Genomic DNA, 115,343 nt, shown 5'->3' on the forward strand with positions numbered 1-115,343 from the left:
TTGTCTTCGGCATAAATTACGATATGGATATCGAAGAGTGACCGCAACTCTTCGGAAAATGGGACTGTGTGTGAATCATAAAAAAGTATTACGAATCATGAGACAAAATCAGATTCTCTCAAAAGTTCGTCGAAAGAAAAAGAAATATATCAGTGGTGCGGAGCCAGTAGTAGCGCCTCATCGATTGGAACGCCAATTCGATGCATCCGCACCAAATGAAAAGTGGTTTACGGATGTGACATATCTATTATTTGGAGAGCGTACCTTGTATTTATCAACGATTATGGATGCCTTTAATCGTGAAATTATTAGTTATGTCATCAGCGAGTCCCAAGCACTGCCATTAGCAATGAAGACATTAAAACAAGCAATGAGAGGGCGAAAAGTAAAAGATGTCCTTCTTCACTCAGATCAAGGAAGTATTTATACAGCGAAGGAATTTCAAGCATATGCCAAAGAAAACGGCATTATCACCAGCATGTCCCGGAGAGGAAATTGCCATGATAATGCCGTCATGGAAAGCTTCTTTAGTCATTTAAAAAGTGAAGCTTTCTATTCACAAGAGATAACAAAAGTATCCAACACAACTGTGCGAAAGATTGTGCTAGAATACATTCATTACTACAATTGTGTGCGAATTCAAGAAAAATTAAACCACCTATCCCCTAAAGAATTTAGGGAACAAGTGGTTTAGGTGTTTTGATAGGTGTCCCGTTTTCGGGGTTCACTTCACTGGTCCGGTGTTTTTATGTTTTGTACCATTAGCCTCTTAAATAAATGGTTAGGTTTAAGCACAAATGATAACTCACCGTACTTACCAGACCCTATCGCAGCTATTTTAAAGGCAAATGTAGAGTTACAAGTTTTACTCATGCTATTTGTTATGTATGGAATATTTTACTTACATTATCGAAGAAAATTAAGTGCCTAACTTCTAACTCATGATTATCCTCCTAAATGGTTATAGTAATCATGACAAAATGAAAGGAGAGATATAAACATGAGTAACTCGAATGAATTTTTAGATACACTACATGAAAAACAAGCAAAAGATGAACAAAATAGAAAGCGCCAAGGGAACGGAAACCCAGCGAAAAAAAAGCCAAATAAAACACATAAATAACAGTAAAAAACTGCCTAAAACGATCTTTTAGGCAGTTTTTTATTCTTCTTTCACCGAGATAACATTTTCCCAATTCCATTTCTCATAATACCACTCTGGTATATCTACATTTTCAATCCACTTTTTTTCATGTTTTCCATCACTATGAGCTATCCATATATTAGCTTTCTTACGATCTGAACGTATCCATATTAATTGATTGCTCTTCTTCATGAAAATTGGATGATAATCGCCTTGCTTATTAGATGACTTTGTAATTTGATATTGTTTATCGCTTGTGCTATTTATCTCATATAAAGATGGGAATGGCCTTTTTTCTGGCAGAGTTTCAAACCCTCCCTCTTTTGCTCGTGAAACGATAATTACATTATCGTTCTTCCATGTAAAATCCCAATCCACATATCCTTTCGGCGTAAATGTTTGCTGCTGGAGTGCTGGCAGTTCTTTTATTTTTAAATGTTTATTCTCTAATGCAACTCTCCCGCTTCCCTCAATATAAGCCAATATGTTTTTTGATGGCGCCCATTTGAACCATTCTGTATTTAATAGCATTTGATCTACTATTTCAAACCGACTACCATCTGCTCGAACTAAGCAAAGCGTATTACTATCAGCTGACCATGAAGCTGTCGGTATCGCTAAAAATGAAATCCACTTTTGATCTGGTGACCACTTAAAGCCACTTGCTACTAGCGCTAGAAAATCATCATGTTCATTTGGCAATGCATACAAATGCTTCATTTTGTGAGGATTCATATGTGCATCTTTTTGCACTTCATATAGCTGAGCCCCTGTCCATCCTGTTGGAAGTAAGTGCGCTTCAGAGGATACAAGAAAGTTCTTTCCATCAGGATACCATGCATAATCACCCACACCAGCCGATACATTTTCAAAATCTGCATTCTTTTTTTCTACATCAAATGTATTCAATGTACCTGTAAATATAAATGCAATTATATTTTCTGTTGGTGACCATTGATAATTCGATGCTTCTGAGTGAAACGGCGTAACTTTCTTTCCATCTTTCAGCCGATATAACTCAAGAATATTTTGTTTCTCCCCTTTTACATATGCCAGCCATTCTCCATCATGTGACCACTTTGGCCCTGTTATGTTCTCTCCTTTTGTAAGTTGTTTTTCTTTCCCATCAACTTTAATCCAAAGGTTATGATGACGAATAAAAGCAACTTTCACACTATTATTTTCTGCGCTAGTAATAGCGATAGAACATAAAAACATAAACAACACTACACTACCACTTACTATTAGCCTTTTCATACCATCACTCCATTTCCCTCATAGCATTCCTCACTTTCTTCCTACAATATGTGAAAAATATCGATTCGACATAATCAGAAAAAATTCCCCAAGAAATTTTCAATTCATAGAGGATTGGTATGAATTATGTCGAAAGTATAGTTTAGCCAACATTTATATTTATAAGTTCTAACTAAAATGTAAGATTCCATTTCTGAATATTGGCACTTTTTATTAGGGGGAGTATCAATGAAAAAAACTACATCTACACTATTAAGCATGGCGCTTGTCTTTTCTAGTTTTGGAGCTTTAAGCACTCATGCTGAATCACTACAAAAGGAGAAGCAATTTAGTCCACAATTAAAAACAACGATTGAACAGTGGGGAGAACATAAAATTGCTCAAAATGTTGAAACGAAAACAACAAAAGAAATATCAGTAATTGTAGAATTGCAACATGCACCTCTCGCTGCTCAAAGTAATATTCAGCATGCTCCAGATTTACAAAATAGTAATGCGCAGTCTTATCATGCTGAGCTAAAAAAAGCACAAGAAGATACGACTAAGAAAATAAAAGAAAAAGCACCTGGTGCAAAAATTAAAGAAGTGTATAATACGTTATTTTCCGGATTCTCTATTTCAGTTCCTGGAGATCAAATTACCTCTCTTGCCTCTTTACCTGAAGTAAAAGCAGTCTATCCGAACTTAACATATAAATTGCATGAAACATCAAAAAGTACTACTAACGAAGAAGCACCAAATATCGGTGGACCGACAATTGGTGCACCTGAAGCGTGGAATTTAAAAGATCCATCTGGCAAACCGCTTGATGGAAAAGGCATGAAAGTAGCCATTATCGACTCTGGCGTAGACTATACACACCCTGACTTAAAGGCAAATTATATCGGTGGATATGACACGGTTGATGAAGATAGCGATCCAATGGATGGTAACGTACATGGTACTCATGTAGCTGGAATTATTGCGGGTAATGGACAAATTAAAGGCGTTGCTCCAAACGCTTCTATTCTAGCCTATCGTGTAATGAATGACGGTGGAACTGGTACAACAGATGATATTATCCAAGGGATTGAGCGAGCGATTCAAGATGGTGCAGATGTGTTAAACCTCTCCCTTGGGCAGGATTTAAATGTACCTGATCAGCCTGTAACATTAACGTTAGAACGAGCAGCGAAACTTGGTGTTACTACTGTCGTTTCAAATGGAAATGACGGACCAAAACCTTGGTCTGTTGATGCTCCCGGTAACGCAAGTAGTGTCATTTCTGTTGGAGCATCTACGGTTTCTATCCCGTTTCCAACATTCCAAGTAGCTGGTTCCAGCAAAACATATCAAGGGTTACCGTTATCAAAATCCGATTTTCCAATAGGAAATGATTCCCCTCTTGTATACGTTGGTTATGGCAATCCAAGTGATTATGCAAAACAAGATGTGAAAGGGAAATTCGCACTTATTTTACAAGGTACTTCTAGTACATTAGTAAAAGCAGAACAAGCGAAGCAAGCTGGGGCGCTTGGTGTGTTATTAATCTCTAGCGAAAAAGAAATGAATATGATGCCGGAATATTTTTCACGTGAACATCTAGCTGTCCCAGTAATGCAATTATCAAATACAAATGGGGAAGAATTAAAAACTTTAATTACAAAACGAAAGAAAAATATAAAAATTGGACAACCAAAGCAAACAGAACTTATCGGTAACTTTAGTTCAAGAGGACCATCACAAGGAAGTTGGCTAATAAAGCCTGATGTTGTTGCACCTGGAGTACAAATTACTAGTACAGTACCGCGAGGCGGCTATGAATCGCATAACGGAACAAGTATGGCTGCTCCGCAAGTAGCTGGAGCGGTTGCCCTCTTGCGTCAAATGCATCCTGATTGGACGACAGAACAATTGAAAGCGGCTCTTGCTAACAATGCAAAAACATTACATGATGTCAATGAAAATACATACCCTGTTATGGCACAAGGATCAGGTTTAATTAACATTCCGAAAGCAGCTCAAACAAATGTATTAGTAAAACCTAACAATGTCAGCTTTGGTCTTATTAAGCCAAATAGCGGAAAAGTAAAACTGACGCAAAATGTTACATTACAAAACCTTTCTAGTAAAAAGAAAAGTTTTTCAACTCGTGTGGAGTTACTAGATGCAAACACAAACACAAAAGTAAAAGCTTCTGTCCCTTCATCGATTAGCATTCAACCGAATAGTAGTACCGAAAAACCATTTACTATCACTGTAGATAGCTCACTACCACAAGGTGTGTATACTGGAAATGTATATGTAAAAGAACAAGGGGCAAAAGAAGAAATTCGAATTCCATTCACATTTAGTATCGATCCTAAAGATTATAAACGTATCGATGGACTTGAAATTATTAATTCTACTTTTAGCCCAAATGGCGACCACGTACTAGATGATAATCTCATCAACTACTATTTAGTTGCGCCTGTGGATGATGTAACATTGCATGCAAATTTAGTTACGAAAGAACGTGTAACGTATCAAGGGATTATCCATCAAGCTAAAAATGCAACTCCTGGATACAAACCTTTCAAATGGAATGGTACAAAAACCGATGGAACTCCTTTAGCTGACGGGCTATATCAAATCGAAGCAGTTGCTTCTAATTCTGGCGGAGAAACAAAACAAACAGCTGCTGTATTTCTTGATCGAACTGCACCTAAGTTAACATACGAAGTTGACCAAGAAAATCTCGTAATTAGAGGAAAAGTTGATGATATTCTACTAGATTGGATGTCAGAATCTGGTTGGATAGCACCTGGTATTCCAGTGAGAATGCAATATGAAATTAACGGAAATGGTGTATGGGACCAGGCATTCCTGAACCCTTGGGATAAAAGCTATGACATTTATTTCGATCGTACTCAATTACAAGAAGGAAAAAATACTATTCACATTGTAGCAACTGATGCAGCTGGCAATACCTCTAATTTAACTGTTAATTTAGAAGTGAAATAAAGTGAAACTTTAATCAGTAGAGATTTCGTTCATCCCCACTGATTATTACCCTTCACCAATCGGGAGTTACGGGCAGTTAATCTCCCATCTCACTTCTTTGCTCCAACCGAATTTTGAGGTAGGAATTTTACTGCTCATTAACACGGGATAAAAAATTTTTGTTGACAATTTTTTTAATATAGTTTTATAATACAAAACATAGTTTAGTTGAACGAATTATATATCGGCTTTGAAGGAATACTAGTAGCGACTTATATCACTGTCTCAGAGAACTGATGGTTGGTGCGAATCAGTACATATACAAGCGTGAATTACAATTCTGGAGCTTCTTTCCCGTAATGCTTTTTATGCATGAAGAGAAAGACGGATCTTTCCGTTATCGTAAAGTGAGTGGTAAACAATTAGTTGTTTACAAATAGGGTGGTACCGCGATTTTTATCGTCCCTATCGGATTTTCCGATAGGGACTTTTTTGCGTCCATCCTCTTACACAATTTCATATATACGCGTTGAAAGAATCGCAGTAGTATCTTATATCCCTGTTACAGAGAGCTAATGGTCGGTGGAAATTAGCACATATATAAGTATGAATTACAATTCTGGAGCTTCTTTTTCGTAGTGCTTTTATGCATGAAGGAAAAGACGGAATTTTTCCGTTATCATTAATTGAGATGTAAGTATATTTTCACTTACAAATAGGGTGGTACCGCGATTCTTTCGCCCCTATCGGATTTTCCGATAGGGGCTTTTTCTATTTCTCACAGAAACAGATGTTAAATAATTCCGAATCTTATGATAAAATTTTATAAGCGCTTACAAATAATGAAGGGAGGTGATACAAGCTATACGAAATCGATATTCAATTTTATAGAAAAAAAGGAGGATGTCTAAATGACAAAGAAAACAGAAATTCCATCGCATTTAAAACCATTCGTATCCACACAACATTATGATCAATACACACCGGTGAATCACGCTGTGTGGCGTTACATTATGAGACAGAATCATAGCTTCTTAAAAGACGTTGCTCATCCAGCCTATGTGAACGGACTACAATCATCTGGTATTAATATAGATGCAATTCCAAAAGTAGAAGAAATGAATGAGTGTTTGGCACCAAGTGGCTGGGGCGCTGTAACGATTGACGGACTTATTCCCGGCGTAGCATTCTTCGATTTTCAAGGACACGGATTACTACCGATCGCAACAGATATTCGGAAAGTAGAAAATATCGAGTACACACCAGCTCCAGATATCGTACACGAAGCCGCAGGACACGCACCGATTTTACTTGATCCTACATATGCAAAATATGTGAAACGTTTTGGGCAAATTGGTGCAAAAGCTTTCTCTACAAAAGAAGAACATGATGCATTTGAAGCTGTTCGTACATTAACGATAGTGAAAGAAAGCCCTACTTCTACTCCTGATGAAGTTAAGGCTGCTGAAAATGCTGTAATTGAAAAACAAAACTTAGTTTCTGGTTTATCAGAAGCTGAACAAATTTCACGTCTTTTCTGGTGGACAGTAGAATATGGATTGATCGGAAATATAGATGATCCAAAGATATATGGTGCTGGTCTCCTTTCTTCTGTTGGCGAAAGCAAACATTGCTTAACAGACGCTGTAGAAAAGGTTCCATTTTCTATCGAAGCATGTATAGGGACAACTTATGACGTAACAAAAATGCAACCACAACTATTTGTTTGTGAATCCTTTGAAGAATTAACAGATGCGCTTGAAACATTTTCTAAAACAATGGCCTTTAAAACAGGTGGAAAAGAAGGTTTAGAAAAAGCAATTCGCTCTGAGAACTATGCAACAGCTGAGCTAAATAGTGGATTACAAATTACAGGTACATTTAGCGAGACAATTGAAAACGATGCAGGTGAATTAATTTACATGCGAACAAATTCGCCAACGGCATTAGCGCTTCATAATAAACAGTTAGCAAATCATTCTAATTCTGTACACAGTGACGGATTTGGAACACCGATTGGATTACTCACTGAAAATATTGCATTAGAAAATTGTACAGACGAACAACTACAATCATTAGGAATTACAATTGGAACTATCGCTGAGTTTACTTTTGCAAGTGGTATTCATGTAAAAGGAACAGTAACAGATATTGTAAAAAACGATAAGAAAATTGCTCTTATTTCCTTTATCGATTGCACAGTTACTTATAACGCCCGCGTTTTATTTGATGCTTCATGGGGCGCATTTGATATGGCTGTTGGCTCACAAATCACTTCAGTATTCCCAGGTGCCGCAGATGCCGCAGCATTTTTCCCAATGGATGAAGAAGTTCACGAAATTCCTGCTCCACTTGTACTGAATGAACTTGAACGTATGTATCAAACAGTTCGAGATATTCGAAGTGAGGGGATTTTACACGACGCGCATATCGATCAATTAGTAGCAATTCAAGAAGTATTAAATAAATTTTATGCGAAAGAATGGTTGCTGCGCCTTGAAGTATTAGAGTTACTTTTAGAGCATAACAAAGGGCATGAAACATCGGCAGCATTACTACATCAACTTTCTACTTTCACAACTGACGAAGCTGTAACACGCCTTATTAACAATGGTCTTGCGTTACTTCCAGTAAAGGATGTGAAAAATGATGCTAAGATTAACTGAAGAAGAAGTTCACGAAGAATTATTGAAGGTAGATAAATGGATGGTAAAAGATGAGAAATGGATTGAACGAAAATATATGTTTTCCGACTACTTAAAAGGAGTCGAATTTGTCTCTGAAGCCGCCAAACTATCAGAAGAACATAATCACCATCCATTTATCCTTATCCAGTATAAAGCAGTTATTATTACTTTGTCATCTTGGAATGCAAAAGGTTTAACGAAACTAGATTTTGAGCTTGCAAAACAATTTGATGAACTATTTTTACAAAACGAAAAAGCAATTATAAGAAAATAAAAGGAGAAGCCTTTTTAGGCTTCTCCTTTTATTTTGAAATGGATACAATGTCCAAATGGATCCTCGACTTGTAATATTCCATCTTTGTACGTAGCAATCTTGCCAATATTTTTTAAGCTTTCACATACTTGCTCTTTTTGTTTTTCATTCGCTAGTACAACTGTGAAATATTTCAAACCAACAGAACCTGGCATTTGCGGTGGTACCCCTTCACCTTGCCATGTATTTAAACCGATATGGTGATGATAACCACCTGCAGATACGAACAATGCTCCATTACGAGATGGAATCGTTACTTCAAAACCAAGACCATCAACATAGAAACGTTTCGCTTCCTCTAAATCAGCTACATGAAAATGAATATGCCCCATCACAGTACCAGCTGGAAAGCCATTCCATGTACTTCCTTGCTGTAATAATTCTTCACCAGCTAACGGGTTACTAACAAATGGGAGTTCTCCATTCTCATCACGCCAAACTTCTTTTTGTCGATCATGATAAATTTCAATCCCGTTTCCATCTGGATCAGCTAAATAAAGAGCTTCACTAAAGTAATGATCGGCTCCGCCATGTAGTGGATATACCATCTCTACAAGATGACGAAGAACATTCGCTAAATCCTGTCTACTTGGTAATAAAATTGCGTAATGATATAACCCTGTTCTTCCTCTTTGCTTCGGAAAAGCTTCTTTCTTTTCTTCAATGATAAGAAGTGGTTCATCATTTTCATTCCCAAATGTAACGACTGCTTCTTCTTCTCTTAGCACCTTCATACTTAGTACTTCCGTATAAAACTCTAGTGATTTCTTTACATTAGATACGTATAAATGAACAACATCAAGTGTTGTATCGGGATGAAGTTGAAAACTCATCTTGTTAGCCCCCCCATTTAAATTAGTTCTTCTTTGACATTTTTTCTTTTAAGAAATTATCTACAAAGCCATCAGCTTTTGCAACAAATAAGTATGCACCCATTGCTAATAATGCAAGTTCTAATTCGAAACCAGGATTTTTTCCATCTCCCAATAAACCAGCTGACCATTTCACTTTTACGATTGCTCCAACCATAACAAGTGCAAATAATAATCCAATATATCTTACACCTAAACCTAGAATTAATAATAGACCTCCAACTAATTCAAACGTTGCTACACCGTATGCAAGTCCTCCTGGTAAACCAATACTTGTAAACCATCCTGCAATATTGTCAATTCCTGATTGGAATTTTGTTAAACCGTGCATGAAGAATGTTACCCCTAACACGATACGAATAATTAAGTTACCAATATGTTGATTCATTTCATTCTCTCCTTTATAGTTTTCTTATACAAAACTTTTATTTACATTACAAAACATACACTAATTTTTTTTATTCGTCAATTCATTTTCACTGGGAAAAAATATATTTTTTTTGCTATGATACAAATAGTTGTTTACAAAAAGGAGCTTGATTTTATGAATATTGGTTCTGCAATACGTGAAATTCGTCAACGTAGAGGCATAACAATTGCACAAATTTGCGAGGGAACAGGTCTTTCTAAAGGATTTATGAGTCAGGTTGAAAATAATAAAACATCACCATCTATCTCAACTTTAGAAACGATCTCCAATTTTTTAAACGTTCCCCTTCCCTATTTATTGTTAGAGCAAAAAGATCGATTAAAAATTGTCAAAAAAGAAGAACGGAAATACAGTGTATACGGCAAAGATGAGCAAAGAATTGAACATGTTGCGGAGCAAGGGGGCCTTCGCCTATCTTTAGTAGAAATCCCTACTGGATTCCCGAAAGAAAACTCACCAAATGCCCATGAAGGGGAAGAATGTCACCTTGTATTACGCGGAAAACTAGAAGTTCAGCACGGTGAAGATATTGCAATTGTAGAAGAAGGTGATTCTTTCTCATGGAATGCATGCGTTCCTCATATTGTTCGTAATATAGGAGAAGAAACTGCATTATTACTCATCTCTAGTTATGCGGAAAATCGAAAACGTGTTTATTAAATAACAAAAAAAAAGAAGCCTGTTAAACAGGCTTCTTTTTTATCCCCTTATAATTCCATAACTTGTCCCAACTAGTACAGTCTTTTCATGCTGATTGCGATAAACTGACTCGATTGAAACTTTTTTATAGCCTTCCATTTGCTCAACATTTGTTAAAGTTAGTTCACAAGTGATCGTATCTCCTGTGAAAACTGGTCTAATAAACTCACTTACTAATTCTCTTGCTATGTAATGTAACTCTTCTCCCACTTTCGTTCCAATGCTAGCAGTCAATAAACCATGAACCATTAATCTTCCATTTTCATCGTATTCCACATGGTGTCTACCTTTATCACCGGTAATATTTGCAAATTCAAAAACTTCTTCCTCAGTAAATCTTCTTTCATATTTAAATACATCCCCAGCTTTTACACTCATTTTTATCCCCCTAATAATAAACAGAATTTTCTTTTATTTTAGCATAAAACGAGCCTCAATCCATTCTCTATTATCAAAAGTCTCAAAATTACCTCGCTATACTTTTTTACTTTCCATTCATTTATCGGTGACCATCTCTTTTCGCGACTTGGTATCCATAATACGCACATGTTCCATTTCTTGATAGCTCTCTAACTTCAAATCCACAACTTCTATAAAAATCAAAATTGTTCGCTGATGTATGCGCAAACCAATCACCGTGGGGAAGTTTTTGCAGGCAAAGAGCTACAAGCTTCTTACCTAATCCCTTCCCTCTATATTCACACTTCACAACTAAATTTACTATGTTCGCAATCATAATTCCATCAGAAATGACTCTAACCATCGCAACCATCTCTTCCTCATCCCAAATTGTGAAAGCCCATGTTGAATTTTCGAATGCTATCGTAAATTTTTCAATTTGCCAAGAAGGGATATTATCATTACTCCAACCGGCATCTTCAAACAAAGCTTTAATTGCATATGCTGGTACGCTACTCGTTCCCTCACGAATAATAAGTCCATTATGATAAATGTACATGTAATCCCTCCCTTTATTTTCATATACCATTCTTCAAAAAATGCAATTTACCTTTAAAAAAGTAATTTTTTCATCCAACACGCTTAATAGAATAAACTAGAACATCGATTCCATGAAATGACGTTGTTTTCTCATAGCTGAGCCCGGTTTTTCTAGCAACAAATATTGAGGCGGGATGATTCGGATTAATAAGAGAAATTAATTTATTCATTCGTAATGCTTGGAAACCGTAGTCACGAAATGCTGCCGCTGCTTCTTTTGCATACCCTTTTCCCCAATACTGAGGAAGTAACCAATAACCAATTTCAATTTCCTCTTTTCCATCTATCTTCTGCTTTACCAGCCCTGCATGACCAATTCTTGTTCCCATTTCCTTTTCAATCAATACAAATAAACCGAGACCGTTTTTATAGCTAGGAATCACCCATTCCTCCAGACTTTTTTTACACTGCATATATGTTTTTAACGTCCCATTTCCAATATAACGCATTACCTTCTCGTTCCCCCATAGTGAAGCGTAGAACTGTAAATCATCCATTGTATATTTGCGAATTTGTAAACGTTCTGTATGAAACATGCTGGCACTCCTTTCCACTAATTTTTTCTTCATTTCACGATCACGTTTTGTGTGTATACGAAATGTTACTATTTATTATAAAGTGAAACTTTAATCAGTGGGAAATTTTGTTCATCCCCACTGATTATTAGCCTTCACCAACTAGGCGTTTACGGGCAGTGTATCTCCCGTCTAACTTCTTTGCTTTAGCCGAATTTTTAGGCGGGAGTCTTACTGCCTGGAAAATAGCTGGATAAATGAACCAACAATAAAATACAGAATATTCATTCTTAATAACTAAAAAAAGCAGTAGACAAATATTGTCCACTGCATCCATATCATAACTAGCATAAAGAAAACTACAATTGAGGGGGGTGTAGGATTTTCAAATATACTAGATACTGATCCCGTTCTAACGGGCGGTAAACTTTCCAATTGTTTCAAGTGAAAAGTTTACCGCACATAAGAACTTCCTTCGTTCATTAAGATAGTATTGCTAAATAATCATATACACGCTTAGATTTCTCTCCACCCATTCGTGCATGTTGAAGAAGAGAAATACCATGAGGGCCAGATGCACGCAATGCTTCTGGTTGAGCTACTAAAATAGCTTGTACAACTTCTAATTCACCAAGCATAGCTGCTGCAAAAATATCCATCCGAGCACCCTTTTCTAGTAAATAAAGAGCAATATCTTTACGACCTACATGTGCCGATGCGCCTAACGCACTTTCCCAATCTGATCCACCCCAATTATAAGAGGCGTGAAGTAAGCTTGGTGATTCAACCAATAGCTCTTGTACTTTCTCTAAATCCCCGTGAGCTGCCATAACAAATTCTCTTACTAATTCAGTGGTAATACGCTCTTCTATTTGCATCGCTCTTCTCCCCTTCTAGAAATTCGTTTCGGTGTAAAAAACGGTTTGTCATTTCCTTGAAAAATATCTACATCTATGCCAAATACATGTTGAAACATTTCATGGCATAGTACTTCTTCTGGTATACCATCATACTGAATCTTTCCTCGCTTTAATACAAGTAAACGATCGCTATATTGAGCAGCTTGGTTAATGTCATGTAAAACCATTATAATTGTCATTCCAAACTCCTCATTTAATCGTTTCACAAGTTCCATTACTTCCAACTGGTGAACGATATCTAAAAAGGTTGTTGGTTCATCCAATAATAAGACATTTGTACGTTGCGCTAGCGTCATCGCAATCCAAGCACGTTGCCGTTCCCCTCCTGATAAAGAATGTAAAAGACGATATTCATACCCTTCAAGATTTGTAACAGACAATGCCCAATCAACAATTTCTTCATCTTCTTTATTTAAGCGGCTACTCCATGATTTATGTGGACCTCTTCCGAACTCAATTAGTTCTTTCACTGTCAAATCTAATTGATGATCATGCATTTGTGGTAACATCGCTAATTGCTTCGCTACATCAGCACTCTTCATCATATGAATATTTTTCCCATCTAAAATGATGTCCCCTTCGCTTTGTTTCAGTAGCCTTGCTATTAAACGAAGCAAAGTAGATTTTCCCGATCCATTCGGACCAATTAAACTAACGATTTCTCCAGCCTTAATATGTACATTCATATTTTGCATTTGAAATCTTTCAGAGTGTGCATAAAACACTTTGTTAACGGAAATCACGTTGTTTTCCTCCTCTATGAATTAAATATAAGAAGAAAGGACCACCTAAGAAGGACAGTAAAATACCAACAGGCAATTCAATTGGGTCAAACCAACTTCGAGCTATTGCATCCGCAAAAACAAGTAATACCCCGCCGCCAAGGCATGATAAAGGTAGCAAATATCTATAATCATTTCCAACTAATAAACGTAGCATATGTGGTACGACAAGACCGACAAATCCAATAAGACCAGACACACTTACCGCAATTCCAGCTAATAATGTACTTACTACGATTAAATAAAACCGACTTTTTTCCACATTATGTCCTAATAGTTTTGCCATTTCATCTCCAAGCATTAACACTCGAATATGCTTAATACCAAAGAAAGCTAATATAATGGCGAATATTGCATAATAAATAATCATGTTTAAATGTGCCCAACTTACACCACCAATGCCGCCCGCTAGCCACGGTAACACGGATTGTACTTTGTCACTATGTAATAACATTAAAGCTGACGTTGCTGCACCAATTAATGCATTGATTGACACTCCTACTAAGACGATTCTTGAAGGTGGTGCCCCTTTTTGCCATGATAAAGCATAAATAACCATCGCTGTTATGAAAGCTCCTAAAAACGCCCCTAGTGGTAAAAAAGCTAGATGCTGTGGGAATAAAATCATGATGACAATTGCTACAAGGCCTGCCCCAGATGAAACCCCGATAATACCAGGATCTGCAAGAGGGTTTCTCATAACCCCTTGCAGCAGTGTACCAGATGCAGCTAAACATGTTCCTACTATAAACCCAACGAGAACTCTCGGTATGCGAAGATCCCATACAATTCGATGAACTGTCGAACCTTCATCTTGTATACCTGTTAGAATGTCTCGTACAGAAAAAGATAAACTTCCTGCGAAAAGTCCGTAAAAGAGGCCTAGAATTGTTAATACAACTAAAGTAACTGCTATTATCCATCTTTTTTTCGCAAAAGGATGTTCCTTTTCTCTTACTACTTCACTACTTTCCATACGTATCATTTCCTTACATCTTGTATACTTTTATACATAAAGTCCATTGCTTCTGTAACTTTTGTCCCAGGATTAGATCCAAATAAATCAGGTGGCAAAATAACTACGCGGTTTTGTTTTACTGCATCTAAATTTTTCCACGCTTCATTTTTCATCATTTCGCCTTCGAATGCTTTTTTCACACTTTTTGGATCTCCGTGTGTAATTAAATAAATGACATCTGGATTCGCCTCAATAATACGTTCTACACTTAGCTGTGCATATTGCGGATATTCTTTCGTTTCTGGAAAATCAGAAGCAATATTTTTCCCGCCTGTTTTTTCTAAAACATCACCTGATAAAGATGTTGGTAATGCCGCTAAATAAGTACCTGGTGCGCCATACACTAGCAATGCTTTCACATCGCTCTTTTTCTCATATTTCTTCATTTGATCATTGATTTTTTGATTAAGTTCTTTTGCTTTATCTTCTTTCTTCATTACCGTTCCATATAATTCAATATTCTTTTGAATATCTTGTACAGAATTCGCAGAAGAAATGATTACTTTCGTTCCCTGTCCTTCAACCGTTGGCACATTCTTTTGGAATTCATTGTTAGCAACAAGTACATCGGGCTTTAAACTAGCAATTTGCTCAAAGTTCGGTTGATGTGCATTCCCGATTACTTTTGCTTTCTTTAACTCCTCTGGAAGAGTTAATTTCGTATCCGGACGACCTACTACTTTTCCACCTAAAGCATGAATAATATCCATGTCTCCCATACTTAATGTTGCAAAACTTTCTGGTACTTTATCGAATGTTACCTTTCTCCCTGACAGGTCGGTAATTTCGATTTTTTCTTTTCCTTTTTCTGTTTTGGTTGCAGACGCTTTCTCGTCCCCTTTGGCACTGCAACCTATTAACAAGAAAAAAATAGATAAAATCGCTGTAAATAGCGTAATAGATTTTTTCATTCCTTCACCTCTAATTGATAATGATAATCATTAACTACCATTCTACTTTAATTGATAAGGATTATCATTGTCAACATGAAACGCATACATTTTTCTACAAAAAACAAAAAGCGCGACAAAAAGATTCTTTCTTTTCGCCGCGCTCTAGTTAACAATATTATTCACATTCGTTTTCCTCTAACTGGTCACGCATCACTTTCACACGCTGAAAGAAAAAGAACGATAAACTTAAAAATATAACGATGCTCCCCATCATAACAAAAAATTGGATTGTCTCTTTTGCTCCATCCGGAATCAACAAGCCAACCATTAACAATGTACTTACAGCGAGAAGAATTTGTCCAAACCGAGTATAATCTTCTATTTTTCCTTGTAATTCTTTCATTATATTCTCACTCCTCCATTTCACTTTATCATATTCTATGAAACTGAAAGACCAGTAAATACAGCCATTCTGGGAGATGTTTTCCAACAAAAAAAGAGCCGCTTTCTGCGGCTCTTTTTTAATCATTATTCACCTTTATATGCTTCCATATAAATTTCTTTCAGCTCTGAAATAAGCGGTAACTTTGGATTAGCAGTTGTACATTGATCTTCAAAAGCTCTTTCTGCTAATACTCCAACAACCTCTTCAAATTGCTCTTTATCTACCCCTTGTCCTGCAATACTCATATTAATATTTAAGCTTTTTCCAAGCTCAATAATTGCTTTGACGAGTGATTCCACACCTTCTGCTACTGAGCTTGCTGGAAGCCCGAGCATTCTCGCAATATGTGCATAGCGTTCATCTGCTACAAAGTGCTCATATTTTGGGAACAATGCGTGTTTTCTTGGCTTAATAGCATTATAGCGGACTACATGCGGCATAAGAATTGCATTTGCACGTCCGTGCGGAATATGGAATTCTGGACCAATTTTATGTGCTAAGCTGTGATTAATACCTAGAAAAGCATTTGCAAATGCCATCCCTGCAATTGCAGAAGCGTTATGCATTTTTTCCCGTGCTTCTTCATCATTTCCATCTTTATATGCTCTCGGTAAATATTTGAATACGAGATCAATAGCTTTTAATGCTAATCCATCTGTATAGTCATTTGCCATAACAGACACATACGCCTCAATTGCATGTGTTAAAACATCCATACCAGTATCTGCTGTTACATGTGGTGGTACTGTCATTACAAATTGTGGATCAACAATTGCTACATCTGGTGTTAATTCATAATCTGCGAGCGGATACTTTATATTATTTTTCTTATCTGTAATAACCGCAAATGGTGTCACTTCTGATCCTGTTCCTGATGTTGTTGGAATCGCAACAAACTGCGCCTTATTTCCTAATTCCGAATATTTACATGTACGTTTTCTTATATCTAAAAACTTCTGTTTAATGCCATAGAATGTCGTTTCTGGATGCTCATAGAATAACCACATTCCTTTTGCTGCATCCATAGCTGAACCACCACCAAGTGCGATAATTACATCTGGCTTAAAGCTTCTCATCATTTCCGCACCTTTAAAGACAGTTTCATCTGATGGATCTGGTTCGACCTCAAAGAAAACTTCAATTTTCACATCATTTGCATGCTTGTTTAAATAGTGCGTGACTGTATCCACATAGCCATGTTCAACCATTCCAGGATCCGTTACAATAAATGCACGTGAAATGTTAGGCATATTTGCTAAATACGCTGTAGCATGTTTTTCAAAATAAATTTTTGGCGGCAATTTGAACCACTGCATATTCTTTTTTCTATTTGCCAGCCTTTTTATATTTAATAAATGAGTCGCTGTTACATTTTGGGAAACTGAATTTTTTCCGTAAGAACCACAACCAAGTGTAAGTGATGGAATAAATCCGTTATATATATCCCCTATTCCACCTTGTGATGAAGGTGCATTTACAATGAGACGGCAAGCTTTCATACGTAATCCAAATTGCTTTTGCACTTCTTTATTTGTAGAATGAATAACTGCTGAATGTCCTAAACCACCGAGGTTCAACATTTCTTCGCAATATGTAAATCCTTTTTCTAATGAATTCGCCTTCACACAGGCTAATACTGGGCTCAGTTTCTCACGAGATAACGGGTATGCTGCTCCAATACCTTGAATTTCAGCTACAAGCATTTTTGTATGTTCAGGAACAGTAATCCCAACTAATTCGGCAATATACTGTGCTGATTTTCCTACAATATCACTATTTACTGAACATGTATTTTCATTTATAACGAGCTTTTCTAATTTTTTTCTTTCTTCTTCTGTTACAAAGTAACAATTGTTTTCGATCATTTCTGTTTTAACATCATCATAGATTTCTTTATCGACAATGATTGCTTGTTCCGATGCACAAATCATACCGTTATCAAATGTTTTCGATAAAATTAAATCATTAACAGCTCGTTTTACATGTGCTGATTTTTCTATATAACACGGTACATTACCAGGACCTACACCTAGCGCTGGTTTTCCAGTAGAGTAAGCTGATTTCACCATACCAGCGCCTCCAGTTGCTAGAACGAGTGCCACACCCTCATGGTTCATTAATTGTTTCGTCGCTTCGACAGACGGTCTTTCAATCCATTGAATACAATGTTTTGGTGCACCAGCTTTCATTGCTGCATCATATACGGTTTTCGCTGCTGCCACCGAACAATTTTGTGCAGAAGGATGAAATGCGAAAATAATTGGATTTCTCGTTTTTATCGCAATCAACGCTTTAAACATTGTTGTCGACGTTGGATTCGTTACTGGTGTTACCCCAGCTACTACACCGACAGGTTCTGCAATTTCTATTATTTCTTCATGAGGATCTTCGTGAATAATTCCTACCGTTTTATCTTGCTTTATACTATGCCAAATATATTCAGTGGCAAAAATATTTTTAATGCATTTGTCTTCATAGACACCACGGCCTGTTTCTTCAACAGCCAATTTTGCAAGTGGCATATGTTGATCAACACCTGCTAATGCCATTTCATGAACAATGTTGTCAATCTGCTCTTGTGTAAAACTTTCTAATGCTTGTAAAGCTTGTTGACCGTTATTTACTAACGTATCAATCATCTCTTTTACCTCTTGCATTTCATTGACAACTTTCTCTTTGACTACCATGTAAATTTCCTCCTATTCTGTTATCACGGTCTTTATAAGTCCCTACAGGTCATAATAAGTCCCGATTAGCGAAAAAAAATAGAGTTACCGTCCTACATGAATCCCATTGTTTGTGAAACATTTCACAAGTTTACTCGTGAATAACATTTCATGAATTCAATATACATGAAATCATTTCATTTGTGTATGTCTAATTTGTGAAATATTTCACAAATTAACATAATAAAAATGCACTGCTCCACATTAGCAGTGCATTTTTTATTACGCTAGCGCTTGTGCTAAATCTTCAATTAAATCTTCACCATCTTCAATACCGACAGAAATACGAATTAATGTATCTGTAATTCCTAATTCTTTACGGCGATCCGCTGGGATTGATGCATGTGTCATTTGAGATGGGATAGAAATTAAACTTTCTACTGCTCCTAAGCTTTCAGCAAGTGTAAAGTATTGCAGTTTCTCAAGTACTTTATTTAATGTTTCCTCACTATCTACATCAAACGAAATAATAGCACCAAATCCATTTGCTTGTTCTGTTGCTAATTCATGGTTTTGATGTGATTCAAGACCTGGGTAATATACTTTATTTACTTTTGGATGATTATTTAAGAATTCAGCAATAGCGCGTGAATTCGTTTCATGTTCTTCCATACGAATTCCTAATGTTTTTAAACCGCGAAGTAGTAAGAAGCTATCTTGTGGTCCAAGAATACCTCCTGTTGAGTTTTGTACAAAGTGAAGGTCTTCTGCTAGTTGTGGGCTATTTACCACTACTAGACCTGCAACTACGTCACTATGACCTCCTAAATATTTCGTTGCACTATGAAGTACAATGTCTGCTCCTAAAGAAATCGGCGACTGCCAATATGGCGTCATGAATGTATTATCAATAATTGTTAATAAATCTTTCTCTTTAGCAAGAGTAGATATTTTCTTAATATCAGTAATTTTTAGTAATGGGTTCGTTGGTGTTTCCACATAGATCGCTTTCGTATTTGGACGAATTGCTTCTACAACTTCCTCTAAGTTTGTTGTGTCTACAAATGTATGTTCAATACCGAAGCGGTTTAATACTTTCGTAATAACACGATACGTTCCACCATAAACATCATCTGTTAAAATAACGTGGTCACCTTTTGAGAACAACATAATTGTCGCTGTAATAGCAGCCATTCCAGAACCGAATGCAAATCCAGCATGACCATTTTCTAATACAGCAATCATTTCTTCTAAAGCTGCACGTGTTGGGTTACCTGTACGTGAATATTCATATCCTTGATGCTTACCAACCGCTTCTTGTTTGTACGTACTTGTTTGATAGATCGGTACGTTTACAGATCCAGTTGAAGGTTCTCCTATGCGAATACCATGAATTAACTTTGTCTTTGCTCTCATTTTTTATTCCCATCCTTTGTATATGTCTTTACTTAAATAGCGCTCACTACTATCAGGAAAAATGGTTACAATATTTGTACCTGGTGCTGCCTTCTCTGCCTCAAGTAAACTCGCATGAAATGCTGCTCCTGAAGAGCTCCCAACGAGAAGTCCTTCTTTTTGCGCTAATTCTTTCACTCGTAAAAATGCATTTCGATCAGAAATCGTATGAATTTCATCAAAATAAGATGTCTTCAAAAATGGCGGGATAAATTCCAGTCCAATTCCTTCGGTCTCATGTGAACCAGCCTTACCACCATTTAAAATAGATCCTTCTGGCTCTACGATAACTGTTTTAATATCTATATTTTTTTCTTTCAAATAAGATGCAGTCCCCATAAACGTACCGCCAGTTCCTGCTCCAGCAACAAATATGTTAATCTCTCCATTCAGTGCATCCCAAAGTTCAGGACCTAGTGTTTTGAAATAAGCACGCGGGTTTGCTTCATTCGCAAACTGACTTGGAGAGTATGAATTCGGTATTTCATTTACTAATTCTTTTGCTTTTGCAATTGCACCGGTCATTCCTTGCTCAGTCGGTGTATGGACGACCGTTGCACCTAGTGCTTTCATTAATTCTTGTTTTTCAATACTAAATTTCTCTGGTACACAAACGATAACACGTAAATCATGTTCTAATGCTGCAAGTGCCAGTCCAATACCAGTATTCCCAGCAGTCGGTTCAATAATTGTTCCACCTTGGGTAACAAGCCCTTTTTCTAGCGCATCTTCGATTAATTCTCTTCCTAAACGATCCTTAACGCTTCCGCCTGGGTTATAAAATTCAAGCTTTGCAAATAAGCGGACCCCTTTCGGAAGTGAAAAACGAGTAATTTCTACAATTGGTGTATGACCAATTAACTCATGAACTCCACGATATACATTCATCGTGTTCTCCCCCTTGTTTGCCAATAAAGAAAAGGCAACTGTATGTATTTTCTTTATATGAGACAGTTGCCTTTTTGTTACATTACTTTAACTCTTCTAACACTTTTACGATAAAGTTTGTAGAATGAAGAGCTGCTTGATCTAAAAACTGATCAAATGAAACATTTGATTCTTTACCAGCAATATCAGAAAGTGCGCGAATGATAACAAACGGAACTTCATATTGGTGGCATACTTGTGCGACAGCTGCTGCTTCCATTTCTACCGCATAAAGATTTTCAAATTTATCACGGATGGCTGCAACGCGGTTCGGATCACTCATAAATGAATCGCCTGTTGCAATCATGCCTTTTACAACTTGAATATTTTCTTCAGTTTGCATACATTTCTCAGCTAATGCAACTAACGCCTCATCAGCTTTAAATCCAGGCGGCATTCCTGGTACTTGACCATATTCATAGTTAAATGCTGTTACATCTACGTCATGGTGACGAACTTCAGTGGAAATAACTACATCACCAACGTTTAGAGAATGATGGAATCCACCAGCTGAACCAGTATTAATTACTTTTTCAGGCTTATATTTTTCTAATAAAATTGTCGTTGACATCGCTGCGTTTACTTTACCAATACCAGACTTTAACAAGATTACTTCATGTCCTGCTAATAGTCCTTTCGTAAATTCACAACCTGCAACCGTTTCTGTCTCTGCTTGTTCTAATTTGTCACGTAAAATACGTACTTCTTCTTCCATTGCTCCAATTACAGCAATTCTCAATCTAATCCCTCTTTCTATTGCTTAGTTGCCTCCATTACCCAAACGAAATGATTTAATCTCGTAAACGTTACATGGAAGCCATTGTTTTCAAAAATAGTCTGCATAACTGGAATACGTGTATAGTATTCCGTTTGCAAATCGTTTGCTAACTGGTGAAAACCTCTTTGTTTTGCTGTTTCAACAGTTTTATCATATGCATCTTGATCTGCAAATATCGTATCAGCAAACACTATTTTACCACCTTTGTTTAGCAATTGACTATACTTCGCAACCGCTACATTTTTTTCATCATCTGTTAAATGATGAAATGCATAGGTGCTTACAATGGTATCAATTGAATTTGGGACTTCAAACGAAAGAAAATCACCTTCTGTAATCGAAAATTCTTTTGGCAATTTCTCTTTTGCAATCATACGCATTTCACGCGACGGTTCTATACCGTAAACTGTGCGGCCAGCAAGTAATAATTTATTTGTTAAATTACCTGTACCGACACCAAATTCTAATACATTACCAAATGACTTGTTAACTACATCCTCTAGAATATCCTCATAATGGGCGAAAACTTCTTTATATTGTATATCTTCGCCTTGTACGAATGAGTCGTACGTATGAGCCCACTCATCAAATAAACCATTAAATTCTGTGCCCATAAAAATTCCCCTTTTTCTTATCGGTTTTATCAGTATGATATTCCCTCTTTCTAAAAATGTCAATTGAAATGTACATGGTATTTCCTTCTTTTCTTTGTTACACTATAGTTGATTACATAGGAGAGGGGCCGTCTTCATGTCATTTACCTTTGAAATGTTAGAAGATAAAGTAGAATTTTTTGAAGCGGGAGACTTAGCTTCTTTAGAACGAAAAATTAGTGAACAAATCGATAATACTAAAGCACTTATGCTTGAAGTTCATCACATCTCACATCAAATGGTTATGGATCCTGAAAGCAAAAGACCGTATTATAGCGCGGTTGTTCATTTTAAATTAAAGAAATTGCGTTAACTAAAAAAGAGAAGCTCCTAAGGAGCTTCTCTTTTTTAGTTTAGAGTTTGAACAAGTACTGGTTTCCAGCCCTCATTGTCTACCCAATCAATATTTACGTAATATCTTTTTCCACTTTGCTTATCTTGAACGTCACCATAAGCTTTACTCTTTCCAGTTTTGTCTCTTCCAACAAAATGGAATACTAATTGCTCCTTCGGTACTTCAATACCTGCAGCAATTGCACTTTGCATCTCATTCCAATCTGATGACCCCTGTTTAAACGTCATCGCTGGTGATGAACCTTGTTCTGTTCCTACAGCTTTCCAAGAAGGTTTTGTATAAGCCTCTTTTGCCTTGGATACAGTTTTTTCAGCTGATACTTTCTCGTTAGCTTTCGCTTCTTCTTCAGCTTTTTTCTTTTCTTCCTCAGCCTTTAACTTCTCTTCTTCAGCTTTTTGCTTAGCTTCTGCTTGCTCTTTTTCTTTTTCTTTTTTCTTAGCAGATTCTTTATCTTCTGATTTTCCAGCTTTCTCATTCTTTGTTGTTTGTTGAGAGACTTTCTTATCAGTAGAAGATGCTTGCTCTTTCGTACTAGGAACGAACAATTGATATGCTACAATAGCTACTAATAGTAATACAATAGCGATTGCAATATTTAAAACACCGTTTTGACGACGTTTTTGTTGTTTCTGTTGGAATCTTGATCCTCCTGCCATTCTCCAAACCTCCATGCAGTTTTTCCTAATTGCTATTGTAACATTAAATCTAGAAAGGTTGAACATTTACAATGATATTTTCATGAAATGAAAACAATTCACTATAAATTGCAAGATTACTTTTCATTCTCCAATTGATAGATTGCTCCTACCATATCTTTAAAAATAGGTGTGACTTTATTCACTTTGTTATCAGTCTCTAGATCAACAACAACTAAAGCATATCTTGGGTTCTCATACGGAAAATAACCTGCAAACCAGCGATTCACCCTCGTCCCTTTCCCAGTTTGCGCTGTCCCCGATTTTCCAGCGACACTGAGCGGCAACGAACGGAATGCCGTTCCTGTTCCTTTCTCCCTTGTTACAACGCCTCTTAATAACTCTTGTAATGTTTTCACTGTTTCATACGAAAGCTGTTTTCCATGTAACGTATGGTTCTCAAATGTAAAAAAATCCGCTCCATTTTTATATACTATTTTTTCAACAGCTTTCACTTCCATTTTTTCTCCATTCCTAGCAATCGTCGCCATCATATTTGCAATTGCTAGAGGTGATATACGTACATCTTTCTGTCCAATCGCTGTTTGCTCTACCGCTTTTTTACTATTTTTGTTTTCTTCATTCCCCCAAATAGTAGTGCCTTTTTCTTCTGGCATTTGCTCGAAATGAGGTGTATGAAATACAGAACCTTTCCATCCAACCTTTTCATTTGCTCCTAAAGCTGCTACGTATGTTTCTAGCACCGTCCTATCCTTTTGTAATAGCTCGTTACCTAACTCGGAAAATGTCCTGTTACAGCTCCTAGCAAAGCTCTCTTTGAAGTTAAGTGTACCCATCATAACTTGTGGGTCGTTTTCACCATATAAATCTTTATTACAATTAAATGTCCGATTAAACAAATTTACTTTTTGATCAATGACTGCAGCTGCAACTACTGTTTTAAAAACAGAGCCTGGAAAATGCGGCGTTAACATTTGATTTTCAAGTGTAGTCTTATATAAATTCTTATCTCTTACTTGTAAAGACGGCTTACTGACCATCGCTAATATTTCATTTGTCTTTACATCAAGTAATACTAATCCCCCCTTCTTTATTTCATTTGCTTCAATCACTTCTTCTGCTTTTTGCTGCAACCCTTTATGTAAAGTAGTTTGAATCCTAACTGGGTAAAATGGATTTCCTGGTGAAGTATATTTCGCTTGCTTTCCGAAAATTGGTTCTCCTTGCCGATCTACTTGATACAATACTTTTGCCTCTCCATCAGTCAATAAAAATTCATCAAAAGATTGCTGTAATCCTGAAATACCTATCGGCGTTTGTTTTGAAATTTTTTTCACTTCTCCATATCGCTTTTGAAATTCTCTTTCGTTCTCCCCTACATCACCAATTAAATGATTTATCTCCCCAGTTTGTTTTAATCGCACTTCAGCTGCTACAATACCTAATACATGTAATTGATTCACCTTCTCCATCTGCTCTCGTGTCACTCGAAATGGAGCAGTTTCCCCTTGCAGTATAAATGCATTTTTTTTATTTTTCATTTGTCTTCTGATCTCTTGTCTCGACACACCAATGATATGCGCGATTTTCTCTAACATGTCATTTTTTATTTGTAAAAATGGAAAAACAATTAAAACAGGATACTTTTCCTCACCTATTTCTTTACCACTACGATCTATAAACTGCCCACGCCCATCGTCTACTGCAATGGATTGCGTACGTTGCGTAACACTTTTTTCAATTAAATTTATTTTGCGATCAGTAAATGATTCTGTATCTATAATTTGGATTTGAATTAAACGACAAAGCAATAAAAACATAATGCCCATAAAATAAATTAAAACAATTGTAATTCTCCGTTTTATTTTCATAAAAAAACACCTCGTCTATTATAGTTTGGACGGAGTGTTTCATCTTTTATACAAATAAAAAAATCACTCGTTTTTACACGAGTGATTTTTTTATTATTTTACAGAGACAATCTCTACTTGCATTTCTCCGCCTGGTGTTTGGATTGTTACTTTCTCACCAATTTGCTTACCTAATAAGCTTTTTGCGATTGGAGAATCGTTAGAAATTCTTCCTTCAAATGGATCAGCTTCCGCACTACCTACGATTGTGTACGCTTCTTCATCTCCATTTGGTAATTCTTTAAATGTTACTGTTTTACCTAATGTAACAACAGTAGATACTTCGCCATTATCTTTAATGATAACTGCGTTACGAATCATATTTTCTAATTGTGTAATACGTCCTTCTACGAACGCTTGCTCATCTTTTGCTGCATCGTACTCAGAGTTCTCAGAAAGGTCCCCGAAGCTACGTGCGATTTTAATACGTTCCACTACTTCTTTACGTCTTACTGTTTTTAATTGCTCAAGTTCGTTCTCTAGTTTTTGCTTACCCTCTTGCGTCATAGGGTATGTTTTTTCTGTTGACATATTTTCCACTCCTTTTATATACCAATCCCCCGAAAAAAAGAGGAGTTCCATATGAAAACTCCTCCGCTTCCATTGTTAGCGGAGGTTTCTAGTACCCTTGCACTAGCGGAGTTGTCACATACAACCCCGTATTTCCAATTCTTCTTTATATAAAGAAGATATGTATGGAAAGTTGATATAAATATGCCCTCACCTATATATAGATGAGGTTGCATGTTTCATTGTATTCGATGGGAAGGGAAAAAATCCCTTCCTACCGTATATCTTTTACTATGCTATTACAAATTTACTTTTTGTTCAAGAATTGTTGCAATTTTTGTCACCATAATATCAATTGCAACATGGTTTTGTCCACCTTCAGGGATAATAATATCCGCAAACTTCTTAGAAGGCTCAATAAATTGATTGTGCATTGGACGTACAACAGCTACGTACTGATCAATAACTGAATCCATCGTACGACCGCGCTCTTTAATATCACGCTGCATGCGGCGCAGAATACGAAGGTCAGCATCTGTATCAACGAATAACTTAATGTCCATCAACTCACAAAGACGTGGGTCTTCTAAAATAAGAATTCCTTCTAAAATAATTACATCTTTCGGCTCAACTGGAATAATTTCTTCTGAACGCGTATGCAATGTATAGTCATATACAGGCTTATCAATTTGCTCATATGCAAGCAACTGCTGCAAATGTTCAATTAACAGATCATTATCAAACGCAAGCGGATGATCATAATTTGTTTTTAAACGCTCTTCCATTGGTAAATGGCTTTGATCTTTGTAATAATAATCTTGCTCCAAGATTAAAATGGAATGACCTTTAAAATGGTCAAAAATCGCTTTCGTTACACTTGTTTTTCCTGATCCTGAACCACCAGCGATTCCAATTACAACAGGCTTATTCGTCCCCATTCGACTACCACTCTTTCTTATTGAAGTATGCTTTTGCGCATCATATTATTCACATACACTGGTTGATCCACTTTGAATTTCACGATTTGCAACGGATGTCTCGCTGCATCTAATTCGTTTCCATCCTCATCCCAAATTTTCTCCACCGTCTGCGTAAAGTTTTCTATTTCTGGTCCAAAGAACTCCACTTCATGTCCTGGTTTGAAATGATTACGTTGCTCAAGCGTTACGATGCCCGTTTCTTCATTATAATCTAACACTAAACCAGCAAAATCATACGTTGTTTTCTTACTATGATTTCCAAACATTTGCTCTTGATGTCCTGGAACCCCTTCAAAGAATGCAGGAGCTGTATCACGATTTGCACATTTATCAAGCTCATCTAACCATTCTTGTTTAAACTCAAAGTTATCCGGATCCGCACAATAAGCATCAATTACTTTACGATATACAGTTGCTACAGTCGCTACGTAATGGATTGATTTCATACGTCCTTCTACCTTTAAACTATCGATTCCAATTTCAATCATTTTCGGAATTGATAAAATTAAATTTAAATCTTTTGGACTCATCGCAAAGTGAGCATCTTCTTCTTGGAATAGAGGAAGCTCTTTTGCATCTTTATGTTGTGATACTGTTTGAACTAAATCATAATCCCAGCGGCAAGATTGGCAACAACCGCCACGATTAGAGTCACGCGCTGTCATATGGTTACTTAGTGTACATCTTCCTGAATATGCGATACACATTGCACCATGGACGAATGCTTCAATTTCAATATCCACTTTGTCTTTAATTTCTTTCATTTCTTCATAGCTTGCTTCACGAGCTAATACAAGACGATGTAAACCTTCTTCTTTCCAATACTGTGCTGCTTTCCAGTTGGATAGTGATTGCTGTGTGCTTAAATGCACCTCAACAGAAGGCGCTACACGTTTACACGTCTCAATGATAAGCGGATCAGCAACGATAATTCCCGTTACGCCAGCTTTTTCAATCCCTTTTAAATATTCCTCTAGCCCGTCCATATTTTCATTATGTGCGAAAATATTTGTTGTTACATATATTTTCGCTCCATATTTCTTTGCAAATTCAACGCCTTCTGCCATATCTTCCAGCGTAAAGTTACCTGCATTCGAACGAAGACCAAATTCTTGTCCACCTAAATATACAGCATCTGCCCCATAATGGATAGCTACTTTTAATTTTTCTAAGTTACCCGCAGGGATTAACAGTTCAGGTTTCTTCACAATAACGCGCTTGCCATCGATCACTCGTGAAATTTCTTGTACAGTCATTTCCTACACCCTCCTCGTTTAGTAAACCGTTTCTTTAAAGAAGAATCCTGTGTCTAACGGACGATTTACTGGTTGCATTTCTTCTATTTCTTTATATAGAGCATCTTTCACGTCATAATACGCATCACGATCTTCTACGCATAAATCAATCGCTTGACGATATTTCTTCGTTACTTCAATAATGTATTCAGAACTTTTTAGTACACCATCGATTTTTAAGCTGTCAACTTCAGCTTCGATTAGTTCCTCTAATTCATCGATGAAACAAATATCGTTCGGACTCATAATATGAGTACCATTTTCATCTTCATAGATTGGATATTTATTATTACGCTCTGGGTCATATAAGAACATATTCTCTTCATATTTTTTCTTTTCAATGTCAAGATTACGTCCTTGATACTCAAAGTAGTTTCCTACTAATGAACGCTTCGATTGGAACATACAAGTCATACCGTGAATTTGTACTTCTAGTTCCACTTCAGCATTTTCTTTTAAATCAACAATTTCATCTAAGCTCAGCTCACGAGCTAATACAGCACGCTTCGCTCCTCTTTGGCCCCAGTAATTACAAGTGAACCAATTCGTTGCTGTCGTTTCTGTATTCCAGTGCAACTGCATATTTGGCGCTACTTCGCGAACAGCCATTAATACTGCTGGATCTCCGAAAACAATTGCATCTACATTTACTTCATTTAAAAATGAAACGTAATCTGTTAATTCTTCTACTTTATCGTTGTGGAACATAGCGTTCATTGCTACGTATACTTTCACACCATTTTCATGCGCAATCTTCACAGTTTGTTTTACATCTTCACGTGAAAACTCCCCTGCTAAACGTAAACCAAACTTTTGCTCACCGATCATTACCGCATCTGCTCCTGCTTTCGCAAGAAGTTCGATATCCGCCACCGCTCTTGGCGTTACTAACAATTCAGGTTTCTTCATACCTTGGTCACCCTCTCTTTTTACTAACAGCTACTCCATCACCAATTGGGAAAATCGTTGTATCATATCCTTCATGGTTCATAAGCCACTCATTGTACGTCTTAATACGACGGATTAAACCACGTGTACGTCTGTTTTCAATCTTCTCTTTTGTCGTTACAAGACCATGGTACATAACATTATCTGAAATAATTACGCCACCAGGATTTAATAACGGTTCATATAAGTCAAAAAAGCGACGATACTGTCCTTTTGCTGCATCAATAAAAATAACGTCAAATGTCCCGTGTTCTTTTACTTGTTCATCTGTCTCTAACGCATCACCGTAAATAACTGAAATACGATCTGTTACTGGGGAACGTTCTATATATTCAAGTGCTTTTTCATATCGCTCACGATTGCGCTCAACTGTCACAATACGTGAATTTGGAATAGCTTGCATCATACGAATACTAGAATAACCGATTGCTGTTCCAAGTTCTAAAATGCTTTTCGGTCCAATTAAACGTAAAAATTGCAGCATAAATTCCATTCCAAGTCGATCCATAATCGGCACATGATTTTCTGTTGCATATTCTTCCATTTCAAGAATTAATTTATCTTTCGGATCAATAAATGATAATAGGTACTCGTTAACTGCATCCTCCATAAATGGTCCTCCTTATTTACATGGAGAAGTGCCTCTATGACGTCTTTTCCCACATAGAATGCAATAAAAATACAAGCCAGCTTTACCCTTAGCTTGTACGTCCCGTTTTGATATTAAAAACGATTCTTCTGCCAGTTTTTAACCCGATATATTTTACCACAAAAAAGAGGGATGTGCGACTTTTTTCGCTATCCCTCCCCATTTCACTGTTTTTTCGTAATGTATTTTTGCTTTAATGCATTATGCTCTTCTAATGTTTTCGCATAGTACACTTCACCACTTGGTGCAGCTAAGAAATAATAATAATCTGTTTGCGCAGGTTCTAACGCAGCTTCCACTGAATGTTTACCAGAGTTTGCGATCGGCCCTACCGGCAATCCTTTTACAACATACGTATTGTACGGTGAGTTGACCTTTAAATCTTCGTATAATACACGTTGTTTATGCTTTCCAAGTGCATATAATACCGTTGGATCCGTTTGAAGCGGCATACCTTTTGCTAAACGATTATAAAAGACACTAGAGATCTTTTGACGATCTGTAAAACCAGTTGCCTCTTCTTCAATAAGTGAAGATAATGTTAAAAGCTGATGAACATCCCAATTCTTCGCTTTCATTTTCGCCTCATTTTGAACAATGATTGCATTTGTTTTCTCAAGCATCGGAATTACAATTTCTTCTAACGTTGTATCTTTCTTATAAAACGAATACGTTGCAGGATATAAATAACCTTCTAATGGGTATTTAATATTACTATCAAAGATTTTATCCGTTAATAACTTCGGATACTTTTGCTGCATTTTTTGAATAAATGCTTTATCGTTTAATTGACGCGTAACATCATCTTTATTCCACTTTAGTTCTGTCGCAATCGTTTCTGCAATTTCAGTTACTTGCGCCCCTTCTTTAATCGTCACTTTATAAAGAGCTGGACGATGCACGTTGCCAGATGACATTTGTTCGATCACATCTTCAGCATTCATTGAAGGGTTTAATAAATATGTACCTGCTTGTAAACTTTTCGATTTAGCCTTTGTATAAAAACTAAAAACTGTACCGTTTTTTACAGCGCCTTTTTCTTCTAAAATTTCTCCAATTTTACTTGTAGATAATCCTTTCGGAATTTCTACTTCAATCTCTTTTTTATTCCCGCTATCAACTGGTCCTAATGCGGATGAAATATACGCATAGACTGAACCACAAACTAAAAGCAGTGCAATAATCGAAAATAAAAAGATGCGTCTACGCTTCTTTTTCACTTGATTCTCTATCAAAACATTTCCTCCTTACTTAATTGTAGACCGTATGTACACCTTTCTATACAGCACGATGTAAAAACGCAACAAATTCACTTATCTTTTTTTAATAGACACTTTATTTTTCTACAATCCGTCTCATTATACTACAAAGACTTACACAGTTTCGACAAAAAATCTTTCATTTTACATATAAATACAAAAAAAGATGGACTGTATGTCGTCCATCTTTTCAGTACTTATTATTCAGCTTCTTGCTCATCAGCAAGAGTGTTGAACATTTCTTGTACCATTTCCCACTCTTCTTCAGATTCGATTGGAAGTAAGCTTCCGCCCTCTTCTTCATTTTGCTCATAAGCCATTGCATCATAAATTGGGTCTCCATCTTCGTCTACTTCACCGATTGGAGAGAAGACTACATATGATTTTTTACCAAATTTTTCAGCATCAAAAGTGAAAATAATTTCACATAAATGTTCGTTACCTTTTTCGTCTACAATTGTAATTTGATTTTCTTCCATTTTGGTCACCTCTTATTTACTATCTAAAAATCCTTGTAAGATTACGACTGCAGCCATCTTATCGATTACTTGTTTTCGCTTCTTACGACTTACATCAGCTGAAATGAGTAGACGTTCCGCTGCCATCGTTGACAAACGCTCGTCCCACATTACAACGTCTAATTGTAACAGCTCTCGTAGGTTTTCTGCAAATTGTTGGCACGCTTCACCACGTGGGCCAATTGTACCATTCATATTTTTAGGTAAACCTACTACTATTTTATCCACATTGTACTGCTTTACTAACTCAGAAATACGATCAAAACCAAAGTGACCTCGTTCTTCGTTAATCTTAATTGTTTCTAATCCTTGTGCTGTCCAGCCCATTTCGTCGCTAATTGCAACTCCGACTGTTTTTGTACCTACATCTAAACCTAATATCCGCATAAACTACTCCTCACGATGATGTTTCAAGTAAGACTTCACAAGCTCTTCAATAATCTCATCACGTTCAAGCTTGCGAACGATGCTACGTGCATCTTTATGGCGAGGTATGTATGCTGGGTCTCCACTTAATAAATAACCGACGATTTGGTTAATCGGATTATAGCCTTTTTCTTGAAGTGCATCATACACAGTTAAAAGTACATCATTTACATGGACACTCTGTTTTTCATCTTGAATGCTAAACTTCATTGTTTTATCAAAACCGTCCATTTCAAGCACCTCACTTATATAGTAAGTATAGGGAGAAGAACTTCTCCTCTCCCTACCATTGTACACTACTATCTCTTTATTTTGAAACAGATTTAACGTACTCTTGTACAAATGCTAAAGCTTCTTCGACTTGAGCTGGGTTTTTTCCGCCTGCTTGTGCCATATCAGGACGGCCACCACCGCCACCGCCGCAACGAGAAGCTACTTCTTTCACAAGTTTACCAGCATGGTAACCTTGGCCAATTAAGTCTTTCGTTACACCTGCTAGGATATTTACTTTATCGTCATTAACAGACACTAATACAACAACTGCCGACTCTAATTTATTTTTTAGATCATCCATCATCGTACGTAAGTTGTTCATATCTGCGACATTTACTTTCGCTGCTAATACATTCACACCATCAACTGTCATTACAGAATCAGTTAAGTTTCCAGCTTCGATATTGCTTAATTTCGCAGCAAGAGATTCATTTTCTTTTTGCAGTTGTTTTACTTCGGCAAATAGACCATCAACTCTTGTTAAAATATCTTTCGGATTTGTTTTCATTTTTCCTGCTGCTTCTTTTAATAAACCTACTTGATCGTTCATTAATTCGTATGCAGACTTACCAGTTACTGCTTCAATACGACGAGTTCCTGCACCGATACCAGACTCAGCAACGATTTTGAAAATACCGATAGAAGCTGTATTATCAACGTGACAACCACCACAAAGCTCTAAGCTGTAATCGCCAACTTGTACAACGCGTACAACATCACCGTATTTTTCACCGAATAATGCCATTGCGCCCATTTCTTTCGCTTCTTCGATTGCTTTTTGAGAAATCTCAACATCAATACTTTCCCAAATTTTCTCGTTTACCATACGCTCAATTTTTTCTAATTCGTCAGCTTGTACTTGACCGAAGTGAGAGAAGTCAAAGCGTAAACGTTCAGAAGTTACAAGAGAACCTGCTTGGTTAACGTGTGTTCCAAGTACATCTTTTAATGCTTGGTGTAGTAAGTGAGTTGCTGTATGATTTTTCACAACGCTACTACGGTTTTTCGTATCGATAATAGCTTTCACAGCCGCATCTTTCGTTAATGTACCTTCTTCAACAACAACTTTGTGTAAGTTTTGACCATTTGGTGCTTTTTGCACGTCTTTTACAAGAACTTTCACGCCATCAGCAAGAAGGTAACCACGGTCTGCAATTTGTCCACCGCTCTCAGCATAGAATGGTGTTACATCAAGCATTAATTGTCCTTCTTCACCAGCTTGTAAGCTGTCTGTGTATTCGCCGTTTTTCACAAGTGCAACAACGTTACTTTCTGTTGCAACTGTACCGTAACCAACGAACTCACTCGCTACTTTAACTTCTCCAAGTACACCGCCTTGAACTTGCATTGAGTCAACGTCTTGACGAGCAGCACGTGCACGCTCACGTTGTTTTTCCATTTCATTTTCGAAGCCTTCTTGGTCAACTGTCATACCAGCTTCTTCTGCATATTCTTCTGTTAATTCGATTGGGAAACCGTATGTGTCATATAGACGGAACGCATCTACTCCAGAAATAACAGTTGTTTTTTCTTCTTTTGCTTTTGTAATAACTTCAGCTAAAATTGCTTCACCATCATGAAGTGTTTCATGGAAACGCTCTTCTTCGTTTTTCACAACTTTCGCAATGAAATCTTTCTTTTCAAGTACTTCTGGATAGAAGTCTTTCATTACTTCTCCAACAACCGGTACTAATTCAAACATGAATGGACGGTTAATGTTTAATTTCTTCGAATAACGAACAGCGCGGCGTAATAAACGACGTAATACATAACCACGGCCTTCGTTAGAAGGAAGAGCACCGTCACCAACAGCAAATGTTACTGTACGGATATGGTCAGCAATTACTTTAAATGCCATATCTTTTTCTAAATCGCCATTACGATATTTCTCACCAGAAATTGATTCTGTTGCACCAATCATCGGCATGAATAGATCTGTATCAAAGTTCGTAGGCACATCTTGAACGATAGATGTCATACGTTCTAGACCCATCCCTGTATCAATGTTTTTCTTAGGAAGTGGTGTATATGAACCATCTGGATTATGATTAAATTGAGAGAATACAAGGTTCCATACTTCTAAGTAACGCTCGTTTTCTCCGCCTGGATATAATTCTGGGTCACTAAAGTCATTACCGTAAGCTTCTCCGCGGTCATAGAAAATCTCTGTATTCGGTCCACTTGGTCCTTCACCGATATCCCAGAAGTTTTCTTCTAAGCGGATAATACGCTCTTTTGGAACGCCCATTTTCTCATTCCAAATTGTGAATGCTTCTTCATCTTCTGGATGGATTGTAACTGATAGTAATTCTTTATCGAATCCGATCCATTTGTCGCTCGTTAAGAATTCCCAAGCCCATGTAATTGCTTCTTCTTTGAAGTAATCACCAATTGAGAAGTTTCCTAACATTTCAAAGAATGTATGGTGACGAGCTGTTTTCCCTACGTTTTCAATATCGTTTGTACGAATTGATTTTTGAGCATTTGTAATACGTGGATTTTGTGGGATTACACGTCCATCAAAATATTTTTTTAATGTTGCTACACCACTATTAATCCATAGAAGAGATGGATCTTCATGTGGAACTAGTGATGCACTAGGTTCTACTGCATGTCCTTTTTCTTGGAAAAAGTCTAAAAACATTTGACGAATTTGTGCGCCTGTTAGTTGTTTCATTGTATTTTCCTCCTTAAATATAAAAAACTCCCGCCCCTATAAAAGGGACGAGAGTTAACTCGCGATACCACCCTAATTATGAATTGACTACAATAACAATCAATTCATCACCTCATGGTGCCGTAACGTGGCAAGACGGCAGTGATTAGCTGCTCTCAGGATTAGCTTTCTGTTACCCTTCATTTAAAGCTTCTTTCAGCCATATGGAAGCTTCTCTCTATAAATGGACTGTAACGTACTTGTTCCGTCATTGATTTAATGTATTATATGACTAAATATAATAGAATTCTCTTAAGTTTGTCAATGTAGATAATCATTTATATTGTATTAATCGCTTATTAATCATAGGTATTCTACTATTCATTCTTAACAGCCTTTTCATATATTATGCAGTTCATTAATAAATCGTACTATTTTCATAAAAACATCCGCATAAACTTTTCTGAATATTGTATTTTTGTTACAATTAAATTATTAATAACACAGGAGCGATTACTATGGCAACCTTATTGAATAAAGCTAAAAACATATTAACGACTAACGAAACAATATTGTTTTACGCAGCATGTTCATTAGACATATTTATTTATCGTTCCGTCGCAAGGCCAGGATTGCTAATTTTAACGAACAAAAGACTATTCTTTTACAGGCCAGATGTAAGTAAGAATCCAATATTTGAAGAATACTCTTTCGGAAAAATTTCTAATCTAAAAGAAAAAAAACGTCTTTTCAACAATCAAATTATATTTATGTATGATAACGAATGGAAAAAAATAAAACATATTCAAACAAATGATGTGAACTCCCTCGTTCAAAAGATACACGAGCAGCTTTCTAAATAAATATATGATTAGCCCTCTATTTCTTACATAGAGGGCTTCTATACTTACACATTTTCTTTTTTCAAGAGAGGTCTCACATGAACAATGACAGTACGAATAACTGCTAAAATCGGAACCGATATTAGTAACCCTACAATACCAGCTACTTCCCCCCCAACTAGTAATGCAAGCATAATAATAACAGGATGCATACGAAGTGACTTACCAACAATGTAAGGCGATAAAATGTTACTTTCCACAAATTGCAAAATAGCAATCGTAATCCCCGCCTTAATAAGTAAACTCGTTGATACTGTTGCTGCAATCATTAACGTCGGGATCGCTCCTAAAATAGGACCAAAGTACGGGATTATATCCGTTACCCCAATAATAATGCCAAGCAATAATGGATATTTCATACCGATAAACCAAAAAGAAAGAGCTGATACTCCCCCTAATACTAAACAAACAAATAACTGTCCTCGAATATAACTTCCAAGTGACTTATCAATTTCTTTCGCAAGCATTTGCCCCATACCTCGCCATTTACTTGGGACTAGTTTCCAAAAGATATGATAAAACTCACCATAATCTTTTAATATGTAAAATACAATGAACGGTATTAAGAAAATAATGAGCAATGAATCGAGTACACCACGAGCTGTACTCATCACTTTATTTAAAAGCGCTTGAATCTTCGTTTCCACACCCACAAAAAGTTGTTTCACCTTTTCATGAATGAACGAAGGGAAATTCGCTGTTTGTTCTGTAACGCCATCCATCCACGAATCGTACATCTTTGTAAACTGCGGAAATTGTTCATTAATCTCTTGTAACTGTTTAATAACGACTGGTGTTCCTTTATAAATCCCATAACCAATTCCGCCGAAGAAAAGGATATAAATGAGCAAAATGGCAAGTGTACGGGGCATCCCTTCCTTATGAATTTTTTCAATTAAAGGGTGCAATAAATACGCAATAAAACAGGCGATAAGAAACGGCGTAATTGCTACTTTAAATACAAAAATAATCGGTGCCCATAGTGGCTTAATTTTTAAAAAGACGAGCAAACAAAGAAAAACAAGTAACAATAATCCTAAACGATATATCCAAATGATTTTAAGATTCTTCACATGAAAAACCTCCTCCACCTTTATTTTGAAAATAAATGGGTTAGGTTATGTGTGAAACTTTTAAAATCTTTTCATACGGACCATACTGTTTTTTAAAGACGTACATATAAATAACATAACAAGGACAACCACCCCTGAGAATACAGCATGAAATAATGTAATCAGGAGGGCTAATTATGGTTTTGTTTATGCTTGGATTATCAGCACTTTTTATGATTCTTGAATGGATTTGTATCGGCTTTGGTATTTGGAAGGGGTTCTTTATTCGTTCCTCACGTAAAGAAAAAGCGAAGCAATTATGGCAGTATGGAATACTTGGCGTTGGCTGTTACGGTTTATCTTATCTTTTCTCAGAAATTGGACTTTTTTATTTGCATATGAGTGCATAAAAAAACTCCCTTGTCTATAAGGGAGTTTTTCACTTTATCGAAATGATTATAAGTAAGACTTAATCATCTTACGTGCTTTTTTCATATTGCGTTTTGAAAATACATCTTGCTTACGAGCATATTGATATGCTGCAGCTCCAACACCTAATGCGATTAATGAATTGCGTAGATTCAAAGTAAATCCCCCTTTTCGTTATCCGATCGTTCTTTCATTCTCATCAAATAAATCATCAAGAGAGCTTAATGAACCATCTTCCTCAACTTGATGCGTATGGATTTTCCCCTTTGAAACCGATAATTCGATATAACAATTCCAGCAATAAAATTGGTTGACACCTATTTTTCCAATGTCTTTCCCTTTGCAATTTGGACAAATGAACATATGGCTTTCATCTCCTTACAGTCTCCCAGATTCTATTCGCCATTATGTCCAAACCGCATTCATTTATACATTGCTGGAGCCTTTCAACGCTATGCGTTTGAAAGTTTCACTATATAATTTCACCTTGTTACATGAAATCATACGGTGAAATGTTTTCCACGTCCATTTCCTCGCCATTAACTGTGACCATCTGTACTTCTCCTTGTGATTCCTGCAAGCGACTAGCTAAAGTTGTTTGACGCATTGCATCATCAAGGCGATTTACACCAGATTGGAAAGCTACTTCCTCTCCGCAAATAATAAGGAACTTCTTACTTCTTGTAATGCCCGTGTAAATTAAATTACGGCGTAACATACGGTTGTAACTTTTCACAATCGGCATAATAACAATCGGAAATTCACTACCTTGTGATTTATGAATGGAACAACAATATGCATGTGTAATTTGATTTAAATCCGGCTTTGTATACGTTACCTCAATTCCATCAAATGAAACGATAATCATATCTTGTTGCTCGACGTTTTCTTTCGCATAAAACACCGAAACAATTTCTCCGATATCACCATTAAACACTTGGCTCTCCGGCTGATTAACAAGTTGCAGTACTTTATCGCCTCTTCGGTATACAACATCACCGTACTGGATTTCTTTACTCTTTTCCCTTTTCGGGTTAAATACTTGTTGCAGCGCTTCGTTTAATACATTAATACCAGCAGGCCCGCGGTACATCGGTGCTAATACTTGAACATCCCTTGCACTAAAGCCTTTTGTTTTAGCGTTTTCGCAAACTTTTTTCACAACCTCAACAATTTGAGCCCCTGTACAGCTGATAAACGAACGATCTTTTTTATTTTGCGCTAAATCTGGTGGGAGTGTGCCGTCTTTGATCGCATGGGCAAGTTGAATAACAGATGAGCCTTCTGCTTGACGATAAATCTCAGTAAGCTTCACTGTCGGAACTGCACCTGCATTTAATAAATCTTTTAATACTTGTCCAGGTCCTACAGATGGCAACTGATCTTCATCACCTACAACGATAACTTGAATATTCGTTGGTAGCGACTTAAATAGCTGATTTGCGAGCCAAATATCAACCATTGAAAATTCATCGATAATAAGGAGCTTACCTTGGACAGGATCCGTTTCATTACGCTGGAAAGATCCTTCTGGCGTCCAGCCAAGCAAACGGTGAATTGTGCAAGCTGGAAGTCCTGTCGATTCACTCATCCGCTTCGCTGCTCTTCCTGTTGGAGCTGTTAATAGTATTGGAAATGGATTATCATCACTGTATTCATTCGGATTTAACGATAATCCGTGAAGTGACGCATACATTTCAACAATCCCTTTAATAACGGTTGTTTTTCCTGTTCCTGGTCCACCTGTTAATAACATCATCGGTTTATGAAGTGCCGTTTGAATCGCTTCTTGCTGAAACGGTGCATATTGTACATTCAACTGTTCTTCAATTTCACCTAATGTTTTTAACACTTCTGCTTCAGGAAATGAAGGTGTTTCCTCTTGATTCATCAATCGACGAATAGACTTTACAACACCTTTTTCAGAGTAGAATAAAGTTGCTAAATACACTCGTTCTTCTTCTATGATGACTTTCCCTTCACTTTGCATCGTTTCAATACAACCTATAATATCTTCTTCAGTCACTCTTCCTTCTTGATTGTTTAAAAGTGACATCGTTTCTCTTACAAGTTGATCTTTCCTCATATAAACGTGACCAAGTTGCAATGAGACATTCTCTAATGTGTAAAAACATCCCGCTCGTACACGGTCGTCGTGATTACCCGATATCCCTAACGCACGCCCTATATCATCCGCTCGTCCAAAACCAATCCCGTCCACTTCTTCAATAAGTTGATACGGATTATTACGAATCACTTCTAATGTCATCTCTTTATATTGCTGGTAAATCTTAATAGAAAGTTTCGTTCCAAAACCGTAACCATTTAAAAAGCTCATTACTTTCTCTAATCCTTGATGTTCAACAATCGTCTCATATATTTCCTGAGCCTTTTGTTTGTTAACAACACCATTTAACGCCTCAGGGTCATCCATAATTTTAGAAATAGCATGTTCCCCGAGATGATCCACAATTTTTTCCGCTGTACGCTTTCCTATCCCTTTAAATAAATCACTCGCTAAATATTGCACCATACCTGCTTTTGTTTGCGGCAATTCTTTTTTAAATGTTTCAACCATATATTGTTTTCCATACTTTGGATGGTCCTTAAAGTGACCTGTCAATGTAAACACTTCATCTTCATGCATGCGGGGAAAATGACCGTTTATCATTACTTTCTTTTCGTCATACGTTTCATTCGTTTCAATGACTTTCATACTGACAACGGAATAGAGGTTTTCTTCGTTGTGGAAAATGGTATGAAGAACTTGCGCTTTTATAAATTTTTTCTCTTCCTCAAACAAATCCATTGCATGTTGATTTCCCATCTTTCCTCTCCTTTCCGATATTTTCACTTTAATGAGCAGTACATCCCCCACCTTTTTAGATGAGGGATAACTACCCATTAAACTATATTTTTATCTTATTCAGCTTCTTGCTCTAATAAACGAACGCCATTACCAGCTAAAAAGTGATCTGGCTGAATTTCAGTTGCTTTCTTAAATAAAGCGAGAGCTTTCTCGTTATTTTCTTCAAATACGTAAGCAACACCTAAATTGTAATACGCATCTGCATGCTCTTCATCCATTTCTAATACCTTTTCAAAATAAGGTTTCGCCTCTTGAATATGTTCTAGTCGCGCAAAGCAAAGTCCGCACTGGAATACAGCTTCTACATCATTTTCATCTAATTCTGTTGCTCTTTGTAAGAATGGTAGTGCAAGACGATCATTTCCAAGCTGTACATGTGTAATACCTAACATAAATGTTACATCAGCTGATTGTAATCCAGCTTGCATTGCTTGTTCGAATACAGCTTTCGCCTCAGTAAATTGCTCTTGGCCATAATATACGTTTCCTAAGCCATAATAAGCAGCTGCAGATTTATCATCTAACTCTAATGCACGTTTATAAAATAAAATCGCTCGCTCACTATCACCTAATACGTCTAATAAATTTGCAAAATTAATGTATCCAAGCGCATCTTTCGGATTTTCTTCAATTGCTTCTGTAAAATTTTTAGCCGCTTCTTCCCAATTTCCTTCTTGCATATATTGAATACCTGTTTCAAGTTTGTTTGACATGTCCTTCACCTCTACAACAAATTATAACAAAGAATGTATTTTCCAAGCGAACGAAAATTCGCTTTATGTAAAAGAAACCTCTAACCGCTAATCGGCAGAGGCTTCTCATTTATCCTAAATAATCCAATTTCTTACCACTACGGTATACTTCATCAATTGTAGCACCGCCTAAGCACTCATCTCCATCATAGAAAACGACTGCTTGTCCTGGTGTAATTGCACGAATTGGCTCATCACAAAGAATACGAACTGTATTTTCATCAACGATTTGAACCGTTACTTTATTGTCTTCTTGACGATAACGGAATTTCGCCGTGCACTTAAATTCTGTTTCTTTTTCTTTGTTACTTACCCATCCTACATTCGTAGCAATAACTTCATCACCATATAGAAGTTCGTTATGGAATCCTTGATCAACATATAAAATGTTTTCTTTTAGATTTTTTCCAACAGCAAACCATGGATCACCATTACCACCAATTCCAAGACCATGACGTTGTCCAATTGTATAATACATTAAACCGTCATGCTTCCCTTTCACTTCACCAGATAATGTTTGCATTACACCTGGTTGTGCTGGTAAGTAGTTACTTAAGAAATCTTTAAAGTTACGCTCACCAATGAAGCAAATACCTGTACTATCTTTTTTCGCCGCTGTCGCTAAGCCAGCTTCTTTCGCCATTTCACGAATTTGTGGTTTCTTCAGTTCACCTAACGGGAACATTGTTTTTGATAATTGCTCTTGGCTTAATTGATTTAAGAAGTATGTTTGATCTTTATTGTCATCAACGCCGCGAAGCATTTTATATTCGCCGTCCATATAAGCAACGCGTGCATAATGACCTGTTGCTACATAATCGGCACCAAGCGCAATTGCATGCTCTAAAAATGCTTTAAATTTAATTTCTTTATTACACATTACATCTGGGTTTGGTGTACGACCAGCTCGGTACTCATCTAAGAAGTACGTAAATACTTTATCCCAGTATTGTTTTTCAAAGTTTACTGCATAATACGGAATACCAATTTGGTTACACACTTCAATTACATCATTGTAATCTTCTGTTGCTGTGCAGACACCATTCTCATCTGTATCATCCCAGTTTTTCATAAAAATTCCGATTACATCATAACCTTGCTCTTTTAATAAAAGTGCTGCTACAGATGAATCGACGCCACCGGACATTCCGATGACAACGCGTGTTTCGTGAGGTAGTTTGTTCATCATGTCACCTCCCATGCTAATTTTGTGTTAATCGCTTCACGATTTTCACTGTTTCGTACGCCGCTTTTTCAATTTGCTCTTTCGTATTTCCAAGTCCAAAACTAAAGCGTACGGATGAACGTATTTGATCGGAATCTTTTCCAAACATCGCTACTAATACATGTGATGGATCAATCGAACCAGCTGTACAAGCAGAACCACTTGATACTGCAATGCCAGCTAGGTCTAAGTTCACAAGAAACGGTTCAATGTTCATTCCTGTAAAACTTACATTAAGTACATGCGGTAAGCGATGTTCTAAGTTTCCGTTTACCTCGAAAGTAATGCCTTCATTTTTGAAGACAGATACCATTATATCTTTAAACTCTTCATATTGGGCATTTTTTTGCTCACGAGTTTTTTCAGCTATAAGAATTGCATGCTGAAGCCCAGCAATACTAGGCACATTTTCCGTACCAGCACGGCGTTTTCTTTCTTGCTCTCCACCTATTAATAACGGCTCAAATTTCACATTTGCACCAGCGAATAAGAACCCTACACCTTTTGGCCCATTAATTTTATGAGCTGAAATTGATAATAAATCAATACCAAACTCTTTCACGTCAATTTCTACTAAACCGTAAGCTTGTACCGCATCTGTATGGAAATAAGCTTGATGCTCTTTTAGCAACTTTCCTATTTCCACAATTGGTTGCATTGTCCCTACTTCATTATTCCCAAACATAACAGATACAAGAATCGTCTCTTCTGTTAATGCCTTTTGTATGTCAGAAACTTGAATGCGTCCTGTTTCATCGACAGGTAAATATGTCACTTCAAACCCTTCACGCTCTAACAATTCGCACGTATGCAAAATCGCATGATGTTCAATTTGCGTCGTTATTATGTGGTTACCTTTATGACGGTTCGCACGTGCTACACCTATAAGCGCTAAATTATCAGCTTCTGTACCACCGCTCGTAAATATAATTTCATTCGGATTCGCATGAATGCTGCGTGCACACACTCGTCTCGCCTCATCTACTGTGTGACGAGTTTGACGTCCATAAAAGTGAATACTAGACGGGTTCCCGAATATTTCTGTCATATATGGAATCATCTTTTCGACCACTTCTGGGTGAGTCGGAGATGTCGCAGCATGATCTAAGTAAATGCGTTCCATTAAATCTCCTTCTTTCCAAATCGTTTCACAAGGAATTAAATGTAAAACATATAGCCCCCGTGATTTTCTTCCTCATAACGTACTAAATCTTCTAACGTTGTACTATCTAACACTTCTTGCACGGCATCACGAACACGCATCCATAACTGGCGCTGTGCTGGCTCTTCTTCTTCTATCATTTCTACAACACTAATCGGTCCCTCTAATACACGGATTACATCCCCAGCTGTAATGTTAGCCGGTTGATCAGATAATACATATCCGCCATATGCCCCGCGCGTACTCTTTACAAGACGAGCGTTACGAAGTGGTGAAATTAATTGCTCTAAGTAATGCTCGGATAAGTCATGCGCCTGCGCAATTGATTTTAATGAAATTGGACCTTCACCAAACTTTTTTGCAAGATCAATCATAATTGTTAAGCCATAGCGGCCTTTTGTTGAAATCTTCATCTATTTTGCACCTCTTTTCAAATTTTCACTTCTATTGGTTATATCTTATTTATAAAAAGAACACAATTTAAAATCCTATGAAATTATAGCATAATATAGTATTATAAGAAATTTCAACTTGTGTATCAAAATGATAACATAAAATCACATTGAAAAACTCGGAAATTATTACAATTGAAAGAAAAATGAAAATATTCATCTTCATTTTTCCCATAAAACAGCATCCTATTTCAAATTTCGTAGAAAAAAATGATACGATAGAACGAGATTATATATTAAGGGAGACGGTCTAAATGAAACAACCACTCGCACATCGAATGCGCCCTACAAATATTCAAGAAATTATTGGGCAACAACATTTAGTTGGTGAAGGAAAGATTTTATGGCGAATGGTCCAAGCAAATCATTTTCAATCTATGATTTTATACGGTCCTCCAGGTACAGGAAAAACATCCATTGCCAGTGCAATTGCAGGAAGTACCGGTACCCCGTTTCGTCTATTAAACGCTGTTACTCACAATAAAAAAGATATGGAAGTTGTCGTACAAGAAGCAAAGATGCATCGACACCTCGTTTTAATTTTAGATGAAGTTCACCGTCTAGATAAAGCAAAGCAAGACTTTCTATTACCTCACTTAGAAAGCGGACTTCTTACTTTAATTGGTGCAACGACAAGTAATCCATTCCATGCAATAAACTCCGCTATTCGAAGCAGGTGTCAAATTTTCGAATTACACGCACTAACAGAAGATGATATTTTAATTGGGTTAAAAAGAGCTTTAGAAGATAAAGAAAAAGGCCTTGGAGAATATGCTGTAACGGTAACAGATGAAGCACTACATCATTTTGCAAATGCCTCTGGTGGTGATATGCGTTCCGCTTATAACGCACTTGAACTTGCTGTATTATCTAGCTTTACTACAGACGATCAAGCGGCTGAAATCACACTCGAGATTGCAGAAGAATGCTTACAAAAGAAGAGCTTCGTTCACGACAAAGGCGGCGATGCTCATTATGACGTATTATCAGCATTTCAAAAATCAGTACGCGGAAGTGATGTAAATGCAGCGCTCCATTATTTAGCACGCCTTATTGAAGCAGGTGATTTACAAAGTATTGGCAGACGCCTTCTTATTATGGCTTATGAAGATATTGGACTTGCTAGCCCACAAGCTGGACCGCGTACACTAGCTGCAATTGAATCAGCTGAACGAGTTGGATTCCCAGAAGCACGCATCCCACTTGCAAATGCCGTTATAGAGCTATGCTTATCACCAAAATCAAATTCAGCTTATAAAGCACTTGATGCTGCATTACACGATTTACGCAACGGTCAAACAGGTGACATTCCAAGCCATTTAAAAGATAGTCATTACAAAGGCGCAGAATCACTCGGAAGAGGCATTGGATATTTATATCCACACGACCATCCAAATGGCTGGGTAAGGCAACAATACTTACCTGATAAAATAAAAAACAAGCAATATTATAAACCGAAAACGACAGGGAAATTTGAGCAAGCACTTTCTACTGTTTATGAAAGATTACAAACTTCGAATAAAACGAAAAATAAAGGGTAACATAAACGAAAACGTCACCATTATGGAGGCTTCGCTTATGAAAACACGTCAAGATGCATGGACAAAAGAAGATGATCTCCTTTTAGCAGAAACTGTTTTGCGACATATTCGCAGCGGAAGTACACAAATAAAAGCGTTTGATGAAGTCGGCGATACGTTGAACCGGACTTCAGCAGCTTGCGGCTTTAGATGGAATGCTGAAGTAAGGCCGAATTACGAAGATGCTGTGCAGCTTGCGAAGAAACAACGTAAAGAATTAAAGCGCTCTGAAGCTAAAATAGAAAAAAATCAGTTCACGAAAACGAAACAACTCGTAATCGATGCTGAGTTTTCTGAAGATATTACGCCAAGTAAACAAGAACTTACGATGCAAAATGTCATCTCATTTTTGCAAAACTTGGAGCATAATAACCCTTCACTCGCAAAGTTGCAAACTGAAAATGATGTATTACAAGCTCAGCTCACTTCTCTGCAAAAAACGAATCATGAACTTGAAACGAAATTAGCGGTACTCACAAAAAAACAACAAGCAATCGAAGAAGATTACGCGATGCTTGTTCGAATTATGGATCGTGCTCGAAAACTTGTTTCGGTCGAAGAGCAAGAAGAGCAAATTGCCCCGATTTTCAAAACCGATCAAAACGGGAATTTAGATATTATTTATTCTGCTGAGAATTAAAAACAGGGATGTCACTTTTTTGACTGAGTGACATCCCTGTTTGTTTTCGGTAAATCATATATATACATGTCGGTAAATGAAATTATATCAACGATTTTTCGAATATATCTATCACAACTTGCAATATATCAACGATTCGACAAAGGATATCGATTTAACGACAAAGATTGACAATAACATTCCTCCTTGTCATACAAGGAAACTCCTAAAACGGATTAGATATTTTTTACTAAAATGTTATTATAAACATATACCTTTAAAGGGGGATGGTTGCTATTTCATTAATAATCTTCAAAATAACTCTTGGCCTTCTCGTCCTGACTTTAGCTCTTTTCACCATTAACAGTCTAAAAAAGACTTCCGCCTATAAATCAGATAAATATGATTATTACTTACTAACCTTACTTACATTTGAACTAGTAGTGATGCAAGTATCCATATTTCTTTAATACATAAAAAAAAAGCGTATATCCAAAATGGATATATGCTTTTCTTTTATTCTTGCCCTACACGTTTCACTTCTACATTTTTAATACGTTCACGTACAACGTGACTTGCCATAATTAAGCCTGCCACAGATGGTACGAATGCATTTGATGAAGGCGGTAATTTCGCTTTACGAATTTTTGCATTCTCGTCTGGTACGATTTCTTTACGTACTTCTTCACGAATTACGATTGGGTTTTCGTCAGAGAAGACAACTTTTACACCTTTTTTAATACCCTCTTTACGAAGCTTCGTACGAATTACTTTCGCAATTGGATCTGTATGTGTTTTAGAAATGTCCGCAATACGGAAACGAGTTGGGTCCATTTTATTTGCTGCACCCATACATGAGATAATTTTAATTTTACGACGTAAACATTGTTTAATTAAATGGATTTTGAACGTAATCGTATCAGATGCATCCACTACGAAATCTAAACCGTGTTTAAAGAACTCTTCATATGTTTCATCTGTATAAAACATTTCTAGTCCAATTACTTCACATTCCGGATTAATGTCTGCAATACGCTCTTTCATTAATTCTACTTTTGAACGTCCTACAGTAGATACTAAAGCGTGAATTTGACGGTTTACGTTTGTAATATCTACAACGTCTTTATCAACTAATACGAGACGTCCTACTCCAGAACGCGCTAACGCTTCAGCTGAAAATGAACCTACGCCGCCAATTCCTAAAATACCGACTGTACTATTTTTTAATATTTCAAGTCCTTCTTTACCGAAGGCTAATTCATTACGTGAAAATTGATGTAACATTCAGCTCTACACTCCTATTACAAAAATGGTCTACCATGTATTCTAGCGTTTTTCCGACTATTTGTATAGAAAAAGTTATAGAATTCCTAAAAATACATATTTCGATAATGAAAACATAGTGTAAACCGGGATTTTGTTTCTTCTTTTAATTATCCATTAAAAAAGTCTAGATGGTTATAGTATAACCATCTAGACCCTATTCTTACTTTTCTTCTTTTAAGCTTAATTTTAAGTTTAACTCTTCAAGCTGTGCTTCTGCAACTGGGCTTGGAGCTTCTGTTAATAAGCAGCTTGCGCTTGCTGTTTTTGGGAATGCAATTGTATCACGAAGGTTCGTACGGCCTGCAAGTAACATAACAAGACGATCTAAACCTAATGCGATTCCGCCGTGTGGTGGTGTACCGTATTCGAATGCTTCTAATAAGAATCCGAATTGCTCTTGCGCTTCTTCTTGTGAGAATCCAAGTGCTTTGAACATTTTTTCTTGTACGTCACGCTCGTAAATACGAAGTGATCCACCACCAAGCTCATAACCGTTTAATACAAGGTCATATGCTTGTGCACGTGCTTTTTCTGGTGCTGTTTCTAGTAGCTCAACGTCTTCACGGAATGGCATTGTGAATGGGTGATGAGCTGCGAAATAACGATCTGCATCTTCATCGTACTCAAGAAGTGGCCAATCAGTTACCCATAGGAAGTTAAATTTACTTTCATCAATTAACTCAAGCTCTTTACCTAGACGTAAACGAAGTGCGCCTAAGCTATCTGCAACAACGCTCTTCTTATCTGCTACGAATAGTAATAAGTCGCCAGCAGTAGCTTCTAATGTGCTCATTAACACATTTGCATCTTCTTCACCGAAGAATTTCGCAATCGGTCCTTTTAGGCCGTCTTCTTCAACTTTAAGCCAAGCTAGACCTTTTGCACCGTATACTTTCACGAATTCAGTTAATGCATCGATGTCTTTACGAGAATATTTACTTGCAGCACCTTTTGCATTGATTGCTTTTACTTGTCCGCCGCTTTCTACAGCACTTGTAAACACTTTAAAGCCACAACCTGCTGCAAACTCAGATAAGTCTGTTAGTTCCATTTCAAAGCGTGTATCTGGCTTATCAGAACCGTAGCGAGCCATTGCATCAGCATATTTCATACGAGGGAATGGTGCACTAACTTCTACACCTTTTGCATCCTTCATAACTTTCGTCATCATACGCTCCATCATTTCTAAAATTTCATCTTGTGTTAAGAATGAAGCTTCGATATCAATTTGCGTGAATTCCGGTTGACGATCCGCACGTAAATCTTCATCACGGAAACAACGTGCTACTTGATAGTAACGCTCAAATCCGCCGACCATAAGAAGCTGTTTAAATAACTGTGGTGACTGTGGTAGTGCATAGAATTCACCATCATGCACACGACTTGGTACTAAATAGTCACGAGCTCCTTCTGGCGTGCTTTTCGTTAAAATTGGTGTTTCTACTTCTAAGAACTCTTCTGTGTCTAAGAAGTTACGAATTGTTTTCGTTACGTCGTGACGCATTTTGAATGTGTTGAACATTACTGGGCGACGTAAGTCTAAATAACGATATTTTAAACGCACATCTTCTGATGCATCTGTATCATCAGCAATGATGATTGGCGTTGTTTTCGCTGCATTTAGTACATTTACTTTTGTTGCTTGTACTTCAATACGACCAGTTGCCATATTGTCATTAATTGCGCCTTCACCACGTTCAACAACTGTACCTTCTACGTGTAATACGTATTCGCTACGAATTGTTTCTGCTACTTCTAACGCTTCTTTTGATGTTTCTGGGTTAAATACAACTTGCACGATACCTGTACGGTCACGTAAATCGATAAAGATTAATCCACCTAAGTCACGGCGTTTTTGTACCCAACCTTTTAATTGAACTGTTTGTCCAACAGCTTCTACTGTTACTTTTCCACATGCATGTGTTCTTTCAGCCACTGTAAGTTCCCCCTATATTAATTTCTCTGCTACGTATGAAGCAAATACATCTAACGCTACTTCTTCTTGTTCACCTGTTGCCATATCTTTTAAGTTAATGATGCCTTTATCTAGCTCATCTTCTCCTAATACAGCTACAAATTTCGCCTTTAGACGATCTGCTGATTTAAATTGTGCTTTCATTTTGCGATCTAAATAATCTTTTTCAACCGACAATCCAGCTTTACGAAGATCGAATGCCACTTTTGCAGCATGGTCTTTCGCTTTTTCACCAAGCGCTACAACGTAACAATCAATGCTATGTTCAAGTGGTAATTCAATGTTTTCAGCTTTTAGCGCCATAATTAAACGTTCAATACTCATTGCAAAACCGATACCTGGCATTTCTGGTCCACCGATTTCTTGTACAAGTCCGTTATAACGGCCACCACCGCTTAATGTAGTGATCGCACCGAAACCTTCTGCCTCACTCATAATTTCAAAAACAGTGTGTTGGTAGTAGTCTAAACCACGCACTAAGTTCGGATCTTTTTCAAATGGAACATCCATCATCGTTAATAGTTCTTGAACTTTGTCGTAGTATACTGCTGAATCTTCGTTTAAGTATTCTGTAATAGATGGTGCTGTTGCCATTAATTCATGGTTACGGTCCTTCTTACAGTCTAAAATTCGAAGTGGGTTCTTTTCTAAGCGAGATTGACAGTCAGAACAGAATTCGCCGATACGTGGCTCAAAGTGTGCGATTAATGCATCACGGTGTGCTTGACGGCTCGCTGCGTCACCTAAACTGTTTAATACAACTTTAATATTTTTCAAGCCCATGCCGCGGTAAAATTCAACAGCAAGTGCAATTACTTCTGCATCAATTGCAGGGTCATTACTGCCGATTGCTTCGATACCGAATTGTACGAATTGACGATAGCGACCTGCTTGTGGTCTTTCATAACGGAACATTTGACCGATATAGTATAATTTCGTTGGTTGTGTTGCATCACCAAACATTTTATTTTCAACGTAAGAACGTACAACAGGTGCAGTACCTTCTGGACGTAATGTTAAGCTACGCTCTCCACGATCTTGGAATGAGTACATTTCTTTTTGTACGATATCTGTCGTATCACCAACACCGCGTAAAAATAGCTCAGTGTGCTCAAAAATTGGTGTACGAATTTCTTTATAATTGTAACGACGGCAAATTTCGCGTGCTTGCCCTTCGATATACTGCCATAACTCAACAGTGCCTGGAAGAATATCTTGCGTTCCGCGTGGGATTTGAATAGACATATTCAGTTCCTCCTCAAATTGTTTTAATCTTAATAAAAATAAAAAAACTCCCGCCTCTACTGTTTAAACAGTAGGGACGAGAGTATTATACCCGTGGTGCCACCCTAATTGAAGCACGTATGCTTCCACTTTTTTAATAACGCTTAAATATGCGTTCATCCCTACTAAGCATATATGCCGTTCAAGTTGAAACCTCTAGAGTGTCATTCAATCAGTCATCATGCAGAAATGTTTTCAGCCTAAGACATTCCTTCTCTTTCCATGTGTATCTCATTTACTCTTCTCTATCAACGGTTATATTCATATGTAAATATAAAATTACTATACGTTTGTTAAGTAGGATTGTCAAGTGCTCTAAGAACGTTCAATCTGCTTCTTTAAACGCTTTACATCTTGAAGAGAAATCCCAAACTCGGAAGCAAGCTCCATTGAAGTATTATTTTGCTCTTTTGAAATAAAATCATGAAAATTCACGTTAAACAGTTGATTTGCACCATTTGTAACAGAATGCCCTTTTTCATTCATACGCATACGTATATCCCTCACATTCAATATGGATGTTTTACTTTTTATTGTTCCATATTGATGAGAGAGTTATACATAACCGAAACTGCTATTGATTCCAAATAAATGAACAAAACATACAACAATGTATAAAAAAGAGAGGATTATATAACCCTCTCTTTTTTATCAACACTATTTACTTTCTACAATTAAGGTCACCGGACCATCATTGATCAAAGAAACGTCCATCATTGCTCCAAACTTTCCTGTTTCCACATGTAATCCTTGTTTACGAACTTCTTCATTAAAGAAATCGTATAAACGCTCTGCATAGTCAGGTTTCGCAGCATCCATAAAGTTTGGACGTCTGCCCTTGCGGCAATCTCCGTATAATGTGAATTGCGAAATAGATAGAACTTGTCCTTCTACATCAAGTACAGAATGATTCATCTTTCCGCTCTCATCTTCAAAAATACGTAAGTTTGCAATTTTTTCCGCAATGTAAGTTGCATCTTTTTCTGTATCTTCGTGCGTAATGCCAACTAGTAATGTTAAACCGAACGGAATTTGTCCTACGATCTCACCGTCTACTGTGACAGACGCTTTCTTTGATCGTTGTAAAACAACTCTCATCTTTCTACACTCCCTATTAATGCATCATGCGTCGTACTGCATAAATTTCTGGAACGCGTTTAATGCGTTCTACTACTTTTTTCAAGTGTTGTAAGTTACGAATCGAGATTGACATATTAATTGTTGCCATTTTATTACGGTCACTTCTACCAGAAACAGCTGAAATGTACGTTTTCGTCTCTGTAACAGCTTGCAGTACTTCATTTAATAAACCACGGCGATCGTAACCCGAAATTTCAATATCAACGTTATACTCAATTTCTTTTTCAGGGCTACCTTCCCACTCTACTTCTAATAAACGTTCTACAGCTTCTTCTGTATGAACGTTTACACAATCACGGCGGTGAATCGATACACCTCGGCCTTTCGTAATATATCCAACGATATCATCGCCTGGAACTGGGTTACAGCATTTCGATAAACGGATTAATAAATTATCAGCACCGCTTACCTTTACACCAGAATCCCATTTTCGAATTTTCATCGGTTTACGAACTTCTTTAACTTCAACAATTTCTTCTTCTTCGCGTTGTTTGCGGAACTTGTCCGTTAGTCGCGTAACAATTTGCGAAGCTGTAATTCCGCTATATCCAACTGCTGCAAACATATCTTCTTCATTTGCAAAGTTAAATTTCTCAGCGACGCGTTTTAAGTTATCAGGCGCTAATACTTCTTTCATCTCATACTCTAGACCACGTACTTCCTTTTCAACAAGTTCACGGCCTTTTTCAATATTTTCGTCTCTACGTTGTTTCTTAAAGAATTGACGAATTTTATTTTTCGCATGAGATGTTTGAGCAAGTTTTACCCAATCTTGACTTGGGCCATATGAATGTTTCGACGTTAAAATTTCAATGATGTCGCCTGTTTTTAATTTATAATCCAACGTCACCATTTTACCGTTTACTTTTGCACCAATTGTTTTATTCCCAATTTCCGAATGGACACGATACGCGAAATCAATCGGAACCGATCCAAGTGGTAATTCCATTACATCGCCTTTCGGTGTAAAGACGAATACCATGTCAGAAAATAAATCAATTTTTAATGACTCCATAAATTCTTCTGCATTAGAAGCTTCATTTTGCCATTCTAGTATTTGACGGAACCATGTGAGTTTCTTCTCTAATGTACCTGTTGTTTCTGCTGTTTTTCCTTCTTTGTACGCCCAGTGTGCCGCGATCCCGAATTCTGCAATTTCGTGCATTTCTTTCGTACGAATTTGCACTTCAAGTGGATCACCTTTTGGTCCAATTACAGTCGTATGAAGAGATTGATATAGATTTGCTTTTGGCATTGCAATATAATCTTTAAAACGACCTGGCATCGGCTTCCAGCACGTATGAATAATTCCAAGCACCGCATAACAATCTTTAATACTATTTACAACGACACGTACAGCTAATAAATCGTAAATTTCATTGAACTGCTTATTTTGCAGTGCCATTTTACGATAAATACTGTAAATATGTTTCGGTCTTCCAGAAATCTCAGGTTGAATTGCAACTTCTTTTAATTTCTCACGAATACCAGTCATTACTTCGTCTAAGTATTCTTCACGTTCTGCACGTTTACGCTTCATTAAATTTACAATACGATAATATTGTTGGGGATTTAAATAGCGAAGTGACGTATCCTCTAGCTCCCATTTAATAGTACTAATTCCGAGTCTATGTGCTAAAGGTGCAAAGATTTCTAACGTTTCATTCGCTATGCGACGCTGCTTCTCTTGAGGCAAATGTTTCAATGTACGCATGTTATGAAGACGATCAGCTAATTTAATTAAAATAACTCGAATGTCTTGAGCCATTGCAATAAACATTTTGCGATGGTTTTCTGCTTGTTGTTGTTCGTGAGATTTATATTTGATCTTCCCAAGCTTTGTAACACCATCAACAAGCATAGCAATTTCTTTGTTAAATTCCCGTTCAATATCTTCTAACGTAATCTCTGTATCTTCCACTACATCATGTAAGAAACCTGCTGATACCGTAGCTGGATCCATGTGTAAATCAACTAAAATACCTGCAACTTGAATCGGATGAATAATATACGGTTCACCCGATTTTCTATATTGTTCGCTATGCGCATCTCGTGCATATTCATAGGCACGTGCCACTAGCTCAATATCTTCATCCGCTAAATATTGACTTGCTTTCTCGAGTACCTGTTCAGCTGTTAGTACCTGCTCATTTGCCATCGAATCACCTTTTATTGAAAATTGACTTTATCTTTATTTAATAGAATAAATTATATTCTATCATTATAACCCAATGATTGTGAATTGTGAAAAGGAAAAGATTTTACTGACATTTCACCATGATTTTTTGTTCAATTATACAAAAGTACCCGCTCCTCTCCAAGAGATTCACGGGTACTTTTTATCACCGTAGTTTTACCTATATAGTGATTAGTATTTTTCTAATACTAATACATCGTAACCATCTAACATTTTACGACCATCTAAGTAAGTAAGCTCTACTAAGAATGCAATCCCTGCTACAACTCCGCCTAGCTCTTCAACTAACTTAATTGTCGCTTCGATTGTTCCACCTGTAGCTAATAGATCATCTGTAATTAATACGCGTTGACCTGGCTTAATTGCATCTTTATGGATTGTTAAAACATCTTTACCATATTCTTTACCGTAGTCAACAGTAATTACTTCACGTGGTAATTTTCCTAATTTACGAACTGGTGCAAATCCTACTTCTAACGCATAAGAAACTGGGCAACCGATAATGAAACCACGAGCTTCTGGTCCTACTACAACATCGATATCTCTTTCTTTTGCGTACTCAACGATTGCATCTGTTGCTGCTTTGTATGCTTTACCGTCATTCATTAAAGGTGTAATGTCTTTAAACACAATACCTTCTTTCGGATAATCCGGTACAATTGCGATATGTTGCTTGAAATCCATATTTCTGAATCCTCCTCAGATCTAAAAGGTTTGTAAATACAAATCCTTTACCCTAACTGTTCTACTTCTTTATGATTACGAATCGTTTCAAACCATGTATATAGTTGCTGATATGTGCTATAAACCAATTCTTTTTCTAATTGTAAGTGGTTCATTTTCTCACGATATGTGTTCGATTCAATTAAATCACGCTTTTGTTTTTTGTCTGCCATAAAAATGACGCCATCTTTTATTGTAACAAATTCTAACTCAAAAAACACCTGTGTCATGAAATTTACTGTATCTTTTGACCAACCTTTATGACGACATAGTTGTTCTCCATATTGTCTTAAAGAAAATGGTGTTTTTTGGCTTAAGAAAGAATAGTACCATTTAAAGTGTTCTCTCGTCGGAACTGTACTAAATAAGTGGTTATTCTCTTGATAAAATAGCGTATAAATTCGCGCTGGGAATCCTACTTTAAATAGCTCACTTAATTCATCTGTTCCTTTTGGTAAATCAAGTAACACGATATATTGATCATCTAAATGCGTTACTTCTGAAGCATGCATGAGCTTTTCTTTATAGCTCTCTAAAGAAAATTTATTCAATACCTCTTCAGAAAAATACACCATTGTTATTTTTTCTTTCGGAAGTTCTGCTAAATTTGCTTCTGCATTACGCATACTACGCCAATCAAATAATTGCCACGCCTCTACAGCAATATCTTGTACCATTAATTGTGGCTTCTTAAAATTATTCCATTCATTGATGGATGCTTCTCCTATTACAGATACTTTTGCAACTGGAGAGATTTCTTTCGCATATGCACCAAAACCAAATCCAATTGTATCCAGTGTTGCTTGTCCATCACGAAGAGCCATTTTTAAATGAGAACCATCTGATCCGATCGCGCGAATACTTTCTAACTCTGCATCTTTCACTGCAATACGTGGTTTCGGATTTCCAACACCAAACGGGGCTAGTTTTTGCATATCTTCAATTGCCGCTAGTGTTACATCCTCTACTTTACAAAAAACATCAACTGCTGTAATTGGAATAAAATCTTCTTCTGTTAAAATTGCATCTGCTTGTTCATTTAAGCGGCGACGTAATTCATCTACATCATTCATATGTAGCGTCATTCCCGCTGCCATTGGATGCCCTCCGAAGTGTGGCAATAACTCTCTACAATCTGATAAATTTGCAAACAAATCAAATCCTGCAATACTACGCGCTGAGCCTTTTGCTGTTTCTTTTATAGGATCAATACATAATACAATAGTCGGACGATAAAAACGTTCAACTAATTTAGAAGCGACAATCCCAATTACACCTGGATTCCAACCTTCTTTTGCAAGTACTAACACTTTGTTTTCTTCTGGTGGGAAGTTATTTTCAACTTCAGCGATAGCCTCTTCTGTAATTTGCTTTACAATATCTTTTCGCAGTTTGTTCAGCTCATCAATTTCTTCGGCCAACTCTTTCGCTTCCTCAGGATCATCTGATAATAAAAGGTGTACAGCCGGCGTTGCATCTTCTAAACGCCCGACCGCATTAATACGCGGTGCAATTGAGAAGCCAATACTCTCTTCTGTAATTTCACTTTGCGAAACGTTAGCAACTTTAAACAATGCCTTTAAACCAATATTTTTCGTCATACGCATATGTTTTAAACCGCGTTTCACTAGCAACCTATTTTCACCATGAAGTGACACTAAATCGGCTACTGTACCGATTACTGCAATCTCTAATAAATGTTCTGGTACACGGCCTAATAGTGCATGCGCAACTTTAAACGCAACACCTACACCAGCTAAATAGTGAAACGGATATACACCGCCATCTAATTTCGGATGTATAATCGCAAGTGCTTCTGGCAATTCTGGCGGTGGCTCATGGTGATCTGTAATAATTAGATCTATTCCAAGCTCTTTCGCTACATTCGCTTCATGTACTGCTGCGATGCCAGTGTCGACAGTAATAATCAGTGAGAACCCTGCGCTATGCGCCCAACGAAACGCTTCTTCGTTCGGCCCATACCCTTCTGTAAAACGATTTGGAATATAAAATTCTACTTCTGCACCTAATTCTTGAAGAGCAAGATATAACACAGTTGTACTACTTACTCCGTCTGCATCGTAATCACCAAATATTAATATTTGTTCTCCATTTTGAATCGCCTTATTTACACGTTCTACCGTTCTATCCATTCCTTCTAATAAAAATGGATCATGAAATTCTTGATTTTCTGTATTTAAAAAATCTAAAATCTTATCTTCTGTATCTAGTCCTCTACCGAGGAATAATGAAACGACAAGTGGCGATAACTGTAATTTACTTGCTAATTCACTCACTCGTTCGTCATTATATTCTTTTTCTTTCCAACGCGTCTTCGGTTGTAACACGAAATCACCCCTTAACCTGTTCATTATACAAGACAGATTAAGGGGTGACAATATAATGCAAACTACGATGCAATATCTATATACTAAAATGTTAATGATGTTTAATTTGGAGAATACGGATTTATATGTACGAATACATTTTGTACATTATCTTGTTTCATAAGTATTTCTTTCACATGTTTTCCAATACGGTGTCCTTCTTCTACAGTAATGTATGGATCTACAGACACTTTAATATCGACAATAACATAATGACCATGCTCCCGTGCATATAAAGAACCAATTTTTTTCACACCATCTACTTGAAGAACTGCTTCTCTAAGCGGAATAACATCCTCCTCATGAAGAACATGGTCAAGCGTTGCATGAATTGCTTCCGCTCCAATGCTCCATGCCATTTTTACAACAAGAAGCGAAACAACTAATCCTGCAATCGGATCAGCATATACAAGCCAGTCTATACCAAGCTTACCACCGAGTATAGCTGCACAAATACCGATTAAAGCTGCAATTGAAGAAAATACATCCGAACGGTGCTCATATGCATTTGCAATAATTGCATCACTATTTACCCTTTTCCCTAGTCGGAATTTATATTGAAACATTCCTTCTTTCACGACGATTGAAAGAACAACAGCAAAAATCGTAATTCCTTTCGGCGGTTCTAGTTCTTGCGAAAAAGCTTTTATAGATGAAATCGCGATTTCAAGTCCCACAATAAATAATAATACCGCAACAATAATCGCTGAAATCGATTCCGCTTTACCATGACCATACGGATGATCTTCATCAGGTGGCTGCTTTGCCGCTCGCAATCCAAAAAGTACAGCTAGCGAACCAATTACATCTGATGCAGAATGCACCGCATCTGCTAGCAGTGCTTTACTGTTCCCAATATAACCAATTACCGCCTTTACAATTGCTAATATAATATTACCAACGATCCCGACAATAGCACCAAACTCGGCCTGTTTAAAACGTTCATCTTTTTCCATAATTAAAATCCCTTCTTTTCTTAACCTATCTTTTTATTTTAACAAAAACAGCGATAACACCACCACTTTCTTCCATCTTCTTCCCATCAAAAAGTTGCTATCTTATTGTATCCACAAACGAAAAAAGAGATGCCTCATAATAAGGCATCATCTTTTCTATACTTGCGGTTCAGATTCTACTTTCTCAACCTTCTTCTTGTTTTTCCCCTTTTTCAAACGACGGTTTTCAAGCATTAACCAAATTTGAGAGGCAACGAAAACAGAAGAGTACGTACCTACAATTAATCCAACAAGTAACGCAAACGAGAAGTTACGTAGTGACTCACTACCGAAGATAAGCAGTGCAATTACTGGGAATAACACTGTTAATACGGTGTTAATCGAACGACCAAGCGTTTGGCGGATACTTGCATTTACAATCTCTTCTAGGTCTTTTATATCGCGCACTCGTTTTTTCTGCTTGTATAATTCACGGTTTCTATCAAATGTAACAATTGAGTCATTAATAGAATAACCGATGATTGTTAGTACTGCAGCGATAAACGTTAAGTCTACCTCTAATTGGAAAATACTAAACATAACAACCATAACGAATGCGTCATGTAGTAACGCAAGCACTGCAGATAACGCATACGTAAATCGGAATCGAATACTTACGTATAAAATGATAACTGCAGAAGCAATCAGTACAGCGATAAATGCATTTCGTGCAATTTCTTTACCGATTGTCGGTGAAACTGTACTTATGTTTGGATCTGTACCATATTTATCGTGGAAGAATGTTTTTGTTTTGGCAATTTCATCTTTTGATAAAACACCTAATGTACGAACTGCGAAACCTTTATTGTCATCTCCAGTCGGTACAATATTTTCTTCCTTCACATCAATGTTCAATTCTTTAAAATCTTTATGAACATCAGATACCGTAACGGCTTGTTTTGATTGCAAGTCAATACGTGTACCACTTGCAAAGTCAATCCCAAGATTCAATTTGAAAATTGGTAAGATAATTGCACCCGCAATTACAACTACAATTGAGAAGATAAGGAATTTATGACCGATATTCACGAAGTTAATACGATCAAATCTCGTTGGCGGATGCACTACACCTTTTGTTAATGGAATAATATCCTTTTGTTTCACACCAAAATATCCTGGTTTTTTATCGAAGTAACGGCTCTTTACAAGTAAACCTAGTAAGAAACGAGTACCGAATACGTTCGTAATAAAACCAACTAAAATACTTACGATTAAACTTGTTGCGAATCCTTTTACAGAGCTATTACCATAAACGAATAACACACCAGCTGCTGCAAGAGTCGTAACGTTTGCATCTAAAATTGTTGCTAATGAACGATGGTTACCAGCTCGGAATGCCGACATCATGGACTTACCAATTTTCAGCTCTTCTTTCAGTCTCTCGTACGTAATAATATTCGCATCAACTGCGATACCTACTCCGAGCACTAACGCCGCAATACCTGGCAACGTAAGAACTGCATGCATCCAGTTAAAGACAAGTAATGTAACGAAAATGTATAAACCTAACATAATAACCGCTACAAGTCCTGGTAAACGGTAGAATACAAGCATAAATAAGAAAATAAGAGCGATACCAATCGCACTAGCGAAAATCGTTTGCTCTAACGCTTGTTGACCAAATTTCGCTCCAACAGATGTTGAATACATTTCTTTTAAATCAACAGGAAGTGCACCTGCATTTAATAAAGATGAAAGTTGTTTCGCACTTTCAACTGTGAAGTTTCCACCTACGATAGATACTTCAGCTTGGTTAAATACTTGGTTTACTGTTGCTGCTGATAAGAACTTTGGATTCGGTTTTGCAGATTCTGCTTTATACGAATCTTTTCCTTCTTCAAAATCAAGCCAAATTACCATTAAATTCGTTGGTGGTGGCATTTTAGAAATTTTTTCAGTTACTTCACGGAATTTTTCAGCGCTTTTTAGTGTAAGACCTACGCTCGCACGGCCTTGCTCATCAAATGTTTGCTTCGCTCCGCCGCCTTTTAAATCCGTTCCATCCATAAGAAGGTTATCATCCACATCACGGAATGTTAATTTCGCTTGTGTTGATAACATTTCACGTGCTTTTTGCTGATCTTGTACACCAGCAAGCTGTACACGAATTCGATCTTGCCCTTCGATTTGAATGTTCGGCTCACTTACACCGAGAACATTGACACGATTTTCAAGAGCACCTACTGTACTTACAAGTACGTCTCGATCGATTTTATCACCTTTTTTGGCTGGTTTTACTTCATACAGAATTTCAAAACCGCCGCGAAGGTCTAGTCCTAGACTAATTCCTTTTGCTATGTCTTTTCCTGCCGCACCAATTACTCCACCGATTAATAAGACGATGAGGAAAAAGGCGGCAATTCTCGTACCACGCTTTGCCATATGTACCCTCTTTCTGCTACTAACACTTTCAATAAATCTTTTACGATTCACTGCTATACGTGTGCATACGCCTAGTTAGTAGACTTCCTTTCTATAATTTTTGCTAGTTCATCACTAGCTGTATAGGTAGGCTTTTACACTACCTACACTTTCATCATTTATTTTCCTCTTCACGACCTCCTTTATATATAATCTTAGACACAATTATTTCCTCTTTATCAATACATATCATTATACTGCAAAAGGAAGAACAAACCAATTGCAGTCGGTTATTTATTTTCGTACTCATCAAATGACCAAAGCGGTGCTTGATAAGCTTCAACAGTTAAATATGTCATATATTCATTAGTACTTACTGTTAATACGTCATTAACTAATTCATACAATCTAACATCGCTGTCTATCTTCTTCCACTTTTTCACTTTAAGAAACTTCCAAATGTCATCATCTGTCACTCGGTCGTAACCGAACATTTGAAACTCTTCTACTTTACTTTCTAAAACGACTTGTAACTGTCCGCGGTATGATTCTACCAAAGCCTCTCTATCTAACATTTATAACATCTCCTTCTTATTTCAGCACGAAAAAGTCGCTTTAATCCCGCTCTAATGGACAGCAATAACTACTTTCAAGAGCACTATCATACTTCACTCTCTTAAATGCTTGTCATTCTTGTCTCGTACGTGCATATAAATTATTGTAAATCATTCCATTGATTTTGAGAAGGTAGGAGAAGAACATGACGAGACAAAGCTTTTTAAAAGGCGCATTTATTTTAATGATAGCCGGCTTTATTACAAAAATACTCGGCTTTATCAACCGCATAGTAATGGCACGTATTTTAGGAGAAGAAGGCGTTGGTCTTTATATGATGGCCGTTCCTACATTCATTTTAGCAATTACATTGACACAAATTGGTCTTCCTGTCGCCATCGCAAAATTTGTAGCAGAAGCAGAAGCTGTGAACGATAAACAAAGAGTTAAAAAAATATTAACCGTATCACTAGCTGTTACATCCGTTATTAGTATCATTTTAACAATCGGAATTATGTTCCTCACGCCTATTTTAGCAAAAACATTATTAACCGACGAAAGAACGTACTATCCATTAATGGCTATTTTGCCCGTTGTCCCCGTTATTGCTGTTTCTTCTGTTTTGCGTGGTTACTTTCAAGGGAAACAAAACATGAAACCTAGCGCTTATGCGCAAGTTCTAGAACAAGTCGTCCGCATTACCATTATCGCTATATGCATCCAGTTATTTTTACCTTACGGCATAGAATACGCTGCAGCCGGCGCTATGTTATCAGCTGTTCTCGGTGAAGTTGCATCCTTATTATTTTTACTCACGTTATTTCAGCGAGAAAAACATTTATCAATACGCTCTGGATTTTTCACTACTGTAAAGGAAAGCAAAGGGACATTTTATTCTCTGATGGATATTGCCCTTCCAACTACAGGAAGTCGTTTAATCGGCTCCGTTTCATATTTTTTTGAACCTATTGTCGTTATGCAAAGCTTAGCAATCGCTGGTGTCGCTGCTTCTGTTGCAACCCAGCAATACGGTATATTAAACGGTTATGCATTCCCGCTTCTATCACTACCCGCCTTTATTACATACGCTCTTTCTACAGCGCTCGTCCCTTCTATTAGTGAAGCAATGGCAAAAAGACAACATAAATTAGTGGAGCACCGTTTACAACAAGCACTTCGAATTTCATTAATTACCGGCGGATGGTCTGTCGTTATATTATACGTATTCGCTTCTCCTGTTTTAACTCTTATGTATGGATCAGACAGCGCAACAGCATTCATTCAACTTCTTGCGCCTTGCTTTTTATTTCATTATTTCCAAAGTCCACTTACCTCTGTTTTGCAAGCTTTAAACTTAGCAAGGGCTGCAATGATGAATACATTTATTGGTGCCATCGTGAAATTAATCGTTATTTTTGTACTAGCATCAAGGCCAGAATTTCAAATGATGGGGGTTGCACTTGCTATCGCTGCAAATATTGTAACAGTAACATTTCTTCACTACGCTACTGTTTTAAAAAAGATTACATTTACCATTTACGCAAAAGACTATATTTTCGGCGGACTTGCCATCGGTATCGCAGGCGCCTTCGGTTTTTATCTCCATAAATATATTATTTTCTCTCATTCCCTTGGCATACAAACATTATGGGAAATCACTTTAACAACAATTGTTTATATCGTACTTCTCTTCACTTTCAAACTCATTCGAAAAGAAGAGTTAAGTCGTCTCCCTATCATTCGTAAACTTTCATTTTTGAAATAAGATGAAACTTTAATCAGTGGGGTAATCTCCACTGATTATTAGTTAAACCAATCATTCTTACTCTTTCAAAGGATAAATCTCTAATTTTCTTTTACATCAACAAAAAATTGTCCGTTTTGAAAACTACAGTATAAAATTTGTGTTACATCGTTATAACCTAAGTTTTTTAATTTCTCAATAAGCCATTCATCTGTATGCTCAATCATTTGTAAATGACTAGATTGAATTTCTCCATCAATAATAAGAGGAAGCGTAAACTGTAATGTATCTTGTTTATTTTTTTGTTTTTGAAAGACAGATAACTTCCCAGACGGTTCCAAAATAGCATATTCTACATCCCGAATATCTCCAACTCCTTGTTCCCTTAATTGCATCATTAAATCATCTATATTATACCGTTGCTTTCTCATCTTCTTTTCATCAATCTTCCCCGCGTTTACAAGAATAGCTGGCTCACCTTCTATTAAATGCCGAAAGCGTTGATACTTTAGGGAAATGACTGACAAAATAATTTGGATGCACATAAGAAAAGTCATCGGAACTAATTGATGCCAAAGTGATTTATCGGTATTTTCAATTGCCACTACGGCCATTTCTCCAAGCATAATAAATACGACTAAATCTAATACACTTAGCTCTCCTATCTCACGTTTACCCATAAGACGAAAAATAATTAAGATGATGATATACAAAAGCATTGTCCGTCCAATTATTGATATCCATTCCATTTCTACATCTCCTTTTTTACGTATAGACTCCCCTATAAAAAAGAAACTAGTCTAACTTGGGCAAAAGGAAAATATGCTTGTATTAAAAAGGGGGAATGCATAAATGGATGGAACGAAAAAATTATCAACTGCAATTGGCTTCGGTATTGTTACACTACTAATTCTCGCATCTATTACTAGTATGATTATGGCTCTTTTATTAAAGTTTACAAATATAAATGAAGGGACATTAACCGTTACTATTTTTATACTCGCTCTTTTATCTATGCTTATGTCTGGATTTACTGCCGGCAAAAAGGCTCAAGGAAAAGGTTGGCTAGTAGGTTTCACAACAGGGCTCACATTCACTATACTCGTCTTTTTAGTTAACTATTTAGGCTTTTCTCAAACCTTATCGAACTCACAATTACTTTATCAATTAGCATTAATGGGGGCGAGTACACTCGGTGGTATTTTCGGTGTAAATATGTCAAAGCAAAGTAACTAAAAAAGGCCCTGCACATTTCATGCAGGGCCTTCCACATTAGTTTTTCACAACTTCACGAATCGCATTGCGATCGAAAGTTAAGTGTGAACCACCAGATTTAATAACGATTTTCGTCTCATCTACTGATTCGATTGTACCGTGTAAACCACCGATTGTTACGATAGCATCACCTTTTGCTAACTCACTTTGCATTTGAGCAACTGCTTTTTGACGTTTTTGTTGCGGGCGAATTAATAAGAAATAGAAAATCGCAAACATCGCAACGATCATAACGATATTCATCATACCTGCATTCATCTTTTGTTCCTCCTTTTAAATTATGTATTAGAAGTTTTTAGCATTCGGTTTATTAAAGCCATACTGTTCAAAGAACTCTTCGCGGAAATCGCCAAGACGGTCTTCACGAATAGCTTGTCTCACCTGCTCCATTAAGTTTAACAGAAAATGAAGGTTGTGATAAGACGTTAAACGAATTCCGAACGTTTCATCACATTTCATTAAGTGACGAATATACGCACGTGAGTAGTTTTTACATGTGTAGCAATCACAGTTTGGATCAAGCGGACCGAAGTCTCTTGCGAATTTCGCATTTTTTACAACGAGTCGACCTTCACTTGTCATACATGTACCATTTCGAGCGATACGAGTTGGAAGTACACAGTCAAACATATCAATACCACGAATTGCACCATCGATTAATGAATCAGGAGAACCTACACCCATTAAGTAACGAGGCTTATTATCTGGAAGAAGTGGTGTTGTAAACTCAAGTACACGGTTCATAATATCTTTCGGTTCACCAACAGATAAACCACCTACAGCGTAACCAGGGAAGTCCATTGAAACAAGGTCTTTCGCACTTTGACGACGAAGCTCTTCGTACTCCCCGCCCTGTACAATACCGAATAAACCTTGATCTTGCGGACGTTCATGCGCTTTTAAGCAACGTTCTGCCCAGCGGCTCGTACGCTCTACAGATTTCTTCATATATTCAAAAGTAGCCGGGAATGGCGGACACTCATCAAATGCCATCATAATATCCGAACCTAATGCATTTTGGATTTCCATCGCTTTTTCTGGTGATAAGAATAATTTATCTCCATTTAAGTGATTACGGAAGTGAACGCCTTCCTCTTCAATACGACGGAAGTCACTTAAACTGAATACTTGGAAACCACCAGAGTCTGTTAAGATTGCACGATCCCAGTTCATAAATTTATGCAAGCCGCCTGCTTCACGAATAATTTCATGACCTGGACGTAGCCATAAATGATACGTATTACTTAAAATAATGCCAGAATCCATTGCTTTTAATTCTTCCGGTGACATTGTCTTAACTGTCGCAAGTGTACCAACTGGCATAAATGTTGGTGTATCAAATGAACCGTGCGGTGTATGCACACGACCTAAACGGGCACCCGTTTGTTTACATGTCTTAATAAATTCATAACGAATTGCTGTCATAACTTACTCCTTTTATTTGTTTCTCATTTTAGCGTGTGATGCAACGAACATTGCATCACCGAAGCTAAAGAAACGATATTTTTCTTTTACTGCTTCATTATAAGCATGAAGTACATTATCTCTATTTGCAAATGCACTTACAAGCATGATTAATGTTGATTTCGGCAAGTGGAAGTTTGTAATTAAACCATCAATTGCTTTAAATTCATATCCCGGATACATGAAAATATCTGTCCATCCAGAAGCGGCGCAAAGCTTACCGTCATGATCTGTTGCAATTGTTTCTAACGTACGAGTTGATGTCGTACCTACAGTAATAATACGTCCACCATTCTCTTTCACACGATTTAATAATGCCGCTGTCTCTTCAGACATATGGTAATATTCTGCGTGCATATGGTGTTCTTCAATCGTGTCTGCAGAAACTGGTCTAAATGTTCCAAGCCCTACGTGAAGTGTAATGAATGCCAACTGAACGCCTTTTTGCTTTAACTTCTCAAGTAACTCTTCTGTAAAGTGAAGTCCCGCAGTCGGCGCTGCTGCTGAACCGATTTCTTTCGCATATACTGTTTGATAGCGATCGCGATCTTCTAGCGTCTCTTTAATATATGGAGGAAGTGGCATTTCCCCAAGTTCATCTAAAATTTCATAGAAGATGCCGTCATATGAAAATTCAAGCTGACGTCCACCTTGATCTGCAGTTCCTGTGCAAGTTGCTTTTAATTTCCCTTCGCCAAAAGAGATAACAGTTCCTTCTTTTACACGTTTCGCTGGCTTTACAAGCGTTTCCCACTTATCGCCTTCTTCTTGTTTTAAAAGAAGTACTTCAATGTGCGCGCCTGTATCTTCTTTCACACCGTGCAAACGAGCAGGCATAACTTTCGTTTCATTTAAAACTAAGCAATCCCCCTCATGTAAGTAAGAAAGAATGTCCGTAAAATGTTTATGCTCAATATCACCTGTTTCACGGTCTAACACCATTAATCTTGATGTTTCACGATCTTCTAACGGGACTTGTGCAATAAGTTCTTCTGGTAAATGAAAATCAAACAGATTTATATCCATAGCTATATCCACCTATTTCTTATTTAAATCGATTTATTATATACATAATAAAAGATAGTACAATACTTAACACAATACATGTAATGATAGGAAAATAAAAGGTAACGTTTCCTTTTTTCACAAAAATATCGCCTGGAAGCCTGCCAATGAACTTCCAAGCTAATCCAACAACGATGAGTAAGATCCCGGCTGTAATAAGCAGCTTTGGCATCTCCGTCATACTTTTGGTATCTCCATTCCGAAATGTTCATACGCAAGCGGCGTTACAATTCGGCCCCTTGGCGTTCGTTGTAAAAAGCCAATTTGTAATAAATACGGCTCATACACATCTTCAATCGTATGAGATTCTTCTCCAATTGTTGCTGAAACCGTTTCTAATCCAACTGGACCACCACGGAATTTCTCAATAATACCAAGCAGTAATTTATGATCAATATGATCTAGACCTAATTTATCTACTTGCAGTAGCTCTAATGCCATTTGCGTAATTTCCATCGTAACCGTTCCGTTACCACGAACTTGCGCGAAATCACGTACACGTCTTAAAAGACGATTCGCAATACGAGGTGTACCACGAGCACGTCTTGCAATTTCTAATGCAGCTAACGAATCGATTTCAACTTCAAACACTTCTGCTGTACGTTCAACAATCGCAGAAAGCTGATCTACTGTGTAGTACTCTAACCTTGAAAGTACACCGAAGCGGTCACGAAGCGGTGCCGATAATGCTCCGGCGCGTGTCGTTGCTCCAACTAATGTAAATGGCGGTAAATCTAGGCGTACAGAACGTGCTGAAGGCCCTTTTCCAATTACGATATCAAGGCAAAAATCTTCCATCGCAGGATACAATACTTCTTCAATTGATCTATGCAAACGATGAATTTCATCAATAAATAATACATCCCCTGGCTGAAGCGCTGTTAATACAGCAGCTAAATCTCCTGGTCTTTCAATCGCGGGACCTGAAGTTGTTCTAACATTAACGCCCATTTCATTTGCAATAATATTCGCAAGCGTCGTTTTACCAAGACCTGGCGGTCCATATAAAAGCACGTGATCTAACGTTTCTTCACGCATTTTCGCTGCTTCAATAAATACTTCTAAATTATGTTTCGCTTTATCTTGGCCAATATACTGACGGAGCGTCTGTGGCCGTAATGAATATTCTAAATCCGCATCTTCATATGCAGATTCCCCTGAAAGGAGACGTTCGTCCATTATACTCACCTCTTACCATTTAGTAAAAGACTAAGTGCCTTTTTAATATACTGATCCGTCGTTAATGATTCTTTTAATAACTCTGGTACAACGCGAGAAACTTCGCGTTCTGCGTATCCAAGTGCGCGCAGAGCTTCCAGTGCCTCATCAAGCTCAGCTGATGAACCTTTCTTCTCATCAAAACGTTCTGTGTCTGAGAATAAATCCACAAATGCATCTGGTACGACATCTGCTAGTTTTCCTTTTAAATCTAAAATCATTTGGCGTGCTGTTTTCTTTCCGACGCCTGGGAATTTCACTAAAAACTTCTCATCTTCATGCTCAATCGCTTGAACGACCTGTCCTGTTTGACCAGAAGCTAAAATTGCAAGAGCGCCTTTTGGCCCAATGCCAGACACGCCTAACAACTTTGTAAATAATAAACGCTCTTCACGTGTTTTAAACCCGTAAAGTGCCATAATATCTTCTCTCACATAATGATATGTATAGACACGGATTTCTTGCTTACTTCTTTGAAATACATACGGATTCGGTGTGAAAATTTGATAACCAATTCCATTATGGTCAATTACGACATATTCCGGCCCTACATACTCCACGTAACCTGTAACATATTCAAACAAAATACGATCTCTCCCTCTTAAATCATGTATTCCATTTTAACATATTTAATGATAGAAAAGCGAGACTGCCCCAACAAATGTTCTCCACTTGAAACTTCTGTTATTTTCCATTGACAGAAAGGTTAAAGCACCTTAATATACAGAGGTCGATAATGATTATCAATACTAATTAAAGGGGTTACATCAGGATGAAACGTAAGCTATTTATTTTATTTACTATTATGCTTGTTGTTCTTTCTATCGTTGGCTGTTCTTCTCAAAAAGAAGAATCAAAAGCAAAAGAACAACCGAAAACAAAAGTTGTAAAACATGCTAAAGGTGAAGCTACAATTCCAGTAAATCCAAAGAGAATTGTTGACTTATCTGGATCAACAGAAGAACTATTACTTCTTGGACACAAACCTGTTGGTACAGCAAATACATATAAAGATAAAATCCAAAATCACTTAACAGACAAATTAGATGGAGTAAAAGCAGTTGGTTGGTACTGGGCACCTAAAGTTGATTTAGAAGCTGTTACTGCTTTAAAACCAGACTTAATAATTTTAAACAACCGTCAATTAAAAATTTATGATCAACTAGAAAAGGTTGCACCTACAGTTGTTCTAGAAACAAACTTAGAAGACTGGCGTGGTAAGTTTAAAGAAGTAGGTAAGCTATTTGACGAAGAGAAGAAAGCAGACAAATGGATTGCAGACTACGATAAGAAAGCAGACTCTTTATCTAAAAAAATTAAAGAGAAAACAAAAGATGAGAACTTTATGTTCGTTGCAGTTACACCTCAAAACTTCCGTGTATACGGCAGCTTCGGATACGGTGACATCATCTTTAACGACTTAAAACTTCCTGCAACAAAAGGTACAGATTTAAAACAAACGATGGCGCAAGTATCACTAGAAGGTCTAGTTGCATTCCAGCCTGATCAAATGTTTATTGTAAACTTCGGCGGCGAAGCTGATAAAGTGTACGAAGACTACAAAAACAGTGCCGTTTGGAAAGACAATAAAGCAGTTAAAAATAATCACGTATATGAAGTATCAAATGAAGTCTTCAATACGAAAGCATTCAATCCAATTGGAAAAGATATGCTAATTGATGAAATCGCAAAAGAAATTTTAGCTAAAAATAAGTAAGAAAAAGCAGCTCACCATGAGCTGCTTTTTTTCTTATTTTGCACTGCGTATTGTTTCATTTTTTCAATCGTCTTTACAAAACCTTCTTTTGATTTAATCCGAATACCACGCTTCAATTTCGCACGCTCATAACTCTCAAGCTTTTTCATATCAATTTGAAAGAAAGAATGGATCGCATTATCACTTTTTGGCACACCTTTGAAAATTTGTAATATCCCTTCCTCTGAAACACCAAAATATCCGCTCGTTTTCAATAACGGAGAAATATCATCAACTTTCTTTTGTAATACGATTTGTACATCATCACGATCAACAAGTTGCCATTCTTTATATTGCTGTAAAAACTTTTCTAAATCCGCTACTTTTTCTGTAAGTATTTCCTCACTTACTTCTCCATCAACATACATACGCTCTAATAAAATTGTAACCTCAGGTTCTTTTTCCGTTACTTCTGGTACTGGCCCTTCCGCCTTCACATTCGTTTCATAAACGAAACAAAACATCATAACGAAAGCTTGCATCGCAATCAGTATCCATTTCATTTCCGTTCACCTCTTTTAGGCAAGATCATACTTTCATTAGTAGTTTTTCCGGAAATGGGGGTTTTATCCATATTACATTTCTTTCGAAAAATAAAAAATGCAGATAAGGGTTTACCTCATCTGCATGTATCATTTACTTTTATATAAAATGAAAGACGCCTGCAAAGCAGGCGTCTTGATGCGTTTACGGCGAGAGACCAGGCGACCACATTCGCGTGTTTAGCACTTAAGCATATCTCTCGTCTTACGTAAATTAGCTCATCGCTTTGTTAATATAACATTAATAAATTATAAGTGCAACATGTTTATAAAAATATTTTATTCCCTCTTTTATCCAACTGAATAATATGCAAATTATAAATTGATAAAAGTAACATATATGTTACAATTAATATAACAGCGAAATCATAATAAACAGGAGATGGATATTGTGAAAAAAATAAAGGATGAACGTCTCATTCTGAAAACATTAAAAAACATACGTATTACCTTTCTTTTTCAATCGCTTGGTATAATTGGCATTTTAGGCTATATCGGATTCACTGAAGGAATGGATCAAATTACGAGATCTCCATTATGGCTATTATTTATTCTTACAAGTATCGTCCTTAGTTATTTACAGTTAAGTGTTTCAATCGATGTAGAAGAAAGTGAAAAGGAAATAAAGTTAACTCCTTATTATAAACTTGTCTTCCGCTCCCTTATTGTAGGAATCGTTATGGCTATTATTTATATTATTTTCAGTCCAGAAAGACCACTGTTTGAAGCTATTTTAACAGGTAGTATTCTTTTCATATGCTTTTTAGTTTCTTACTCCGTTAGTTATTTTATTAAAAAACGTCGTTTACAAGACAACGATGAATAAAGAGGAAGGGCTCACCCTTCCTCTTTTGTTTTGTTATCGCACTGTACCAGTTAAACCGTAACGAATGTCTCGGAACATATTCACTATGTCACGATTAAAATCGTTTGTAACTGTACCGTTACGTAGACGCGTACTCATTGCATCGACACGAGTAAACATATCATTTCTTACAGAAACATATACGTTTCTGTTTCCAACTTCATTTGAAACCGCTTGACGAATTTCGTTCGCCATCGCCGTTTCATTTGTCACTGTGTTACGTGGTTTTACCGCAATCGCTACATCGTTTCCATATACAACTGTAGACACACGGTCTACGTTATTCATACGTTTCACACGATTTGTTATTCTTTCAGCTGTTTTACCATCATTGTTAATGTATGAATTGTTCATTGTAATATTACGAGTTGGATGCGGATTAGCAATTTGTCCATTGTAATTTACATCTCGATAATAATTGTATCCTGTATCGTTACGACCATTTCTATATGTTACATAATCTGTATAACGATCATTACGTGTCACATTATCACGATACTGGTGTGTATCATTATAAGATGTACGTTCGTAATTGTAGTTACGTCCATCCATTGCATTGTTATCTTTCGGTGTACCACATGCAGCTAATGCACTGGTAACTAACAAAGAAGCAGCAATCACTTTTACTTTCGTATTCAATACAAAAACCCCCTCTGTTAGAATGAGCTTCTCTACTGAAAAGCTCCCTCTTATGATGAGTAACAGAGAAGGTTTTTACACTGTTAATATTTCACTGGGAATTTTCTAGCACTTCATAAAAAAACTGCATTTTCTTAATTAACACGAATGCAAAAAAGGCGGGAATACTCCCGCCTTTTTAAACTTCTTCGTCCTCTTCTTCTGAAACGGGCTCTCCAAATACATTTGGTGGATCTGGTTGATAATACATCGTTCCTGGCTGTGGTGCATATGCAGACTGAGTTGGTTGATAATATAAAGGATTCGCATATTGCGGACCACCTGGTTGTGGACTATATAGTCTACTTTCTCCTCCGCATCCACAATCTTCCTCACCCTGCACAAGCGGCGGCATATTATTATCCATTGGCATCATATTCGGATTTGGCATAGACGTATATTGTGGTCCAAACGGCGCTCCTTGCTGATATGGCATTTGATATGGATTTGGTTGTTGATAATACGGATTCGGCGGCATCATGGGCTGTTGATACGGCATTTGATATGGCATCATATTCGGTGGTTGATTGTTATCCATTATCGGCATCATATTCGGCATTTGATTGTTATCCATAATTGGCATCATATTCGGCATTTGATTGTTATCCATAATTGGCATCATATTCGGCATTTGATTGTTATCCATAATTGGCATCATATTCGGTGGTTGGTTGTTATCCATAATTGGCATCATATTCGGTGGTTGGTTGTTATCCATTATCGGCATCATATTCGGCATTTGATTGTTATCCATTATCGGCATCATATTCGGCATTTGATTGTTATCCATTATCGGCATCATATTCGGCATTTGATTGTTATCCATAATTGGCATTATATTCGGTGGTTGGTTGTTATCCATAATCGGCATCATATTCGGTGGTTGGTTGTTATCCATAATCGGCATCATATTCGGTGGTTGGTTGTTATCCATAATCGGCATCATATTCGGTGGTTGGTTGTTATCCATGATTGGCATTTGAATATTTGGCGGTATGACTTGTGGAATAACTACATTTTCTTTCGATACATTTGGTGATACTATATTCCCTACGTTTTCTTTCTTTACTTGTGGTGACACTATATTCCCTACGTTTTCTTTCTTCACTTGTGGCGATATTATATTCCCTATATTCTCTTTCTTCACTTGTGGTGACACTATATTCCCTACATTTTCTTTCTTCACTTGTGGTGACACTATATTCCCTACATTTTCTTTCTTCACTTGCGGCGATACTATATTCCCTACATTTTCTTTCTTCACTTGCGGCGATACTATATTTCCTACATTTTCTTTCTTCACTTGTGGCGATATTATATTCCCTACATTTTCTTTCTTCACTTGCGGCGATACTATATTATTTTTTTTCGTTTGCGGAGAAATGATATTGTTAGGTTTCATTTTACTAATTTGAGGAGCAATTAACTCGCTGCCTTTTTTTATTACATCCGAAATTTTATATTCTTTTTTCGGTTTTATTGGTGGTTGTGGCGGTTGCGGTAATACATTTACCGAAAACTTCGTGTTTTCTTTTTCCGCCGGTTTTTGTTTTTCTATCACAGGTGGTTTTTGAATAACAGACGGTTTTTCAACTGGTTTCTCTTTTTGAATTGGCTGTTCTTTTTGCACCTCTTTTTGCGGTTTCACCTGTACTTCTTTTTGCGGCTTTACCTGCATTTCCTTCTGCGGTTTTACTTGCACTTCTTTTTGTGTTTGTTGCATAGCTGGCTGCTGTGTAATTGGTGCTGATTGATACGTAACTTCTTCTTCATCTTCTATTCCAAGTGGAGTTGGTGTTGCTGCAAATTCTTTTTGTTGCACTTCTTTTACGTATTGCTTTGGAGGCGCTGAACCTGCTCCAGCCTGTTGTTTCATGTGAACACTCTTGGATGGCACTTTAATTTTCATACCTGGCATGATTAAATCTGGATTACTAAGTTGTGTATTTGTTTTTTTCAACGTATCAAAATCCACTCCGTACTTTTTCGCAATTTTCCAAAGGGTATCCCCTTTTTGCACGATATGAATTTTCAAATTTTCCCCCTCCTGTATAACTTATCTATAAGTAACAAATCTCATGAAGTAACTCTTTCTAAATAACATTAACTTCTTTTCACTTTTATCACTTCTTCGATTTTCAATATCATTCGAAGTGGAATAAGCATAAAGAACCACAATGATTTCTTCAAAACAATGTATGCCCATTTTGTTCTTGTTATGATTATATGTATGAAAAAAAGCAACGGGAATACCGTTGCTTTACACACGCTCTAACATACGATTTAATGCAAGAACCGCTTCTGCCGTTACTTGTTTATCTACGCTAATAACGTTAATTTCTTCTCCTCTTTCTATCGTTTCAAGTACCCATAATAAGTGAGGCAAATCAATTCGGTTCATCGTTAAGCATGGACACATAAATGGATTAAGTGAAACAATTTCTTTATCTGGATGTTGCTGAATAATTCGGTTCACTAAATTCATTTCTGTACCAATCGCCCATTTGCTACCAGATGGCGCCGATTCAATCATATCAATAATATACTTCGTTGAGCCTGCATAATCTGAAGCAGCTACCACTTCATAGCAACATTCTGGATGTACAATAATATTCATATCAGGATGATTTTTTCGTACGCTCTCAATGTTCTTCACTGTAAAATTTTGATGAACAGAACAATGCCCTTTCCATAAAATCACTTGAATTTCTTCTATATCCCCATCGTACTCTAATGAATCTGTGTGTGGGTCCCATACTGCCATTTTATCTAACGGGATACCTAAATCGTACGCTGTATTTCTCCCTAAATGTTGGTCTGGTAAAAAGGCGAGACGCTCTTTTTGAGTAAACGCCCAAGATACCATTTGCTTTGCATTAGAAGAAGTTACTGTTGCTCCTCCGTTACGACCACAAAACGCTTTAATTGCAGCTGTAGAGTTCACATATGTTAACGGAATCATCGTATCTCCAAATAATTTCTTTAACTCTTTCCACGCTCTTTCTGTTTGTTCAATATCTGCCATATCCGCCATCGAACAACCTGCACGCATATCTGGTAAGATAACAACTTGATCATCTGTCGTTAACATATCTGCTGTTTCCGCCATAAAGTGTACCCCGCAAAACACAATATATTTTGCGTCTTTATTGCTCGCTGCAACTTGCGCAAGCTGAAGTGAATCCCCTGCTGCATCTGAAAATTGTACCACTTCATCTTTTTGATAATGATGCCCTGGAATGAATAACATTTTCCCCATCTTCTCTTTAATTTCACGAACACGCTTTTCCATATCTTCCGTTGACATCGTGTAATAACGCTCTGGTAACATCGTTTCAATTGGCTGTACTTGTTCTAAAATACTCATATACGTTTCTCCCCCTCTAAGCCACTTTCCTTACCCTTCAATATTGAAACTAATATCAAGTGCTTTCACTGAATGTGTTAACGCTCCAAGTGAAATATAATCTACCCCTGTTTTTCCGTATTTCGATAAATCTTCAATTGTGATGCCCCCTGAAGCTTCTGTAACGATAGCGCTTGGTACAATTTTCGAAAACTCCCGGATTTCATCTGGCGTACGATTATCGAACATAATAATATCCGCACCAGCAGCAACAGCCTCTCTCACCTGTTCCTCAGTTTCCGTTTCTACTTCTACTTTCACCATATGTCCTAACTTTTCTTTCACTGATGTAACAGCTTTTGTAATAGAACCAGCAAAAGCAATATGATTGTCTTTAATCATGACACCATCATATAAACCGAAGCGATGATTAAATCCACCGCCACACACGACTGCATGCTTATCAAACATACGTAGTCCTGGCATCGTTTTTCGCGTATCACAAATGCGAGTATGACTACTATCTAAAGCACGAACCGCTTTACGCGTCATCGTCGCTATTCCGCTCATACGCTGAATAACGTTTAATATAACGCGCTCTGCTGTTAATAACGATGCAATTGGACCTTGCACAGTTGCAATGATTTCGCCTTTTTCTACAAGATCCCCATCTTTTTTATAAAATTCTACTTCAATTCTCTCATCAATTAATTTAAATCCTGTTTCAATTACTAAACGTCCTGCAAAGACCCCTGTATCCTTCGCAAGAAACGTTCCTTTCGAAAGTAAGTTATCTGGAAAAATAAGCTGAGATGTTACATCTCTTTCTCCTATATCTTCTAAAAAAAATCGATTTAATGCTTCTTTAACTTTTATCGTGTTCATAAAGCCCCTCTTCCCCTCATCACACAAGTTGTCGTTTTCTCTTTACTCGAACAATCTCTTTCTTTCCTATATTTCTATCTGGATAATCACTCCGGTAATGCCCGCCAATACTTTCTTCTCTTTGCAAGGCTGACACAACTATAAGCTCACAAACCGTTAACATATTAATAAGCGTTATCTCTTCATTCGTAAGAACATCATGTTGTAATATCATATTTCGAACACCATACTTACTAAGCCATCTCTTCGCATAAAATAAACTTTGCTCTGTTCGCACAATCCCAACATATTTCATCATGCATTTTTGTATTTCTTCTTTCGTCGGTAAATGATTCAGAACGATAAACTTTGCTTCCTTTTCGGCTAGCATGTTCACATTTTCTTTTGTCTCTCTAGATAAAATGTGCCTTCCGATTCTTCCTCCAAACACAAGTCCTTCTAATAATGAATTACTCGCTAATCTATTTGCACCATGAACCCCATTACAAGCTACTTCCCCGACTGCGTATAGGTTCGGAATAGACGTCTCTCCATCACAGTTCGTTTTCACGCCACCCATGTGAAAATGAGTACCGGGCACGACTGGAATAAGGTTTTTATTTATATCGACTCCATTCGTTTTACATATCGATGACACGGTCGGAAAGCGTTGTTCAAAGTTTTGAATCATTTCGATGTTTAAGTACACTTTTTCACCCGCAAGTAGCTGTTCATGAATAGCCCTTGCGACTACATCACGAGGCGCTAAATCCTGTTCGGAATGTATATCCATCATAAAACGCTGCCCTTTGCCATTTATAAGGACAGCTCCTTCTCCGCGAACAGCTTCGGACACGAGGCCGGAACAACGCCCACCCACGTATAACATCGTCGGATGAAATTGTATAAACTCTAAATCTACAAGCTCTCCGCCTGCACGGTACACCATTGCAAGTCCATCACCTGTAATTGTCTCATCATTAGAAGTAAAGGCGTATAAACCGCCAATACCGCCTGAAGCTAACACCGTATAATCTGCATTGTAACGTTTCAGTTCTCCTTTATTGTTGCGAGTTAAAGCCCCAACACATTTATCTTTTTCTATAATAAAATCGAGCACCATTTCCTGTTCCACTACCGTAACGTATGGAGCTACTTCTTGAATAAGATGCTCTAATAAATTCTTTCCTGTTGCATCGCCACCTGCATGTAAAATACGACGTTTTCGATGCGCTCCTTCTTTTCCAAGATGAGGACCTGTTTCATCTCCATCAAATTTCATTCCTCTTTCAATAAGGTTATTAATTTCTTTCGGTCCTTCCTCGACTAAATAACGGACCACTTCTTCATTGTTATAATGACACCCTGCTACTAACGTATCTTCAAAATGATCATTAGGATTGTCATATGTAGCTACCGCTGCGGCAATTCCACCTTGAGCTAAATGTGTATTATTACTACGTTTTGTCTCCTTTGTGATAATAATCACATTCTTTTCGTGACAAATCTCTTTTGCAACACGAAGTGCCGCAACGCCACTTCCAATAATTAAGACATCTGCACTTGGCATAATTGTTGCCTCCTACTTTACACTTTTCAACTGTCTTGACACCTATATTTACATAGTTTTAAAATAATGACAAGAGTTTTTTTATAATTCTTATTTTCACTACCATTTAAAAAGTAAAAGAAATGTAACTCTTACTAGAGAGAGGAACTTACATGATGATATATCTTGACTATGCAGCTACTACACCTATGAGCGAGGAAGCGTTACAAACATATATGAAAGCAGCTTCGCAATACTTCGGAAATGAACAAAGTTTACATGATATTGGAGGAACGGCTTCTTCTTTATTACAAGTTTGCCGAAAAACATTTGCGGAAATGATTGGAGGCAAAGAACAAGGCGTATTTTTCACAAGCGGTGGATCGGAATCGAACTATCTTGCGATTCAATCACTTCTAAATGCCCGAAATAAGAAGCATATTATTACGACACCTATGGAACATGCATCCATTCGAAGTTATTTTCAATCTCTAAAATCAAAAGGTTATACGATCACTGAAATTCCTGTTGATAAAAGCGGACTCATTTGTTTAGTAGATTTAGAGGCAGCTATTACAGAAGATACTGTGCTAGCAAGTATACAGCATGGAAACTCTGAAATCGGAACCGTTCAAAACATTACAAAAATCGGGCCACTTTTAAAAAAATATAATGTTTTATTTCATACGGATTGTGTGCAAACGTTTGGTAAACTGCCTATCCATGTTTTTGAGATGGGGATTGATAGTCTTTCTGTTTCAGCACATAAAATATACGGACCAAAAGGTGTCGGCGCTTGCTACATAAATCCGCAATCTCGCTGGGAACAAGTATTTCCAGGAACTTCTCACGAAAAAGGATTTCGCCCAGGTACAGTAAATGTTCCCGGCATCGCATCTTTTTTAACAGCTGCTGAAAATATATTAAAAACTCAATGGGAAGAAAGTTTACGTTTTAAAGAGTTACGATCCTACTTTTTAGAGCAAATACAAACACTTCCGCTAGAAATTGAAGTAGAAGGCCATTCTACTTCTTGTTTACCACATATTGTTGGGGTTACAATAAAAGGAATAGAAGGTCAATATACTATGCTAGAATGTAATCGTCATGGTATTGCCATTTCCACCGGAAGTGCTTGCCAAGTCGGTAAACAAGAGCCTTCGAAAACTATGCTTGCAATTGGAAAAACGTATGAAGAGGCCAAACAATATGTCCGCTTCTCTTTCGGACAACAAACAACGAAAGATCAAATTGATACTACTATTCATGCACTACACACAATTGGAAATCAATTTTATAGAGGTGTTAAATCATAATGAAACAAAATGAACAAAAAAAGATTTTAGGTGAAGAAAGACGACAGCTTATCCTCCAGTGGCTTCTTGCTGCAAATGAACCGTTATCTGGGAATGAACTATCGAAAAAGACGAACGTAAGTAGACAAGTTATCGTGCAAGATATTTCCTTGCTTAAAGCACGAAACGAACCAATTATTGCGACTGCTCAAGGTTATTTATATTTAAAGCCACAAGAGAAGCAACAAACTTTCGAACGCGTAATTGTATGCCAACATAAACCAGCAGAAGTACGTCAGGAACTTACAATGCTTGTTGACCATGGCGTTACGATTAAAGACGTAAAAGTTGAGCATCCTGTATACGGTGACTTAACAGCATCCATTATGGTAAGCAATCGCTTTGATGTAGAGCAATATTTACAAAAAATCGAAAACACAAATGCTTCCTATCTTTCACAACTAACAGATGGTATTCACTTACATACAATCGAGGCAGATTCTAAAGAAAAATTAGATGCTGCTTGTGAGGCACTGGATAAAGCAGGATTTCTCGTTTATTAATGTAAAGCACAGAGTTTTTATCATTCTCTGTGCTTTTTTAATGCTATAATATTGTAATCAATCGTAAAGGAGATCAAATATGGGAATTGAACTCGTTCACTTTAGCATTGGCAAACCGAAACAAATGAAATATGGCGAAGATAAAGAAATGATAACAGGTATATGTAAAGATCCTACAGAAGAGGCCTTTCTCTCAAAAGACGGATTTCGTGGTGATGACGTAGCGGATTTAAAACATCACGGGGGACCTGATCGTGCCGTTTGTGTGTACCCACACGAGCATTACGCACTATGGGAAGAGGAATTTCAAACTACGCTTCCCGCTTCCACATTTGGTGAAAACATTACCGTAACAAATATGTTAGAGCATGACGTATGCATCGGAGATACATATCAACTAGGCGAAGCAATCATTCAAGTAACGCAAGCTCGCGTACCTTGTAGCACAATTTCAAAACGTCTTGGCATCCCTGGCATTTTGCCGCGCATTGTAGCAACTGGATTTACTGGCTACCTATGCCGTGTTCTTCAAGAAGGTACTGTACGTAAAGATTCTAAAATTACATTACTAGAACGTCAACCCGGCAATGTTTCTGTTTTGTTCTCTAACGAAATTTATTTTCATAATAGAAAAGATAAAGATGGCATTGAAAAAATTCTTGCTGTTCCAGAACTAGCTGATATTTGGCGTGGTCAGTTAGAAGATCGTCTTGCGAAGTTAAAATAAAGTGAAACTTTAATCAGCCCTCACCAATCGGGCTGCCCGGCAAATAGCGGGATAAAGAATCCCACCTTTTGCAGGTGGGATTTTATTAATCTATCAAAAAATATACTAGGCAATGAAATGATATGGACGATTAGGCAAATACAAATATTCCATCTACATCTTACAACCAATAAGAAGAATAACTCCCCAGTACAGTAACAGAAAAACCGAGTGCTTCAAGTTCCATCGTTACGCCTGGCAATAATACGTCATCGTATGCTTTATCGACATCGATTAAGAAAAAGTAATTTCCAAGACCTGTTTTCATCGGACGCGATTCGATTTTTGATAAGTTTAATTTTCTCCATGCGAAAGCTGATAGCACTTGATATAGGGCACCTGCATAATCTGCAGGTAACGTTATCATAAGCGTCGTTTTCTCTCCGCGGTTTTCTCCGTTATTCGGGAGTATTGCTTTCTTTTTCTTATGGAGCACTAGGAAGCGTGTATGATTATTTTTATGCGTATGAATACTACGTCTTACAATTGTTAATCCGTATTTTTCTGCAGCTGCTTCATTTGCAATAGCGGCAATTTTTTCTTCAGGATGTTCTTTCACATATTGCGCAGCGGCACTTGTGGATGTCATATCTCGAACAGTTACTCCTTTTAATTCTTCATTTACAAACTTATGGCACTGTGCAATGGCATGCGGATGAGAATGCACCGCATATACTTCATCCCACACTTCTGCATACTGCGGATGTACAAGTAAATGCTGCTGAATTGGTACTGTAATTTCTCCTACAATAGAAAGCGGCTGCTCATGTACAAGATAATCAACCGTTATATTCACTGAACCTTCTATTGCATTTTCTAACGGTACGACTGCGAAGTCTACATTTTCATTTGCAGCTGCATCTATACAATCTGGAATCGTTCGATACGGTACATGATCTGCTTCCGGAAAAAAACGACTCACCGCCATATTTGTAAATGTTGCTTCTGGTCCTAAATATCCTACTCGAATCATCGTCTTTTCCCCTCTTTTTCGTTTTCTTACTGTTATACCATACTTTTTTATATTCTTCTATGTAAATTTCGAATATTAAAAAAAGACTAGCATTTGCTAGTCTAAATGTTTCTTATATTCTCTTTGAGCGAAGAAGAAATAAATGATACATGCTACGATATAAAACAGAATGAACAAACCTACTTTTTTTAATGATCCATCCATAAAAAAAGTATTATGAAACGTATATAACGCAACTGCACTATGCATACTCCCTACTATAATTGGCGCAAAAAATAGCATACATAATTGCCAACGAGAAATTTTCCATACTTCTTCCTTCGTCATTCCAAGTTTAGAGAGTGCACCATACTGCTTTCGGTCCGATGCAATATTATGGAACCATTTAAAATACACGATACTACATGAAGTAAGAAAGAATAATATACTAATAAACGAGCCCACAAATAGAGTAATATCGCCGCCTTCTTTCATACTTACATATAACTCCATATTACTTCGAAATGCATTATTATTATCTTGTTTCATATGTTTCCGTAAATCTTCATTCAATTTCTTCGTCTTTTCGATATTTGATAATGTGTAGCCTCTATATATCATCTTTTCAGAATCAGGAACCTTATTTGCTATATTGTCAAAGTCTTCATCATTCATAACGAAGAACAGACCATTAATGTACGAAGGGTGATAGTTAAATTGAACCCCTTCTTTCTGACCGTTAAATACGAATTGATATGGTTGATTCATTACTTGCAATTGAATCTCTTTTTGATTATATACATTCGAATTATTGTATTTATTATAATAAACGAGTGTCACTGTATCTTTTTTAGGATGATATGTTTTCTGTTTTTGTTTCCTCGCTTCTTGGTTATAATCACTTTCTTTTATAAGCGGTGCTATTGTTGTTTCTCCTTTATTAGACTGAAAGGATGCATACACTCCAACAAAACTCATATATTGAAAATCATCATACCCATATTGATTCAGTAATTTTTCAACCGCACCTTCTTCAAAGACTTCATAAGTAGAAATACCTTTTTCTATGTACGAAAACGAGTGTACCCCTCCCGTTCGCCACATATCTTGCATGCTAGAAAAATACAAGAACACCGTACCTGTTGCCGTAACTACAAACGTCGTTGCCATAGACATCAGAAAGAAAAAGCGACCATTTTCCTTCATTCGATGTGACAATTGATTCACTATAAATAAATATGGATATGTATACATAATCTTTTTATTTCGCTTTATCATTTCTAACACTTGGGTAGCACCATGCGCGAAAGAAAAATACGTTCCCAAAAAGACAAGTATAGACACAGGGAAAAAGTATATTGCTATCGTAGCCACCGTCACTTGTAGCGCTAACGCATATCCTATCCCTAAACAAATAAAGCCGAATATACAAAGCCACTTTGATGTTTTCTTCTCTTTTTTATCTGTTCGAAATTCTTTCAATAACCGAATGATTTTTATATTCCATATACGTAAAGCACTTATAAAAGATAACAGAATAAAAACGACCATATATGTAATAAATGTTACACCAATCGCACTTACGTCAAATATAACAGGGAGTTCTTTCGGAAGCCCCAGTAACATACTAAACACCATGAAGAAGAGCTTTAAAAAGATCAAGCCCAGCCCTATACCGAAAATATTAGCAAAAATTCCAATTAATATTTGCTCGGTCATAATTACTCCTATTACGTTAGACTTCGTTGCTCCCATTAACATATATAACCCTAATTCTTTCTTACGTGCTTCTATGAAAATAGAAGTAGAGTACAAAATAAATATGACGAAAAAAGAAATAATTATAACATTACATATGATAAGTCCCCAGCGTACGTTTTGATACCACATCGTCTCTTGCATATACGGATGTACAATGACAGACATATATGCAAAAGATGCAAATATCGCAAAACAACTACTTAAGAAAAACACTTTATAATTACGCCAATTTCCTTTTATATTTTGCAGCGCTAGTTGCCGAATGTTCATCTATCGTCCTCCTGTAACTTACTACATAGGCAAAAAGCTAGAGGTTCCCCTAGCTTTTTACGTGTTTTAAATATCCTCTTTGCGCGATCATAAAGTAAATGGCAGAAGCTAAAATGTATGCTCCAATTACAAGCGCACCTGATTTCCACAAATCAATATAAAGCATTTTCCCTAACGTATGAAGAGCAAATCCACTATGAATGGAACCGATTAAAATTGGGATAAAGAAGATAACTCCCATTTGTCGAATCGCAATTTTGCGAATTTCTTTATCTGTCATACCGATTCTCTTTAACGATTTAAATTGAATACGATCTTGTTCTTTATCGTTAAACCATTTAAAGTATGTCATACTACAAGCGAAGAAGAAGAATAGTACCGCCACGAAGAAACCGATGAACATTGTAATCGCTCCACCTTCTCTTATATCCTTATACGCAAACACTGAATTTCTCAATTCTCCTTGCTTTTCTGGTGCAATTTCATTTTTCAAATCTAATACAAGATCTTCTGTACTTTTCCAATCCTCAATATAATAACCGTAATATTTCGTCTTTTCTTCATCTGGTACGAGTTTTGCATACTTCTCAAAATCTTGATCATTTACAACCAGATATTCACTATCATTAAAAACAGAAAATGAAGTTGGGCTATTTAACTGAACAGACTGCTTTTGTCCGTTAATTGTAAATTCATACGGTTTCGTACGGTCTATCTTCATCAGTTCATTTGCCATATCGACCATAACCATCGTTGCACTGCCTGGTGCATTATGAACTTCTGTAACTTGCTCTCTCTTTTGTTCACGCACTTCTGCATTATATTCTTTTTCTGAAATAATCGTCATCGGTACTTCATGTTCACTATTAAACAACGTTATTTTCTGTGTTGCCGGTAGTTTAACGTAGGTTACTTTTCGCGCATCTTCAAACCCATGTCTCTTCACAAGCTGCTGTACCTTTTCTTCATTAATAAGGTTATGCGTATTTAACCCCTTTTCCTCATATGAAATAGCATGTGGAGTTTTGACTACCGTTTTATAACTCATATCCTCAAAATATACGTAAAGCGTGCCAACTGCCGAGGATACAACCGCCGTAATAATAGAAATTACAAATAGAAAACGAGCATTATCTTTCATTTTATAAATAAGGTTACTAAGGACGAACATATTTGGGTACGTATAAAAAGATTGTTTTCGTTTTTGCAATGCTTTTAATACCACTGTACTTCCTTGTGTAAATAGTAAATACGTTCCGCCAATTGTCAGTCCTACAACCGGTAAAAAGAGGATGAGGAAATTCAGAAACGTTACTTGGAAGCTAAGTACATACGCAGCAATAATACATCCTATACCAACTACACATAACCATGTAAATGCAAACGGCTCTACTTTTTGCTTTCTTGCTTCTCTTAATAAATCAATAATTTGCAAGCGCCCGACTGTCCAAACACTAAACAATGATAGGATTAAAAATAGAATAAAGTATACACCAGCTGTAATAAGAATTGCTTTACTATTCCAAACGAGTGGAAGTGTCTTATCTATTTTCAATAATACGCTTAACGCTTGGAAAAATAATTTTGAACAAAGCATTCCAGCCCCAATACCAACTACAATTGCAATACTACCTAACATCAGTTGCTCTAATATAATCATTCGGCCGAGCTGCGATTTCGTTCCGCCAATTAATGTTAGTAGACCAAACTCTTTTTTTCTTGCTCGTAAAAACGTTGAATTTGCATATAAAATAAAGAGTGCCGAGAAGATGACCACAATATAATTCATCGATTCTAATCCTTTTGTGATCATCTTCCTCATACTAATATTACCGCTTACGACATCTGGATGATAAATAAAAGAAGCATACATGAAAAATACGACAATCGATAAACAACTACTTATAAGAAACGCTTTATAGTTACGCCAATTTCCTTTTACGTTATTAAGCGCGAGCTGGCGAAAGTTCATGATACTCTCCTCCTAGCATCGCAAGTACGTCCAGAATTTCTTGGAAAAAGGCTTGTTTCGTTCTTCCTTTATGTATTTCCGAGAAAATTTCTCCATCGCGTATGAAAAGGATACGTTCACAATAACTAGCCGCTACTGGATCGTGCGTAACCATTGCAATCGTTACTTTCTTTTGCTCGTGTAAATCTTGTAGAGCGCCCATTAGCGATTTCGCTGACTTCGAATCTAAGTTTCCAGTTGGCTCATCTGCTAAAATTAACGTCGGTTCATGAATGATTGCTCTCGCTGCTGCTGCACGTTGTTGTTGTCCGCCTGATACTTCGTATACTTTTTTATTTAAAATTTCTTCGATGTTTAAAAACTTCGCAATTTCCAGTACTTTCGCATCGATTTCATTTACAGGTTTTTTCGCCATTACAAGCGGTAAAATTATGTTTTCTTTAATGGATAACGTATCAAGTAAGTTAAAATCTTGGAAAATGAACCCTAAATGTGTACGGCGAAACTCCGCTAATTTTGCAGCACGCATTTGATTAATTTCTTCACCATTTACAAGCACATGACCTGAAGTTTGCTTATCAATTGTTGCTAATAAATTTAAAAGCGTCGTTTTTCCGCTTCCTGAAGGACCCATAATCCCTACAAATTCGCCTTCTTCTATTTTAAAATTTATATCGTTTAAAGCAGTCGTCGCTACTGAACCTTTTGATTGGTACACCTTCGTTAATCCTTTTACTTCAAGAACACTCATTTCTAATCCCCCTATGTGTTTTCTTCTTACATTTACTATAAGAAAAATAAGAAAAAGAAACGAGTGATTTCCCTTACAAAACGTTTTGTTATCTTACAGTTTTGTCATTTTTCTCATTAATGTATGATACTCTTCATCTTTTGCAAATTGGAACGTGAATGTTGTTCCTTCTCCTTCAGCCGATTGAACATATATTCCATGATGTAAATTATCGCAAATTTCCTTCGTAATATATAAGCCCATCCCAGTCGCTTCTCTCGTTTTACGTCCATTTATTCCCGTAAAGAATGGATCAAATATGCGCTTTACGTCTTGCTCTGGAATACCAATTCCATTGTCCTTAATATGTAATAACACCTTTTGATTTTTCTCTTCAATTTGAAATTGAATTTCTTTTTTCTCTGCCGCTGAAATTTTTGTATACTTGATTGCGTTTACAACAATTTGACCTATAGCAATACTCAGCCATTTTCTATCAGATGCAACCATACAAGTATCTTCTTCAAACATCACTTTCGGAAATACAGACGATTGAATGAAGGATTTTCGATTTTCATTAATAATACCTCGCACGACATCTATAACATTTACTACTTCTACTTTATAATCCTTCGCAAACTGCTCTAGCCTTGCCATATGTAACGCTAAATCTAAACCATTTAGTATACGGTTATTTTCTTCACGAATACTTTCAACTGTTGCTCTTGCCTCACGATGCTCCTTGCCAAACTTCTGCAACAATAATTCAATAACAGATACTGGTGTTTTCATTTGGTGAATCCATTGGTTCATAAATATCATTTGCTGTTGCTCTTTCGCATGCTGTTTATGAACTTCATTCATATATTGCTGTCTTAATAACGTAAAAGATTCAACGACCATTTCTTGCTCTAATGTATAAGATTCATCAATAAGTAAAGAGTCATATAATGTATTTCCGCCAGTAACATACTTTTTGATACTCTTTAAAAACACACTCCGTTTTCGGTAATCGTAAATGAGGTATACAGTAAACACAACTGTTCCTAATAAAAGTCCATATAACCACGTACTCCAATCAATCGATTTCTTTTCTAAAAGACTTTGCAACTGCAAAACAAGCCCAAATAAACAAAGGCTAACAATATAAGAAAGAATTAAAGAAAAGCGGTCCATAAGGTAATTTTTAACCTTCATGCCCTTCGCCCCACTCTGTAAGAAGCGCATAACCATATCCACGTTTCGTTACAATTGCATTTTTAATGCCTAGCTCTTCTAGTTTCTTCCTTACACGTTTTACATTTACGGTTAATGTATTATCATCCACAAATGCTACTTCATCCCATAGAGCTTCTAACAGCTCTTCGCGCGTTACATATTGATTTGCCTGTTTCATTAAACACTCTAATAAGTAAAACTCATTTTTTGTCAGGTCAGTTTGTTGTCCCTGCCACTCAACGATATGCTGGGACGGGAATAACAACAGTCCATTTACACCTAAACAATCACTCTCAGCAGCAGAGGCATACTCTCCATAGCCACGGCGAAGCGCACTCTTCACCTTTGCCATTACGATATCTAAATGGAATGGCTTCGTAATATAATCATCGCCGCCATTTTCAATCGCCATTACTTGATCCATTTCCCCTGTTCTTGCAGAAACAAAAATAATCGGCGCATTCGATACAGTACGAATTTGACGACACCAATAAAAACCGTCAAAGTACGGTAAATTAATATCAAGTAACACAAGATGAGGATTTATTTTTACAAACTCATCTTTTATATGACGTAAATCACTTGCTCTAAATGATTGATAGCCATACCTTTCTAAATGCTCCTCTAATATTCCCGCAATTTTCTCATCGTCTTCTACAATTAATATTTTATACATGTTCTTTTTCTCCCCATAAAAGAATTCTTCTACATTTACTCCTTTTTCCATTATAAATTGAAAATTTAATTAGTGGGGATTTTTTCCTATATAAATCCGATTTTTACGATATAAAAAAAGACTGCCGTATTTCGGCAGTCTTAATCGATAAATTCAAATTCATATTCAAGAATTTTCACAATATCTCCGTCTTTTGCACCACGTGCACGAAGCGCTTCATCAATACCCATTCCGCGCATTTGACGAGCGAAACGACGTATAGATTCATCACGTGAGAAGTCTGTCATCTTGAATGTTTTCTCGATATCGTAACCAGAGATAACAAACGTGCCATCACTTTCACGTGTAATTTCAAATTTAACACCTTCAGTATCAAATTTGTACATTACACTTGTATCAGACTCATCCGCAACTTCATGTATTGGGAATTCTGGTGTTGTTTCTATTAAGTTTGCTACTTCAAACAGTAAGTCACGAACACCTTGTCTTGTTACAGCTGAGATTGGGAAGATTTTTACTTCGTCTCCCACTTTCTCTTTAAATGCTTGTAAGTTTTCTTCTGCATCTGGCATATCCATTTTGTTTGCAACAACAACTTGTGGACGCTCAGTTAAGCGAAGATTGTATTCTTTCAATTCATTATTAATCGTTACGTAATCTTCATATGGCTCACGACCTTCTAAACCAGACATATCAATAACATGCACGATTACACGTGTACGCTCAATATGACGTAAGAATTGGTGTCCAAGTCCGACGCCAGCATGTGCGCCTTCAATTAGTCCTGGAAGGTCAGCCATAACGAAGCTGCGGTTATCACCAGTTTCAACAACACCAAGATTCGGAACGATTGTTGTGAAGTGATACTCTGCAATTTTCGGACGCGCTGATGATACAACAGATAATAATGTAGATTTACCTACACTTGGGAATCCAACAAGTCCAACGTCTGCTAGTACTTTAAGTTCTAGAATGACATCACGCTCTTGACCTGGTTCCCCGTTCTCAGCGATTTCTGGCGCTGGGTTCGTAGCTGTTGCAAAACGTGAGTTACCACGGCCACCACGGCCACCTTTTGCAATTACAGCAGTTTGTCCATGCGTTACTAAATCGGCAAGAATTTGACCAGTTTTTTCATCTTTTACTACTGTTCCTGGCGGAACCTTTACAAGTAAATCTTCAGATTTACGCCCGTGCTGACCTTTACTCATTCCGTGCTGACCGCGATCAGCTTTGAAATGACGTTGGTAGCGGAAGTCCATTAATGTACGTAAGCCTTCCTCAACTACGAAAACAACATCTGCACCTTTACCGCCGTCGCCACCTGCTGGGCCACCTTTAGGAACATACTTCTCACGACGATACGCAACCATACCGTTACCACCGTCGCCGCCTTTTACATATATCTTGACCTGATCTACAAACATTATTTCACCACACTTTTTTCAATTGGTTGTAATATAACTGAGACTTCTTCGTCTCGCACTGTATAAGAAATGGAATACCATTTATTGTTTTGGGTCGCAAGCCAATTTTGTAGTTCTTCTACACTCGTTAGCTTACCACGAAAATCAAAAAAGAAACGAGCATTCTCCGCGTCACATTCAATTGTGATACAAACATAATTTTCAACATATACGTCTAAACTATGCTGAAGCATTGAGAAAAATTGATTCGTCCATGTACATACAGTCTCATCTAAGTGAGATAAGTTATGTAATTTCCCTAATACTTCGTACTCCAATAAGCACGGCTGCTGTTTCCAATTATATGTTAAAATCCACTCTGAAAATAAAGGCATTGATAGCCCCATCAGATTGGATTCTTGTCTCGCTTCTTGGACAAAACGATCGATGAGACTATGAATTTCTTCCACTTTTCCAAGTGAAAGGTTTCCTTTCACCATCTGCATACGATTGAGCCAATCATGTCTTGAATGGCGCAATGCATCTATAATTGTCCATTTTTCATTCATTTAGATACCCCTTAATATAGAAAAACTCTAACCTGCACTCAGGTTAGAGTTTTCCGTGAGTTCTTATGCTTCTTGAGCAACAGGATATACGCTCACTTGTTTGCGGTCACGGCCAAGACGCTCAAAGCGTACTACGCCGTCAACTTTCGCGTATAAAGTGTCATCGCCACCACGACCAACGTTAACACCTGGATAAATTTTTGTACCGCGTTGACGGTAAAGAATTGAACCACCTGAAACCGTTTGACCATCTGCGCGTTTAGCACCAAGACGTTTTGACTGAGAGTCACGACCGTTCTTTGTACTACCTACACCTTTCTTAGATGCGAAAAACTGAAGATCTAATCTTAACATACGTTACACCTCCTGCACTTTTTCTATTAAACGGATATACTTTCCGTAATCAAGTTCGATCGTCTTAAGCGAAACAACCAATCCTTCTAAAAGTATCTGTGCTTTTTCTGCTGCATGAACGTCTAAATCATTAGGCAATTCATACGTTAAGAATCCGCCATCACTTCCGAGTTCAATAGTTGCCTGCACATTACAAAGTTCTTCCACTGCATTTATAGAACCAAACACAACCGCTGTAGTTCCAGCACAGACAAGGTCTTGTCCATGTGGCGCATAATCGGCATGTCCAGTCATTTTAAATGATTGGATACTTCCTAATTTCGTGCGACTTATCGTAATTTTAATCATGTTAACCAGAATTAAGCGTTGATAGCTTCAACAACTAGCTTAGTGTAAGGTTGACGATGACCTTGTTTCTTACGATTGTTCTTTTTCGCTTTGTATTTGAAAACGATGATTTTCTTAGCGCGACCTTGTTTTTCAACTTTCGCAGTAACTGTTGCACCTTCTACAACTGGGCTACCAACTTTAACGTTTTCGCCACCAACGAAAAGAACTTTGTCAAAAGTAACAGTTTCACCAGCTTCAACATCTAATTTTTCAATGTAGATTGCTTGACCAGCTTCAACTTTAATTTGTTTTCCACCTGTTTCGATAATTGCGTACATACTTGCACCTCCTCTTAATTACTAAGACTCGCCAAAAACGAGGTAGACATAAATGCCTTTAGGGAACCTGTCTTGTGCGGTTGTAGCATATAGCCGTTTAGGTGCTATAAACTATAACATAAAGATGTTACCATAATTCATTGAGTATTGTCAATGAATCTTCTACTAACTATTTTTTCCGTTCTACAATTTCTTTTTTACTTCCAAAACGGATAATAGTGTACTTTTCGATAATATCATCTTTGAAATAAATTTCAAATGGAATATTTTTTTGTAATTCTTTTTGCAAAAATTGTTTTTGCAGTTCTTTAGGCGCAGCGATTAATACTGCCTCATCCTCTATGTTGCCATATGTGATTAATTCTCTCTCTAGCTCATACGCAATTGTTTCATACGACATTACATAACCCGTCGCTTTGCAAGATACACACTCTTCTAGTAATACGTCACGTAAAGAATGTTTTTTACGTTTTCGTGTCATCTCCAAAATTCCTAACTCAGTAAATCCAAGTACTCTTGTATAAGTACGATCATCTTTCATAGCAGCTATGAGACATTCTCTTACCTTTTCTTTATCTTCTCTTTTTTTCATATTAATAAAATCAATTAATATCATACCACCAATATCACGAAGTCTTAATTGGCGTGCAATTTCTTCAGCTGCCATCTCATTTGTGCGAAGTACTGTATCTTGTAAATTTTGTTTTCCAGTAAACTTGCCCGTATTCACATCAATTACAGTCATCGTCTCCATTTGCTCTACAATTAAATAAGCACCATTTGGAAGCCACACAATTTTTTGGAGTGCTTTCTCAATTTCACGCTCTATTCCAAAATGGTTAAACATCGAAGACTTTTCATTATAAAAAGATACTTTTTCTTTTCCAACTTTGTCTTCTAATTCTTTTACTATACTTCTTGTATCTACAACTACTTTTTCAATTGTTTCAATTGGGTTCTCTTGAAATACACGATCTAAAAAGGTCGCCGGTCGATGAAGTAATAACGGCGCCTTTCCTTGATCCTCTTTTCTTTTTAACTCTTCATACAACTGTTGTAACCCTTGCATTTCAGCTTGTATTTCTTCAATTCCCCCTTTTTCAGAAGCAGAGCGGAAAATGTAACCTCCCGTTCCTTCTACTTCAATTTCAAGTAACTGTTGTCTTCTTTTATTATTTTTTATTTTCCGAGAAACAGCTCGCATCTCATCAAACGGCATATAAACGACATATTTCCCGGTAAATTCTATATTCGCTGTCAATTTAGGCCCTTTCGTATCAATTGCCTCTTTCACAACTTGTACGAGTATCGCTTGCCCTTCATGTATACGATAAGAAGCTGGTACATCATCGTATGAAAGATACGCATGTTTTTCTAAACCTATATTTACAAAAGCTGCGTTCATTCCAGCAATTGTTCTTACGATACGTCCAACATAAATATGCCCAACAATCTCTTGCTCTTCATTACGTTTCCATAAAAACTCAACAATCTTTTTCTTCTCTTCAATTGCAACGCGCTTTTCCGAACCAGCGTAATTCACATATAACGTTTTCAAAATTATTTCCTCACTTTATAATCTTCTTTGCTTTTACAATAATAAAAGGTTAGTGCTATCGTCAACACTAACCGATTAATTCTTCAACTGATGAGGTTGTTCGTTTTTCAGTAAAATATGCATAGAGCAATTCATTTTCATCCAATGTGTAATGCTCTTTATATTTTCCACGGACGATAATAGAATGCTTATATCCTCTACGAAATTTTGTGAATATCTTATATAAATGATCTTCTGATTGCACTTCAATAGGTGCAATCTTTTCAATCCCTCTTTTATTTCCATAATAACGTTCTAATAAAAAACGCATAAATGCATACCGTCTTTGTTTCCACTCTTGATATAACGACACTGCCAAAAATATGAGTAGTACCCACATCATAATATTGTTACTATTCCAGAGCAACTGCCATCCTAATATTACACCAAAAAAAACACATGACAATTTCATCATCTTTTCATGTGCTTGTAAATAAGGAAAACGATATGATAGTATATTAAACAATACTTTCCCGCCATCTAACGGCCAAATAGGGAGTAAATTAAACGCTAAAATAATTATATTATTCCACATAAAGAAATAATATAAATCTGCATTCAACCAACCGGCTTCAAACAACATATAACCTACCAGCATCATCCAAACATGTTGAATCGGCCCTGCAATTACGACAACAAGTTCCTCTTTCAATGACTTATTACCATGTTCCTCAAGCTCGGCCACGCCACCAAACGGCAAAAGCTGAATTCTTTTTATACGCCAATTATAGTGTGCTGCTGCAATAGCATGCCCAAGTTCATGAATAAGAACGATACAAAATAACAGTAGTAACTCTTTAAAACGTGCAGTAAAAATACCAATGACAATAATAACCCAAAATAATGGATGCACGGAAATTTTCGTCAAAACGTCTCTATATTTAATCAAATGATATCACCTGGATCGGATCAATAAATTTTTCATTCTTTTTTATCGCGAAATAAAACTTTCCATTTTTATCATTTGTATCATTACTCACCGTTCCAATTTTTTGTTTCTTTGAAACGTAATCATATAATTTCACTGACATATCGTTTAAGTTTGCATACCATGACTCCGTACCATCTGCATGTTGAATTTGAACTGTATTTCCAAGTTCCTCTTTCTTACCCGCAAAAACAACTAATCCTTCATTCACTGACTCAACCGTTGCATTTGTAGCTGTTTGGACAAATACACCTTGGCCATTTTTTTGAAACCCTTGCATTACCTTTCCAGAAGCGGGAATTGCATAATCTTTTTGCTGAATACTTCCTTCTTTTTTCTCGTTTGGCGAATAGAATACGAGCGGTTTTCCAAATTGCTTTTCGTACCATTTCGCTACAGTAGCAAACTGAAATTCCTCTTTCATCACTTTTTCTGTAACAGCTTTAGCTCCATTGAATGAAGAAGGAGCATTCTTATATAAAATAGCAACCGAAAGAACTAATATTGCCGATAATAAAACTTTGAAGAAAAAGACTTCCTTTCGAAATAAAGGATGCATTTCCTTTTCTCCATCTTCAATAACTACTGTTTCGCTATCAAAATTCCCTCCGGTAAAATACTGTTCTTCCTCCATCCTTTCTTGCTCGGCCTTCCTTTTTGCAATCCGCTTTTTAATTTCTTCTACGCGTCTATTCTTCATACTGTCTCCTTTCTTTCGTTAAGCTAATTTCAATAGAAACAGTTGTATACAGTTTGTACATATGTATGAGCTAAGAAAGAAAGATATTCGTGTGAAGAAAAAAGAAAGCACCTCGCATATGTGCGAAGTGCTCTTAACGGATTCCAAAGAAGTTTTTCACCTTTGCAAATACCGATACCTTTTCTTGTTCAAATGCTTGTAATGGTACATTCTCACCTAACAAGCGTCTTGCAATATTACGATAAGCCAACGCTGCTTTTCCGCTTGGTTGCAACGCCACAGGTTCACCTGTATTTGTAGCTCGAATAACTTCATCGTCATCTTCGACAACACCAAGAAGCTCAATTGACAATGTACGTACAATTTCATCAACATCTAACATATCCTGTTCATGAAGCATATGACTACGTACACGGTTAATAACAAGTTTCGGTGGTTCAATATCCTCTTTTTCTAAAAGCCCAATAATACGATCCGCATCGCGCATTGAGGATACTTCTGGAGTCGTAACAACGATTGCTTTATCCGCACCAGCTACCGCATTTTTAAATCCTTGCTCAATCCCCGCAGGACAATCGATTAATATGTAATCATAATCTTGACGTAATACTTGTATTAATTCATCCATTTGTTCAGGTGTTACCGCTGATTTATCACTCGTTTGTGCTGCAGGTAATAAATAAAGATCATCAAAACGTTTGTCTTTAATAAGAGCCTGAGGTAAACGGCAACGCCCTTCAACGACATCAACAAGATCAAATACAATACGATTTTCCAGCCCCATTACTACGTCTAAATTTCGAAGACCGATATCTGTGTCAATTAAGCACACTTTCTTTCCAGATAACGCTAGGGCCGTACCAATGTTCGCAGATGTAGTAGTTTTACCTACTCCGCCTTTTCCAGATGTAATTACTATTGCCTCTCCCACAGCTATACAATTCCCCTTTCTAACTTTGTTAAATTAGGTCTAAGATGAGTGAGAAGTTGCAGGCGATCGACAACAATGTGATTGTTCTCATTAATATACGCACATTCTGCCGCCTCCGCTCCGTCTTCTTTCTCTTCCGGAGCCCGCATTGCCACATCACTAATTCGAAGTTGCATCGGGTTCATAACAGATGCAGCGATTACAGCATCTGAATCCCCATAATACCCAGCATGTGCAATTCCTCTTAATGATCCTACGACAAAAATATTCCCCCCAGCGATAACCGTTCCGCCTGGATTAACATCTCCAATTAACAACAAATTTCCTTTTACATGTAAAACTTGTCCAGAGCGAACAATTTTGGAAATAGGGACAATTTCTGTTTCTTCTTTCCAAGCTATTGCTTCTGCTTTAGTGATAACATCACTTTCAATTGAATCCACAACAAGATTCTTTTTATTACGAATTAACGTACGAATCTCTTCTTGTTGGACTTCTGTTAAATAACGATTTCCTACTTTCACATGCACTTCAATTAAAGAGCGCCCATCACCATCGTAGTAATGTGTAGAAAGTTTTTCGTCTAATTCCATCAATAATTCTGAGAATGAACAACAATCATCTAAATGAAGCGTTATCCCATCTTTTGTCCCTTTTATCGTTACATTTTGTTGCTTTTTTTCTTCCACTAAAGTTCACCCCACCGATTCAATTCGACATAAAATTAGAAAATCCTCTTTTCTTTTTCTTCCATCGCTTTTGAAAGACGCACTATATATCGTCTCAGTGGGAAACAAACTATCAATAAGAAAATAGCATTTAACAATAAAGTAGAAAGGAGACGATCTGTGAAAAAGACATGCGCTGGCATATGAGTACGTCCTAACAAAGTTAAGAATCCATACACATAATACTCTAGTGCTACAATGCTAGCTAATATGATAGAAACAACAATAAATAAATTCAATTGTAATACTTTCATCACACTATAAACTAAATAAGCTAAAATCGGATAAGCAAAAATATATATCCCGACAAGTTCTGTGTATACGGTATCAAATAAGAAGCCAAATAATAGTCCGTAATAAATCCCTTGGACCGGACTATAATACACTGTAATAAAACATAAGACGATTATAAAGAAATGCGGTGCTGCTATACTGTCTTTCCAAAACACATCCGTTGGAACAACAGTAGCAAACATATTTTCAAATAGAAACACAAAAAGGAGCAAAAGAGGAAGAGCTGCTCTTTTTAATATCTTCATCATCTCTTCTTCTCCTCCTATTCTAATGGCGCTGAAGGTGTTGCACGTTTAGCAACCGTAATATGCTCTACGTCATTTAAATCAGCGGCAGGTTTTACATAAGCTGTTTTTGTTAAGCCATATGCATCCGGCTGAACATCAACGATTTTTCCAATTACAAGACCTTTCGGGAAAATATCACCAAGTCCAGATGTTACAACTAGTTGATCTTTTTCTACCGGTGCATCAGAGCCAATCTTTGTGAAAAGAAGTAATTGTTTTTCTTTGTCATAACCTTCAATCAAACCAAAGATTTTCTCTTGCCCTTGTACAATAGCAGAAACGCGATTTGTTCGGCTCATAGAACTTAGTAATTCTACTGATGATGTAAACTGAGATACACTTTTCACTCTTCCAACTAACCCTTGTGAAGTTACTACAGCCATATCTTTTTTAATTCCTTGCTGTGCCCCTTTATCAATTCCAATTAAATCGTACCATTTATCTGGATTACGAGAAACAACAGTAGCTGGAATTTCAGTATACCCGCTATTTAACTCTTTTTTACCAGTTAGCTCTTGTAGCTTCTTGTTATCATCTTCTAGTTGTTTTACTTTCCCTGATAGACCTGCATAATTATCTAATTTTGCTTTTAATTCTTTATTCTCTTCATACGTGCGCTTTACATCCTCTACATTTTCGAAGAATCCAGCTACGTATTTCGCTGGCTTTTGGAATACACGTTCTACAACACCGACAGTGTCTTTAACAAACTGCTCTGGCCATGTTAAACTGTTCCGTTCTTTCAATGAGATTCCAATCAATGCCACGAGAAGAATAATACTAACCAACAAAACAATTAATCTTTTGTTTAAGAAAAACTGTGGCACGTTCACACCCTCTTAATTTCACTGATTTTTATTTTGCAATATTATCGAGCAGCAGTTTTGAAAAGATCGATATTGTCTAATGCTTTACCTGTTCCAATTGCTACGCAATCTAATGGATCTTCTGCAACAAGAACTGGCATTTTCGTTTCTTCACTAATTACTTTATCTAAATTACGTAGTAATGCCCCGCCGCCTGTTAATACGATACCGCGGTCCATAATATCAGCCGCTAATTCAGGTGGCGTTTTTTCTAACGTATTTTTAACTGATTCTACAATCGCATCTACTGTATCTTTTAATGCATCTGCAATTTCTTCTGGCTGAATTAGTACTGTTTTTGGTAAACCACTTACTAAATCACGACCGCGAATTTCCATAGGCTCGATACCTTCTGGCTCGCCTGCAGAACCAATTTCTAATTTTAATGCTTCAGCTGTTCTTTCACCAATCATTAAGTTATAGCTTTTCTTAATGTACTGAATGATTGAATCGTCCATATCATCACCAGCAACACGAACTGACTGACTTGTTACAATACCACCTAAAGAAATAATTGCAACTTCTGTTGTACCACCACCGATATCAACAACCATACTACCAGTTGGTTCCCAAACAGGTAAGTTTGCACCAATTGCTGCTGCAAATGGCTCTTCGATAGGATAAGCATCACGAGCACCCGCTTGACGAGTCGCATCGATTACTGCACGTCTTTCTACAGCTGTAATACCAGATGGTACACATACCATTACATACGGCTTACGTGAGAAGAAACCGTTTGATTTTTGAGCTTGTTGAATGTAATATTTCATCATTGTTGCAGTTGTTTCATAATCAGCAATTACACCGTCTTTCATCGGGCGAAGTGCCACAACGTTCCCTGGTGTACGACCAATCATTTGTTTTGCATCGCTACCTACAGCAACGATTTGTTTCGTATCAGTTTGTAACGCAACTACTGAAGGTTCACGTAAAACTACACCTTTTCCTTTTACATATACAAGCGTGTTCGCAGTTCCTAAGTCTATTCCAAGATCGCGAGTAAATCCACCAAATCCAAACATATTATTTATCTTCCTTTCTTGTTTTCACGGACTCATTTTTTCTTACTTTATATTATAAAAACAGTACGTTTTTTATATCTTTATCCTTTTTGTAGATAAATTTCTACAAAAAACTCATAAATCACATTATAAAACAAAATAAGTAAAAAGCATAGTCTTAAATATGACCTTTTTCCTTTAAACTCACGAATTTATGGTCACCTATTATAAATAGTGATAGGTAAGAAAAAACCACGACTTTACTCGTTTGGACTTCTTTTCCCCCACTTCACACCGTACGTGAGACTTTCACCTCATACGGCGTTCCATCAACTCAATTATTTACGTTAATCCCAATTTTTCTCTAAAACCTAGAACCTTTTCCCAAATTACTTTTCCGACCATGGAATAATCTTTTGAACTGTGAATCATTTGATGGCAATGTTCATGTAGGGATGCAAGGTTAGGAACACGATTTACTTCTTCTATGGGGAGTTTTGGGTTGACATGGTGTATGTGTACATCATCCCCCTGAAGTAACTCTCCACATACTCGACATCTTCCTTTATCACGGTTAAATGCATAGGCTCGATTCATAAAGTATTCAAAGTTGTACAATTTTCCCTTATGTCCGATTTTGATAATCTTGGACCAATTCAAGCTGAGGAGCTCATCCGCTCTTACTTTAATGGGCTTTTTATTCGTTCGGTTCATATAAATTTGTCTACCCAGTTTGGTATACGGTGTCTCTTTAGGGCTTTTATTTTTAGGCTTTTTCCACCTACAAAAATCTAGCCTTGTAACACCTATTTTCAATTCGTTGTATTCAACCATTGGTATTTTGGTTTCGTACTTTTCGTGGGCTGACCGTAGATTGTCCACTCGTTTTGCAGGTATTTTATAACCTCCATGTTTTCGGAGTTTCAAATATGCCGCATAGTGGAGTTTATCAACATACTTTCCCATGTACACATTCACTTTCGTTGTACATTCGTAATATTGAATTAGCCCTCTTATTTTAGAGTTGATGAGATTAATCCAGTGAATCAGGTCGTCTTTCCTTGTTGCTTTTTTGATTTTCTTAATCGTTTTATGAATCTCATTTACCTTTTCTTTTAACCGTTGTTGATTTGGCTTACTGACGAGAATATGTCCATTTTTCGCCTTGCCCTTAATTGCCTTGATTTCAAAGCCAAGAAATTTAATTGGTCGTCTTCGTATATCTGTTATGAGCGTCTTTTCTTCTGACAATGTCAATTTCAACCGCTCTTTTAGATATTTTGTTATTTTGTACTTCCATTTCTCCGCATTCCGTTTAGAGTTCGTTATGAGTACCCAATCGTCTGCATATCTTACCAAATACGTTTCTTTTAGGCGTGTTGTTTTCCGTAACCTTTCGAACTGTTTGGATTTTTGTGCATACGGGTAGCTTGTTTTCTTATTTTCCCATTCTCTTGTTACCCATTGGTCAAATGCGTGTAGATAAGCATTTGCGAGTAGCGGAGAGATGATTCCTCCTTGAGGTGTACCAATTGGGTTCTCTTTTAATTCATCCATGATCCCAGCTTTCAGCATTGCTTTGATAATCATGAGGACACGTCTATCCCTAATTCCCATATTCCATAATTTCTTAATGAGAATCGTATGGTTAACACAATCGAAAAATTTACTAATATCTCCTTCGATAATCCAATAGTGTCCCGTGATATGAACGATGTCAGTTGTTCGAACTAATGCCATACTGGAATCTCTCATTGGTCTGAATCCATATGAATGTTGGAAAAATTGCGCCTCAAGAATTGGTTCAATAATTAAACGAACACACTCCTGTATAACTCGGTCGATAATGCTTGGTATTCCTAATGGGCGTAACTCTTTGGAATTTGGTTTTGGAATGTACTTTCTTTTAATAGGTTCTGGACGATAATTTCGAAAGTTTTCTTGTACGAGTTGTACGACTTTTGGGTAATCTTTTTGAAGAATGTCTGGTTTCATTAATTTATGGTCACTTCCAGCCGTACGACTTCCCTTATTCGCTTTAATGCGATGGATAGCCGTTAGTATCGTGGCTTCACTTGTCATCAGTTCTAATAAGTTTTTGTGTCCAGACGATTGTCCCTTTTGATTTATACTTTCGAAACTTTTATTATATAATTCGTCCTGTTTATCTCTTAATTCTTGTTCAGATTTTAGATAGTTAGATTCTTGTTCCATTGCGATTCCTCCTTATTGGGAGAATGCAAGGTTTTAATCAGGTATGCTCAAACGGCTTCCCTAACAAATTGGTTTAACTTAATAATTGGACTGACTATGCCCCTTCGCTCTATTCCCATTACAGAAACTTCGTCACTACTACGGGCTGCTGTCCCATAGATTCAATTGTCATTTCCTCCAATTTAGATGCATTGAGTTTAACTCCTCTTGTCATCATCCTCTATGGTTCCGCTGTTCCTTACGCTTTAGCTTTTCATTACCGTTTTAGCTGTCCTCTTTGACCCGTTAATCATCTTTTTGTCCACTGTTGGTAGGACGCAAGACACTATTCCATTATTGGAGTAGTATAGATTTTGCAACCACAAATACAAAACCCACGATTAAACTTCTTTTACAGAAGCGAGAAACTTCATTTCGTTTCCCTTTGCATTTACGAGCCGTACATACGAGGATTCCTGGTAAGTCAGCATGACGGTTTTATAGCCTCCCGCTTACTTTACTAACCGCTTCTCAGGTCTGTTTTTCAGCGCCTTTACCGAGCTTCGTACACAAATGTAGTTAACTATTTATGCACGTCGGAGTTTCAGAGCATCGTTACCAACATTTAACGATGAGTTGGGATTTCACCAACCTATTCAAGCGTAAAGTTCAAAGGTAAGTACCTTTGCCTAGTTTTATTGCATATTTCTACGCAGATTGTCTAGGAACAGCGCACACTATGATCAAGCACTTCAATTCCGATAATCTGACCGCATTCTACTAAGCGTTTTGTTACTTCAATATCTTCACGGCTCGGCGTGGGATCTCCTGAGGGATGGTTATGAAGACATATGATAGAGGCTGCTGCACGACGGAAGGCTTCTTTAAAAACTTCCCTTGGGTGTACAATTGACGTGTTTAAACTTCCAATAAAGATCGTTTGCCTATGTATAACTTGATTTTTTGTATTTAAATATAAACAAACAAAATGCTCTTGTTGTAAAAAGCGCATTTCTTCCATCATGTATTTCGCACAATCTTCTGGACTTCGAATACTATATCTATTTTGATATTCTAAACGTACCATTCTTCTGCCTAGCTCAAAGGCTGCCATAAGTTGCGATGCCTTTGAAATCCCAATACCATGTATACTAATTAGCTCTTCTAATGTTGCATCTTTCAACATACGTAAGCCATCAAATTGGTGTAAAATTTTATCTGACAACTTTAAAACTGTTTCTTCTTTAGAACCTGTTCTGAGTAACACTGCGAGGAGCTCTCGATTTGATAAACTTCCAGCACCTTCTGACAATAAACGCTCCCGTGGTTGTTCTTCTCTTACAACATCACGAATACCGTTCATCTCTCCACCCCTTTATTTGTTCTCTCAAAGAAAACCCCATGCAATTTTACGCATGGGTTACATCAATATCAAATTGTTTTAATTCTCGAACGAGACGTGCAATTGGTAAACCAACTACACTATAGTAGTCCCCTTGAATATGTTGAACGAAAATAGACCCTTTACCTTGAATCCCATAACTACCTGCTTTATCAAGAGGTTCTTTCGACGCGACGTATGTATCAATTTCCTCTTCTGTTAATTCCCAAAACGTAACTTCTGTACGCTCATAAAAAGTAACCGTTTTTTCTTTTGATATAATCGCAACACCTGTATACACTTCATGTGTTTTCCCAGATAGTAATTGTAACATCTCTTTCGCCTCATCCTCATTAGAAGGCTTACCAAGGATACGCGACTCATATGTAACAATTGTATCTGCACCTAACACAATGTGATCACTATTATTTTCTGCAACCGCTGATGCTTTTTGCAAGGCAAGCGACATTACAATATCAGAAGGCGATGAATATGCACCAATTGTTTCCTCTACTTCACTTAAAACGATTTCAAATGGTACGCTAGCTAACTCAAGCAATTCCTTCCTCCGAGGTGACCCTGAAGCTAAAATTATTTTTTTCATATTTTCTCCTTCCTTTCTCACATGAAGCAGAACAATTTATATCAATCGTATCAAAGGAATAGTTTGCCCACAAATGAAAGAAATATTAATTTCTCTAACTAAAAATAACACTTCTTTATTGCATACGATTATATTCCTGTCATAGAGAAAGCACTTTGCTCTAAATTCAAAAGAAAAGAAAGAAGTACATGTACTTCTTTCTTACTCATTTTATTATCCTATCATTTCACTTTCTACGAAACAATTTTTTCATACGAGAGTAAGCCATCAATAATAACTTGATTTAATTTCGCCAAAGATTCCTTATCCATTTTCCCATCTTTTACTGTTTGTACAGCTACCGACGTATACATATACAGTTTCTTTGCTTCTTCTCGCTTCATACTTTTCCCTTCTTTTTCAATCGCTTTCCATTCTTTTTCAATCACTTCTATATCTTTTGCGCTGCTTTTTCCACCAACTTGTACGCTAGAAGCATATTTTGCTAAATGAGTATATAATGGCTGCACTTTTGTTAAAAATGTTCCTACTTCTTTATCATCTTTCAGCAATGCTTTATCTGTTATATCCCAGTTCTTTTTTAAAACGGAGACACCATCATTTTTATACTTAGTCATTAATTGATTTATAGCCTGTTCATCGCTAGCAATACCAACAACTATTGCATACTTATCCCCGCTCGGTCTCAAAGCACCAATGCCCCCATTGCCTTTCCATTCTTCAAGAGCTGCCTGTCCCTTTTCTTCAGAAGAATAAAGCCCCCCTTGAACAAAGAATAATTTCATCGGATCCAATGACGTTCCTGTCTGCGCCTTTTGTTTTTCTTCTTTCGGTGCTGGTGTTTGTTCTGCCGTTCCACCCACCTTTGATTCTCCATTTCCAGTCGGCCTTGAAGCAGTTACTTCACTTCCTCCTGTTGTTCCTTGTCCAGTAAGTAAATGAAGCATCCCCATTCCAAACGTCGTACCGATAATAATTGCGGTTGCAACGATTGCAATTAATGTATTACTCCACTTCTTTCGGTATTTTTCCACAGACACTGATTTCGCTTTTTGAAACGGAACAACATTTTTAGGTCGTTCACTTTCTACTACCATCCATTCAAATTCATCTTTCTTCTTTTCCTCATACTTCGCTTCTGTTCCATTCACTTTCACTGAGATCGTTCGTGATTGCTTGTCCATACACTCACACCTCACCTCTTATCGTTGTCCGCATCATATCATATTCATTTCACAAAAAAACGAGATATTTGTCAGAGGAATTCGCCAAATAACCCTATATATTTATCTTATATGTATGCATTTGACTTCATTTGTAGAACAAAAAACTAGATAGCAAAGACTATCTAGTTTTTCTCTCGAATATATTTTCGAACTTCAGAAATGAAATAAAGAGAACCTGTTATGATAAAAACATCATTTTCCCCTATCATTTCAACTTTTGTATCAATTGCCTCTTTCCAATTTTCAAAAACTAATTTTGATTCTTTTTGTGAATATGATGCAAGCTTGTCTGCAGAAATAGCACGATCAAAGGCGAATGTTGTAAAAATCATTTCATCTGCAATGGTTTCTAATCGGCCTACCATGTTATGCAATTGTTTATCACCAAGGGCAGTAAATAAAACTATTACATTTTTATCTTTGTAATGCGCTTCTACTGTTTTCACAAGGCTTTCGATACCTTCTGGATTATGAGCACCATCTATAATAATATCCGGGTTACTTTGTAGCTTTTCAAAGCGCCCAATCCAATACGCTTCCCGTAATCCCGTTCTTATTCCCTCTTCCTCAATTAAAAATGATAAATATGTTTTTACATACATTACTGCCATAAGTGCTAGCGCTGCATTTCCTACTTGATGAATACCTTTCATTGAGATTTGCAAATCTTCAAATGCGGTAAAAGGACAAGTAAAATCAAACTGTTCCCCATCTTCGTTAGACTGTTTATGTAACGCTGTAAAATGCTTGCCAAGTTCGTATAAGTTTGCATGGTTTTCCTTTGCAACATTTTGAATGACTTGCAAAGCTTCTTCATCTTGCACACCAGTAATTACCGGCACACCAGACTTAATAATCCCCGCCTTTTCATATGCAATTTCTCCTAGTGTATTCCCTAAAATATGCATATGATCGTGACCGATATTCGTAATAATCGTGAGAACAGGGTGTATAACATTGGTAGAATCAAAACGTCCACCGAGCCCTGTTTCAAATAAAACAACATCACAGAAATTGACTTTACCGAAATAGCAAATTGCCATAACAGTAATAATTTCAAACTCAGTCGCTTCCCCTAAATCCGTTTCATCTAGTTTTTCCACGACTGGTTTTACCATCTTTACGAGTTCAGTAATCTCTTCATCTGCAATTGGTGTTCCATTCACACTAATGCGTTCATTAAATGTTTCGATGTAAGGAGAGGTAAACGTTCCTACCTTATATTTCGCGCCTTCTAACATGTAACGCATATATGTTAACGTTGAACCTTTTCCATTTGTACCAGCAAGATGAACACATTTTATATGACGCTCTGGATTTCCGAGCTCTTCTAGCATCCAATTCATTCTTTCTAATCCTGGTTTAATACCAAATTTCAATCGGCTATGAATCCACCCTATCGCTTCTTCGTATGTATGTATCACGTATGCTTTTCCCCTTTCAAAAGACAACTTTCATAGTTCTATTATACGCAAAGAAAAGAGACTCACCAATATAGTGAGTCTCTAAAAATATTTTTACTTTTCAAGATCTGCTAGACGTTGACGAACTGCTTCGCGTTTTTCTAGGTAATCTTGCTCTTTCGCACGCTCTCCTTCAATAACCGCTGCAGGAGCTTTCGCTACGAAACCTTGGTTAGAAAGTTTCTTCTGTACACGTTCTACTTCTTTATCGAACTTCTCAAGTTCTTTCTCAAGACGAGCTCTCTCTTCATCAAGATTGATAAGATCAGCTAACGGTAAGAATAACTCTGCACCTGATACGATTGCAGTCATTGCTTTTTCTGGCGCTTGTAAGTCCGTTTGAATTGTTAATTCGCTTGGGTTACAGAAACGCTCAATGTAAGAGCTATTCTTCGTAAGTTGAGCAAGTACAGCCTCATCTTTTGCTTTAATTTGCATTTGAACTTTTTTGCTCATTGGCGTATTTACTTCTGCACGAATGTTACGAACAGAGCGAATGATATCAACTAGAAGGTGCATTTCTGCCGCAGCTTCCGTATCTTGTAAATCTTCGCGAACTGTTGGCCACGCAGCTACTGTAATAGATTCGCCTTCATGCGGTAAATGTTGCCAAATTTTCTCTGTTACGAATGGCATGAATGGGTGTAATAGACGCATTGTTTGATCTAATACGTAAGCTAAAATAGAACGAGTCGTTTTCTTAGCTGCTTCATCTTCACCGTATAGTGGAAGTTTCGCCATTTCAATGTACCAGTCACAGAAATCATCCCAAATGAAGTTGTATAATGAACGACCAGCTTCACCGAACTCATATTTATCCATGTTACGTGTTACACTCTCGATTGTTTCGTTTAAGCGAGTTAAGATCCACTTATCTGCAACTGATTTTTCACCAGTTAAATCGATTTCTTCATACTTCATATCATCCATGTTCATTAATACGAAACGTGATGCGTTCCAAATTTTATTAATGAAGTTCCAAGTAGATTCTACTTTTTCCATGCTGAAACGTAAATCTTGACCTGGTGCACTTCCTGTTGATAAGAAATAGCGCATTGCATCTGCACCGTACTTCTCGATAACATCCATTGGGTCAATACCGTTACCAAGAGATTTACTCATCTTACGACCTTGCTCATCACGAACTAAACCGTGAATTAATACATCTTTAAATGGACGCTCGCCTGTAAACTCTAAACCTTGGAAAATCATACGAGATACCCAGAAGAAGATGATGTCATAACCCGTTACTAGTGCATCTGTTGAATAGTAACGTTTGAAGTCTGCTGAATCTTCATTTGGCCAACCAAGTGTTGAGAATGGCCATAGCGCTGAACTGAACCATGTATCAAGTACGTCGTTATCTTGATTCCAGTTTTCAATATCTGCTGGTGCTTCTGTACCTACGTATACTTCACCAGTTTCTTTATGGTACCAAGCTGGAATACGGTGTCCCCACCATAATTGACGAGAAATACACCAGTCATGAATATTTTCCATCCATCGTAAATATGTGTTTTCAAAACGCTCTGGTACGAACGTTACTTTTTCTTCTTCTTTTTGTTGAAGCGCTACTGCTTTTTCAGCAAGTGGAGCCATTTTTACGAACCATTGTGTTGATAAGTAAGGCTCAACAACTGCACCGCTACGCTCACTATGACCTACTGAATGCATATGTGGCTCGATTTCTACTAATACGCCAGCTTCTTGTAAGTCTTTCACTAATTCTTTACGGCATTCGAAACGATCCATACCGTTATATTTACCAGCTTTTTCGTTCATCGATCCATCTTCGTTCATTACTAAGATGCGTGGTAAGTCATGACGGTTACCTACTTCAAAGTCGTTCGGGTCATGAGCTGGTGTAATTTTTACAACGCCTGTTCCGAAGTCTTTTTCTACGTACTCATCAGCAATAATCGGAATCTCACGGCCTACGATTGGAAGTGTAACTGTTTTTCCGATTAAATGTTTGTAACGATCATCTTCTGGATGAACTGCTACCGCTGTATCACCAAGCATCGTTTCTGGACGAGTAGTAGCAAGGCGAATGTGACCTGAACCGTCTGTTAACGGATAGTTCATATGGTAGAATGCACCTTGAACTTCTTTATGAATTACTTCAATATCAGAAAGAGCTGTGCGTGTTGCTGGATCCCAGTTGATAATATATTCACCGCGGTAAATTAAGCCTTTTTCGTATAATTGAACGAATACTTTATTAACCGCATCAGATAAACCTTCGTCTAATGTGAAACGTTCGCGAGAATAGTCTAGTCCTAAACCAACTTTCCCCCATTGTTGACGAATGTGAGAAGCGTACTCTTCTTTCCACTCCCAAGCTTTTTCAAGGAATTTCTCACGGCCAAGATCGTAACGTGAAATACCTTCTTCACGAAGTTTTCCTTCTACTTTCGCTTGTGTTGCGATACCAGCATGGTCCATTCCTGGAAGCCATAGCACATCGTAACCTTGCATACGCTTCGTACGAGTTAAAATATCTTGAAGAGTTGTATCCCAAGCATGACCTAAGTGTAACTTACCAGTTACGTTCGGAGGTGGAATTACAATTGTATACGGTTGTTTCTTCTCGTCTCCTGTTGCTTCAAAATATTTGCCTTCAAGCCACCATTGATAAAGGCCTTCTTCAACGGACATATGATCATATTTAGTTGGTAAATTCTTTTCCGTGTTTGACATTATTTTCCCTCCTTAAAATAAAAAATGTCCCTCATCCAAAAAGGACGAGGGACATCGCGGTACCACCTTTATTTACAAACAAATTCATAATTTGCTTATACTCTTAATTTGATAACGGACAAATCCGTCTTTTCCTAATGAGAACTATTCTGTTCAGAAAAGATGCTCCAGGGCTACCTTCTAACATAACTATCTAGAGAATCTCCCAGCTACTGATTCTCCTCTCTGAAGACGTTTCATGTTATACTCTTCCCCTTCAAGGCATTTATATGATTGTTAATTATTATATACAATAGTGTAAAAAACGAAACCTTATTCGTCAAGATAAATTTAAAACTATGACTTTTCGGGTGAATATAAAGAAGATAAGTAGCATTCTCTACTTATCTTCTTTATCCCGCTATTTGCGGGCAATAAGACCCCACCTCAAAATTCAGCTAAAACAAAGAAGTTAGGTTGGAGCCACCCGCTGATTAAAGTTTTACTTTACCCGTTCCCTTGCTGGGCAGCTTGTAATTGTGACAGGAAATATTCTATATTGCTAACGAGCCAATGCGATTGTTGCAAACTCTTTACTCCGCGCAGTTCATTTTCCTCGTTGCGATTATCTCTTCTTTTCTTATAAGACTGGATTTGCCGAATAAATTGCGATGGATACGTCATATACGCAAACATAAGTAGTTGCTCTTCTTTCGTAAAAGGGAAATTTTTTTGATACATTTGAAACCATTCAAACCGATCACTTCTTGCGATTGGATATGTGTTTAAAGACCGTGAATAAAAACCTACTATATCTTGCACAGGCGTTGCAAACTTCGATTTTTCCAAACTAATAAAATAGCCATTTCGCTCATAGTCAAATAAAAAATGATTAAGTGACACGTTACCATGCACAAAAGTAATACGTGTTTTCTCTTTTTCTTTCATCGCATCGTTCCACTCATTTAATTGCTTCGTTGCAAATTCACGCGCTCTCATTACATGATGATAGTACGTACAATATTGTAATTCAAACGGGGACATATACCATTTTGATTCAGATTCTACGAGAAACTCTTCTAACATCTCACCATCATTTTCCCAGCGATCGGATATAGTTGTATAATGTTTTTCTAAATCTTCTTCCGTATATGTTTCTTCCTTCACAGTTTTTTGATGCAACGTTCCAAGTGTCTGAAACATTTTATGGTATTGATCATTATCCTCGCCGTTTCCTTCTGCACGTTCTAACCAAGGCATTAAATAATAATTATACGTCCCGTCACTTAAAATATAATTTCCATCCGTCGCGTGGTATATAGGTACATAATTTGAAAAACCTTTCTCCTTCAAATATTGAATATGATGCAGAAAATTATTCCGCTCTAACTTTCTGCCTTCTATTTTCTTGAGTGCATATGGACCTTGATTCGTATAAATTTTCATTACGCTTCCGTGCTCTTCCATATGCTGCGTATCCAATCTATATTGCCTCACGATAGGTTCATAGTGATTTCGTAATTCAATATCCATACGAATAACCCTTTCTATTCAAAACATAGCCTCTAAGAAAAGAAGCGAGTGAAAACACTCACTTCCTTATTTCGCCTTTACCCTTGAAACGGGAATATAAATAATTTGCCCCGTATTTAAAAATATATCTTCTGTTTGATTGACACGGCACACATTTTGCACAGACGTTTCATAACGTTCTGCAATAGATTCAATTGTATCCCCTTCTTGCACGAAATACATTCTTAACTTTGTAAATTCTTCTTCCGGTTCTTTCGTAAATAGTTTTGTTAAATAAAGCGCATTTTCATCTCGCTGTGAGTACTCTTCTTCTTGTTCTTCCTGCTTTTTCGCTTTTTCTTTCTTGAAATCTTTTCGCCCAAACAATTCAAATTGCGGCGTTGTTTCTTGCTCCTCTTCACGCTCCACAAATTCATGTTCCTCTATCTTCTCTTCTTCTAATTCCTGCTCTTTTCTTTCCTCTAATTGGAACGGTTCAAATGCGTAATCTTCCCACTCATCTGATTCCTTATATGCTGGTTCTTCTACATGCGGCGCCGGTCTATTTTCATCCTCTTGCGCTGAATCTTCTTCTAACTCGGCATACACCGTTTCTTCCTCTTCAGCTTCATCCTCGTTTCTCTCTTCATCACACAAACCGGTAATAGATATATCCGCTAATAATTGTAAGCAACCATTTTCCTTTAATTCATAATCAAATTCCTCAATTGATACATATAGCTCTTCAATTACTTTCACTCGATTTCTCGGAATTGATATTTCAAGCGGAAAGGAATGAACAAGTTCATTAACCCCATCTTCCCTTGTTTCTACATAATCAATTGACTTTGCTGGCGATAGTTCTCTTAATGAATACGCCGAATCATCTTTTCGTGCAACATACTCTCCCGTTAAATCTAATTGCCCTCTCACGATTACTTCATGATCAAGCTCTTCTATCTCAACGTCTGGATCTAACGAAATTGACAAAAGTTCATCGACTTCCTGTCCCTTTTGGAACCAAACAGATTCTTTTAATGAAAATCGTAACGAATGATCTGCAGCCACTTCTTTTCCCCCTCCCAAACTATATGTCATTACAGATTTATGTAGGGAAAGCTTACTTTATGAATAAAAAAAAATCGCTCCCCTTATGGAGAGCGATTTTTCTCTAATACATTATTTTAATTTTGACATTGCAATTTCAGCTGCTGCAATCGTCGCCTCAATATCTGCGTCACTATGTGCTGTCGATAAGAATAAACCTTCGAATTGAGATGGCGGTAAGAATACACCTTGTTCTACCATTTCACGATAGTAAGCCGCAAAGAATTCTAAGTTTGAAGATTTTGCTGCATCGTAATTAATAACGGGCTCATCTGTAAAGAAAATACCAATCATAGAACCTGCACGGTTAATACGATGTGGAATGCCATGTTTTTCAGCTGCTTTACGTAATCCAGCTTCCAACATTTCAGCTTTACGCTCAAATTCTACATATGATTCTGGCGTTAACTGTACTAACGTTTCATAACCTGCTGCCATTGCAAGTGGATTACCTGATAAAGTACCAGCTTGGTAAATCGGTCCGCTTGGTGCAACTTGGCGCATAATTTCTGCTTTACCACCGTATGCTCCTACTGGTAAACCACCACCGATTACTTTACCTAAGCATGTTAAATCAGGTGTTACGCCATAATAACCTTGGCCACAATTATAAGCTACTCGGAACCCTGTCATTACTTCATCAAAAATAAGCAATGCACCGTTTTGTTCTGTTACTTCACGAAGACCTTCTAAAAATCCAGGCTGCGGAGGAACAACCCCCATATTTCCTGCTACTGGTTCTACAATTACACAAGCAATATCATCACCGAATTGTTCAAACGCGTATTTTACGCTTTCTAAATCGTTATAAGCTACTGTAATCGTATTTTTCGCTACACCTTCTGGTACACCAGGACTATCTGGTAAACCTAAAGTCGCCACACCAGAACCAGCTTTAATTAATAGCGAATCACCATGACCGTGGTAACAACCAATAAATTTCAAGATTTTATTACGACCTGTATAACCACGAGCTAAACGTAGTGCACTCATTGTTGCTTCCGTTCCAGAGTTAACCATACGCACAATCTCAATTGATGGCACGCGCTCAATAACAAGTTTTGCTAATTTATTTTCAATTTCTGTTGGTGCACCGAAGCTTGTACCTCTTTCAGCAACAGATTTTAACGCTTCTACAACACGATCATTTGCATGACCATGAATTAAAGGCCCCCATGATAATACGTAGTCGATGTATTCATTCCCATCAATATCATATACTTTAGAGCCTTTTCCACGCTCCATAAACAACGGATTCATCCCAACAGATTTAAAAGCACGAACCGGGCTATTTACGCCACCAGGCATTAAGTCTTGTGCCTCTTCAAACGCCGCAATCGATTTATCAAACTTTTTCATTATTTAGCGCCTCCTTCTTGTAACCATTTTGCTGCATCTTTCGCATGATACGTAATAATTAAGTCTGCTCCTGCACGTTTCATACTAATTAATTTTTCAAGAACAACTTCTTTTTCATTAATCCAGCCATTTTGCGCTGCCGCTTTAATCATCGAATATTCACCACTTACATTATAAGCGACAACTGGTAAATTAAAGTTATTTTTCACATCACGAACGATATCTAAGTAAGAAAGAGCTGGTTTTACGATTAAGAAATCTGCACCTTCCATTACATCTGATTCTGCTTCACGGAATGCTTCCATACGGTTTGCCGGATCCATTTGATATGTTTTACGGTCACCAAATTGCGGTGCACCGTGCGCAGCATCACGGAATGGTCCATAAAATGCTGATGAATATTTCACAGCGTACGACATAACTGGCACGTGTCCAAAACCATTTTCGTCTAATGCATGGCGAATTGCTGTTACGAAGCCGTCCATCATGTTTGATGGCGCAATAATGTCCGCTCCTGCTTTCGCTTGACTTACAGCTGTTTTCGCAAGAACTGCAAGAGACTCGTCATTTAAAATAATACCATCTTCAATTACACCGCAATGACCATGGCTTGTAAATTGACATAAACATGTGTCTGCGACTACTACTAGCTCAGGGAAATCACCTTTAATTTGCTGAATAGCACGTTGTACAATTCCATGATCACAATATGCTGATGATCCAACTTCATCCTTTTCAGCAGGTAAACCAAATACAATAACAGAACGAATACCTAAATCAACAACTTCTTGCATTTCAGCTTGCAATAAATCTAAAGAAATTTGATATACGCCTGGCATAGAAGGAACTTCATTACGAACATTTTCACCTTCTAATACAAAAATAGGGTAAATAAAATCTTCCGTATGTAAAAACGTTTCACGCACAAGCGCACGCATGCCCCCGCTTTGTCTTAAACGACGATGACGATTAAATTGTAAAGAGTTCATAGATTTCTATCCCCATTCTTTCATTTTATAGATTCACAAACACATTGTAGTAATGCTTCTACAGTGTACTCTTTCGGCACAATAACAGACGGAAAATAACGACTTGCCTCTTTTTCCGTAATAGGTCCTATACAAGCAATTGTACATTTTTTTGTCCATTCTCTCCAGTTTGCACCCTCAAGTAAACGAACAAAACTAGTAACAGTTGAAGGACTCGTAAATGTAATAATGTCTACTTCTCCTAACTTCAACGCTGCTATAAGCTCTTGCTTTTTTTCTACATTCACTTTCGTACCGTATACGATCAACTCATCTAGAGAAACACCAATTTCACGCAGTTTAACTGGTATTACATCTCTTGCTAAATTGCCTTTTGGAAATAAAATACGTTCGTTTCCATTTAATTCTTTTAGAAACTCTTCGGCAAATGCTTCTGCAACAAATGAATTCGGGACAAAATGAACTTGATAGCCCCTTTTTTCTAACTCTAATTTTGTTTTCACACCTACCGCAGCGATTTTAATGGTTAGTGGTAGTTTCTTTTTTAAACTATCTAGAAAAAAAGCTACACCATTTCTGCTCGTAAAAATAACCCAGTCGTATGAATGTAGCTGCTCTTCAATATGTTGAATTTGCCTATGAGACATACCTTCCATACGCAAAAGCGGAATTTCCAATGGAATTCCGCTCTTTTCTTTCACTGCTACACTCATTTGTTTCGCTTGATGCTGGGCACGTGTAATCAATACCGTTTTTCCAGCGAGAGCGTTCATATTTATTGTTGCTCCTTATTTGCAGCAAGAATGAGTTCTTTGGCGCCTTGTTTAATTAAACGGTCCGCGGCCTCTAATCCTACTTCTTCAGGATTAGTACCCACTACTGTCTCTTTTAATAAAACAGAGCCATCCATAGAGCCGACAAGAGCTGTTAATTCGATTGCATCGTTTTCTGTAAGGGTTGCATATCCAGCGATTGGAACTTGGCATCCACCTTCAAGTTTATGAAGAAATACTCGCTCCGCTGCCACTGTTCTTTCTGTTATCGCATCATTAATATGCGCTAACAATTGCAATAAATCCTTATCATCCTCACGACATTCAATCGCTAATGCACCTTGTCCTACAGCAGGTACACATAACGTTTCATCTAAATGTTCTGTAATAACTTCATCATCCCAGCCCATTCTTTGTAATCCAGCTGTCGCTAAAATAATCGCATCGTAATCTTCTTCTTTTAATTTACGTAAACGTGTATCGATATTCCCGCGAATCCACTTCACTTGTAAATCTGGTCTCGCAGCGAGTAGCTGTGCACTACGTCTTAAACTACTCGTACCTAAAATAGCACCTTCCGCTAACTCTTTAAACGATGCTCCATTTTTTGAGATAAAAGCATCCCGAGGGTCAACACGCTTTGGTGTACAGCCAATCATTAAACCTTCTGGAAGTACGGCCGGCATATCTTTCATACTATGTACAGCCATATCGATTTCTTTCGTAAGTAACGCATGCTCAATTTCTTTAACGAACAAGCCTTTTCCGCCTACTTTTGAAAGAGTAACATCTAAAATAACATCACCTTTTGTGACAATTTCTTTCACTTCAAATTCATATGGTAGACCTAGCGCTTTTAACTGATCAATAAACCAGTTTGTTTGCGTTAATGCTAGTTTACTCTTTCGTGACCCTACAATAATTTTGCGCATAATTCTCTCTCCTCATTATAAATACCAAAAGTGGAAATTGGATAAACTGCTTAATAGAAAAATGTTTACTAGCATTACGAGAAACGATCCGATATTCCACTGTACAATTTTCTTACCTTGCAACACATCTGCCGCTCGTAAATATAAACCTGTGCAATACACAAATAGAACGACAAAAGATCCGATTACTTTCGTATCATACCAATGGAAATTGTCCAATTTTGTATATCCCCATATACACCCCAATAAAATTGCTAGTAAGAAAAATGGAACAGAAAATAAATTTAATCCGTAAGACGTAGATTCAAGCTTCGGTAAATTACCTAACCTTCTTAATCTCGCATTCCACTTTTTCTTTTTTAATAGGCGATATTGCAGTAAATACATAATAGAAAAAATAAACGATACCGTAAACGTTGCATAAGAAATAATCGCCATTCCAACATGCACGTATACAAGTTCTGAAACTAATTGCTCTGCAAGTACTGGCGACATCTTTCCGAGCGGTGTAAAAATAGAAAAAGCGCTTACGCCAAATGCAACAACATTTGTAAAGAAGACTAAAAAGTCAACGCGCATAAATCGATTTATGACTAACGACATCGTAATCAATAACCAAACATAAAAATAAATCCCTGATAATAAAGTTAAAATGGGATTCGTTTCTGAATCTGTCGCCCTAAGCAACATAAAAATAGACTGCAATACCCATACAATCGAAAGTAACCAAAAAGCAAATCGGTTCGCCTTTCGGTTACTTTGGAAATAATCTATAAAATATAAACTAATGCTACAAGCATATAAAATAATTGCAATATGATAAATAATACTGTTATTTAAAAAACTCATCCGATCATCCTTCCAAATTATAAAGATGGAACGGATGGTGTCCACACTCTTTTATGTTCTACTTCTTCCGCACGACTCTCTACTTCTTCCGTTTCTAAATCAAAAATCTTTGCAAATAACGCTAGTTTTTCGCTCGCTCCCTCTTCAGCAGCTATTTCTTTTGCTACTAAAATTGGGTCTTTTAATAATTGATTAATAATACTTTTCGTATGCTTACTAATAACTTTTTTCTCACGATCACTAAGGTTTGGTATTTTTCGCTCTAGGCTTACCATCGTTTCACTTTGGATTGCAAGTGCCTTATCACGAAGAGCTGCTATTAACGGAACAACACCAAGTGTACTTAACCACGTTTTAAATAGAACAATTTCCTCTTCAATCATAAATTGAATTTTCTCCGCTTCTTTCAAACGCTCAGCACGATTTGCTTCCACTACTCCTTGCAGATCATCAATGTCATATAAGAAAGAACCTTCTAACTCATCAATCGCTGGATCAATATCACGTGGTACTGCAATATCAACCATAAATAAAGGACGACCAG

110 protein-coding genes, 2 pseudogenes and 6 other annotated features (1 of these 118 running past the window's edge) are annotated in these 115,343 nt (G+C 37.1%); of the genes and pseudogenes, 19 read left to right on the forward strand and 93 right to left on the reverse strand.

Features of this window, described 5'->3' with window-relative positions:
• The 3 genes and pseudogenes from ACO6VI_RS00005 to ACO6VI_RS00015 form a co-directional block, all read left to right on the forward strand.
• A partial coding sequence (locus ACO6VI_RS00005) for an IS3 family transposase (RefSeq protein WP_422422957.1) occupies positions 1-694 on the forward strand: 694 nt, incomplete at its 5' end.
• A 39-nt stretch (positions 695-733) separates the two neighbouring features.
• Positions 734-931 (forward strand): annotated as a pseudogene (locus tag ACO6VI_RS00010) (phosphoglycerate mutase); the annotation flags it as partial.
• A gap of 69 nt (positions 932-1,000) precedes the next feature.
• Positions 1,001-1,123, forward strand: coding sequence for a DUF4023 domain-containing protein (locus tag ACO6VI_RS00015; RefSeq protein WP_000071866.1), 123 nt, complete (start codon positions 1,001-1,003; stop codon positions 1,121-1,123).
• A 39-nt stretch (positions 1,124-1,162) separates the two neighbouring features.
• Here the strand turns inward: ACO6VI_RS00015 and ACO6VI_RS00020 are convergent, their stop codons facing one another.
• Positions 1,163-2,401 (reverse strand): TolB family protein, encoded by a 1,239-nt coding sequence (locus ACO6VI_RS00020; protein WP_000825717.1) that lies wholly within the window; start codon positions 2,399-2,401, stop codon positions 1,163-1,165.
• Between the two features lie 228 nt (positions 2,402-2,629).
• Between ACO6VI_RS00020 and ACO6VI_RS00025 the strand changes: the two genes are divergently transcribed.
• The 3 genes from ACO6VI_RS00025 to ACO6VI_RS00035 all read left to right on the forward strand — a co-directional run bounded on the left by ACO6VI_RS00025 (position 2,630) and on the right by ACO6VI_RS00035 (position 8,323).
• Entirely contained in the window at positions 2,630-5,383 is a 2,754-nt protein-coding gene (locus ACO6VI_RS00025; protein WP_000754184.1) for a S8 family peptidase, read from the forward strand.
• Between the two features lie 220 nt (positions 5,384-5,603).
• Positions 5,604-5,832, forward strand: a binding site (T-box leader).
• Positions 5,833-5,882: 50 nt separating this feature from the next.
• Positions 5,883-6,110, forward strand: a binding site (T-box leader).
• 163 nt (positions 6,111-6,273) lie between these two features.
• Entirely contained in the window at positions 6,274-8,028 is a 1,755-nt protein-coding gene (locus tag ACO6VI_RS00030; protein ID WP_000163185.1) for an aromatic amino acid hydroxylase, read from the forward strand.
• Entirely contained in the window at positions 8,009-8,323 is a 315-nt protein-coding gene (locus tag ACO6VI_RS00035; protein WP_000979537.1) for a 4a-hydroxytetrahydrobiopterin dehydratase, read from the forward strand. Before ACO6VI_RS00030 ends, ACO6VI_RS00035 begins: the two co-directional genes overlap by 20 nt.
• Positions 8,324-8,337: 14 nt before the next feature.
• Here ACO6VI_RS00035 and ACO6VI_RS00040 read toward each other — a convergent pair whose 3' ends face one another.
• Both ACO6VI_RS00040 and ACO6VI_RS00045 read right to left on the reverse strand, forming a co-directional pair.
• Positions 8,338-9,195, reverse strand: a complete 858-nt coding sequence (locus ACO6VI_RS00040; RefSeq protein ID WP_000009849.1) for a VOC family protein — start codon at positions 9,193-9,195, stop codon at positions 8,338-8,340.
• 22 nt (positions 9,196-9,217) lie between these two features.
• Positions 9,218-9,622: a DoxX family protein gene (locus ACO6VI_RS00045; protein ID WP_001071553.1), complete on the reverse strand. Its 405-nt coding sequence runs from the start codon at positions 9,620-9,622 to the stop codon at positions 9,218-9,220.
• Positions 9,623-9,778: 156 nt separating this feature from the next.
• Between ACO6VI_RS00045 and ACO6VI_RS00050 the strand changes: the two genes are divergently transcribed.
• Positions 9,779-10,324, forward strand: a complete 546-nt coding sequence (locus ACO6VI_RS00050; RefSeq protein WP_001020693.1) for a helix-turn-helix domain-containing protein — start codon at positions 9,779-9,781, stop codon at positions 10,322-10,324.
• Positions 10,325-10,363: 39 nt separating this feature from the next.
• On the opposite strand, the gene ACO6VI_RS00055 is transcribed toward ACO6VI_RS00050, so the two are convergent.
• The 13 genes from ACO6VI_RS00055 to ACO6VI_RS00115 form a co-directional block, all read right to left on the reverse strand.
• A complete protein-coding gene (locus tag ACO6VI_RS00055; protein WP_000111564.1) occupies positions 10,364-10,741 on the reverse strand; it encodes a MaoC/PaaZ C-terminal domain-containing protein in 378 nt (125 codons plus the stop codon).
• Between the two features lie 121 nt (positions 10,742-10,862).
• Positions 10,863-11,321, reverse strand: coding sequence for a GNAT family N-acetyltransferase (locus ACO6VI_RS00060; RefSeq protein WP_000276127.1), 459 nt, complete (start codon positions 11,319-11,321; stop codon positions 10,863-10,865).
• A gap of 70 nt (positions 11,322-11,391) precedes the next feature.
• A complete protein-coding gene (locus tag ACO6VI_RS00065) occupies positions 11,392-11,931 on the reverse strand; it encodes a GNAT family N-acetyltransferase (RefSeq protein ID WP_003271719.1) in 540 nt (179 codons plus the stop codon).
• Positions 11,932-12,359: 428 nt separating this feature from the next.
• Entirely contained in the window at positions 12,360-12,755 is a 396-nt protein-coding gene (locus ACO6VI_RS00070; RefSeq protein ID WP_063548664.1) for an ankyrin repeat domain-containing protein, read from the reverse strand.
• The gene (locus ACO6VI_RS00075) at positions 12,746-13,540 is read right to left on the reverse strand and encodes an ABC transporter ATP-binding protein (RefSeq protein WP_063548666.1); all 795 of its coding nucleotides are present in this window, start codon (positions 13,538-13,540) and stop codon (positions 12,746-12,748) included. The genes ACO6VI_RS00070 and ACO6VI_RS00075 overlap by 10 nt, the downstream gene beginning before the upstream one ends.
• Positions 13,527-14,555 (reverse strand): FecCD family ABC transporter permease, encoded by a 1,029-nt coding sequence (locus tag ACO6VI_RS00080; protein ID WP_002082127.1) that lies wholly within the window; start codon positions 14,553-14,555, stop codon positions 13,527-13,529. Before ACO6VI_RS00080 ends, ACO6VI_RS00075 begins: the two co-directional genes overlap by 14 nt.
• A gap of 5 nt (positions 14,556-14,560) precedes the next feature.
• Positions 14,561-15,508: an ABC transporter substrate-binding protein gene (locus ACO6VI_RS00085; RefSeq protein WP_098355902.1), complete on the reverse strand. Its 948-nt coding sequence runs from the start codon at positions 15,506-15,508 to the stop codon at positions 14,561-14,563.
• A 157-nt stretch (positions 15,509-15,665) separates the two neighbouring features.
• Entirely contained in the window at positions 15,666-15,893 is a 228-nt protein-coding gene (locus tag ACO6VI_RS00090) for a YrhC family protein (RefSeq protein WP_000661454.1), read from the reverse strand.
• A gap of 125 nt (positions 15,894-16,018) precedes the next feature.
• Positions 16,019-18,622 (reverse strand): bifunctional acetaldehyde-CoA/alcohol dehydrogenase, encoded by a 2,604-nt coding sequence (gene adhE, locus ACO6VI_RS00095; protein ID WP_161520065.1) that lies wholly within the window; start codon positions 18,620-18,622, stop codon positions 16,019-16,021.
• Between the two features lie 261 nt (positions 18,623-18,883).
• Positions 18,884-20,017, reverse strand: coding sequence for a bifunctional cystathionine gamma-lyase/homocysteine desulfhydrase (locus ACO6VI_RS00100; RefSeq protein ID WP_001201921.1), 1,134 nt, complete (start codon positions 20,015-20,017; stop codon positions 18,884-18,886).
• A 3-nt stretch (positions 20,018-20,020) separates the two neighbouring features.
• The gene (locus ACO6VI_RS00105; RefSeq protein WP_001103877.1) at positions 20,021-20,944 is read right to left on the reverse strand and encodes an O-acetylserine dependent cystathionine beta-synthase; all 924 of its coding nucleotides are present in this window, start codon (positions 20,942-20,944) and stop codon (positions 20,021-20,023) included.
• A gap of 82 nt (positions 20,945-21,026) precedes the next feature.
• Positions 21,027-21,722: a 5'-methylthioadenosine/S-adenosylhomocysteine nucleosidase gene (gene mtnN, locus ACO6VI_RS00110; protein ID WP_001217027.1), complete on the reverse strand. Its 696-nt coding sequence runs from the start codon at positions 21,720-21,722 to the stop codon at positions 21,027-21,029.
• A 14-nt stretch (positions 21,723-21,736) separates the two neighbouring features.
• Positions 21,737-22,375, reverse strand: coding sequence for a class I SAM-dependent DNA methyltransferase (locus tag ACO6VI_RS00115; protein ID WP_000536323.1), 639 nt, complete (start codon positions 22,373-22,375; stop codon positions 21,737-21,739).
• Positions 22,376-22,511: 136 nt separating this feature from the next.
• Between ACO6VI_RS00115 and ACO6VI_RS00120 the strand changes: the two genes are divergently transcribed.
• On the forward strand, positions 22,512-22,727 hold the full coding sequence (locus ACO6VI_RS00120) for a YrzA family protein (RefSeq protein WP_161520064.1): 216 nt from the start codon (positions 22,512-22,514) through the stop codon (positions 22,725-22,727).
• Positions 22,728-22,762: 35 nt separating this feature from the next.
• Here the strand turns inward: ACO6VI_RS00120 and ACO6VI_RS00125 are convergent, their stop codons facing one another.
• The 12 genes from ACO6VI_RS00125 to alaS all read right to left on the reverse strand — a co-directional run bounded on the left by ACO6VI_RS00125 (position 22,763) and on the right by alaS (position 34,870).
• The gene (locus ACO6VI_RS00125) at positions 22,763-23,425 is read right to left on the reverse strand and encodes a YrrS family protein (protein ID WP_000897094.1); all 663 of its coding nucleotides are present in this window, start codon (positions 23,423-23,425) and stop codon (positions 22,763-22,765) included.
• Between the two features lie 116 nt (positions 23,426-23,541).
• Positions 23,542-25,296 (reverse strand): peptidoglycan D,D-transpeptidase FtsI family protein, encoded by a 1,755-nt coding sequence (locus ACO6VI_RS00130; protein WP_161520063.1) that lies wholly within the window; start codon positions 25,294-25,296, stop codon positions 23,542-23,544.
• A gap of 93 nt (positions 25,297-25,389) precedes the next feature.
• Positions 25,390-25,866, reverse strand: coding sequence for a transcription elongation factor GreA (gene greA, locus ACO6VI_RS00135; RefSeq protein WP_014894880.1), 477 nt, complete (start codon positions 25,864-25,866; stop codon positions 25,390-25,392).
• 278 nt (positions 25,867-26,144) lie between these two features.
• Positions 26,145-26,783, reverse strand: coding sequence for a uridine kinase (udk, locus tag ACO6VI_RS00140; protein WP_161520062.1), 639 nt, complete (start codon positions 26,781-26,783; stop codon positions 26,145-26,147).
• Positions 26,784-26,800: 17 nt separating this feature from the next.
• A complete protein-coding gene (locus ACO6VI_RS00145; protein WP_000217961.1) occupies positions 26,801-28,081 on the reverse strand; it encodes a peptidase U32 family protein in 1,281 nt (426 codons plus the stop codon).
• An 18-nt stretch (positions 28,082-28,099) separates the two neighbouring features.
• Positions 28,100-29,029 carry a peptidase U32 family protein gene (locus ACO6VI_RS00150; protein WP_000742793.1) on the reverse strand — a complete coding sequence of 310 codons (930 nt, stop codon included), beginning with the start codon at positions 29,027-29,029 and terminating at the stop codon, positions 28,100-28,102.
• 7 nt (positions 29,030-29,036) lie between these two features.
• Positions 29,037-29,678, reverse strand: coding sequence for an O-methyltransferase (locus ACO6VI_RS00155; RefSeq protein WP_161520061.1), 642 nt, complete (start codon positions 29,676-29,678; stop codon positions 29,037-29,039).
• 203 nt (positions 29,679-29,881) lie between these two features.
• A complete protein-coding gene (gene mltG, locus ACO6VI_RS00160) occupies positions 29,882-30,952 on the reverse strand; it encodes an endolytic transglycosylase MltG (protein WP_161520060.1) in 1,071 nt (356 codons plus the stop codon).
• Between the two features lie 224 nt (positions 30,953-31,176).
• Complete coding sequence (locus ACO6VI_RS00165) at positions 31,177-31,455, reverse strand: DUF1292 domain-containing protein (protein WP_000392245.1); 279 nt, start codon at positions 31,453-31,455, stop codon at positions 31,177-31,179.
• A 12-nt stretch (positions 31,456-31,467) separates the two neighbouring features.
• Positions 31,468-31,881, reverse strand: coding sequence for a Holliday junction resolvase RuvX (ruvX, locus tag ACO6VI_RS00170; protein WP_001221193.1), 414 nt, complete (start codon positions 31,879-31,881; stop codon positions 31,468-31,470).
• A gap of 3 nt (positions 31,882-31,884) precedes the next feature.
• Positions 31,885-32,151 (reverse strand): IreB family regulatory phosphoprotein, encoded by a 267-nt coding sequence (locus ACO6VI_RS00175; RefSeq protein WP_000348591.1) that lies wholly within the window; start codon positions 32,149-32,151, stop codon positions 31,885-31,887.
• A gap of 76 nt (positions 32,152-32,227) precedes the next feature.
• Positions 32,228-34,870 (reverse strand): alanine--tRNA ligase, encoded by a 2,643-nt coding sequence (gene alaS, locus ACO6VI_RS00180; RefSeq protein ID WP_071713644.1) that lies wholly within the window; start codon positions 34,868-34,870, stop codon positions 32,228-32,230.
• 40 nt (positions 34,871-34,910) lie between these two features.
• Positions 34,911-35,130: a binding site (T-box leader), on the reverse strand.
• 237 nt (positions 35,131-35,367) lie between these two features.
• Here alaS and ACO6VI_RS00185 point away from each other — a divergent pair.
• Positions 35,368-35,712 (forward strand): PH domain-containing protein, encoded by a 345-nt coding sequence (locus tag ACO6VI_RS00185; RefSeq protein ID WP_161520059.1) that lies wholly within the window; start codon positions 35,368-35,370, stop codon positions 35,710-35,712.
• A gap of 44 nt (positions 35,713-35,756) precedes the next feature.
• Here ACO6VI_RS00185 and ACO6VI_RS00190 read toward each other — a convergent pair whose 3' ends face one another.
• A complete protein-coding gene (locus tag ACO6VI_RS00190; protein ID WP_161520058.1) occupies positions 35,757-36,824 on the reverse strand; it encodes an AI-2E family transporter in 1,068 nt (355 codons plus the stop codon).
• Positions 36,825-37,000: 176 nt separating this feature from the next.
• On the opposite strand from ACO6VI_RS00190, the gene ACO6VI_RS00195 reads away from it, so the two are divergent.
• Positions 37,001-37,213 carry a hypothetical protein gene (locus ACO6VI_RS00195; RefSeq protein ID WP_000242539.1) on the forward strand — a complete coding sequence of 71 codons (213 nt, stop codon included), beginning with the start codon at positions 37,001-37,003 and terminating at the stop codon, positions 37,211-37,213.
• A 46-nt stretch (positions 37,214-37,259) separates the two neighbouring features.
• Here ACO6VI_RS00195 and ACO6VI_RS00200 read toward each other — a convergent pair whose 3' ends face one another.
• From ACO6VI_RS00200 to cymR, 7 genes are all read right to left on the reverse strand, one after another.
• Positions 37,260-37,388 carry a YrzQ family protein gene (locus ACO6VI_RS00200; RefSeq protein WP_001053553.1) on the reverse strand — a complete coding sequence of 43 codons (129 nt, stop codon included), beginning with the start codon at positions 37,386-37,388 and terminating at the stop codon, positions 37,260-37,262.
• 18 nt (positions 37,389-37,406) lie between these two features.
• A complete protein-coding gene (locus ACO6VI_RS00205) occupies positions 37,407-37,595 on the reverse strand; it encodes a hypothetical protein (RefSeq protein ID WP_000469281.1) in 189 nt (62 codons plus the stop codon).
• Between the two features lie 127 nt (positions 37,596-37,722).
• Entirely contained in the window at positions 37,723-40,059 is a 2,337-nt protein-coding gene (locus ACO6VI_RS00210) for an ATP-dependent RecD-like DNA helicase (RefSeq protein ID WP_000528080.1), read from the reverse strand.
• A 95-nt stretch (positions 40,060-40,154) separates the two neighbouring features.
• Complete coding sequence (locus ACO6VI_RS00215) at positions 40,155-40,814, reverse strand: tetratricopeptide repeat protein (RefSeq protein ID WP_000066406.1); 660 nt, start codon at positions 40,812-40,814, stop codon at positions 40,155-40,157.
• Positions 40,815-40,923: 109 nt separating this feature from the next.
• Positions 40,924-42,039, reverse strand: coding sequence for a tRNA 2-thiouridine(34) synthase MnmA (mnmA, locus tag ACO6VI_RS00220; protein WP_001038010.1), 1,116 nt, complete (start codon positions 42,037-42,039; stop codon positions 40,924-40,926).
• 16 nt (positions 42,040-42,055) lie between these two features.
• Complete coding sequence (locus ACO6VI_RS00225) at positions 42,056-43,201, reverse strand: cysteine desulfurase family protein (RefSeq protein ID WP_000439889.1); 1,146 nt, start codon at positions 43,199-43,201, stop codon at positions 42,056-42,058.
• Between the two features lie 35 nt (positions 43,202-43,236).
• Positions 43,237-43,653, reverse strand: a complete 417-nt coding sequence (gene cymR / locus ACO6VI_RS00230) for a cysteine metabolism transcriptional regulator CymR (protein WP_000704116.1) — start codon at positions 43,651-43,653, stop codon at positions 43,237-43,239.
• Positions 43,654-43,946: 293 nt separating this feature from the next.
• Here cymR and ACO6VI_RS00235 point away from each other — a divergent pair, with 293 nt between their 5' ends.
• Both ACO6VI_RS00235 and ACO6VI_RS00240 read left to right on the forward strand, forming a co-directional pair.
• The gene (locus ACO6VI_RS00235) at positions 43,947-45,233 is read left to right on the forward strand and encodes a replication-associated recombination protein A (protein ID WP_000812919.1); all 1,287 of its coding nucleotides are present in this window, start codon (positions 43,947-43,949) and stop codon (positions 45,231-45,233) included.
• Positions 45,234-45,270: 37 nt separating this feature from the next.
• Positions 45,271-45,912 carry an RsfA family transcriptional regulator gene (locus tag ACO6VI_RS00240; RefSeq protein ID WP_000857722.1) on the forward strand — a complete coding sequence of 214 codons (642 nt, stop codon included), beginning with the start codon at positions 45,271-45,273 and terminating at the stop codon, positions 45,910-45,912.
• Between the two features lie 495 nt (positions 45,913-46,407).
• Here ACO6VI_RS00240 and ACO6VI_RS00245 read toward each other — a convergent pair whose 3' ends face one another.
• The 11 genes from ACO6VI_RS00245 to ACO6VI_RS00295 all read right to left on the reverse strand — a co-directional run bounded on the left by ACO6VI_RS00245 (position 46,408) and on the right by ACO6VI_RS00295 (position 60,854).
• On the reverse strand, positions 46,408-47,175 hold the full coding sequence (locus ACO6VI_RS00245; protein ID WP_000903182.1) for a tRNA threonylcarbamoyladenosine dehydratase: 768 nt from the start codon (positions 47,173-47,175) through the stop codon (positions 46,408-46,410).
• Positions 47,176-47,377: 202 nt separating this feature from the next.
• The gene (aspS, locus tag ACO6VI_RS00250; RefSeq protein WP_016512298.1) at positions 47,378-49,153 is read right to left on the reverse strand and encodes an aspartate--tRNA ligase; all 1,776 of its coding nucleotides are present in this window, start codon (positions 49,151-49,153) and stop codon (positions 47,378-47,380) included.
• A 12-nt stretch (positions 49,154-49,165) separates the two neighbouring features.
• On the reverse strand, positions 49,166-50,437 hold the full coding sequence (gene hisS, locus ACO6VI_RS00255; protein WP_000027079.1) for a histidine--tRNA ligase: 1,272 nt from the start codon (positions 50,435-50,437) through the stop codon (positions 49,166-49,168).
• A 69-nt stretch (positions 50,438-50,506) separates the two neighbouring features.
• Positions 50,507-50,737: a binding site (T-box leader), on the reverse strand.
• Positions 50,738-50,791: 54 nt separating this feature from the next.
• Entirely contained in the window at positions 50,792-50,968 is a 177-nt protein-coding gene (locus ACO6VI_RS00260; RefSeq protein ID WP_001242605.1) for a hypothetical protein, read from the reverse strand.
• Positions 50,969-51,133: 165 nt separating this feature from the next.
• On the reverse strand, positions 51,134-51,574 hold the full coding sequence (locus ACO6VI_RS00265; RefSeq protein WP_001266965.1) for a D-tyrosyl-tRNA(Tyr) deacylase: 441 nt from the start codon (positions 51,572-51,574) through the stop codon (positions 51,134-51,136).
• Between the two features lie 16 nt (positions 51,575-51,590).
• Positions 51,591-53,774: a GTP diphosphokinase gene (gene relA, locus ACO6VI_RS00270; RefSeq protein ID WP_001262795.1), complete on the reverse strand. Its 2,184-nt coding sequence runs from the start codon at positions 53,772-53,774 to the stop codon at positions 51,591-51,593.
• 210 nt (positions 53,775-53,984) lie between these two features.
• Complete coding sequence (locus tag ACO6VI_RS00275; RefSeq protein WP_000346215.1) at positions 53,985-54,497, reverse strand: adenine phosphoribosyltransferase; 513 nt, start codon at positions 54,495-54,497, stop codon at positions 53,985-53,987.
• 47 nt (positions 54,498-54,544) lie between these two features.
• The gene (gene recJ, locus ACO6VI_RS00280) at positions 54,545-56,884 is read right to left on the reverse strand and encodes a single-stranded-DNA-specific exonuclease RecJ (RefSeq protein ID WP_000941225.1); all 2,340 of its coding nucleotides are present in this window, start codon (positions 56,882-56,884) and stop codon (positions 54,545-54,547) included.
• Positions 56,885-56,985: 101 nt separating this feature from the next.
• The gene (locus ACO6VI_RS00285; RefSeq protein WP_000409746.1) at positions 56,986-57,879 is read right to left on the reverse strand and encodes a cation diffusion facilitator family transporter; all 894 of its coding nucleotides are present in this window, start codon (positions 57,877-57,879) and stop codon (positions 56,986-56,988) included.
• A 156-nt stretch (positions 57,880-58,035) separates the two neighbouring features.
• Positions 58,036-60,300: a protein translocase subunit SecDF gene (gene secDF, locus ACO6VI_RS00290; protein WP_001119065.1), complete on the reverse strand. Its 2,265-nt coding sequence runs from the start codon at positions 60,298-60,300 to the stop codon at positions 58,036-58,038.
• A 269-nt stretch (positions 60,301-60,569) separates the two neighbouring features.
• Complete coding sequence (locus ACO6VI_RS00295; RefSeq protein WP_000886979.1) at positions 60,570-60,854, reverse strand: post-transcriptional regulator; 285 nt, start codon at positions 60,852-60,854, stop codon at positions 60,570-60,572.
• 185 nt (positions 60,855-61,039) lie between these two features.
• Between ACO6VI_RS00295 and spoVB the strand changes: the two genes are divergently transcribed.
• Positions 61,040-62,599 (forward strand): stage V sporulation protein B, encoded by a 1,560-nt coding sequence (gene spoVB / locus ACO6VI_RS00300; RefSeq protein WP_000198301.1) that lies wholly within the window; start codon positions 61,040-61,042, stop codon positions 62,597-62,599.
• Positions 62,600-62,679: 80 nt separating this feature from the next.
• Here the strand turns inward: spoVB and ACO6VI_RS00305 are convergent, their stop codons facing one another.
• Positions 62,680-63,327, reverse strand: a complete 648-nt coding sequence (locus ACO6VI_RS00305; protein WP_000454821.1) for a DUF421 domain-containing protein — start codon at positions 63,325-63,327, stop codon at positions 62,680-62,682.
• A gap of 103 nt (positions 63,328-63,430) precedes the next feature.
• On the opposite strand from ACO6VI_RS00305, the gene ACO6VI_RS00310 reads away from it, so the two are divergent.
• Complete coding sequence (locus tag ACO6VI_RS00310; RefSeq protein WP_000349148.1) at positions 63,431-63,814, forward strand: TIGR04086 family membrane protein; 384 nt, start codon at positions 63,431-63,433, stop codon at positions 63,812-63,814.
• A 36-nt stretch (positions 63,815-63,850) separates the two neighbouring features.
• On the opposite strand, the gene yajC is transcribed toward ACO6VI_RS00310, so the two are convergent.
• From yajC to ruvA, 6 genes are read right to left on the reverse strand one after another with little or no spacing between them, the layout of a single operon-like run.
• Positions 63,851-64,111, reverse strand: a complete 261-nt coding sequence (yajC, locus tag ACO6VI_RS00315) for a preprotein translocase subunit YajC (RefSeq protein ID WP_000991115.1) — start codon at positions 64,109-64,111, stop codon at positions 63,851-63,853.
• A gap of 27 nt (positions 64,112-64,138) precedes the next feature.
• Positions 64,139-65,278 carry a tRNA guanosine(34) transglycosylase Tgt gene (tgt, locus tag ACO6VI_RS00320; protein WP_000125365.1) on the reverse strand — a complete coding sequence of 380 codons (1,140 nt, stop codon included), beginning with the start codon at positions 65,276-65,278 and terminating at the stop codon, positions 64,139-64,141.
• 12 nt (positions 65,279-65,290) lie between these two features.
• Positions 65,291-66,343 carry a tRNA preQ1(34) S-adenosylmethionine ribosyltransferase-isomerase QueA gene (gene queA / locus ACO6VI_RS00325; RefSeq protein ID WP_000354014.1) on the reverse strand — a complete coding sequence of 351 codons (1,053 nt, stop codon included), beginning with the start codon at positions 66,341-66,343 and terminating at the stop codon, positions 65,291-65,293.
• A gap of 19 nt (positions 66,344-66,362) precedes the next feature.
• A complete protein-coding gene (locus ACO6VI_RS00330) occupies positions 66,363-66,563 on the reverse strand; it encodes a DUF2905 domain-containing protein (RefSeq protein WP_000138162.1) in 201 nt (66 codons plus the stop codon).
• Complete coding sequence (gene ruvB / locus ACO6VI_RS00335; protein ID WP_000344449.1) at positions 66,560-67,561, reverse strand: Holliday junction branch migration DNA helicase RuvB; 1,002 nt, start codon at positions 67,559-67,561, stop codon at positions 66,560-66,562. The genes ACO6VI_RS00330 and ruvB overlap by 4 nt, the downstream gene beginning before the upstream one ends.
• A 5-nt stretch (positions 67,562-67,566) precedes the next feature.
• Entirely contained in the window at positions 67,567-68,184 is a 618-nt protein-coding gene (ruvA, locus tag ACO6VI_RS00340) for a Holliday junction DNA helicase RuvA (RefSeq protein ID WP_000464511.1), read from the reverse strand.
• Positions 68,185-68,372: 188 nt separating this feature from the next.
• Between ruvA and ACO6VI_RS00345 the strand changes: the two genes are divergently transcribed.
• Positions 68,373-69,317: an iron-hydroxamate ABC transporter substrate-binding protein gene (locus ACO6VI_RS00345; protein ID WP_000823606.1), complete on the forward strand. Its 945-nt coding sequence runs from the start codon at positions 68,373-68,375 to the stop codon at positions 69,315-69,317.
• Positions 69,318-69,328: 11 nt separating this feature from the next.
• Here the strand turns inward: ACO6VI_RS00345 and ACO6VI_RS00350 are convergent, their stop codons facing one another.
• Positions 69,329-69,859 (reverse strand): BofC C-terminal domain-containing protein, encoded by a 531-nt coding sequence (locus ACO6VI_RS00350; RefSeq protein ID WP_000871172.1) that lies wholly within the window; start codon positions 69,857-69,859, stop codon positions 69,329-69,331.
• A gap of 430 nt (positions 69,860-70,289) precedes the next feature.
• Between ACO6VI_RS00350 and ACO6VI_RS00355 the strand changes: the two genes are divergently transcribed.
• Positions 70,290-70,724 (forward strand): hypothetical protein, encoded by a 435-nt coding sequence (locus tag ACO6VI_RS00355; RefSeq protein ID WP_063548680.1) that lies wholly within the window; start codon positions 70,290-70,292, stop codon positions 70,722-70,724.
• 33 nt (positions 70,725-70,757) lie between these two features.
• On the opposite strand, the gene ACO6VI_RS00360 is transcribed toward ACO6VI_RS00355, so the two are convergent.
• The 5 genes and pseudogenes from ACO6VI_RS00360 to nadB form a co-directional block, all read right to left on the reverse strand.
• Complete coding sequence (locus tag ACO6VI_RS00360) at positions 70,758-71,402, reverse strand: YhcN/YlaJ family sporulation lipoprotein (RefSeq protein ID WP_001093537.1); 645 nt, start codon at positions 71,400-71,402, stop codon at positions 70,758-70,760.
• 1,917 nt (positions 71,403-73,319) lie between these two features.
• Positions 73,320-73,476 (reverse strand): annotated as a pseudogene (safA, locus tag ACO6VI_RS00365) (SafA/ExsA family spore coat assembly protein); the annotation flags it as partial.
• A gap of 225 nt (positions 73,477-73,701) precedes the next feature.
• Entirely contained in the window at positions 73,702-74,808 is a 1,107-nt protein-coding gene (gene nadA / locus ACO6VI_RS00370) for a quinolinate synthase NadA (RefSeq protein ID WP_161520057.1), read from the reverse strand.
• A gap of 30 nt (positions 74,809-74,838) precedes the next feature.
• Positions 74,839-75,672, reverse strand: coding sequence for a carboxylating nicotinate-nucleotide diphosphorylase (gene nadC / locus ACO6VI_RS00375; RefSeq protein WP_098840172.1), 834 nt, complete (start codon positions 75,670-75,672; stop codon positions 74,839-74,841).
• Positions 75,673-75,691: 19 nt separating this feature from the next.
• The gene (gene nadB, locus ACO6VI_RS00380) at positions 75,692-77,221 is read right to left on the reverse strand and encodes an L-aspartate oxidase (RefSeq protein ID WP_098840171.1); all 1,530 of its coding nucleotides are present in this window, start codon (positions 77,219-77,221) and stop codon (positions 75,692-75,694) included.
• A 152-nt stretch (positions 77,222-77,373) separates the two neighbouring features.
• On the opposite strand from nadB, the gene ACO6VI_RS00385 reads away from it, so the two are divergent.
• The 3 genes from ACO6VI_RS00385 to ACO6VI_RS00395 all read left to right on the forward strand — a co-directional run bounded on the left by ACO6VI_RS00385 (position 77,374) and on the right by ACO6VI_RS00395 (position 79,785).
• Complete coding sequence (locus ACO6VI_RS00385; RefSeq protein ID WP_065229388.1) at positions 77,374-78,516, forward strand: IscS subfamily cysteine desulfurase; 1,143 nt, start codon at positions 77,374-77,376, stop codon at positions 78,514-78,516.
• A complete protein-coding gene (locus ACO6VI_RS00390) occupies positions 78,516-79,058 on the forward strand; it encodes a transcription repressor NadR (protein ID WP_000812275.1) in 543 nt (180 codons plus the stop codon). The genes ACO6VI_RS00385 and ACO6VI_RS00390 overlap by 1 nt, the downstream gene beginning before the upstream one ends.
• 79 nt (positions 79,059-79,137) lie before the next feature.
• Positions 79,138-79,785 carry an MOSC domain-containing protein gene (locus tag ACO6VI_RS00395; RefSeq protein WP_023523107.1) on the forward strand — a complete coding sequence of 216 codons (648 nt, stop codon included), beginning with the start codon at positions 79,138-79,140 and terminating at the stop codon, positions 79,783-79,785.
• A 160-nt stretch (positions 79,786-79,945) separates the two neighbouring features.
• Here ACO6VI_RS00395 and pheA read toward each other — a convergent pair whose 3' ends face one another.
• From pheA to hemA, 33 genes are all read right to left on the reverse strand, one after another.
• Positions 79,946-80,797, reverse strand: coding sequence for a prephenate dehydratase (gene pheA / locus ACO6VI_RS00400; RefSeq protein WP_065229389.1), 852 nt, complete (start codon positions 80,795-80,797; stop codon positions 79,946-79,948).
• Positions 80,798-80,893: 96 nt separating this feature from the next.
• Positions 80,894-82,807 carry an ABC transporter permease gene (locus tag ACO6VI_RS00405; RefSeq protein WP_065229390.1) on the reverse strand — a complete coding sequence of 638 codons (1,914 nt, stop codon included), beginning with the start codon at positions 82,805-82,807 and terminating at the stop codon, positions 80,894-80,896.
• Positions 82,808-82,856: 49 nt separating this feature from the next.
• Positions 82,857-84,779, reverse strand: a complete 1,923-nt coding sequence (locus tag ACO6VI_RS00410) for an ABC transporter permease (RefSeq protein ID WP_025117776.1) — start codon at positions 84,777-84,779, stop codon at positions 82,857-82,859.
• Positions 84,754-85,530, reverse strand: coding sequence for an ABC transporter ATP-binding protein (locus ACO6VI_RS00415; RefSeq protein WP_000114525.1), 777 nt, complete (start codon positions 85,528-85,530; stop codon positions 84,754-84,756). The genes ACO6VI_RS00410 and ACO6VI_RS00415 overlap by 26 nt, the downstream gene beginning before the upstream one ends.
• 93 nt (positions 85,531-85,623) lie before the next feature.
• Complete coding sequence (locus ACO6VI_RS00420; RefSeq protein WP_098451417.1) at positions 85,624-86,706, reverse strand: HAMP domain-containing histidine kinase; 1,083 nt, start codon at positions 86,704-86,706, stop codon at positions 85,624-85,626.
• Complete coding sequence (locus ACO6VI_RS00425; protein WP_422422958.1) at positions 86,696-87,403, reverse strand: winged helix-turn-helix domain-containing protein; 708 nt, start codon at positions 87,401-87,403, stop codon at positions 86,696-86,698. Before ACO6VI_RS00425 ends, ACO6VI_RS00420 begins: the two co-directional genes overlap by 11 nt.
• A 140-nt stretch (positions 87,404-87,543) precedes the next feature.
• Positions 87,544-88,830, reverse strand: coding sequence for a GTPase ObgE (obgE, locus tag ACO6VI_RS00430; protein ID WP_000497130.1), 1,287 nt, complete (start codon positions 88,828-88,830; stop codon positions 87,544-87,546).
• Entirely contained in the window at positions 88,830-89,378 is a 549-nt protein-coding gene (locus tag ACO6VI_RS00435; protein WP_001003587.1) for a sporulation initiation phosphotransferase B, read from the reverse strand. Before ACO6VI_RS00435 ends, obgE begins: the two co-directional genes overlap by 1 nt.
• Positions 89,379-89,441: 63 nt before the next feature.
• The gene (rpmA, locus tag ACO6VI_RS00440) at positions 89,442-89,732 is read right to left on the reverse strand and encodes a 50S ribosomal protein L27 (protein ID WP_000944957.1); all 291 of its coding nucleotides are present in this window, start codon (positions 89,730-89,732) and stop codon (positions 89,442-89,444) included.
• Positions 89,733-89,735: 3 nt separating this feature from the next.
• Positions 89,736-90,080, reverse strand: coding sequence for a ribosomal-processing cysteine protease Prp (locus ACO6VI_RS00445; protein ID WP_002094147.1), 345 nt, complete (start codon positions 90,078-90,080; stop codon positions 89,736-89,738).
• 11 nt (positions 90,081-90,091) lie between these two features.
• Positions 90,092-90,400 carry a 50S ribosomal protein L21 gene (gene rplU, locus ACO6VI_RS00450; protein WP_000270907.1) on the reverse strand — a complete coding sequence of 103 codons (309 nt, stop codon included), beginning with the start codon at positions 90,398-90,400 and terminating at the stop codon, positions 90,092-90,094.
• 14 nt (positions 90,401-90,414) lie between these two features.
• Positions 90,415-90,492: a sequence feature (ribosomal protein L21 leader region), on the reverse strand.
• A 77-nt stretch (positions 90,493-90,569) separates the two neighbouring features.
• Positions 90,570-91,958 carry an Rne/Rng family ribonuclease gene (locus tag ACO6VI_RS00455; RefSeq protein WP_025117774.1) on the reverse strand — a complete coding sequence of 463 codons (1,389 nt, stop codon included), beginning with the start codon at positions 91,956-91,958 and terminating at the stop codon, positions 90,570-90,572.
• A 67-nt stretch (positions 91,959-92,025) separates the two neighbouring features.
• Positions 92,026-92,886 (reverse strand): stage IV sporulation intramembrane metalloprotease SpoIVFB, encoded by an 861-nt coding sequence (gene spoIVFB, locus ACO6VI_RS00460; protein WP_000599064.1) that lies wholly within the window; start codon positions 92,884-92,886, stop codon positions 92,026-92,028.
• Positions 92,879-93,625, reverse strand: coding sequence for a stage IV sporulation protein SpoIVFA (spoIVFA, locus tag ACO6VI_RS00465; RefSeq protein WP_000797475.1), 747 nt, complete (start codon positions 93,623-93,625; stop codon positions 92,879-92,881). The genes spoIVFB and spoIVFA overlap by 8 nt, the downstream gene beginning before the upstream one ends.
• Positions 93,626-93,758: 133 nt before the next feature.
• Positions 93,759-94,556 carry a septum site-determining protein MinD gene (minD, locus tag ACO6VI_RS00470; RefSeq protein ID WP_000503309.1) on the reverse strand — a complete coding sequence of 266 codons (798 nt, stop codon included), beginning with the start codon at positions 94,554-94,556 and terminating at the stop codon, positions 93,759-93,761.
• A 2-nt stretch (positions 94,557-94,558) separates the two neighbouring features.
• Complete coding sequence (gene minC / locus ACO6VI_RS00475) at positions 94,559-95,245, reverse strand: septum site-determining protein MinC (RefSeq protein ID WP_000391521.1); 687 nt, start codon at positions 95,243-95,245, stop codon at positions 94,559-94,561.
• Between the two features lie 35 nt (positions 95,246-95,280).
• Entirely contained in the window at positions 95,281-95,826 is a 546-nt protein-coding gene (gene mreD, locus ACO6VI_RS00480; RefSeq protein WP_000975765.1) for a rod shape-determining protein MreD, read from the reverse strand.
• A gap of 14 nt (positions 95,827-95,840) precedes the next feature.
• On the reverse strand, positions 95,841-96,692 hold the full coding sequence (gene mreC, locus ACO6VI_RS00485) for a rod shape-determining protein MreC (protein WP_001135487.1): 852 nt from the start codon (positions 96,690-96,692) through the stop codon (positions 95,841-95,843).
• A 41-nt stretch (positions 96,693-96,733) separates the two neighbouring features.
• A complete protein-coding gene (mreB, locus tag ACO6VI_RS00490) occupies positions 96,734-97,753 on the reverse strand; it encodes a cell shape-determining protein MreB (protein ID WP_000466736.1) in 1,020 nt (339 codons plus the stop codon).
• Positions 97,754-98,074: 321 nt separating this feature from the next.
• On the reverse strand, positions 98,075-99,946 hold the full coding sequence (gene ltrA, locus ACO6VI_RS00495; protein WP_061688023.1) for a group II intron reverse transcriptase/maturase: 1,872 nt from the start codon (positions 99,944-99,946) through the stop codon (positions 98,075-98,077).
• Between the two features lie 700 nt (positions 99,947-100,646).
• Entirely contained in the window at positions 100,647-101,288 is a 642-nt protein-coding gene (gene radC / locus ACO6VI_RS00500) for a RadC family protein (RefSeq protein WP_161520056.1), read from the reverse strand.
• Positions 101,289-101,334: 46 nt separating this feature from the next.
• Positions 101,335-101,910, reverse strand: a complete 576-nt coding sequence (locus ACO6VI_RS00505; RefSeq protein ID WP_098015387.1) for a Maf family protein — start codon at positions 101,908-101,910, stop codon at positions 101,335-101,337.
• A gap of 233 nt (positions 101,911-102,143) precedes the next feature.
• Complete coding sequence (locus ACO6VI_RS00510; protein ID WP_023523114.1) at positions 102,144-103,094, reverse strand: hypothetical protein; 951 nt, start codon at positions 103,092-103,094, stop codon at positions 102,144-102,146.
• A 164-nt stretch (positions 103,095-103,258) separates the two neighbouring features.
• Complete coding sequence (locus ACO6VI_RS00515) at positions 103,259-104,560, reverse strand: bifunctional folylpolyglutamate synthase/dihydrofolate synthase (protein ID WP_063548696.1); 1,302 nt, start codon at positions 104,558-104,560, stop codon at positions 103,259-103,261.
• Between the two features lie 93 nt (positions 104,561-104,653).
• Positions 104,654-107,299: a valine--tRNA ligase gene (locus tag ACO6VI_RS00520; protein ID WP_000072222.1), complete on the reverse strand. Its 2,646-nt coding sequence runs from the start codon at positions 107,297-107,299 to the stop codon at positions 104,654-104,656.
• Between the two features lie 37 nt (positions 107,300-107,336).
• Positions 107,337-107,568 (reverse strand) — a binding site (T-box leader).
• Between the two features lie 217 nt (positions 107,569-107,785).
• Positions 107,786-108,811, reverse strand: coding sequence for a spore coat protein YsxE (ysxE, locus tag ACO6VI_RS00525; protein WP_000350660.1), 1,026 nt, complete (start codon positions 108,809-108,811; stop codon positions 107,786-107,788).
• A 66-nt stretch (positions 108,812-108,877) separates the two neighbouring features.
• Positions 108,878-109,888, reverse strand: coding sequence for a stage VI sporulation protein D (gene spoVID / locus ACO6VI_RS00530; protein WP_003271973.1), 1,011 nt, complete (start codon positions 109,886-109,888; stop codon positions 108,878-108,880).
• 81 nt (positions 109,889-109,969) lie between these two features.
• Positions 109,970-111,256 carry a glutamate-1-semialdehyde 2,1-aminomutase gene (hemL, locus tag ACO6VI_RS00535; RefSeq protein WP_000712946.1) on the reverse strand — a complete coding sequence of 429 codons (1,287 nt, stop codon included), beginning with the start codon at positions 111,254-111,256 and terminating at the stop codon, positions 109,970-109,972.
• Positions 111,256-112,245, reverse strand: coding sequence for a porphobilinogen synthase (gene hemB, locus ACO6VI_RS00540; protein WP_001087056.1), 990 nt, complete (start codon positions 112,243-112,245; stop codon positions 111,256-111,258). The genes hemL and hemB overlap by 1 nt, the downstream gene beginning before the upstream one ends.
• A 20-nt stretch (positions 112,246-112,265) precedes the next feature.
• Entirely contained in the window at positions 112,266-113,018 is a 753-nt protein-coding gene (gene hemD / locus ACO6VI_RS00545) for a uroporphyrinogen-III synthase (RefSeq protein WP_053563601.1), read from the reverse strand.
• Positions 113,019-113,020: 2 nt separating this feature from the next.
• Positions 113,021-113,950 carry a hydroxymethylbilane synthase gene (gene hemC / locus ACO6VI_RS00550; RefSeq protein WP_016080168.1) on the reverse strand — a complete coding sequence of 310 codons (930 nt, stop codon included), beginning with the start codon at positions 113,948-113,950 and terminating at the stop codon, positions 113,021-113,023.
• A gap of 15 nt (positions 113,951-113,965) precedes the next feature.
• The gene (locus tag ACO6VI_RS00555) at positions 113,966-114,799 is read right to left on the reverse strand and encodes a cytochrome c biogenesis protein (RefSeq protein WP_000009005.1); all 834 of its coding nucleotides are present in this window, start codon (positions 114,797-114,799) and stop codon (positions 113,966-113,968) included.
• Positions 114,800-114,816: 17 nt separating this feature from the next.
• On the reverse strand, positions 114,817-115,343 hold the end of the coding sequence (hemA, locus tag ACO6VI_RS00560) for a glutamyl-tRNA reductase (protein ID WP_000547865.1). 808 nt of this gene lie beyond the right edge of the window; the window shows 527 of its 1,335 coding nt (coding positions 809-1,335); the start codon falls outside the window, past its right edge; it ends in the stop codon at positions 114,817-114,819.

Origin of the sequence: Bacillus sp. PSXD-155, from assembly GCF_049310765.1 — a bacterium.
Classification (GTDB): Bacteria; Bacillota; Bacilli; order Bacillales; family Bacillaceae_G; genus Bacillus_A; species Bacillus_A cereus.

What these genes read in the sequence shown, in the direction of transcription:
- ACO6VI_RS00240 (WP_000857722.1), top strand. Translation starts at nt 45,271, where the DNA reads ATGAAAACACGTCAAGATGCATGGACAAAAGAAGATGATCTCCTTTTA.
- ACO6VI_RS00105 (WP_001103877.1), bottom strand. Translation starts at nt 20,944, where the DNA reads ATGAATGTATATCGTGGAGTTCATGAGTTAATTGGTCATACACCAATT.
- ACO6VI_RS00150 (WP_000742793.1), bottom strand. Translation starts at nt 29,029, where the DNA reads ATGAAGAAACCTGAATTGTTAGTAACGCCAAGAGCGGTGGCGGATATC.
- relA (WP_001262795.1), bottom strand. Translation starts at nt 53,774, where the DNA reads ATGGCAAATGAGCAGGTACTAACAGCTGAACAGGTACTCGAGAAAGCA.
- obgE (WP_000497130.1), bottom strand. Translation starts at nt 88,830, where the DNA reads ATGTTTGTAGATCAGGTCAAGATATATGTAAAAGGCGGCGACGGTGGT.
- greA (WP_014894880.1), bottom strand. Translation starts at nt 25,866, where the DNA reads ATGTCAACAGAAAAAACATACCCTATGACGCAAGAGGGTAAGCAAAAA.
- ACO6VI_RS00090 (WP_000661454.1), bottom strand. Translation starts at nt 15,893, where the DNA reads ATGAAAGAATTACAAGGAAAAATAGAAGATTATACTCGGTTTGGACAA.
- hemC (WP_016080168.1), bottom strand. Translation starts at nt 113,950, where the DNA reads ATGCGCAAAATTATTGTAGGGTCACGAAAGAGTAAACTAGCATTAACG.
- yajC (WP_000991115.1), bottom strand. Translation starts at nt 64,111, where the DNA reads ATGAATGCAGGTATGATGAATATCGTTATGATCGTTGCGATGTTTGCG.
- ACO6VI_RS00510 (WP_023523114.1), bottom strand. Translation starts at nt 103,094, where the DNA reads ATGGACAAGCAATCACGAACGATCTCAGTGAAAGTGAATGGAACAGAA.
- ACO6VI_RS00225 (WP_000439889.1), bottom strand. Translation starts at nt 43,201, where the DNA reads ATGGAACGCATTTACTTAGATCATGCTGCGACATCTCCGACTCACCCA.
- ACO6VI_RS00165 (WP_000392245.1), bottom strand. Translation starts at nt 31,455, where the DNA reads ATGGAAGAAAATCAAATTACAATTGTAGACGAAAAAGGTAACGAACAT.
- ACO6VI_RS00425 (WP_422422958.1), bottom strand. Translation starts at nt 87,403, where the DNA reads ATGTATAAAATATTAATTGTAGAAGACGATGAGAAAATTGCGGGAATA.
- ACO6VI_RS00330 (WP_000138162.1), bottom strand. Translation starts at nt 66,563, where the DNA reads ATGACGGAGATGCCAAAGCTGCTTATTACAGCCGGGATCTTACTCATC.
- ysxE (WP_000350660.1), bottom strand. Translation starts at nt 108,811, where the DNA reads ATGGATATTGAATTACGAAATCACTATGAACCTATCGTGAGGCAATAT.
- alaS (WP_071713644.1), bottom strand. Translation starts at nt 34,870, where the DNA reads ATGAAACAACTAACAGGCGCACAAATTCGTCAAATGTTTTTAGACTTT.
- ACO6VI_RS00050 (WP_001020693.1), top strand. Translation starts at nt 9,779, where the DNA reads ATGAATATTGGTTCTGCAATACGTGAAATTCGTCAACGTAGAGGCATA.
- ACO6VI_RS00265 (WP_001266965.1), bottom strand. Translation starts at nt 51,574, where the DNA reads ATGAGAGTTGTTTTACAACGATCAAAGAAAGCGTCTGTCACAGTAGAC.
- ACO6VI_RS00020 (WP_000825717.1), bottom strand. Translation starts at nt 2,401, where the DNA reads ATGAAAAGGCTAATAGTAAGTGGTAGTGTAGTGTTGTTTATGTTTTTA.
- ACO6VI_RS00520 (WP_000072222.1), bottom strand. Translation starts at nt 107,299, where the DNA reads ATGTCAAACACGGAAAAGAATTTACCAACTAAATATGATCATATGTCC.
- ACO6VI_RS00195 (WP_000242539.1), top strand. Translation starts at nt 37,001, where the DNA reads ATGGTTTTGTTTATGCTTGGATTATCAGCACTTTTTATGATTCTTGAA.
- ACO6VI_RS00030 (WP_000163185.1), top strand. Translation starts at nt 6,274, where the DNA reads ATGACAAAGAAAACAGAAATTCCATCGCATTTAAAACCATTCGTATCC.
- ACO6VI_RS00155 (WP_161520061.1), bottom strand. Translation starts at nt 29,678, where the DNA reads ATGGAGGATGCAGTTAACGAGTACCTATTATCATTTATTGATCCGAAA.
- tgt (WP_000125365.1), bottom strand. Translation starts at nt 65,278, where the DNA reads ATGACAGCAATTCGTTATGAATTTATTAAGACATGTAAACAAACGGGT.
- ACO6VI_RS00210 (WP_000528080.1), bottom strand. Translation starts at nt 40,059, where the DNA reads ATGGGAAATCAACATGCAATGGATTTGTTTGAGGAAGAGAAAAAATTT.
- ruvX (WP_001221193.1), bottom strand. Translation starts at nt 31,881, where the DNA reads ATGCGGATATTAGGTTTAGATGTAGGTACAAAAACAGTCGGAGTTGCA.
- ACO6VI_RS00445 (WP_002094147.1), bottom strand. Translation starts at nt 90,080, where the DNA reads ATGATTAAAATTACGATAAGTCGCACGAAATTAGGAAGTATCCAATCA.
- ACO6VI_RS00125 (WP_000897094.1), bottom strand. Translation starts at nt 23,425, where the DNA reads ATGGCAGGAGGATCAAGATTCCAACAGAAACAACAAAAACGTCGTCAA.
- ACO6VI_RS00420 (WP_098451417.1), bottom strand. Translation starts at nt 86,706, where the DNA reads ATGAAGGTTAAAAATTACCTTATGGACCGCTTTTCTTTAATTCTTTCT.
- mreB (WP_000466736.1), bottom strand. Translation starts at nt 97,753, where the DNA reads ATGTTTGGATTTGGTGGATTTACTCGCGATCTTGGAATAGACTTAGGA.
- ACO6VI_RS00555 (WP_000009005.1), bottom strand. Translation starts at nt 114,799, where the DNA reads ATGAGTTTTTTAAATAACAGTATTATTTATCATATTGCAATTATTTTA.
- ACO6VI_RS00055 (WP_000111564.1), bottom strand. Translation starts at nt 10,741, where the DNA reads ATGAGTGTAAAAGCTGGGGATGTATTTAAATATGAAAGAAGATTTACT.
- hemL (WP_000712946.1), bottom strand. Translation starts at nt 111,256, where the DNA reads ATGAAAAAGTTTGATAAATCGATTGCGGCGTTTGAAGAGGCACAAGAC.
- ACO6VI_RS00305 (WP_000454821.1), bottom strand. Translation starts at nt 63,327, where the DNA reads ATGGAATGGATATCAATAATTGGACGGACAATGCTTTTGTATATCATC.
- rplU (WP_000270907.1), bottom strand. Translation starts at nt 90,400, where the DNA reads ATGTACGCAATTATCGAAACAGGTGGAAAACAAATTAAAGTTGAAGCT.
- ACO6VI_RS00070 (WP_063548664.1), bottom strand. Translation starts at nt 12,755, where the DNA reads ATGCAAATAGAAGAGCGTATTACCACTGAATTAGTAAGAGAATTTGTT.
- ACO6VI_RS00435 (WP_001003587.1), bottom strand. Translation starts at nt 89,378, where the DNA reads ATGAATGAAAAATGGACAATTATAGATGCATTGCGCCATTCAAGACAT.
- radC (WP_161520056.1), bottom strand. Translation starts at nt 101,288, where the DNA reads ATGAACGGTATTCGTGATGTTGTAAGAGAAGAACAACCACGGGAGCGT.
- ACO6VI_RS00390 (WP_000812275.1), top strand. Translation starts at nt 78,516, where the DNA reads ATGAAACAAAATGAACAAAAAAAGATTTTAGGTGAAGAAAGACGACAG.
- ACO6VI_RS00410 (WP_025117776.1), bottom strand. Translation starts at nt 84,779, where the DNA reads ATGAACTTTCGCCAGCTCGCGCTTAATAACGTAAAAGGAAATTGGCGT.
- ACO6VI_RS00345 (WP_000823606.1), top strand. Translation starts at nt 68,373, where the DNA reads ATGAAACGTAAGCTATTTATTTTATTTACTATTATGCTTGTTGTTCTT.
- hemB (WP_001087056.1), bottom strand. Translation starts at nt 112,245, where the DNA reads ATGAACTCTTTACAATTTAATCGTCATCGTCGTTTAAGACAAAGCGGG.
- ACO6VI_RS00235 (WP_000812919.1), top strand. Translation starts at nt 43,947, where the DNA reads ATGAAACAACCACTCGCACATCGAATGCGCCCTACAAATATTCAAGAA.
- ACO6VI_RS00130 (WP_161520063.1), bottom strand. Translation starts at nt 25,296, where the DNA reads ATGAAAATAAAACGGAGAATTACAATTGTTTTAATTTATTTTATGGGC.
- spoIVFA (WP_000797475.1), bottom strand. Translation starts at nt 93,625, where the DNA reads ATGAAGAATAGACGCGTAGAAGAAATTAAAAAGCGGATTGCAAAAAGG.
- ACO6VI_RS00060 (WP_000276127.1), bottom strand. Translation starts at nt 11,321, where the DNA reads ATGTACATTTATCATAATGGACTTATTATTCGTGAGGGAACGAGTAGC.
- ACO6VI_RS00035 (WP_000979537.1), top strand. Translation starts at nt 8,009, where the DNA reads ATGATGCTAAGATTAACTGAAGAAGAAGTTCACGAAGAATTATTGAAG.
- ACO6VI_RS00085 (WP_098355902.1), bottom strand. Translation starts at nt 15,508, where the DNA reads ATGAAAAAATCTATTACGCTATTTACAGCGATTTTATCTATTTTTTTC.
- ACO6VI_RS00145 (WP_000217961.1), bottom strand. Translation starts at nt 28,081, where the DNA reads ATGACTGTACAAGAAATTTCACGAGTGATCGATGGCAAGCGCGTTATT.
- mreD (WP_000975765.1), bottom strand. Translation starts at nt 95,826, where the DNA reads ATGATGAAGATATTAAAAAGAGCAGCTCTTCCTCTTTTGCTCCTTTTT.
- ACO6VI_RS00205 (WP_000469281.1), bottom strand. Translation starts at nt 37,595, where the DNA reads ATGTTCATTTGTCCAAATTGCAAAGGGAAAGACATTGGAAAAATAGGT.
- ACO6VI_RS00015 (WP_000071866.1), top strand. Translation starts at nt 1,001, where the DNA reads ATGAGTAACTCGAATGAATTTTTAGATACACTACATGAAAAACAAGCA.
- ACO6VI_RS00100 (WP_001201921.1), bottom strand. Translation starts at nt 20,017, where the DNA reads ATGAGAGCAAAGACAAAGTTAATTCATGGTATTCGCATAGGAGAACCT.
- ACO6VI_RS00065 (WP_003271719.1), bottom strand. Translation starts at nt 11,931, where the DNA reads ATGAAGAAAAAATTAGTGGAAAGGAGTGCCAGCATGTTTCATACAGAA.
- ACO6VI_RS00415 (WP_000114525.1), bottom strand. Translation starts at nt 85,530, where the DNA reads ATGAGTGTTCTTGAAGTAAAAGGATTAACGAAGGTGTACCAATCAAAA.
- ruvB (WP_000344449.1), bottom strand. Translation starts at nt 67,561, where the DNA reads ATGGACGAACGTCTCCTTTCAGGGGAATCTGCATATGAAGATGCGGAT.
- udk (WP_161520062.1), bottom strand. Translation starts at nt 26,783, where the DNA reads ATGGGGACGAATAAGCCTGTTGTAATTGGAATCGCTGGTGGTTCAGGA.
- nadC (WP_098840172.1), bottom strand. Translation starts at nt 75,672, where the DNA reads ATGAACACGATAAAAGTTAAAGAAGCATTAAATCGATTTTTTTTAGAA.
- ACO6VI_RS00185 (WP_161520059.1), top strand. Translation starts at nt 35,368, where the DNA reads ATGGCAACCTTATTGAATAAAGCTAAAAACATATTAACGACTAACGAA.
- ACO6VI_RS00505 (WP_098015387.1), bottom strand. Translation starts at nt 101,910, where the DNA reads ATGAAAAAAATAATTTTAGCTTCAGGGTCACCTCGGAGGAAGGAATTG.
- ACO6VI_RS00215 (WP_000066406.1), bottom strand. Translation starts at nt 40,814, where the DNA reads ATGTCAAACAAACTTGAAACAGGTATTCAATATATGCAAGAAGGAAAT.
- pheA (WP_065229389.1), bottom strand. Translation starts at nt 80,797, where the DNA reads ATGATTCGAGTAGGATATTTAGGACCAGAAGCAACATTTACAAATATG.
- ACO6VI_RS00405 (WP_065229390.1), bottom strand. Translation starts at nt 82,807, where the DNA reads ATGAACATTCGGCAACTAGCGCTGCAAAATATAAAAGGAAATTGGCGT.
- ACO6VI_RS00285 (WP_000409746.1), bottom strand. Translation starts at nt 57,879, where the DNA reads ATGGAAAAAGATGAACGTTTTAAACAGGCCGAGTTTGGTGCTATTGTC.
- ACO6VI_RS00120 (WP_161520064.1), top strand. Translation starts at nt 22,512, where the DNA reads ATGTCATTTACCTTTGAAATGTTAGAAGATAAAGTAGAATTTTTTGAA.
- ltrA (WP_061688023.1), bottom strand. Translation starts at nt 99,946, where the DNA reads ATGGAACAAGAATCTAACTATCTAAAATCTGAACAAGAATTAAGAGAT.
- rpmA (WP_000944957.1), bottom strand. Translation starts at nt 89,732, where the DNA reads ATGTTAAGATTAGATCTTCAGTTTTTCGCATCTAAGAAAGGTGTAGGT.
- secDF (WP_001119065.1), bottom strand. Translation starts at nt 60,300, where the DNA reads ATGGCAAAGCGTGGTACGAGAATTGCCGCCTTTTTCCTCATCGTCTTA.
- ACO6VI_RS00040 (WP_000009849.1), bottom strand. Translation starts at nt 9,195, where the DNA reads ATGAGTTTTCAACTTCATCCCGATACAACACTTGATGTTGTTCATTTA.
- ACO6VI_RS00275 (WP_000346215.1), bottom strand. Translation starts at nt 54,497, where the DNA reads ATGGATTTCAAGCAACATATCGCAATTGTACCGGATTATCCGAAAGAA.
- ACO6VI_RS00175 (WP_000348591.1), bottom strand. Translation starts at nt 32,151, where the DNA reads ATGGACGGTTTTGATAAAACAATGAAGTTTAGCATTCAAGATGAAAAA.
- ACO6VI_RS00295 (WP_000886979.1), bottom strand. Translation starts at nt 60,854, where the DNA reads ATGTTAGATAGAGAGGCTTTGGTAGAATCATACCGCGGACAGTTACAA.
- spoVID (WP_003271973.1), bottom strand. Translation starts at nt 109,888, where the DNA reads ATGACATATAGTTTGGGAGGGGGAAAAGAAGTGGCTGCAGATCATTCG.
- nadA (WP_161520057.1), bottom strand. Translation starts at nt 74,808, where the DNA reads ATGAGTATTTTAGAACAAGTACAGCCAATTGAAACGATGTTACCAGAG.
- ACO6VI_RS00245 (WP_000903182.1), bottom strand. Translation starts at nt 47,175, where the DNA reads ATGTTACATCAATTTTCACGTAATGAATTAGCCTTCGGTAAAGAAGGA.
- ACO6VI_RS00385 (WP_065229388.1), top strand. Translation starts at nt 77,374, where the DNA reads ATGATGATATATCTTGACTATGCAGCTACTACACCTATGAGCGAGGAA.
- hemD (WP_053563601.1), bottom strand. Translation starts at nt 113,018, where the DNA reads ATGAACGCTCTCGCTGGAAAAACGGTATTGATTACACGTGCCCAGCAT.
- queA (WP_000354014.1), bottom strand. Translation starts at nt 66,343, where the DNA reads ATGGATATAAATCTGTTTGATTTTCATTTACCAGAAGAACTTATTGCA.
- ACO6VI_RS00025 (WP_000754184.1), top strand. Translation starts at nt 2,630, where the DNA reads ATGAAAAAAACTACATCTACACTATTAAGCATGGCGCTTGTCTTTTCT.
- ACO6VI_RS00395 (WP_023523107.1), top strand. Translation starts at nt 79,138, where the DNA reads ATGGGAATTGAACTCGTTCACTTTAGCATTGGCAAACCGAAACAAATG.
- cymR (WP_000704116.1), bottom strand. Translation starts at nt 43,653, where the DNA reads ATGAAGATTTCAACAAAAGGCCGCTATGGCTTAACAATTATGATTGAT.
- ACO6VI_RS00260 (WP_001242605.1), bottom strand. Translation starts at nt 50,968, where the DNA reads ATGCGTATGAATGAAAAAGGGCATTCTGTTACAAATGGTGCAAATCAA.
- mnmA (WP_001038010.1), bottom strand. Translation starts at nt 42,039, where the DNA reads ATGAACAAACTACCTCACGAAACACGCGTTGTCATCGGAATGTCCGGT.
- nadB (WP_098840171.1), bottom strand. Translation starts at nt 77,221, where the DNA reads ATGCCAAGTGCAGATGTCTTAATTATTGGAAGTGGCGTTGCGGCACTT.
- ACO6VI_RS00115 (WP_000536323.1), bottom strand. Translation starts at nt 22,375, where the DNA reads ATGGGCACAGAATTTAATGGTTTATTTGATGAGTGGGCTCATACGTAC.
- adhE (WP_161520065.1), bottom strand. Translation starts at nt 18,622, where the DNA reads ATGGTAGTCAAAGAGAAAGTTGTCAATGAAATGCAAGAGGTAAAAGAG.
- ACO6VI_RS00080 (WP_002082127.1), bottom strand. Translation starts at nt 14,555, where the DNA reads ATGGAAAGTAGTGAAGTAGTAAGAGAAAAGGAACATCCTTTTGCGAAA.
- spoVB (WP_000198301.1), top strand. Translation starts at nt 61,040, where the DNA reads ATGACGAGACAAAGCTTTTTAAAAGGCGCATTTATTTTAATGATAGCC.
- ACO6VI_RS00350 (WP_000871172.1), bottom strand. Translation starts at nt 69,859, where the DNA reads ATGAAATGGATACTGATTGCGATGCAAGCTTTCGTTATGATGTTTTGT.
- ACO6VI_RS00045 (WP_001071553.1), bottom strand. Translation starts at nt 9,622, where the DNA reads ATGAATCAACATATTGGTAACTTAATTATTCGTATCGTGTTAGGGGTA.
- hisS (WP_000027079.1), bottom strand. Translation starts at nt 50,437, where the DNA reads ATGTCTATTCAAATCCCACGCGGAACGCAAGATATTCTTCCAGGCACT.
- ACO6VI_RS00310 (WP_000349148.1), top strand. Translation starts at nt 63,431, where the DNA reads ATGGATGGAACGAAAAAATTATCAACTGCAATTGGCTTCGGTATTGTT.